At 65.6% G+C, this 113,143-nt stretch carries 95 protein-coding genes, 2 tRNA genes, 2 pseudogenes and 1 riboswitch (1 of these 100 running past the window's edge); of the genes and pseudogenes, 36 read left to right on the forward strand and 63 right to left on the reverse strand.

Features of this window, described 5'->3' with window-relative positions; all coding sequences use genetic code 11:
* The first annotated feature begins 7 nt into the window (after positions 1 to 7).
* Positions 8 to 1,456: an efflux RND transporter periplasmic adaptor subunit gene (locus tag ACTPOI_RS11650; RefSeq protein WP_440108948.1), complete on the forward strand. Its 1,449-nt coding sequence runs from the start codon at positions 8 to 10 to the stop codon at positions 1,454 to 1,456.
* Positions 1,457 to 1,550: 94 nt separating this feature from the next.
* The gene (locus ACTPOI_RS11655; RefSeq protein WP_440108950.1) at positions 1,551 to 4,724 is read left to right on the forward strand and encodes an efflux RND transporter permease subunit; all 3,174 of its coding nucleotides are present in this window, start codon (positions 1,551 to 1,553) and stop codon (positions 4,722 to 4,724) included.
* 50 nt (positions 4,725 to 4,774) lie between these two features.
* Here ACTPOI_RS11655 and ACTPOI_RS11660 read toward each other — a convergent pair whose 3' ends face one another.
* The 10 genes from ACTPOI_RS11660 to ACTPOI_RS11705 all read right to left on the reverse strand — a co-directional run bounded on the left by ACTPOI_RS11660 (position 4,775) and on the right by ACTPOI_RS11705 (position 13,830).
* Entirely contained in the window at positions 4,775 to 5,110 is a 336-nt protein-coding gene (locus ACTPOI_RS11660) for a thioredoxin family protein (protein WP_440108952.1), read from the reverse strand.
* A gap of 167 nt (positions 5,111 to 5,277) precedes the next feature.
* A complete protein-coding gene (gene moeA / locus ACTPOI_RS11665; RefSeq protein WP_440108954.1) occupies positions 5,278 to 6,639 on the reverse strand; it encodes a molybdopterin molybdotransferase MoeA in 1,362 nt (453 codons plus the stop codon).
* A gap of 78 nt (positions 6,640 to 6,717) precedes the next feature.
* A complete protein-coding gene (locus tag ACTPOI_RS11670) occupies positions 6,718 to 7,233 on the reverse strand; it encodes an N-acetyltransferase family protein (protein WP_440108956.1) in 516 nt (171 codons plus the stop codon).
* 111 nt (positions 7,234 to 7,344) lie between these two features.
* Complete coding sequence (gene mobA / locus ACTPOI_RS11675) at positions 7,345 to 7,968, reverse strand: molybdenum cofactor guanylyltransferase MobA (protein WP_069105419.1); 624 nt, start codon at positions 7,966 to 7,968, stop codon at positions 7,345 to 7,347.
* 253 nt (positions 7,969 to 8,221) lie between these two features.
* Complete coding sequence (gene moaA, locus ACTPOI_RS11680) at positions 8,222 to 9,361, reverse strand: GTP 3',8-cyclase MoaA (protein WP_440108959.1); 1,140 nt, start codon at positions 9,359 to 9,361, stop codon at positions 8,222 to 8,224.
* 71 nt (positions 9,362 to 9,432) lie between these two features.
* Positions 9,433 to 9,852, reverse strand: a complete 420-nt coding sequence (locus ACTPOI_RS11685; RefSeq protein ID WP_440108961.1) for a BLUF domain-containing protein — start codon at positions 9,850 to 9,852, stop codon at positions 9,433 to 9,435.
* Positions 9,853 to 10,019: 167 nt separating this feature from the next.
* Complete coding sequence (locus ACTPOI_RS11690) at positions 10,020 to 10,781, reverse strand: SDR family oxidoreductase (protein ID WP_440108963.1); 762 nt, start codon at positions 10,779 to 10,781, stop codon at positions 10,020 to 10,022.
* A 62-nt stretch (positions 10,782 to 10,843) separates the two neighbouring features.
* Positions 10,844 to 11,485: a DUF2889 domain-containing protein gene (locus ACTPOI_RS11695; protein WP_440108964.1), complete on the reverse strand. Its 642-nt coding sequence runs from the start codon at positions 11,483 to 11,485 to the stop codon at positions 10,844 to 10,846.
* A 103-nt stretch (positions 11,486 to 11,588) separates the two neighbouring features.
* Entirely contained in the window at positions 11,589 to 13,022 is a 1,434-nt protein-coding gene (locus ACTPOI_RS11700) for an aldehyde dehydrogenase family protein (protein WP_440108966.1), read from the reverse strand.
* A 103-nt stretch (positions 13,023 to 13,125) separates the two neighbouring features.
* A complete protein-coding gene (locus tag ACTPOI_RS11705; protein ID WP_440108968.1) occupies positions 13,126 to 13,830 on the reverse strand; it encodes a Crp/Fnr family transcriptional regulator in 705 nt (234 codons plus the stop codon).
* Between the two features lie 173 nt (positions 13,831 to 14,003).
* Between ACTPOI_RS11705 and ACTPOI_RS11710 the strand changes: the two genes are divergently transcribed.
* Entirely contained in the window at positions 14,004 to 14,528 is a 525-nt protein-coding gene (locus ACTPOI_RS11710; protein ID WP_440108969.1) for an Mpo1 family 2-hydroxy fatty acid dioxygenase, read from the forward strand.
* A 111-nt stretch (positions 14,529 to 14,639) separates the two neighbouring features.
* On the opposite strand, the gene ACTPOI_RS11715 is transcribed toward ACTPOI_RS11710, so the two are convergent.
* Positions 14,640 to 15,461, reverse strand: a complete 822-nt coding sequence (locus ACTPOI_RS11715) for a metal-dependent hydrolase (RefSeq protein ID WP_440108971.1) — start codon at positions 15,459 to 15,461, stop codon at positions 14,640 to 14,642.
* Positions 15,462 to 15,588: 127 nt separating this feature from the next.
* On the opposite strand from ACTPOI_RS11715, the gene ACTPOI_RS11720 reads away from it, so the two are divergent.
* A complete protein-coding gene (locus tag ACTPOI_RS11720) occupies positions 15,589 to 16,194 on the forward strand; it encodes a TetR/AcrR family transcriptional regulator (RefSeq protein ID WP_440108973.1) in 606 nt (201 codons plus the stop codon).
* Between the two features lie 76 nt (positions 16,195 to 16,270).
* Here ACTPOI_RS11720 and ACTPOI_RS11725 read toward each other — a convergent pair whose 3' ends face one another.
* The 6 genes from ACTPOI_RS11725 to ACTPOI_RS11750 form a co-directional block, all read right to left on the reverse strand.
* A complete protein-coding gene (locus ACTPOI_RS11725) occupies positions 16,271 to 19,882 on the reverse strand; it encodes a response regulator (RefSeq protein WP_440108975.1) in 3,612 nt (1,203 codons plus the stop codon).
* Positions 19,883 to 19,925: 43 nt separating this feature from the next.
* Positions 19,926 to 20,585 carry a histidine phosphatase family protein gene (locus ACTPOI_RS11730; RefSeq protein ID WP_440108977.1) on the reverse strand — a complete coding sequence of 220 codons (660 nt, stop codon included), beginning with the start codon at positions 20,583 to 20,585 and terminating at the stop codon, positions 19,926 to 19,928.
* Between the two features lie 2 nt (positions 20,586 to 20,587).
* Positions 20,588 to 21,769: a response regulator gene (locus tag ACTPOI_RS11735; RefSeq protein ID WP_440108979.1), complete on the reverse strand. Its 1,182-nt coding sequence runs from the start codon at positions 21,767 to 21,769 to the stop codon at positions 20,588 to 20,590.
* A 141-nt stretch (positions 21,770 to 21,910) separates the two neighbouring features.
* Positions 21,911 to 22,702, reverse strand: a complete 792-nt coding sequence (locus ACTPOI_RS11740) for a cytochrome b/b6 domain-containing protein (RefSeq protein WP_440108981.1) — start codon at positions 22,700 to 22,702, stop codon at positions 21,911 to 21,913.
* A gap of 93 nt (positions 22,703 to 22,795) precedes the next feature.
* Positions 22,796 to 23,311, reverse strand: a complete 516-nt coding sequence (locus ACTPOI_RS11745) for a diheme cytochrome c (RefSeq protein WP_440108983.1) — start codon at positions 23,309 to 23,311, stop codon at positions 22,796 to 22,798.
* Positions 23,312 to 23,344: 33 nt separating this feature from the next.
* Complete coding sequence (locus ACTPOI_RS11750; protein WP_440108985.1) at positions 23,345 to 23,767, reverse strand: DUF1924 domain-containing protein; 423 nt, start codon at positions 23,765 to 23,767, stop codon at positions 23,345 to 23,347.
* A 223-nt stretch (positions 23,768 to 23,990) separates the two neighbouring features.
* On the opposite strand from ACTPOI_RS11750, the gene ACTPOI_RS11755 reads away from it, so the two are divergent.
* Genes ACTPOI_RS11755 through ACTPOI_RS11765 form a run of 3 tightly spaced genes read left to right on the forward strand, consistent with a single transcriptional unit; the run spans position 23,991 to position 26,478 of the window.
* Complete coding sequence (locus tag ACTPOI_RS11755) at positions 23,991 to 24,302, forward strand: PepSY domain-containing protein (protein WP_440108987.1); 312 nt, start codon at positions 23,991 to 23,993, stop codon at positions 24,300 to 24,302.
* Positions 24,303 to 24,340: 38 nt separating this feature from the next.
* Complete coding sequence (locus ACTPOI_RS11760; protein WP_440108989.1) at positions 24,341 to 25,036, forward strand: response regulator; 696 nt, start codon at positions 24,341 to 24,343, stop codon at positions 25,034 to 25,036.
* Entirely contained in the window at positions 25,033 to 26,478 is a 1,446-nt protein-coding gene (locus ACTPOI_RS11765; protein WP_440108991.1) for a sensor histidine kinase, read from the forward strand. Before ACTPOI_RS11760 ends, ACTPOI_RS11765 begins: the two co-directional genes overlap by 4 nt.
* Positions 26,479 to 26,520: 42 nt before the next feature.
* On the opposite strand, the gene ACTPOI_RS11770 is transcribed toward ACTPOI_RS11765, so the two are convergent.
* Positions 26,521 to 28,599, reverse strand: coding sequence for a sodium-translocating pyrophosphatase (locus tag ACTPOI_RS11770; RefSeq protein WP_440108993.1), 2,079 nt, complete (start codon positions 28,597 to 28,599; stop codon positions 26,521 to 26,523).
* A 267-nt stretch (positions 28,600 to 28,866) separates the two neighbouring features.
* On the opposite strand from ACTPOI_RS11770, the gene ppa reads away from it, so the two are divergent.
* The 3 genes from ppa (at position 28,867) to ACTPOI_RS11785 (ending at position 31,984) form a co-directional block, all read left to right on the forward strand.
* Positions 28,867 to 29,400 (forward strand): inorganic diphosphatase, encoded by a 534-nt coding sequence (gene ppa, locus ACTPOI_RS11775; protein WP_440108995.1) that lies wholly within the window; start codon positions 28,867 to 28,869, stop codon positions 29,398 to 29,400.
* Between the two features lie 248 nt (positions 29,401 to 29,648).
* Positions 29,649 to 31,469, forward strand: a complete 1,821-nt coding sequence (locus tag ACTPOI_RS11780) for a methyl-accepting chemotaxis protein (protein ID WP_440108997.1) — start codon at positions 29,649 to 29,651, stop codon at positions 31,467 to 31,469.
* 128 nt (positions 31,470 to 31,597) lie between these two features.
* Positions 31,598 to 31,984 carry a bacteriocin gene (locus ACTPOI_RS11785; RefSeq protein ID WP_440108999.1) on the forward strand — a complete coding sequence of 129 codons (387 nt, stop codon included), beginning with the start codon at positions 31,598 to 31,600 and terminating at the stop codon, positions 31,982 to 31,984.
* Positions 31,985 to 32,048: 64 nt separating this feature from the next.
* Here the strand turns inward: ACTPOI_RS11785 and ACTPOI_RS11790 are convergent, their stop codons facing one another.
* A complete protein-coding gene (locus tag ACTPOI_RS11790) occupies positions 32,049 to 32,867 on the reverse strand; it encodes an alpha/beta hydrolase (RefSeq protein WP_440109001.1) in 819 nt (272 codons plus the stop codon).
* Positions 32,868 to 33,129: 262 nt separating this feature from the next.
* On the opposite strand from ACTPOI_RS11790, the gene ACTPOI_RS11795 reads away from it, so the two are divergent.
* Positions 33,130 to 34,959: a methyl-accepting chemotaxis protein gene (locus ACTPOI_RS11795; protein ID WP_440109003.1), complete on the forward strand. Its 1,830-nt coding sequence runs from the start codon at positions 33,130 to 33,132 to the stop codon at positions 34,957 to 34,959.
* 97 nt (positions 34,960 to 35,056) lie between these two features.
* Here the strand turns inward: ACTPOI_RS11795 and ACTPOI_RS11800 are convergent, their stop codons facing one another.
* Complete coding sequence (locus ACTPOI_RS11800; RefSeq protein WP_440109005.1) at positions 35,057 to 36,397, reverse strand: GNAT family N-acetyltransferase; 1,341 nt, start codon at positions 36,395 to 36,397, stop codon at positions 35,057 to 35,059.
* An 80-nt stretch (positions 36,398 to 36,477) separates the two neighbouring features.
* Between ACTPOI_RS11800 and ACTPOI_RS11805 the strand changes: the two genes are divergently transcribed.
* Positions 36,478 to 38,136: an NAD+ synthase gene (locus ACTPOI_RS11805; protein WP_440109007.1), complete on the forward strand. Its 1,659-nt coding sequence runs from the start codon at positions 36,478 to 36,480 to the stop codon at positions 38,134 to 38,136.
* Between the two features lie 53 nt (positions 38,137 to 38,189).
* Entirely contained in the window at positions 38,190 to 38,528 is a 339-nt protein-coding gene (locus tag ACTPOI_RS11810) for a P-II family nitrogen regulator (RefSeq protein ID WP_440109009.1), read from the forward strand.
* 120 nt (positions 38,529 to 38,648) lie between these two features.
* Here ACTPOI_RS11810 and ACTPOI_RS11815 read toward each other — a convergent pair whose 3' ends face one another.
* The 6 genes from ACTPOI_RS11815 to ACTPOI_RS11840 all read right to left on the reverse strand — a co-directional run bounded on the left by ACTPOI_RS11815 (position 38,649) and on the right by ACTPOI_RS11840 (position 42,249).
* Positions 38,649 to 39,245, reverse strand: a complete 597-nt coding sequence (locus tag ACTPOI_RS11815) for a TIGR00730 family Rossman fold protein (protein WP_440109011.1) — start codon at positions 39,243 to 39,245, stop codon at positions 38,649 to 38,651.
* The gene (locus ACTPOI_RS11820) at positions 39,238 to 39,651 is read right to left on the reverse strand and encodes a diacylglycerol kinase (RefSeq protein ID WP_440109013.1); all 414 of its coding nucleotides are present in this window, start codon (positions 39,649 to 39,651) and stop codon (positions 39,238 to 39,240) included. The genes ACTPOI_RS11815 and ACTPOI_RS11820 overlap by 8 nt, the downstream gene beginning before the upstream one ends.
* Positions 39,652 to 39,732: 81 nt before the next feature.
* Positions 39,733 to 40,284 carry an RDD family protein gene (locus ACTPOI_RS11825; RefSeq protein ID WP_440109015.1) on the reverse strand — a complete coding sequence of 184 codons (552 nt, stop codon included), beginning with the start codon at positions 40,282 to 40,284 and terminating at the stop codon, positions 39,733 to 39,735.
* Positions 40,285 to 40,310: 26 nt separating this feature from the next.
* The gene (locus ACTPOI_RS11830) at positions 40,311 to 41,204 is read right to left on the reverse strand and encodes a DUF3106 domain-containing protein (RefSeq protein WP_440109017.1); all 894 of its coding nucleotides are present in this window, start codon (positions 41,202 to 41,204) and stop codon (positions 40,311 to 40,313) included.
* Between the two features lie 29 nt (positions 41,205 to 41,233).
* Positions 41,234 to 41,683 carry a DUF3619 family protein gene (locus ACTPOI_RS11835; protein WP_440109019.1) on the reverse strand — a complete coding sequence of 150 codons (450 nt, stop codon included), beginning with the start codon at positions 41,681 to 41,683 and terminating at the stop codon, positions 41,234 to 41,236.
* The gene (locus ACTPOI_RS11840) at positions 41,680 to 42,249 is read right to left on the reverse strand and encodes an RNA polymerase sigma factor (RefSeq protein ID WP_069105448.1); all 570 of its coding nucleotides are present in this window, start codon (positions 42,247 to 42,249) and stop codon (positions 41,680 to 41,682) included. Before ACTPOI_RS11840 ends, ACTPOI_RS11835 begins: the two co-directional genes overlap by 4 nt.
* 293 nt (positions 42,250 to 42,542) lie before the next feature.
* Here ACTPOI_RS11840 and ACTPOI_RS11845 point away from each other — a divergent pair, with 293 nt between their 5' ends.
* The 6 genes from ACTPOI_RS11845 (at position 42,543) to ACTPOI_RS11870 (ending at position 50,024) form a co-directional block, all read left to right on the forward strand.
* Positions 42,543 to 44,336 carry an acetolactate synthase 3 catalytic subunit gene (locus tag ACTPOI_RS11845; RefSeq protein WP_440109021.1) on the forward strand — a complete coding sequence of 598 codons (1,794 nt, stop codon included), beginning with the start codon at positions 42,543 to 42,545 and terminating at the stop codon, positions 44,334 to 44,336.
* Positions 44,337 to 44,482: 146 nt separating this feature from the next.
* Positions 44,483 to 44,974 carry an acetolactate synthase small subunit gene (gene ilvN, locus ACTPOI_RS11850; protein ID WP_015013659.1) on the forward strand — a complete coding sequence of 164 codons (492 nt, stop codon included), beginning with the start codon at positions 44,483 to 44,485 and terminating at the stop codon, positions 44,972 to 44,974.
* A 54-nt stretch (positions 44,975 to 45,028) separates the two neighbouring features.
* Positions 45,029 to 46,045, forward strand: a complete 1,017-nt coding sequence (ilvC, locus tag ACTPOI_RS11855; RefSeq protein WP_300455741.1) for a ketol-acid reductoisomerase — start codon at positions 45,029 to 45,031, stop codon at positions 46,043 to 46,045.
* A gap of 210 nt (positions 46,046 to 46,255) precedes the next feature.
* Positions 46,256 to 47,089 carry a CDP-diacylglycerol--serine O-phosphatidyltransferase gene (gene pssA, locus ACTPOI_RS11860; RefSeq protein WP_440109024.1) on the forward strand — a complete coding sequence of 278 codons (834 nt, stop codon included), beginning with the start codon at positions 46,256 to 46,258 and terminating at the stop codon, positions 47,087 to 47,089.
* A gap of 210 nt (positions 47,090 to 47,299) precedes the next feature.
* Positions 47,300 to 48,838, forward strand: coding sequence for a 2-isopropylmalate synthase (locus ACTPOI_RS11865; protein WP_440109026.1), 1,539 nt, complete (start codon positions 47,300 to 47,302; stop codon positions 48,836 to 48,838).
* Positions 48,839 to 48,953: 115 nt separating this feature from the next.
* A complete protein-coding gene (locus tag ACTPOI_RS11870) occupies positions 48,954 to 50,024 on the forward strand; it encodes a serine hydrolase (RefSeq protein ID WP_440109028.1) in 1,071 nt (356 codons plus the stop codon).
* Positions 50,025 to 50,173: 149 nt separating this feature from the next.
* Here ACTPOI_RS11870 and ACTPOI_RS11875 read toward each other — a convergent pair whose 3' ends face one another.
* The 6 genes from ACTPOI_RS11875 to ACTPOI_RS11900 all read right to left on the reverse strand — a co-directional run bounded on the left by ACTPOI_RS11875 (position 50,174) and on the right by ACTPOI_RS11900 (position 53,528).
* Positions 50,174 to 51,019 (reverse strand): IclR family transcriptional regulator, encoded by an 846-nt coding sequence (locus ACTPOI_RS11875; protein WP_440109030.1) that lies wholly within the window; start codon positions 51,017 to 51,019, stop codon positions 50,174 to 50,176.
* Positions 51,020 to 51,074: 55 nt separating this feature from the next.
* Positions 51,075 to 51,845, reverse strand: coding sequence for an arginyltransferase (locus ACTPOI_RS11880; protein ID WP_440109032.1), 771 nt, complete (start codon positions 51,843 to 51,845; stop codon positions 51,075 to 51,077).
* A complete protein-coding gene (gene aat / locus ACTPOI_RS11885) occupies positions 51,842 to 52,597 on the reverse strand; it encodes a leucyl/phenylalanyl-tRNA--protein transferase (protein WP_440109033.1) in 756 nt (251 codons plus the stop codon). The genes ACTPOI_RS11880 and aat overlap by 4 nt, the downstream gene beginning before the upstream one ends.
* 127 nt (positions 52,598 to 52,724) lie before the next feature.
* Positions 52,725 to 52,800, reverse strand: a tRNA-Asn gene (locus ACTPOI_RS11890).
* A 61-nt stretch (positions 52,801 to 52,861) separates the two neighbouring features.
* Positions 52,862 to 52,937: transfer RNA gene (locus tag ACTPOI_RS11895), tRNA-Asn, on the reverse strand.
* A 165-nt stretch (positions 52,938 to 53,102) separates the two neighbouring features.
* Positions 53,103 to 53,528: a YbaN family protein gene (locus ACTPOI_RS11900; RefSeq protein ID WP_440109467.1), complete on the reverse strand. Its 426-nt coding sequence runs from the start codon at positions 53,526 to 53,528 to the stop codon at positions 53,103 to 53,105.
* 152 nt (positions 53,529 to 53,680) lie between these two features.
* Here ACTPOI_RS11900 and def point away from each other — a divergent pair, with 152 nt between their 5' ends.
* Positions 53,681 to 54,220: a peptide deformylase gene (def, locus tag ACTPOI_RS11905; protein ID WP_440109034.1), complete on the forward strand. Its 540-nt coding sequence runs from the start codon at positions 53,681 to 53,683 to the stop codon at positions 54,218 to 54,220.
* Positions 54,221 to 54,467: 247 nt separating this feature from the next.
* Here the strand turns inward: def and ACTPOI_RS11910 are convergent, their stop codons facing one another.
* Entirely contained in the window at positions 54,468 to 57,068 is a 2,601-nt protein-coding gene (locus tag ACTPOI_RS11910; protein WP_440109036.1) for a [protein-PII] uridylyltransferase, read from the reverse strand.
* A gap of 145 nt (positions 57,069 to 57,213) precedes the next feature.
* Entirely contained in the window at positions 57,214 to 58,029 is an 816-nt protein-coding gene (gene map, locus ACTPOI_RS11915; RefSeq protein ID WP_440109038.1) for a type I methionyl aminopeptidase, read from the reverse strand.
* A gap of 165 nt (positions 58,030 to 58,194) precedes the next feature.
* Between map and purL the strand changes: the two genes are divergently transcribed.
* Positions 58,195 to 62,202: a phosphoribosylformylglycinamidine synthase gene (gene purL, locus ACTPOI_RS11920; protein WP_440109040.1), complete on the forward strand. Its 4,008-nt coding sequence runs from the start codon at positions 58,195 to 58,197 to the stop codon at positions 62,200 to 62,202.
* 185 nt (positions 62,203 to 62,387) lie between these two features.
* On the opposite strand, the gene ACTPOI_RS11925 is transcribed toward purL, so the two are convergent.
* Positions 62,388 to 63,077, reverse strand: coding sequence for a class I SAM-dependent methyltransferase (locus tag ACTPOI_RS11925; RefSeq protein ID WP_440109042.1), 690 nt, complete (start codon positions 63,075 to 63,077; stop codon positions 62,388 to 62,390).
* A 247-nt stretch (positions 63,078 to 63,324) separates the two neighbouring features.
* On the opposite strand from ACTPOI_RS11925, the gene ACTPOI_RS11930 reads away from it, so the two are divergent.
* Both ACTPOI_RS11930 and ACTPOI_RS11935 read left to right on the forward strand, forming a co-directional pair.
* The gene (locus ACTPOI_RS11930) at positions 63,325 to 64,314 is read left to right on the forward strand and encodes a DUF808 domain-containing protein (RefSeq protein ID WP_440109044.1); all 990 of its coding nucleotides are present in this window, start codon (positions 63,325 to 63,327) and stop codon (positions 64,312 to 64,314) included.
* 125 nt (positions 64,315 to 64,439) lie between these two features.
* Positions 64,440 to 65,048: an OmpW/AlkL family protein gene (locus ACTPOI_RS11935; RefSeq protein ID WP_440109046.1), complete on the forward strand. Its 609-nt coding sequence runs from the start codon at positions 64,440 to 64,442 to the stop codon at positions 65,046 to 65,048.
* Between the two features lie 110 nt (positions 65,049 to 65,158).
* On the opposite strand, the gene ACTPOI_RS11940 is transcribed toward ACTPOI_RS11935, so the two are convergent.
* Positions 65,159 to 66,169 (reverse strand): metal-dependent hydrolase, encoded by a 1,011-nt coding sequence (locus ACTPOI_RS11940; protein WP_440109048.1) that lies wholly within the window; start codon positions 66,167 to 66,169, stop codon positions 65,159 to 65,161.
* Positions 66,170 to 66,524: 355 nt separating this feature from the next.
* On the opposite strand from ACTPOI_RS11940, the gene egtD reads away from it, so the two are divergent.
* Together egtD and egtB are read left to right on the forward strand one after the other, a co-directional pair.
* On the forward strand, positions 66,525 to 67,442 hold the full coding sequence (gene egtD, locus ACTPOI_RS11945; RefSeq protein WP_440109469.1) for an L-histidine N(alpha)-methyltransferase: 918 nt from the start codon (positions 66,525 to 66,527) through the stop codon (positions 67,440 to 67,442).
* Positions 67,443 to 67,464: 22 nt separating this feature from the next.
* A complete protein-coding gene (egtB, locus tag ACTPOI_RS11950; protein WP_440109050.1) occupies positions 67,465 to 68,709 on the forward strand; it encodes an ergothioneine biosynthesis protein EgtB in 1,245 nt (414 codons plus the stop codon).
* Positions 68,710 to 68,814: 105 nt separating this feature from the next.
* On the opposite strand, the pseudogene ACTPOI_RS11955 reads toward egtB, so the two are convergent.
* Both ACTPOI_RS11955 and ACTPOI_RS11960 read right to left on the reverse strand, forming a co-directional pair.
* Positions 68,815 to 69,547: pseudogene (locus tag ACTPOI_RS11955) on the reverse strand (PLP-dependent transferase); the annotation flags it as partial.
* Between the two features lie 271 nt (positions 69,548 to 69,818).
* Positions 69,819 to 70,364 (reverse strand): annotated as a pseudogene (locus tag ACTPOI_RS11960) (aminotransferase class I/II-fold pyridoxal phosphate-dependent enzyme); the annotation flags it as partial.
* 242 nt (positions 70,365 to 70,606) lie between these two features.
* Between ACTPOI_RS11960 and ACTPOI_RS11965 the strand changes: the two are divergent.
* Positions 70,607 to 73,003 (forward strand): ATP-binding protein, encoded by a 2,397-nt coding sequence (locus ACTPOI_RS11965; protein ID WP_440109052.1) that lies wholly within the window; start codon positions 70,607 to 70,609, stop codon positions 73,001 to 73,003.
* Between the two features lie 17 nt (positions 73,004 to 73,020).
* Here ACTPOI_RS11965 and ACTPOI_RS11970 read toward each other — a convergent pair whose 3' ends face one another.
* Positions 73,021 to 75,693: a cation-translocating P-type ATPase gene (locus tag ACTPOI_RS11970; protein ID WP_440109054.1), complete on the reverse strand. Its 2,673-nt coding sequence runs from the start codon at positions 75,691 to 75,693 to the stop codon at positions 73,021 to 73,023.
* A 36-nt stretch (positions 75,694 to 75,729) separates the two neighbouring features.
* Positions 75,730 to 77,733, reverse strand: coding sequence for a peptidase U32 family protein (locus ACTPOI_RS11975; protein ID WP_440109056.1), 2,004 nt, complete (start codon positions 77,731 to 77,733; stop codon positions 75,730 to 75,732).
* Positions 77,734 to 78,018: 285 nt separating this feature from the next.
* Between ACTPOI_RS11975 and ACTPOI_RS11980 the strand changes: the two genes are divergently transcribed.
* The 4 genes from ACTPOI_RS11980 (at position 78,019) to ACTPOI_RS11995 (ending at position 82,035) form a co-directional block, all read left to right on the forward strand.
* The gene (locus ACTPOI_RS11980; RefSeq protein ID WP_440109471.1) at positions 78,019 to 79,125 is read left to right on the forward strand and encodes a branched-chain amino acid ABC transporter substrate-binding protein; all 1,107 of its coding nucleotides are present in this window, start codon (positions 78,019 to 78,021) and stop codon (positions 79,123 to 79,125) included.
* 117 nt (positions 79,126 to 79,242) lie between these two features.
* On the forward strand, positions 79,243 to 79,494 hold the full coding sequence (locus ACTPOI_RS11985) for a hypothetical protein (RefSeq protein ID WP_440109058.1): 252 nt from the start codon (positions 79,243 to 79,245) through the stop codon (positions 79,492 to 79,494).
* Between the two features lie 58 nt (positions 79,495 to 79,552).
* Positions 79,553 to 80,953, forward strand: coding sequence for a tRNA adenosine(34) deaminase TadA (gene tadA, locus ACTPOI_RS11990; protein ID WP_440109060.1), 1,401 nt, complete (start codon positions 79,553 to 79,555; stop codon positions 80,951 to 80,953).
* Between the two features lie 98 nt (positions 80,954 to 81,051).
* The gene (locus ACTPOI_RS11995) at positions 81,052 to 82,035 is read left to right on the forward strand and encodes an LD-carboxypeptidase (protein ID WP_440109062.1); all 984 of its coding nucleotides are present in this window, start codon (positions 81,052 to 81,054) and stop codon (positions 82,033 to 82,035) included.
* Positions 82,036 to 82,127: 92 nt separating this feature from the next.
* Here the strand turns inward: ACTPOI_RS11995 and ACTPOI_RS12000 are convergent, their stop codons facing one another.
* Positions 82,128 to 82,505 carry a hypothetical protein gene (locus ACTPOI_RS12000; RefSeq protein ID WP_440109064.1) on the reverse strand — a complete coding sequence of 126 codons (378 nt, stop codon included), beginning with the start codon at positions 82,503 to 82,505 and terminating at the stop codon, positions 82,128 to 82,130.
* Between the two features lie 329 nt (positions 82,506 to 82,834).
* Here ACTPOI_RS12000 and ACTPOI_RS12005 point away from each other — a divergent pair, with 329 nt between their 5' ends.
* Both ACTPOI_RS12005 and ACTPOI_RS12010 read left to right on the forward strand, forming a co-directional pair.
* The gene (locus ACTPOI_RS12005; RefSeq protein WP_440109066.1) at positions 82,835 to 83,764 is read left to right on the forward strand and encodes an adenylate/guanylate cyclase domain-containing protein; all 930 of its coding nucleotides are present in this window, start codon (positions 82,835 to 82,837) and stop codon (positions 83,762 to 83,764) included.
* A gap of 122 nt (positions 83,765 to 83,886) precedes the next feature.
* Positions 83,887 to 86,418, forward strand: coding sequence for a penicillin acylase family protein (locus tag ACTPOI_RS12010; RefSeq protein WP_440109068.1), 2,532 nt, complete (start codon positions 83,887 to 83,889; stop codon positions 86,416 to 86,418).
* A gap of 127 nt (positions 86,419 to 86,545) precedes the next feature.
* Here ACTPOI_RS12010 and ACTPOI_RS12015 read toward each other — a convergent pair whose 3' ends face one another.
* Positions 86,546 to 87,145: a hypothetical protein gene (locus ACTPOI_RS12015; RefSeq protein WP_440109070.1), complete on the reverse strand. Its 600-nt coding sequence runs from the start codon at positions 87,143 to 87,145 to the stop codon at positions 86,546 to 86,548.
* Between the two features lie 234 nt (positions 87,146 to 87,379).
* Between ACTPOI_RS12015 and ACTPOI_RS12020 the strand changes: the two genes are divergently transcribed.
* Positions 87,380 to 88,147: a hypothetical protein gene (locus tag ACTPOI_RS12020; protein WP_440109072.1), complete on the forward strand. Its 768-nt coding sequence runs from the start codon at positions 87,380 to 87,382 to the stop codon at positions 88,145 to 88,147.
* A 98-nt stretch (positions 88,148 to 88,245) separates the two neighbouring features.
* Here the strand turns inward: ACTPOI_RS12020 and ACTPOI_RS12025 are convergent, their stop codons facing one another.
* The 5 genes from ACTPOI_RS12025 to ACTPOI_RS12045 all read right to left on the reverse strand — a co-directional run bounded on the left by ACTPOI_RS12025 (position 88,246) and on the right by ACTPOI_RS12045 (position 94,029).
* Positions 88,246 to 89,520, reverse strand: coding sequence for an acyl-CoA dehydrogenase family protein (locus ACTPOI_RS12025; RefSeq protein WP_440109073.1), 1,275 nt, complete (start codon positions 89,518 to 89,520; stop codon positions 88,246 to 88,248).
* A 45-nt stretch (positions 89,521 to 89,565) separates the two neighbouring features.
* Positions 89,566 to 90,651, reverse strand: a complete 1,086-nt coding sequence (locus ACTPOI_RS12030; protein WP_440109075.1) for a phosphotransferase — start codon at positions 90,649 to 90,651, stop codon at positions 89,566 to 89,568.
* Between the two features lie 15 nt (positions 90,652 to 90,666).
* Entirely contained in the window at positions 90,667 to 91,386 is a 720-nt protein-coding gene (locus ACTPOI_RS12035; protein ID WP_440109077.1) for a Crp/Fnr family transcriptional regulator, read from the reverse strand.
* 229 nt (positions 91,387 to 91,615) lie between these two features.
* A complete protein-coding gene (locus tag ACTPOI_RS12040) occupies positions 91,616 to 92,395 on the reverse strand; it encodes an oxepin-CoA hydrolase, alternative type (RefSeq protein ID WP_440109079.1) in 780 nt (259 codons plus the stop codon).
* 113 nt (positions 92,396 to 92,508) lie between these two features.
* The gene (locus ACTPOI_RS12045) at positions 92,509 to 94,029 is read right to left on the reverse strand and encodes a 3-hydroxyacyl-CoA dehydrogenase (RefSeq protein ID WP_440109081.1); all 1,521 of its coding nucleotides are present in this window, start codon (positions 94,027 to 94,029) and stop codon (positions 92,509 to 92,511) included.
* A gap of 752 nt (positions 94,030 to 94,781) precedes the next feature.
* Between ACTPOI_RS12045 and ACTPOI_RS12050 the strand changes: the two genes are divergently transcribed.
* A complete protein-coding gene (locus ACTPOI_RS12050) occupies positions 94,782 to 96,254 on the forward strand; it encodes a hypothetical protein (protein WP_440109083.1) in 1,473 nt (490 codons plus the stop codon).
* A gap of 115 nt (positions 96,255 to 96,369) precedes the next feature.
* Here ACTPOI_RS12050 and ACTPOI_RS12055 read toward each other — a convergent pair whose 3' ends face one another.
* The 4 genes from ACTPOI_RS12055 to thiO form a co-directional block, all read right to left on the reverse strand.
* Positions 96,370 to 97,275, reverse strand: coding sequence for a thiamine phosphate synthase (locus ACTPOI_RS12055; RefSeq protein WP_440109085.1), 906 nt, complete (start codon positions 97,273 to 97,275; stop codon positions 96,370 to 96,372).
* Entirely contained in the window at positions 97,268 to 98,077 is an 810-nt protein-coding gene (locus ACTPOI_RS12060; protein WP_440109087.1) for a thiazole synthase, read from the reverse strand. The genes ACTPOI_RS12055 and ACTPOI_RS12060 overlap by 8 nt, the downstream gene beginning before the upstream one ends.
* Before the next feature lie 81 nt (positions 98,078 to 98,158).
* A complete protein-coding gene (gene thiS / locus ACTPOI_RS12065) occupies positions 98,159 to 98,356 on the reverse strand; it encodes a sulfur carrier protein ThiS (RefSeq protein WP_440109089.1) in 198 nt (65 codons plus the stop codon).
* Positions 98,353 to 99,489 (reverse strand): glycine oxidase ThiO, encoded by a 1,137-nt coding sequence (gene thiO / locus ACTPOI_RS12070; protein WP_440109091.1) that lies wholly within the window; start codon positions 99,487 to 99,489, stop codon positions 98,353 to 98,355. Before thiO ends, thiS begins: the two co-directional genes overlap by 4 nt.
* Before the next feature lie 269 nt (positions 99,490 to 99,758).
* Here thiO and thiD point away from each other — a divergent pair, with 269 nt between their 5' ends.
* A complete protein-coding gene (gene thiD / locus ACTPOI_RS12075) occupies positions 99,759 to 100,613 on the forward strand; it encodes a bifunctional hydroxymethylpyrimidine kinase/phosphomethylpyrimidine kinase (protein ID WP_440109093.1) in 855 nt (284 codons plus the stop codon).
* A gap of 33 nt (positions 100,614 to 100,646) precedes the next feature.
* Here thiD and ACTPOI_RS12080 read toward each other — a convergent pair whose 3' ends face one another.
* From ACTPOI_RS12080 to ACTPOI_RS12135, 12 genes are all read right to left on the reverse strand, one after another.
* Positions 100,647 to 101,042: a glutaredoxin family protein gene (locus ACTPOI_RS12080; RefSeq protein WP_440109095.1), complete on the reverse strand. Its 396-nt coding sequence runs from the start codon at positions 101,040 to 101,042 to the stop codon at positions 100,647 to 100,649.
* Positions 101,043 to 101,111: 69 nt separating this feature from the next.
* Positions 101,112 to 102,386 carry a purine-cytosine permease family protein gene (locus ACTPOI_RS12085; protein ID WP_440109097.1) on the reverse strand — a complete coding sequence of 425 codons (1,275 nt, stop codon included), beginning with the start codon at positions 102,384 to 102,386 and terminating at the stop codon, positions 101,112 to 101,114.
* 70 nt (positions 102,387 to 102,456) lie between these two features.
* Positions 102,457 to 102,561, reverse strand: a riboswitch (TPP riboswitch).
* A gap of 67 nt (positions 102,562 to 102,628) precedes the next feature.
* Entirely contained in the window at positions 102,629 to 103,708 is a 1,080-nt protein-coding gene (locus tag ACTPOI_RS12090) for an NAD(P)/FAD-dependent oxidoreductase (RefSeq protein ID WP_440109473.1), read from the reverse strand.
* A 22-nt stretch (positions 103,709 to 103,730) separates the two neighbouring features.
* Positions 103,731 to 104,060: a ferredoxin FdxA gene (gene fdxA / locus ACTPOI_RS12095; RefSeq protein WP_291518634.1), complete on the reverse strand. Its 330-nt coding sequence runs from the start codon at positions 104,058 to 104,060 to the stop codon at positions 103,731 to 103,733.
* Positions 104,061 to 104,173: 113 nt separating this feature from the next.
* Positions 104,174 to 105,553: a sulfate adenylyltransferase subunit 1 gene (locus tag ACTPOI_RS12100; protein ID WP_440109099.1), complete on the reverse strand. Its 1,380-nt coding sequence runs from the start codon at positions 105,551 to 105,553 to the stop codon at positions 104,174 to 104,176.
* Complete coding sequence (gene cysD / locus ACTPOI_RS12105) at positions 105,553 to 106,524, reverse strand: sulfate adenylyltransferase subunit CysD (protein ID WP_440109101.1); 972 nt, start codon at positions 106,522 to 106,524, stop codon at positions 105,553 to 105,555. The genes ACTPOI_RS12100 and cysD overlap by 1 nt, the downstream gene beginning before the upstream one ends.
* A gap of 17 nt (positions 106,525 to 106,541) precedes the next feature.
* Positions 106,542 to 107,165 carry a phosphoadenosine phosphosulfate reductase domain-containing protein gene (locus ACTPOI_RS12110; RefSeq protein ID WP_440109103.1) on the reverse strand — a complete coding sequence of 208 codons (624 nt, stop codon included), beginning with the start codon at positions 107,163 to 107,165 and terminating at the stop codon, positions 106,542 to 106,544.
* Positions 107,166 to 107,183: 18 nt separating this feature from the next.
* Positions 107,184 to 107,573, reverse strand: a complete 390-nt coding sequence (locus ACTPOI_RS12115) for a DUF934 domain-containing protein (protein ID WP_440109475.1) — start codon at positions 107,571 to 107,573, stop codon at positions 107,184 to 107,186.
* Positions 107,574 to 107,608: 35 nt separating this feature from the next.
* The gene (locus ACTPOI_RS12120) at positions 107,609 to 109,393 is read right to left on the reverse strand and encodes a nitrite/sulfite reductase (protein ID WP_440109105.1); all 1,785 of its coding nucleotides are present in this window, start codon (positions 109,391 to 109,393) and stop codon (positions 107,609 to 107,611) included.
* A gap of 8 nt (positions 109,394 to 109,401) precedes the next feature.
* Positions 109,402 to 110,205 carry a sulfite exporter TauE/SafE family protein gene (locus tag ACTPOI_RS12125; protein WP_440109107.1) on the reverse strand — a complete coding sequence of 268 codons (804 nt, stop codon included), beginning with the start codon at positions 110,203 to 110,205 and terminating at the stop codon, positions 109,402 to 109,404.
* Positions 110,206 to 110,396: 191 nt separating this feature from the next.
* On the reverse strand, positions 110,397 to 112,370 hold the full coding sequence (gene mnmC, locus ACTPOI_RS12130) for an FAD-dependent 5-carboxymethylaminomethyl-2-thiouridine(34) oxidoreductase MnmC (RefSeq protein ID WP_440109109.1): 1,974 nt from the start codon (positions 112,368 to 112,370) through the stop codon (positions 110,397 to 110,399).
* A 20-nt stretch (positions 112,371 to 112,390) separates the two neighbouring features.
* Entirely contained in the window at positions 112,391 to 112,663 is a 273-nt protein-coding gene (locus ACTPOI_RS12135; protein ID WP_440109111.1) for an oxidative damage protection protein, read from the reverse strand.
* Between the two features lie 158 nt (positions 112,664 to 112,821).
* Between ACTPOI_RS12135 and ACTPOI_RS12140 the strand changes: the two genes are divergently transcribed.
* A protein-coding gene (locus tag ACTPOI_RS12140) for a sulfate ABC transporter substrate-binding protein (RefSeq protein ID WP_440109113.1) crosses the window boundary here: on the forward strand, positions 112,822 to 113,143 show its 5' portion. 701 nt of this gene lie beyond the right edge of the window; the window shows 322 of its 1,023 coding nt (coding positions 1-322); its start codon is at positions 112,822 to 112,824; its stop codon lies off the right edge, out of view.

Raw genomic sequence — 113,143 nt, forward strand, 5'->3', positions numbered from 1 at the left:
TTCATACATGGCGTCAAAGCACAGATACATCATTCTCGCGATCCTCGGCATCGCTGCTGCATCGGGCGCAGCCTGGTGGTTGCAGCGGCCGGGCCAGGCGCTACGCGCCGAACCCGCGGTAGCCGCAGGCGCCAACAGCCCTTCGGGGGGCAGCCCCAGTGGTGGCGCGGCGGGCGCCAGCCGTGGCGGCCAGCCCGGCGGGCCCGCGCGGCCGGTGGCGGTGGAGACCGTGCAGGTCCGCCAGATGGCTCTGCGGGATGATGCCGAGGCCGTGGGCAGCCTGAAGTCGCGCCAGAGCGTGGTGCTGCGCCCGGAAGTCAGCGGGCGCATCACCCAGCTGAACTTCCGCGATGGCGAGCGGGTGCGCAAGGGCCAGCTGCTGGTGCAGTTTGACGACCAGCTGCAGCGCGCGCAGATCCAGCAAAGCAAGGCCGAAATGTCGATTGCGCAGGCCAACCACAAGCGCAATCAGGAACTCGTGGCACAAGGCTTCATCAGCCAACGCTCGGTCGATGAAAGCGCTGCCAACCTGGAGGTCGCACAGGCCAAGCTGGCCCTGGCACAAGCCACCGCCGCGCGCCTGAAGATCGTGGCGCCCTTCGATGGCGTGGCTGGCATCCGCGGTGCGAACGTGGGCGATTACCTCAAGGATGGAGCCGACATCGTCAACGTGGAAGACCTGGACACCCTGTACGTGGATTTCCGCCTGCCGGAGCGCCTGCAGGCCAAGGTGCGCCGGGGTCAGACGGCGCAGGTGTCGTTTGACGCCTTGCCGGGCGTCATCTACCCGGCACTGGTGCAGGCCATCAACCCGCAGATCGACGCTGATGGTCGCTCGATTGCGGTACGCGGTTGCATCGACAACCGGCGGCTCCAGCTGCGCCCCGGCATGTTTGCGCGGGTGACGGCCGTATTTGCAGAGCGCGCGGCCGCACTGGTGATCCCGGAAGAGGCCGTGGTGCCTGACGGCGTGAGCCCCTACGTGTTCAAGATTGTCGAGGGCAAGGAGCCCGGCACCCGCGTCGCCCGCCGCACACCTGTCACCCTGGGCGCACGCGTGCCCGGCCTGGTCGAGGTGGTGAGCGGGCTGGCCGTGGGCGATACGGTGGTCTCGGCCGGGCAGCAGCGCCTGCAGCGCGACGGCACCCAGGTGCGGGTGGTGGACCTGGCAGCAAACGCTGGTGCAGCAGGCGCAGCCCAGCGCGGCGCGGGCAAGGGCCCGGCTGCGGCGGCTTCTGCTGCAGCCTCTGGCGCGCCGACGCCTGCTGACAGGGCCTCTGCCGAACGCGGCGTACCCGTCGCGCCTGCAGACGTGGCGGCCCCGGGCCCCGCGCGTGCCGATGCTGCCGGCAATTCCACCCCGTCTGGCGCACGCAACGCAAGCAAGGGGGCCACGCTGGTGGCGGCACTGCCCGGTGCAAGCCCCTGCCAGTCGGGCCCCGTGGCCCAGCGCTGAAGCCACCACGACCATGCTGCAAGCCCAGGCCGTTACCGGCAGCGCCAGGCCCTGGCTTCCCTGAACCTGACCGCACCACGACGTAATCCCAGCCATGCAACTCGCTGAAATCTCCATCCGCCGGCCGGTGTTTGCCACCGTGCTGTCGCTGCTGGTATTGCTGATCGGCGCAGTCAGCTTCACCCAGCTGTCGGTGCGCGAATATCCCAAGATCGACGAGCCTGTGGTCACCGTCACCGTGCGCTACGCCGGTGCATCGGCCGAGGTGATCGAGTCGCAGGTGACCAAGCCGCTCGAAGACTCGATTGCAGGCATCGATGCGGTGGATGTGATCACCTCCATCAGCCGCGCCGAGCAAAGCCAGATCAGCGTGCGCTTCCGGCTGGAGAAAGACGCTGACAACGCCGCCGCCGAGGTGCGCGACCGCACCGCTCGCGTGCGCAACCGCCTGCCCAACGCCGTCGATGAACCCGTGATCGCCAAGGTCGAGGCCGATGCCTCGCCCGTGATGTGGTTGGCCTTCAGCAGCGAAACCCGCAGCCCGCTGGAGATCAACGACCTGGTCAACCGCATCGTCAAGCCGCGCCTACAGACCGTGACCGGGGTGGCCGATGTACCGATCTATGGTGAGCGCAAGTACGCCATGCGCGTGTGGCTGGACCCTGAGCGACTGGCCGGCTACCGCCTGACCACGCAAGACGTGGAAGACGCCATCCGCCGCAACAACCTCGAGTTGCCCGCGGGCCGCATCGAGTCGCAGCAGCGCGAATTCAGCGTGACCTCGCAGACCGACCTGTCCACAGCCAGCCAGTTTGCCAACGTGGTGATCCGCACTGTGAACGGTTTCCCGGTGCGGATCCGCGATGTGGCACGGGTGGAAGAGGGCGCTGCCAGCGACCGCAGTCGCGTGCGCCTGAACGGGCGCGAAGCCATCTCGGTGGGCGTGATCCGCCAGGCCACCGCCAACCCGCTGGAGCTGTCCAAGGGCGTGCGCGCCATGCTGCCCACGCTCAAGGCCGACCTGCCCGCCGACATCGGCATCGACATCGCCAACGACAACTCTCTGTTCATCGACCGATCCATCAAGAGCGTGTACACCACGATTGCAGAAGCCGTGGTCCTGGTGGCGCTGGTGATCTTCGTCTTCCTGCGCACCTTCCGCGCATCCATCATCCCCATCATCACCATCCCGGTGAGCCTGGTGGGCAGCTTTGCGCTGATGTCGCTAGCCGGGTTCTCGATCAACACCCTCACGCTGCTGGCGCTGGTCCTGGCCATCGGCCTTGTGGTGGACGATGCCATCGTGATGCTGGAGAACATCTATCGCCACATCGAGGAAGGGCTGGACCCGTTCTCGGCCGCCATCAAGGGCGCGCGCGAGATCGGCTTTGCCATCGTGGCCATGACGCTCACACTGGTGGCGGTGTATGCGCCACTGGCCTTCACGCCGGGCCGCACCGGGCGGCTGTTTGTGGAGTTTGCGCTGGCACTGGCGGGCGCGGTCGTGGTGTCGGGCTTTGTGGCGCTCACGCTCTCGCCCATGATGTGTTCGCTGCTGCTCAAGCACAACCCCAAGCCCAACTGGTTTGACCGCTCGATGGAGCGGTGGCTGACCGCGCTTTCCAACGGCTACGGCAGGCTGCTGCGCTGGGTGGTGACCGCGCGCTGGGGGGCGGGTAAGGAGGGCAAAGAGGGCAAGGGCGGCGGCTTGCGCGGGGCGGTGTTTCAGGCGCGCTGGCTGGTGGTGGCCGTGATGGTCGCCAGCGGCGCGGCCCTGGTGGTGGTGTACCCCGGCATGCGCCAGGAGCTCTCGCCCATTGAAGACCGGGGCACCATCCTGGCCAGCGTGACCGCGCCCGACGGCGCGACGCTCGACTACACCAACCGCTATGCGCTGGAACTGGAAAAAATCGGCCAGGCCTACCCCGAGTTCGACCGCGTGTTCGCCAACATTGGCAACCCCACGGTGGCGCAGGGCAGCGTCATCTACCGTACCGTGGACTGGGAGGACCGCACGCGCACCACGCTCGACCTGGCCCGCGAACTGCAGCCCAAGGTGGCCGGGTTGCCCGGTGTCAGCGCGTTCCTGATCACGCCACCGTCGCTGGGACAGGGCTTTCGGTCGCGTCCGCTCACCTACGTGATCCAGACCTCGGACAACTACGAGAACCTGAGCAAGGTGACGCAGGCCTTCATGGCCGAGATGGCGCAGAACCCTGGCATCATCGGCCCCGACGTGGATCTGCGCCTGAACAAGCCTGAGTTGCGCATCGAGGTCAACCGCGAACGTGCTGCCGACCTCGGTGTGAGCGTGGAAGTGGTGGCCAAGGCCATCGAAACCATGCTGGGCGGACGCACCGTGACGCGCTACAAGCGCGATGCCGAGCAGTACGACGTGATCGTGCAGACCGAGGCGCGCGGCCGGACCACCCCCGAGAACATCGACACCATCTACGTGCGTGGCCGTAACGAGGCCATGATCCCGCTCTCCAGCCTTGTCAATGTGCGCGAGAGCGTGAGCCCACGCGAGCTCAACCACTTCGGCCAGCGCCGCTCGGCCACCATCACCGCCAACCTGTCGCCCGACTACTCGCTGGGCGAAGCACTCAACTTCATGGACGCCACCGCCGCCAAGGTGCTCAAGCCCGGCTACACCACTGACCTGAATGGCACATCGCGCGAGTTCAAGAGCTCGCAGGGCGCCCTGGGCATCGTGTTTGTGCTGGCGCTGGTGTTCATCTTTTTGGTGCTGGCGGCGCAGTTCGAGAGCTTCATCGACCCGCTGGTGATCATGGTGTCCGTGCCGCTGTCGATGATCGGCGCGCTGCTGGCGCTCAAGTGGAGCGGCGGCTCCATCAACGTGTATTCGCAGATTGGTCTCATCACGCTGGTGGGGCTGATCACCAAGCACGGCATCCTGATCGTGGAGTTCACCAACCAGTTGCGCGAACAGGGCATGGAGATGGTCGATGCGCTGGTCAAAGCATCGGCACAGCGCCTGCGCCCCATTTTGATGACGACCGGCGCCATGGTGCTGGGCGCGATTCCGCTGGCGCTGGCCACCGGTGCCGGTGCAGAAACGCGCACGCAGATCGGCTGGGTGATTGTGGGGGGCATGTCGCTGGGCACGCTGCTCACCATCTTTGTAGTGCCCACCATGTACACGCTGTTTGCACGCAAGGCTGTGCCCGGTGCCAACACAGCCACCGCGGTGGAGGAGCCGGTGCACCCGGCGCATCCGCAGGGGCACGACTACGTGGCCAAGTAATCCCGAGCTTTACGCCGTGGATGACTGACGAGCCGTTGGGTAACAGGCGGTCAGTGGCCCGCAGAAGTCAGTGCAGCCAGTGCGTCACTGATCTCGCCGGTGGTCTGCGGCCGCACCAGGCGTGCGGTTTCCTTGCCGTCCTTCAAGAACACCAGCGTAGGCCACAGCTTCACGCCAAAGCTGCGGCCCAGGCGCTGGCCCGGGCCGTCTTCCACTTTGACGTGCGCCACGCCTGACTGGCCGCCTAGTACCTGCTCGATCAGCCTTTGCGCCCGCTGGCAGTGGCCGCACCACGGCGTGCCGAATTCGACCACGGTGGCACCGGGCATCCGGTCTACGTCGTCGCGTGATGGAGGTTGGGCAAGGTGGCTGGCGGCGTAAGGCATGGTGGTGAGGGGGACTGCAAGGGGAGCTTCATTGTGTGGCGGGTTGGCATACGTGTCTGCAACCGGTCGCAACGAGCGCAGATCCGTCAGTAACGCCGAGCAAGGGCCGCCCCGCAGCGAAGGCGTCGTCCCCCATGAGGGGAAGGCGCGAAGTGACTCAGGGGGGGTCAAATCACACCGTCAAACACCATCACGTCCACCGCATCGCCCACCGCCACGTTGCCTTGCTCATGGTGCAGCACGATGAGGCCATTGGCCTGCACCATGGAGCTGAGCACGCCCGAGCCCTGGTTGCCGGTGGTGCGCACCTGCAGGGTGCCATCCGCCGCGGTGGTGACTGTGCCGCGCTGGTACTCGGTGCGACCGGGCTTCTTGCGCATGGCTTCGGTGCTGATGGCGCGCAGCAGGGGCGGTGCGGTGCGGGTGCTGCCCATCATGCGCAGCAGGGCGGGGCGCACAAAGGCCAGAAAGGTCACCATCACCGCGACCGGGTTCCCGGGCAGGCCGAACAGCACTGCCCCCGCGGATGGTTTTTTGCTATCTTTGTTATAGCTAAAAGTGCTTGTATCACCTGCGCTAGCGGCCGATTCTTCTTCAAAATCTGCTACTCCGCCTATCCGGCCCACCGCCATGGGGCGCCCGGGGCGCATGGCGATGCGCCAGAAGGCTACGTCGCCCAGTTTTTTCATCATGGTGCGGGTGTGGTCGGCTTCGCCCACGCTCACGCCGCCGCTGGTGATGATGGCATCGGCCCGGTCTGCAGCACTGCGAAAGGCGGCTTCCAGCAGCGCGGGCTCGTCGCGCACCACCCCCATGTCGATCACCTCCACGCCCATGCGCGTGAGCAGGCCGAACACGGCGTAGCGGTTGCTGTCGTACACGGCGCCTTCGCGCGGGGGCTCGCCCAGGCTCAGGATTTCGTCCCCAGTCGAAAAGTAGGCCACCCGCAGGCGGCGGTAGACCGTGACCGTGGCCAGGCCCAGGCTGGCGAGCAGGCCCAGCGCAGCCGGCGTGAGCTGCTCGCCGCGCGCCAGCGCCACGCCGCCTTCCATCAGGTCTTCGCCCTTGAAGCGCCGGTTGTCGCCCGTGCGCACCACATCGGCCGCCAGCGTGACCGCGGTGCCGCCTGCGTCTGGGGTGGTGAACTCCTGCGGCACCACAGTGTCCAGCCCTGCGGGCATGATGGCGCCGGTCATGATCTTCACGCAGTCGCCGGGGCCGACCTGCCCGGTCCAGGCCTTGCCCGCCAGCGCGGTGCCCACCACGCGCAGCGTGAGCGGCTGGCCGGGCACCAGCTGGGCGCCCGCCAGTGCATAGCCGTCCATGGCAGAGTTGTCGTGGGGGGGCACGCTGATGGGCGACACCACGTCGCGCGCCACCACCCTGCCCAGGGCCTCGAAGATGCCCAGTTCTTCGGTTTCGCGCACTGGCTCCACCAGGCGGTCCAGAAAGGTGTTGACGTCGGCGGCCCGCAGGGCCTGCGGGTCGTAGCCCTGGAGTTCGGCGGCGATCTGGGCGATGGTCTTCATGGCGATGGCGGTCTTCGGGTCGTAGGTATGGCGGCCTTGGCAGGCGGGCCAGTGATTGTGCCCACCCAGCTCAGCGGGCTAGGTTAACAAACGCAGCATGTGCAGCTTGTCGTACCCCACGCCGTCCACCACGATGGCGCGCGGCAGCAGGCCCCAGGCGCGAAAGCCGGCCTGCTCGTACAGGCGCACCACATGGGTGTTGGATGCGGTGACGGTGAGCAGCAGTTGCGTGAGGCCTGGCACCTGGCGGGCTGTATCGATGCACGCGGCTACCAGCTGCTGGCCGATGCCCTGTCGCTGCGCCGCGGGTGCCACCATCATGCTGACAACGTGCGCGCAATGGCGCTGCTGCAGCCGTGCCTCGCGCTCGCAGCCGATGCAGCCGAGCAGCTGGTCGGTACCGTCAAACGCACCTAGAAAGAACTTGCCTGTGGACGGCTCGCCAAAGCGGCCCGCGTATTCGCTGGCCTCGCGCCCCACCGACGAGGCCCAGTCGGACGTGAACGCCTCGGGCGCGGTGCGCAGCGATTCATCGCGCAGCGCCTTGTAGGCGGCGGCATCGGAAGCGACAAGGGTGCGGATGCGAATCGGCATGGGGTGCGGCGCAGGGTGTGATCAGTGCTCTGTCTGTGTGCAGCGCAGGCCGGTGCGGGGTTGTCTGTTGGCGTTGCTGGCAGGGAGCCAACGGGGCTCCACTGCCACGCTTCACTGGCCTTCCAGTGCCTGCAGTTCCGCCAGTGTGTTGGCGTTGAAAAACGCCTTGGGGTCGTCGCCCGGCTGGTCGAACGGCACGATGGCGCAGTGGTGCTGGCCCGTCCACGCGTCGATCTTGCGGCCACCGGCCTGCGTGAAGGCGACCAGGCTTTCGAGCAGGTCCACACGCAGCAGGCAGAACACCGGCTGCGGGCGCACGGTGGTATGGCCCGTGCCGTCGTCCTCTGGCGCCGCGGCCATGGCGATGTCGGCACCCTGCGCGTCGGCCGCGGCGGCCAGGCGCTGCGCCAGGTCGAGTGGGAACAGCGGCGTATCGCACGGCACCGTCAGCAGCCACGGTGTTTCGCAGCGCTCCAGCCCGGTCAGAAAGCCTGCCAGCGGGCCCGCGTAGTCACTCAGCACATCGGGCCACACCGGCGTGCCAAACGCCTCATAGGCCGCCAGATTGCGGTTGGCATTGACCATCACGTTGCCCGTCTGCATTTGCAGCCGCATCAGCGTGTGCAAGGCCAGCGGCAGTCCGCGAAAGTTTTGCAGGCCTTTGTCCACGCCCCCCATGCGGGAGCCGCGGCCGCCTGCGAGTACGAGGCCTGTGATGTCCTGGGTTTCAATCATGTGTTCAATCGAGGTGGCCGTGGCCGGATAGGGAGACGCGATGCGGGCGAATACAGTGAAACGGGATTGACGCTCAGTGAGTGATCGGGCTTGATTCGTGGTGAAGCCCCGCAGCGATTGTTATTGCGCAGCCCAGGTGCGGGCAGCCGAGCAAGGGCCGCCCCGCAGCGAGGGCTGCGTCCCCCTTCCCGTATCGCGCAGCGATGCGAGAGAAGGGTGAAGCGACGCAGTCGCTCAGGGGGTTGCCACATCCTCATCCACCGATATAACTCATCTCCACCCGCCGCGCGCCGCCCGGGCTGGTGTCGGCGGGCAGGCTGCTGCGCAGCTCAGAGTAGCGGTCCGTGCGCTGCTGCCAGATAGGCGCAATGGCCGACGCGATGTCCGCATCGCTGGCACCGCCCCGCAGCAGGCTGCGCAGGTCATGGCCCTGGGTGGCAAACAGGCACAGGTACAGCTTGCCCTCAGTGGAAAGGCGCGCGCGGTTGCAGTCGTGGCAGAAGGCCTGGGTCACGCTGCTGATCACGCCCACCTCGCCCAGGGCGGGGTCGTGGCGGCCGGTTGCGTCGGCATAGCCCCAGCGCTCGGCGGTCTCGCCCGGGCTGCTGGGGTCCAGCTGGACCAGGGGCAGCTCGGCGCGCAGGCGCTCGATCAGCTCGGCAGACGGCAGCACCTCGTCCATGCGCCAGCCATTGGTGGCGCCCACGTCCATGTACTCGATGAAGCGCAGCGTGGTGCCCGAGCCTCGAAAGTGCCGCGCCATGGGCAAAATTTCATGGTCGTTGGTGCCGCGCTTGACCACCATGTTGACCTTGATGTGCGACAGGCCCGCGGCGTGCGCGGCGTCGATGCCCGCCAGCACATCCGCCACCGGAAAGTCCACATCGTTCATGCGGCGGAACACCGCATCATCCAGGCCGTCGAGGCTCACGGTCACGCGGTTCAGGCCCGCGTCCTTCAGGGCTTTTGCCTTGCGGGCCAGCAGCGATCCGTTGGTGGTGAGGGTGAGGTCGGGCGCGGTGCCATCCACCGTGCGCAGTTGCGCCAGCAGGGCCACCAGTTCTTCCAGACCCTTGCGCAGCAGCGGCTCGCCGCCGGTCAGGCGGATCTTGCGCACGCCGTGCGCCAGGAACAGGCGGGCCAGACGCGTGATTTCCTCGAAGCTCAGCAGCGCGCTGTGCGGAAGGTAGGGGTAGTCCTTGTCGAAGACTTCCTTGGGCATGCAGTAGTTGCAGCGGAAGTTGCAGCGGTCTGTCACGCTGATGCGCAGGTCGCGCAGCGGGCGGCCACGCGTGTCGGTAAGGAGCCCTGTAGGCGCAATGGCCTGTGCCGGTACCTGGGCTGCCAGCGAGGCCAGCCGCTCATCAACCAGGGGGATGACACGTTCAGCCATGGTGGGGCTCGGTGGTCGGCTCGGTAATCGGCTCGGCGATGGGCGCGGTGGGGTGCATGCCCGCCATTTTCTCACTCCAGCCAGCGAACGTTCTCCAGGATTTCGTCAAAGAAGCTGCGCAACGTTGCCGTGCTCATGCTGTAGGGGTCGAAGGCGGCGCTGCTGGAATACTTCAAAAACAGCTGGCGGTTGGCGTCGAGCGAGCCCAGCAGCCCCATTGACCAGCCCGTGAAGCGCCGGTACGGGATCTCGCAAAAGTCGAGCACGGCGGTGTCGCGGTGGCGGGGGTCCTTGAGCAGGCGGTGGTACAGGGTGTTCACTGCCGCGCGGTCGCCTTCGAGTTGCTGCAGGAAGATGCCGTTGTTCAGGCACAGTGCACCGGTCACACCCGCCGCAGCATTGTTGCGCTGCGAGGCCGACAGGATGTCCTTGATGTCGGCGGGGCCGAGAACGCGTGAGGTGCGGCTCGCGTAGGTCAGTTGGATGAGCATGGAGTTCTCCTGAGCGCCGCAGTGTGTCAGCTTTGGCGCTGACCGGCAGGGGCGGGGTGCAATGCCCCTTCGCCAACGCCAAGCCCGGTGGGCACCTACACCTTGGAGCTCCGCTCCTCACCTGCAGACAGGCACCCGGAAACCCTGGCCATCGCAGCGGCGTGCGGCTACACGCAGCGCGCGCCATCCACCTCGATGCACACGCCGCTGATGAAGGCGGCCTCGTCGCTGGCCAGGTACAGGGCAGCATTGGCCACATCCAGCGCGGTGGAGAAGCGCCCCAGCGGGATGGTGGCCAGAAACTTGGCGCGGCGCGCCTCGTCTACCGGGCCGCCTGCAAACTCGGCGGCCAGGCCGGTGTCGGGGTTGAACACGGGGTTGATGCAGTTCACGCGGATGTTGTCGGGGCCCAGCTCGGCCGCCATCGACTTGCTGGTGATGATGACCGCGCCCTTGGAGCCGTTGTACCAGGTGAGGCCCGGGCGGGGGCGCAGCCCGGCAGTGGAGGCGATGTTGATGAAACTGCCGCCACCGGCCTGGCGCATCGCCGGCACGGCGTGGATGGCCGACAGGTAGATGCTCTTCATGTTGATGGCGTAGACCTTGTCGAACTCGTCCTCGCTCACTTCCAGCATGGGGCGGTTGCGGTGCGTCCAGCCAGCGTTGTTGACCACCACGTCCAGCCGGCCGTACAGGCGCAAGGCTTCATCCACCATGGCTTTCACTTCGGCCGATTTCGTCACGTCGGCCTTGAAGAACGCTGCCGTGCCGCCCGCGGCCGTGATCTCGGCCACCACGCGCTGGCCGCCGGCTTCGTTGATGTCATTGACCAGCACCTTGCCGCCCTCGGCTGCCAGCCGCTTGGCGATGCCCTCGCCAATGCCGTTGCCAGCGCCGGTGACGATGATGGATTTGTTTTGCACGCGCATGCGGGTCTCCGGTGGGTGTGAGGGGTGAATAATCAAAAATGATAGCTACACAGGCATATGAATCAAGCACCAGAGGCCAGTTTGGCTTGAATTTCGCCTGGGGAAGCCTGTTCGGGGCTGCTGGCGGCGGCCGGCGCGGGCGGCTGCACTGCAGCTGCAGCAGGCACCCGGCCATAAAACTGCGGGAAATACTCTTTCACGCCGGGGCCGTTGAAGTCCCAGCCGGTGCACTGGCCCAGGTGGCGCGGCGGCTCGTCGGGGTTGGCCGATGCAAACACGGCGGGCACCGACTGGAACGCGGCGGTGGCCAGGTTGAACAGCAGTTCGCGCACATGGGTGCAGCTGGCCACGCCGCCGAGGTGCTTCTGGATGGACTGGCGCCAGCCGCGCGCCATGCTGCAGCCCACCATGCGCTGCAGCGCGCTCTGGGCCTCGCGGCAACCCTTGAGGGGGTGTGCGTCCATCTGCACTTCGATGGCCTGCACCACAAGCTGCAGGTTGACCGTGACGCGCAGCCACATGTGGTGGATGGGCTCGCCGGCCAGCCGCATGCCAGAGGCATTGCGGTAGGAGGGGCCGTCGTAGGCCTTGCTGTCGTGCAGCTCGCCTTCGATGTCCCACAGGCCGTCTTCGCGTTCAAAACCCTGGTACTGGACCCGGCGAACGTGCTTCAGGGTGCGGGGGGCGGGGGGGCTCAGGGGCATGGGATGGGAAAGACGTGGTGCAGAAGGCTCAAAGGTTAGCGCCGCAAGAGAGCCGCGTCGTGCAAAGGCGCGACAGCGGCTGCAACGGTGGCTGCCTGCGCTGTCAGCCGTACTTGATCGCCACCGTCTTGAGCGTGGTGAAGCCGTAAAGCGCTTCAAAGCCCTTTTCGCGCCCGTAGCCGCTCGATTTGACGCCGCCAAACGGCAGCTCCACACCGCCTGCAGCGCCGTAGTTGTTGATGAACACCTGGCCGCTGTGCACGCGCTTGGCCATGCGGAACTGGCGGGCGCCGTCGCGGGTCCAGATGCCAGCCACCAGGCCGAACTGCGTGGCATTGGCCAGCTCTACCGCGTGGTCTTCGTCATGGAAGGCCATGGCGCAAAGCACCGGGCCAAAGACTTCTTCCTGCGCCAGCCGGTGCTGCACCGGCACATCACGCAGCAGCGTGGGCGCCTGGTAGTAGCCGGTGTCGGGGGCTTCATCCACCACCACGCCCTGGGCCACCATGGGAATGCCTGCCACTTGCGCGTCAGACAAAAAGTCCCACACGCGCTGCTGCTGGGTCTGGCGGATGAGTGGACCCACGTCCAGGTCCATGGCTGCGGGGCCTACGCGCAGCTTTTCAAAGGCTCGGCCCAGGCGCTCCAGCAGCGGCTCGTAGATGAGCGAGTCGATCAGCACGCGCGAGCCTGCCGAGCAGGTTTGCCCGGCGTTCTGCACGATGGCGTTGATGACCACCGGGATGGCGGCATCCAGGTCGGCGTCGGCAAAGATGATCTGCGGGCTTTTGCCGCCCAGCTCCAGCGTCACGGGGCAATGGCGCTCGGCGGCGACCTGCTGGATCAGCGTGCCGATCTTGGGGCTGCCGGTGAAGCTGATGTGGTCGATGCCCGGGTGGCGCGCCAGCGCGTCGCCCACCTCGTGGCCGTAGCCGGTGACGATGTTGAGTGCCCCGGCCGGGAACCCCACCTCGGCCGCCAGCTGCGCCACGCGGATGAGCGACAGGCAGGCGTCTTCGGCCGGCTTGACCACGCACACGTTACCCGCCGCCAGCGCGCCGCCCACGCTGCGGCCGAAGATCTGCATGGGGTAGTTCCACGGAATCACGTGGCCCGTGACGCCATGCGGCTCACGCCAGGTGAGCACGCTGTAGCCGTCGGGGTAGGGGATGGTCTCGCCGTGGAACTTGTCGCAGGCACCGGCGTAGAACTCGAAGTAGCGTGCCAGCGCTATCGCATCGGCCCGCGCCTGTTTGGTGGGCTTGCCGCAGTCGCGCTGCTCCAGCGCGGTCAGCTCGTCGGCATGTTCCAGAATTTTTGCCGAGAGCTTCTGCAGCAGCCGGCCGCGCTCCACAGGCGCCAGCTTTTGCCACACCGCGTTGAAGCACTGCCGCGCCGCATGCACCGCCGCATCGATGTCATCCGCGTTGCTGCGCTGGATCTCGTCGAAGGGCTGGCCGTCGGACGGATCGATCACGGGGATCGTGCGGCCTGAAGAAGACGGCACCGAGGCGTTGGCGATGTAGTTCAGTTGCATGCCCGTCATTTTGCCCGGAAATGGAACGTGTGCTTATTATTTGAGCCGGATTGGCCTTAAGTCCAGGTAATAATTGCCCTGACAGCTATAAAAATAGTAGCATTTACTGGCAGGCGGCCCGCAGTGCAGTCAGGTCCAGTATTTCGACCTCGCCGCGCTGCACGCGCACCAGGTGGCGCGACTCCAGGTCTTTGAGGATCTGGTTGGTGGTCTGGCGCGAGATGGCCAGCATCAGCGAAAGCTGCTCCTGCGAAATGCCGATGACCCGGCGCGAGCGGCCCTGCGCCGTCCACTGCCCATAGCCCTCGGCCATCATCACCAAACGGCGCGCCAGGCGCTGCGGTGCGGGCAGCAGGGCCAGGTCTTCCATGGCCACAAATGCCGCGCGCAGCTTGTCGGTGAGCAGCAGGGCCAGCGCATGCCAGTGCTCGGGGTGCTGCTGCAGCCAGGCCTGCAGTTTTTCATGCGGGATGTGGACGAGCGTGCTGGCTTCGGTGGCATGGGCATCGTGGGTACGTGCCGAGTTGTCAAACACCGAGATCTCGCCAAACCAGTGCGGCGGCTCCAGCCGGATGAGCAGTGCGGCGCGCGCCTCGTCGGCCTTGCCGCCGGTGCCCGAGATGCTGATGGCGCCGCGCACTACGGCATACAGGCCGCAGGGCGCATCGCCGCGCAAAAACAGCACCTCGCCTGTTTGCAGCTGGCGCACCTGGGCCATGGCGACCAGGGCCTCGGCAAACGCAGTGGGCAATTGCGCAAACCAGCGGCCGGACGCAAGGATGGGCTGGTATGGGGCGGGACTGGTCATGGAATGAGGATAGAAGGCAATGCGGGCGGCAGGGGCGCGGGACCGGCGTGAGAGCAGTGCGAAAGATGCGGCTGTCATAGCCGCCGCGCCGGGATTTGTCGTGTGCCTGACAGACGCTGGCACCCCGGCAAAGTGACCATTGATCCTGCTCAAAACAGGCCCCGGAGACACCCATGAAAACCCTGATCGACCACCTCTCGCAGTACGCCGACTACCACCGCGATCCGCGCAACATCCATACCCATTTTGTCGGTGTGCCGATGATCATGTTTGCCGTGGTCATCCTGCTGTCGCGCCCCACGTGGATGGCGGGCGATATGCCGCTGAGCCCGGCGCTGGCGGGGGCCCTGGCCAGCTGTGTTTTCTACTTTCGCCTTGACACGCGCTTTGGCCTGGCCATGGCTGCCATCCTGGCTGCCATGCTGACCGGCGGGCAGTGGCTGGCGGCGCAGGGTACGGCCCTCTGGCTGGGCGCGGGTGTGGGCCTTTTTGTGGTGGGCTGGGTGATCCAGTTTGTGGGTCACTACTACGAGGGCCGCAAGCCCGCGTTTGTGGATGACCTTGTTGGCCTGATCGTGGGGCCGCTTTTTGTGGTGGCCGAATGGGCCTTTGCGCTGGGCTTGCGCAAGGAAGTGCAGGCGGCGGTGGAGCAGCGCAGCGGACCGGTGCGCCAGCGCGGGGAGCGTGCCACGGTTTAACGTTTACGGCGCGGCCGCACTGCGGCAGTGAGACAAATCAGTCGGTGGTCGCGTAACCCACCCCAGCGGGCGTAGTGCCCATGGTGGCGGCCCCGCGCGAACCGAGTGACCTCAGCGCACACCCACGGGCACGTAGCGGTCGCTGTGCTCGGCCAGCCAGCGTTCCGAACGGTCAGTGCCGTGCTGGCTGGGGTGGAAGTCGCGGCGCAGGTACTGGCGCCAGGGGCCCCAGCTCTCGCGCACCAGGCCGCCCTTGCCAAACAAGGTGCGTGCGGCGCTTGCCCAGGTGCCCCATTTCCAGAGCGTGCCGTCGTGGCGCAGGTTCAGCACGGTCTGGCGCAGCACGTCGCCCACAAACACCAGCGTGATGCGCCGGAACCAGGTGATGCGCCAGTCGTGGTTACCGCCCAGCGCCTGGTAGATGTCGAACGCCGTGTTCTTGTGCTCGGACTCTTCGGCGCAGTGCCATTGCCACATCGTTGCCAGGCGGGGCTCTGCGCCCTGCAACGTCTCAGGGTGCGCCAGCAGCCATTCGGCCAGCAAGGCGGTGAAGTGCTCGTTGGCAGCCGTCACGGCCAGTGCGTGACGCGGGTCCGAGCCGGCAAACAGCTTCATGCGCTCTTGCGCACGCGGCGCCCAGTCGTTGACGAGGCCCTGCTTTTCCAGGTGGCCGTTGAACAGGCTGTGAATGCGGCGGTGCGTGGCCTCCTGCCCGATGAAGCCGCGCACCTCGTCGGCGAACTGCGCTGCATGCTCGGCGGGCATGGCCTTGTGCCCGCCCTTCACCGCATCGATGAAAAACTGCTCGCCGACCGGGAAGCTCATCGACAGCGCATTGAAGAACGCGGTGCGAAACGCATCGCCCCCGCACCAGTGACGCTCGAACGGGGCTTCCAGGTCGATCAGCAGGCGGCGGACAACAAGTTCGGTCATGGCGGCGTCGGTCAGGGGTGCGAGAGGGTAGGGTGGTACGTGGCGGTACCGGCGTTCTCGGCATGATGGAGCGGGCTTGTGGTACTGTCAAGTACCCGCCCTGAGCCAACTTCCTGCGCAAGGATTTATGACTGCTGTCGACGCCCCCGTTGCCAACGCCACCGAACACCGTGCCCGCCTGCTGGAAGGCATGGCCCGCACCGTGGCGGCCAAGGGCTACGCAGACACCACCATCTCCGACATCGTGCGCGAGGCCAGCGTGTCGCGCCGCACCTTCTACGAGAACTTTTCGGACAAGTCCGGCTGCCTGATCGCGCTGTACGAGGCCGCCAGCGGCAACGCCCTGGCCGTGCTGCGCCGAGCCATCGACCCCGCCAGTGACTGGAAGACGCAGGTGGAGCAGGCGCTGTCAGCGTACCTCGGCGTGCTGGCGCGCAACCCGGTGCTGCTGCGCACCCTGTTCGTCGAAATCCTGGGCCTGGGTGCCCCGGGCCTCGCAGCACGTCGCCGCGCCACGCGCGCACTTGCAGATCTGATGGTTGACGTGGTGAACACCCGCACGGGCGAGCGGCCCCGCCAGTCCCCCCTGGACCCGACCATTGCCGTGGCCGTGGTGGGCGGCATCAACGAGATGGTGCTGGACGCCATCGAGCAGGGGCGTGCGGCAGACCTGCAGGCACTGGTCAGGCCTGCGGCAGCGCTGCTGCAGGCGGCGGTGGCTGCTGATTGCTAGCGCGCTGTTGTCCTGGGGCAAGAAGGATTTGGCTGAAGCCCACGGGCGAACGAGTGCCTGGCTGCGCGCGGTGGGCTCAGGCAGGCAGTGGCGGCTCGTCGGTTTCGGCTGGCGGCAGCTGGGCCAGCAGGCCATCAACCACCGCGAGGGCACCCACAAAGTCGAAATCGTCGATGGCTTTTTCTAGCGCCTGGGCCTCTTGCGCAAAGCGCTGCTCCACCGCAGCCTGCATGTCGGCATAGGCGGTGGCTGCATCGATATCGTCGCTGGCAACCAGGGCGCGCAGGTTCTCCAGCGACCTCCGCAGGCCTGCCGCGTCCAGCGCCGGCCCTGCCGCTGGCTTGTCGGGCGACAGAAAGGCCAGCGCCCGCGCCAGCTGGGCCAGCGCCGCATCCACGCGCAGCAGGGGCCCCGAGGTATCGGCTTCTGGCTGGGTCTGCCAGGCATGCACGGCCGCCTCTGCCTGCTGGGCCAGCGTCTGCAGCGGATGCAGGCCGGCCGTACCGGCCAGGCCCTTGATGGTGTGCAGTACCCGCTGTGCATCGGCAATGCTTCCGCCCTGCAGCAGGGCCAGGGCCTGCTGGGCATCGAGCCGGTGCTGCACGCTGATGCGGTACAGCAGCTTCGCCAGCGACGCGAGGTTGCCGCCCACCGAACGCAGGCCTTGTTCCACGTCGAGTCCTTCCACTGTCTCCAGCTGCGCGCGCAGGCCGCCGGGGTCGGCAAGGAGTTCAGGCGACGGCGCGGGCGAGGGCATGCTGCTGTGCAGCCCGGAATGTGCCGCACGGGGTAGCAGGCGTGCGAGTACGCGGGCCAGCTGGTCCGGGTCTACCGGCTTGGCCAGGTGGTCGTTCATGCCCGCCTCCAGTGCGGCAGCGCGGTCTTCGGCAAAAGCGTTGGCCGTCATGGCCACGATGGGCGTGTGTGCGTGGCCGGGCAGGGCGCGTACCTGCCGGGCTGCCTGCAGGCCATCCAGCCGTGGCATCTGGATGTCCATCAGGATCAGGTCATAGTGCCGCGCACGGGCCTGTGCCACCGCAGCCAGCCCGTCGTCGACCACATCTACCGTAAAGCCCATGCCGCGCAGCAGCTCGCAGGCCACTTCCTGGTTGAGTGCGTTGTCCTCGGCCAGCAGCAGGTGCATGCCAGGGACAAACTTCGGTGCGGGCGGCGGTGCGTCCGGCACCTTGCCCGGTGCGCGCAATTCGTTCCAGGCACGCGCCACGGTTTCCTGCAGAAGCCTGGGCAGCACCGGCTTGGGCAGGAACGCCGCAAACGGGCCCGCATGCACTTCGTCAGCCGGGCAGCTCAGGCTGCCGCTCACCAGAATGCACTGGGGGCGGTGCTGCAGCTGCAGCGCGCAGATCTTTTGCCACATCTGCGTGCCATTCATGCCGGGCATGAGCCAGTCGGTCAGGATGAGCTCGTATGGGTCGCCCGTCTCATCGGCCTGAGTGACCGCGGCCAATGCCCTGGCGCCGGAGTCGACGGCGTCGGCGCGTGCGCCCATGTGGGTGAGCATGTCGGCCAGCAGTTCGCGCGCCTCTTCCATGTCGTCCACCACCAGAACGCGGGTCCGCGGAGGCAGGGGCAGGTCGTGGCGATGTACTGGCGCTGCATTGACCCCCGCGCCAAACGGCGCCTCGAACCAGAACGTGCTGCCCTTGCCGGGCTCACTGCGCATGCCTACCCGGCCGCCCATCAGGTCGGCCAGCCGGCGGCATATGGCCAGCCCAAGGCCTGTACCGCCATGGGTACGCGTGGTCGATACATCCCCCTGCTGGAATGCCGTGAACAACTTGGCCTGCTGCTCTGCAGTCAGGCCAATGCCGGTGTCGCGCACCTCAAAGCGCAGCGTCACCATATCGCCATCGCGGTGCGTGACTGATGCCCGCAACGCCACGCTGCCGCGCTCCGTGAACTTGACCGCATTGCCCATGAAGTTGGTCAGGATCTGGCCCAGGCGTACGCCATCGCCATGCAGGCGGGGAGGCACGGTCGACAGTTCAGCCATCACTTCGAGGCCCTTGGCCTCGGCCTTGTCGCCGGTGATGGTGAATACGTTGGACACCACCGTCTCCAGCTCGAAATCGGTGGGGTCCAGCGTCATCTTGCCTGCCTCGATCTTCGAGAAATCAAGAATGTCGTTGATCACCGCCAGCAGGTGCATTGCCGCGCCGGAGACCTTGTCCAGCTGCTGGCGCTGGCGGTCGTCGGTAGCGTCGCGCCGTATCAGGTGCGTGAGCCCGATGATGGCGTTCATGGGGGTGCGAATCTCGTGGCTCATGTTGGCCAGGAAGGCGCTCTTGGCCTGGTTGGCGTCATCAGCCATGGCCTTGGCGCTGCGCAGCTGCTCGTTGGTATGCTGCAACTCGAGGGTCTGCTGGGCCAGTGCATGGCCGGTCTTTTCCAGGTCGAGCGTACGTTCCTGCACCAGGGTCTCGAGCTCGTCGCGGTAGCGGGTGAGCTCCCGTTCGGATTCCTTCCTGTTGGTCACATCCATCCAGATGCCGGTCATGCAGTCGCGGTCCTGCAAGTGCAAGGGGCGCATGGATACCCAGAAGTCCAGTATCTGGCCTTGCTTGTGCCGCCGCTGGGTTTCAAAGTCGAAACTTCCGAGCTCCGTTACCTTGCGTACCTTGGCGTCCACCTCGTCCCGGGTCAGTGCGACCTGCAGGTCATACAGGCTCAGGCTGGAGAACTCCTCGCGGGTGTAGCCCAGCGATTCAAATGCTGCGTCATTGAAGCTGATGAACTGCAGCGTCTGCGTGTCGATAACCACGATGCCCACGGGCGCCTGGCTGATGATGTTGGCGTGGAGCTCCTCCCGGTCGTGAAGGTCCGACAGCGCGTTGCGCCGCTCGTCCTGTGCGCGCTGGAAGGCCAGCACTGCCGCTGCCATATCGCCGATCAGCGTGCCCTGCTTTTCCGACATGGTCTTGATGCGCGAAAAGTTGCGGTAGTTGCCCAGGCCGTTTTCCCCGCGCGAGAGCTTTTGCAGGATGCTGCTCAGGTGGTCGAGCTGCCGGGAGATGCTGAGCGATAACGCGAACCACAGTCCCATGAACAGCACCAGTGCCAGGCCGCGGTACAGGCGCATTCTGGCGCTGAAGGCAGCGAGTTCCAAGCGTGTGTTCGTGGCGTTCTGGCCGGCGCGCTCCATGAAGCTCCTGCCGATCTCCCCCATGCTGAGCGCAAACGCGCCGTAGAACGCCGTGGCACGCGCCAGGTGTTCACCCGCCATGGCCGGATCGATGGTCATCTGGTCGCTGCTCATCAGCGCAAACTTGCGAAAGTCGCTGAACGCCAACATGGCGCCCGGGTAGGCAGCCTGTACCTGCTCGAAATCATGCGCACCGGCCAGAGCCTTCATGCCAACTTCCAGGGACGCAAGATCGTTGACCATAGCGCTGTGAAGCGCGTAGGCACCCGCTTCGTCAATCTGCCTGCTTTTGCTGGCGCTCAGTGCCTGGGACAGACGCAGCTTGATGGTGAGAAGCTGCTGGCTGAGTGCTTCGGCCTGCATCGCCACCTGGATGTCTTGTTCCTGCTCCTTGAAAGCGGCGTCGTGCGCGGTCTCGTAGTGGCGCTCCACCGCGTAGTCGAACCCCCCGCCCAGCAGCAACGCGAGCACCACAGGGAGAAAGAACCGCAGGAAGAATCGTTGGCGTTTGAGCAGGTGGAACATTTATCAGGCAAGGGGCGGAGTGTGGAGCTCGCCGGGCTAGGATTCAAGGGAGCAGGGTGCCCCACAGCGGCGGCGGGATGCTGCCCAGGTATTCAAATTGCGACGCCCCGAGGGGCCGGAAAACGGCGAAGGTACCTTCCGGCTTTACGAAGTAGCCCATCAGGTCTGCCAGGTTGGGTGCGTGCGCAACGATCACGCGGTTGGTGCCGGGCGCCACTGGCGCGGACAAAAGGTTGCGCACCGCTGTCAGCAGGGGTTTTTTTTCTTCCGACGGCAGATTGGCGCTGTAGGCCAGGAGGGGCTCCTGCCGCAGCAGTTGCGGCTGGCCCGCGAACATGAGTTGCGCCGTTTCGCGTGTGCGGCAGTAGGGGCTGTGGATGACTTCGCCCACGGGTATGCGGGCACGAGTCAGGTTTTGGCCCAGGGCGGTGGCCTGCTTGCGCCCTTCGTCGCTCAGCAGGCGCTGCGTGCTGCAGTCGGCCAGGTCCACCGTGGGGGCCCGGTCGGCCCGGCTGCTGTCGCTGGTGGCGTGCCGCATGTACAGCACAAAACCGCCGGCGTGCATCTGTGCCAGCAGTGCCTGGTCCACCAGCTTTTCGCGGAAGACTGGGTGCTGGGCGCTAGCAACGGTGCATGTCAGCACCGCTGCCAAAACCGCAGCGCCGCGAGCCATCAGCATCAGCAACCGTGTGCCAAGGTGCATGGTCAGTCCTTGTGCGGTGGTACGTCTGCGTGGTCGCTGAACCGTTCGGCAATGGCGGTGAACTGCGGGACGAGCGCCAGGAAGGCGTCGGTGATGTCGGGGTCAAAGTGCTTGCCGCGGCCTTCGCGGATGATGCTGACGGCGTCTTCCGTCTGGAAAGCGCGCTTGTAGTGCCGCCGGGAAATCAGCGCGTCAAACACATCGGCAATGGCCATCAGGCGCGCGGGCAGGGGGATGGCATCGCCGGCCAGCCCTGCAGGGTAGCCTGAGCCGTCCCATTTCTCGTGATGGCCGGCTGCGATCTGCCGCGCGGTCTCCAGAAAGTGCAGTGCGAGTTCGCCATGTGCCGAGAGCGCGCTCCGGCCGTGTGCACCACCGATCTGCAGCACGCTTTGCATGGCCTCTTGAATGGCGTCTGCCCCGATCCGGGCATGCGTTTTCATGACCTCGAACTCCTCGGGGGTGAGCTTGCCGGGCTTGAGCAGGATGGCATCGGGGATGCCCACCTTGCCAATGTCGTGCAAAGGGGCTGCCTTTGCGATCTGCTGGCGCTGGTGAGGCTGGCCGAGCGCTTCCATGAACCGTGGCTGATCCTTGAGGTAGTCCATCAGCGCCTCGATGTAGGCCTGGGTGCGGTGCAGATGGTTGCCCGTTTCGTTGTCGCGCTTTTCTGCCAGTGTGGCCAGTGCGTGCAGGCTGAAGTCCTTGATCAGCTCGTTTTCTGCCATGCGCCGCTGCACTTCGGCGTCGAGGTAGGCGTTCTGGTCGGCCAGCCAGTCGCGCGCAGCCTTGAGTTCAAGGTGGGTGCGCACGCGGGCCAGCAATACAGCGGGTTTAATGGGCTTGGCCACGTAGTCGACGGCGCCTGCCATCAGCCCCCGCTCCTCGTCGGCCACCGCGTCCAGCGCTGTGACAAAAATTACCGGAATCTCGCGCGTCTGCGGAGACTTCTTGAGGGCATCCAGCACCGCATAGCCGTCCATTCCCGGCATCATCACATCGAGCAAGATGATGTCGGGCACCGGGTCGGTCAGCACCACTTCCAGCGCGCGCGGCCCTGAATTGGCTACTCGCACGTGGTAGTGGGCGCGAAGGAGCTGGCCAATCACCGTGAGGTTCTCACGCGTGTCGTCCACGACCAGTACGGTCTTGAGCGAGGCCTTGTCGGCATGGGGCAGCAGCATGGGCGAATCACTTGTCGCCGTACTCCTGCGCGGCGAGTTGCATCATGTTACCGCTTCGTCTGTACCAGTTGGGTCGAAGGCTTTTGGAATAATTGGCTGACCCGTACTCTCGGCCTCGTGCGGTCGGATTTCACGGCCCACTCACTCCTCGTCACCGTGCCGATGCCGACGATTCGCTGTGCTGCCTTGCGATGCGTCGGGTGGTGCGGCACCATGCTTCATTGCGCCTGGTGCGCCTGCTAGTTGCCAGGCAACAAACCCCACCACACATCCCAGCAACAAGGCAGCCAGCCAACGGCGGTTGTGCTGGACGAGATCCGGGCCTGGTCCGTCCACCCGCCCGGTCAGCATCGGCAGTGCCTGGTTTTTGCGGCGCAGGGTACTCAGCCCTGCAATCAGTGCGATGTGGGCTAGCGCCAGTGCCAGCATGGTGTTACCCAGAAATTCATGCAGTTCTTCCAGCAGATCACCGCTCCATCCATTTGCCCATTCGTTGTAGACGGCGTACCCGCTGAGCGTAAGGGGCACAACGGCCAGCAGCAAAAGGGTGACTGCGGCGGCCACCAGCAGGTTCTGGCCCTGTCGCCAGTGGACGCTTTGTGGCGTTGGGGCTTGCCAGGCAGAACGCACCCACGCAGGAGCAACGGCGAGCTTGCGAACAAGCACGCTCAGTGCGGCGCTGCGAGGGCCCATCAGTCCGTACAGGATGCGAAATCCCATCAGACCGCCCGGGGTGTAGCCCAGCGTGACATGCACGAGCCGCCAGCGCTCGCTGTCGGCCGTGGCATACGCTCCAGCGAAGCTCAGGGCAAACAGCCAATGGAACATGCGCATGGCTGCGTCGGTCACCAGACGCCGGCTGGCGCGCGGTGCGGTGCGGGGAACCGCGTGTTGTTCAGGCTCTATCGAAGCGGGGGGCGACGCGGTGGGCATGGTGGCCTTTCGTTGGCGAATTGGATGGAGACATGGCACGCACGGCGCAGCCGCTACGGCTCTTGTGGCGGGCCTGGGGTGCTGGGTTGCGGTTCAGTCGTGCCACGCCTTGCGCGCCGAGAGGGGCAAGCCCGCAGGCATGCGCAATTCGTCGTCGCTGAACCGACCCTTGTCAGCGCCGGTATGGCAGGCGGCGCACTGTGCGGGTGTCTTGACGCTGGCAAGGCGCCACACAGACGCATCAATCTGGCGATGCTTGCGCTCGAACCAGGCGGAGCGGGTGATGCGGTACTCTGGCGGTTCTTCCTTCACGCGCTTGTAGGTGCCGGCGTAGGCCTGGAGCCATCCGCTGAGCTGACGCACGGTTTCGGTGTCCAGCGATGCGTTCGTGCCGTAGTGGGTGTCAAGGCGGCCCATGACGCGGCCCCATGAAGCTGCGGGCAGAAGACCGGGCGGGTACGCCGTGTGGCAAGCGGCACATTCCTGCACGTAGGCGGCTGGCACATTCCGCGGCATGTCGCGCCCGCTGTCGGCCTGGGCAAACAAGGGTGCGACGAAGGTAATCGTGATAGCCGCTAACCGGGCGGGAAACAGGAAGAGCGTCTTCATGAGATGTATTGGATTGAGGTTGGGCAGGGGCGGTCACCGCTGGAGGGACAACAGATAAGCCAGCACATCGGCCTTCTCGCCCGGTGAGCACTCACGGCGCAGCACATCGCCGCAGTTGCGCCTGAACCATTTATCGGTGCGGGCGGTATCTGTCAGCGCCTTGGGGTTGAAGGCGGGCGCCAGTGGCGCAATGTGTTTCCCGGTGGCGGCGTGCTGGCCCGCCTCGGTGGGGACCGCCCCATGGCACGAAGCGCAGGACCATTCGCCACCATGGCGCGAAGCAAAGAACTGTTGGCCCTGTACTGCATTTCCGGGGCGGGCGGCCTGCATGCTCCACCGCGCAAGCTGCTCGGCGGGTGTTGTGTCGGCTGCTAGCGTGCTGGCGGTGTATGCGCAGAGCGCAGCGAGGAGGAGTACCTGTACGGCGTGGCGTGGTCGGGTTGGCTGGAAGTGCATGGAAGGGTGCTTTCGGGTCTGCGGCGTTGGCGCGTTGCCTTTGATGAATGCCCAGATTGTTGAAACTGGTCCCTGAACAGCGCGTGAAGACGGCGTTCATCGTGCGTTCAGCCTGGCACCAGACAATCGGCCCATGAACTCGCGTTTTCGACGGGCAATCTGCTGTACGTATCCCAAAGCGCTATTGCCAAGGGTGGCTTGCCTGGGGCTTCTGGTCAGCGTCATGGCCTGGTCTAGCACGCATGCAGCGGGTGACCGCAACGACCACGACCGGGCGCGCCAGGCCGTGGCAGCTGGACTGGTGCTGCCCTTGCCCGTGGTGCTGGAGCGGCTGCAAAAGGAGATGCCCGGCCAGGTGCTCGAAGTCGAGCTGGAACGGGAGCGCGAGGCGTGGATCTACGAGATCAAACTGCTGACACCCGCTGGACAGTTGAGCAAAGTCAAGGTCGATGCGCGCACGGGTGCGCCGATGGAGCCGCGCAGGCGCGACGATAGGCCCTTGCGCCGTGCAGATGACAACGCCGTGCGCCCCTGAAGGCACTCCCTTGTCTGTCTGTTGCTTTGCACGTACCCATGCGCATCCTCCTTGTTGAAGACGACACCCTGCTGCGTGGGCAATTGCGCAGCGCCCTGCAGGAAGCAGGCTATTCCGTGGATGAGGCGAGCAATGGACGCGTGGCGCAATTCATGGGCGAGACCGAACCGTTTGACGCGGTGGTGCTGGACCTGGGTCTGCCCGAGGTGGACGGGATCACGGTGCTGCGCGGCTGGCGGGAAGCACGCCGCAACATGCCCGTACTGATCCTCACGGCACGCGACAACTGGCACGAGAAGGTGGCCGGTATCGACGCGGGTGCAGATGACTACCTCACCAAGCCCTTCCATCTGGAGGAGCTGCTGGCGCGCCTGCGGGCGCTGATCCGCCGCGCCAGCGGGCAGGCCAGCGCGGTGCTGCAATGCGGTGACCTGAGCCTGGACACCCGCACCGCGCGTGTGGCCTGCGCCGGCCAGGCGGTGCCGCTCACGGCGCACGAATACAAGGTGCTTGCCTACCTGATGCACAGGCCCGGCCAATTGGTGTCGCGCACCGAGCTCACCGAGCACATCTATGCGCAGGACTTTGACCGGGACTCCAACACCATTGAGGTGTTTGTGGGGCGTCTGCGCAAGAAGCTGCCCGGCAACGACAAGAGCACCGGTGCGTGCGGGGCTGGTTGTCCGCGCATCGAGACGCTGCGAGGCCTGGGCTACCGGCTGGTGCCGCCATGACACGGGTACCCGGGGAGCCGCAGCACCCGCCTGCGCCGCTGTCGTTGCGGTGGCGACTACTCGTGGCCACCGTGGCGGGGGTAGCCGTGGCATTGTTGCTGGCGGGCCTTGTGCTGAACGGCATGTTCGAGCGGCACGTACAGCAGCAGTTTGAACAGACGCTGACGCACCAGCTCGACCAGGTCATGGCCCGGTTCGAGCTGGATGCGCGGGGGCAGCCTGTGATGAGCGAGCAGGCACTGTCGGAACCGCGCTGGAACAAGCCCTACTCGGGCCTGTACTGGCAGGTGGATGCCATGGCCACCGATGGCCAGGGGCGCACGGGTATTCTGCGGTCCCGGTCGTTGTGGGACACCACACTGGCGCTGCAGCCAGATACGCTCGACGACGGTGCTGTACATGTGCACCATGCGGTGGGCCCGCTCGGCGCGCCGTTGCTGCTGCTGGAGCGGCGGGTCACCACTGCGGGTGAGTCGGGCCGCTGGCGCATTGCCGTGGCCGCGGACGAGACCGCAATGCAGGCGGCGATGGTGCAGTTCAGCCGCGTGCTGGCAGGCTCGCTGGCGGTACTGCTGGTCTTGCTGGCAGTGGCGGCCTGGGCACAGGTGGCGGTGGGGCTTCGGCCCTTGAAGGTGCTGGAGACGGCCCTGCAAGACGTGGAGCAGGGGCGTGCACACCAGCTGCTGGGTACCTTCCCGGCAGAGCTGCAGCCCGTTGCGGACAGTTTCAACAAGGTGCTGACCCGCAATACCCAGGTGGTGGATCGCGCGCGCGCGCAGGCTGCCAACCTGGCCCATGCGCTCAAGACCCCGCTCACGGTACTGGAGCAGGCGGCCCGCGCTGCGCTGCCCCCTGCAAGCAGTCTGACTTACGCGTTGGCACCGCTGGTGCAGGAACAGGTTCAGGTCGCGCGGCGCCACATCGACTGGCATCTGGCGCGTGCGCGCATGGCAGGCGGTGCGCCCCTGCCGGGCCAGCGGGCCGAACTGGGGCCGGTCGTGCAGGGGCTCGTGCGCGTCATGGACAAGGTGCACGCCAGCCGGGCCTTGACGCTGCGGGTGGACCTGCCGGACCGGCCGATTTTTTTTGCCGGGGAAGAACAGGACCTGCAGGAAATGGTGGGCAACCTGCTCGACAACGCCTGCAAATGGACACGATCGACAGTGCGTGTTGGCGTACAGGTATGGCCTGTCGACCCGGCCACACCGCAGCTGCGCGTGGAGATCGAAGACGACGGCCCGGGCGTTGATGCCGATCAGCGGGCGCTCGCCATGCGGCGTGGCGTGCGTCTGGACGAGTCGGTGGCTGGCTCGGGCTTGGGACTGGCCATTGTGCAGGAGCTGGCCATGCTTTATGGCGGGCGCCTGGAACTCACGCCAACGCCGCGCGGAGGGCTGTGCGCGGCGCTGGTGCTTCCGATGGCAGCCCCAGGTGTCGCCTGACACCGGGGGCGCCATCCGGACGGCATTCGTCCTGGAGGCCGGTCAGCTGTGGAACTTGACCACCAGCGGCACGATGAGCAGCGCCACGATGTTGATGATCTTGATGAGCGGGTTGATGGCCGGGCCAGCGGTGTCCTTGTAGGGGTCGCCCACCGTGTCTCCCGTGACAGCCGCCTTGTGCGCCTCGGAGCCCTTGCCGCCATGGTGGCCGTCTTCGATGTACTTCTTGGCGTTGTCCCACGCGCCGCCGCCGGTGCACATGCTGATGGCCACAAAAAGGCCGGTCACGATGGTGCCCATCAGCAAGCCGCCGAGTGCCTTGGGCCCCAGGGCCAGGCCCACCACGATCGGCACCACCACAGGCAGCAGGCTCGGGATCACCATTTCCCGGATGGCAGCGCTGGTCAGCATGTCCACTGCCTTGCCGTACTCCGGTTTGGCAGTGCCTTCCATGATGCCGGGAATGTCGCGGAACTGGCGGCGCACTTCCACCACCACGGCACCGGCAGCGCGGCCCACGGCCTCCATCGCCATGGCGCCGAACAGGTAGGGGATCAGCCCGCCGATGAACAGCCCGATGATGACCAGCGGGTCGCTCAGGTCAAAGCTGATGGCCCGGCCATAGCTTTCTAGCTTGTGCGTGTAGTCGGCAAACAGCACCAGCGCTGCCAGGCCCGCCGAGCCGATGGCGTAGCCCTTGGTCACGGCCTTGGTGGTGTTGCCCACGGCATCCAGCGGGTCGGTGATGTCGCGCACGCTGCTGGGCATCTCCGCCATTTCGGCGATGCCGCCTGCGTTGTCAGTGATGGGGCCATAGGCGTCCAGCGCCACCACGATACCGGCCATGCTCAGCATGGACATGGCCGCCACCGCGATGCCGTACAGCCCGGCCAGCTGGTAAGCCGACAGGATGGCCATGCAGACAAAGATCACAGGCCAGGCTGTAGACCGCATCGACACGCCAAGCCCCGCAATGATGTTGGTGCCATGCCCGGTGGTGGACGCCTGTGCGATGTGCTGCACGGGCGAATACTGCGTGCCGGTGTAAAACTCGGTGATCCAGACCAGTGCGGCCGTGAGCACCAGGCCCGTGGCGCAGGCGCCAAACAGGCGCAGCTGGCTGCCGCTGGCCGTGATGGCGTTGTCCGGGATGATCCACAGCGTGACGAAGTAGAACGCCACCAGCGACAGTCCGCCCGCAATGGCCAGACCCTTGTACAGCGCCGGCATCACGTTCTTCATGCCGGGCGATGCCTTCACAAAAAAGCAACCGATGATGGATGCAATGATGGACACGGCACCCAGTGCCAGCGGGTACACCACGGCGTTGACCGGGGCGGTGGCCACCAGCAGGGCTCCCAGCACCATGGTGGCGATCAGCGTGACCGCGTAGGTCTCGAACAGGTCGGCAGCCATGCCGGCGCAGTCACCCACGTTATCGCCCACGTTGTCGGCAATCACCGCGGGGTTGCGCGGGTCGTCTTCGGGGATGCCCGCCTCTACCTTGCCCACGAGGTCTGCCCCCACGTCGGCACCCTTGGTGAAGATGCCGCCCCCCAGGCGCGCGAAGATCGAAATCAGCGACGAGCCAAATGCGAAGCCGATGAGGGGGTTGAGCAGTGTGGCCAGGTTGGTGGTGGGCTTGAGGTTGCCGTTGCCCACCAGAAACCAGTAGAACGCCGTAACGCCCAGCAGCCCGAGGCCCACCACCAGCATGCCGGTGATGGCACCGCCGCGAAAGGCAACGTCCAGTGCGGGGCCGATACCTTGCGTGGCTGCCTGGGCGGTGCGCACGTTTGCGCGTACCGACACGTTCATGCCGATGAAGCCGCAGGCGCCCGAAAGCACAGCTCCCACCACGAAGCCGATGGCCGTGGTGGTGTCCAGAAACACTCCGATCAGGATGGCGAGGACAACACCCACGATGGCAATGGTCTTGTACTGCCGGGCCAGGTAAGCCGCCGCGCCGGCCTGGATGGCGGCGGCGATCTCCTGCATGCGGGCGTTGCCCGGGTCTTTGGAAAGGATCCAGCTCCTGGTCCAGAGGCCATATGCCACTGCGAGCAGGCCGCACACCAGTGCGAGGATGAGAGGGGATGTCAGTGCTGAGCTTGCAGCCATTCATTTCTCCTTAGGTGTTGCACGAAGGGGGCCAACGCATCGGTCGTGTCCCCGCTGCGTTGCTTCCTCGTGCCCTGACCTGCAGAGCCGATTGGCCAACAGACCCAATTTACAGCCAAACGGGCCGGTGCAAGCAGGGCGAAAGGAGCGTGGCTCTAAAATCAGGGTTAATCCCGACACCGCCGGGTCCGGCCCGGGCGGCGCCCGAGGCAACATGGGGCGCCTGTATCGCGGATTTCAGTTTTCCCAAAACCACTCTCCAAAGACATGTCCCTCAACAACGTAGCCCCCGGCAAGAACGCTCCCGAGACCTTCAACGTCGTCATCGAGATCCCGATGAACGCCGACCCGATCAAGTACGAAGTGGACAAGGAATCCGGCGCGATCTTTGTGGACCGTTTCATGACCACGGCCATGCACTACCCGACGAACTACGGCTACGTGCCGCAGACCCTGTCGGGAGACGGCGACCCGGTGGACGTGCTGGTGATCACGCCTTACCCGCTGCACCCCGGTGTGGTGGTGACGTGCCGCCCCCTGGGCATCCTGATGATGGAAGACGAAGCGGGCGTGGATGGCAAGGTGATCGCTGTGCCGACGTCCAAGATCCTGCCCATGTACGACCACTGGACGAGCATTGACGACGTGAACCCGATGCGCCGCAATGCCATCGCCCACTTTTTCGAGCACTACAAGGACCTGGAAAAGGGCAAGTGGGTCAAGGTCGTGGGCTGGGAAGGCCTTGAGGCTGCCAAGAAGGAAGTGGCCGACGGCATCGAGAACTTCAAGAAGGCCGCCTGACCCCTGGTTGGCTGTCCGAGCCGCGCAGTGCGGCTTGCGGCATTCGCACTTGCTCAACAGCCTGCTGGCCAACGCCAGCAGGCTGTTTTCACTGGTGCATGCCGGGCGTGCCAAAAGGCTGTCGCGGTGTCTCTGTTGTGCCCGTTGTGCCAGGGTCCCACTGCTAGACTGCAGCAGCAAATCGTTACACGCGTGCCACCTCGACGAGCCATCTGGCCGCAGGTGCTGCCGCTTCCTGGAAACACATCATGAAAATTTCCGATCTGCGTATCGGCACGAGGCTGGGTGCCGGCTTTCTGGCCGTGGTGCTGCTGACCGCGCTGCTGGGTGCCATCGCCCTGGTGCAGATGACCCGCATCTACAACAACGCCGAGCAGATTTCCACCAACCTGTTGCCCAGCGTGGCAAAGTCCGGCGACCTGCGCGTACTCTTCAACCGAATGCGCCGGTCGGAGGCCGGCATGGTGACCTCTCGCAATGTGGCCGAGGTGAAGGCGTTCTCGGAGCAGGTCGCGCTGCGGGCCAAGGAGATTGCGCAACTGGAAACGGTGTACGAACCACTGGTAGATACCGATGCCGAGCGCGAAATATTTGCGTTGTACAAGACGCGCAAGGCTGCCTATGGCGTGCTCCAGGCCAGGCTGGTGGAGATCGCCGGAAACGTGGACTTCAGCTCGGCCGAAATGCTCGAGCTGACGGGCGAGGCCCTGCTGATGGTGTATTCCGGAGAGTCGGAGGCAGCGTTTGCCGCCGTGGTGGAGACACTGGGCGAGTTGCAAAAACTCAATGCTGACAATTCGGTCAAGGCTCAGCAAGAAATCAATACGGTGTACACCAATGCCCGTATCGCGCTCCTCGCCACGCTGGCGGTGTGTTGCGCGATTGCCGCCTTGCTGGGTGTGGCCATCACGCGTGCAGTCACGCGCCCCGCCAGTCATGCACTTCAGGCTGCCCAGGCAATTGCGCAGGGCGACCTGGGTTCCGAGGTCCCCCGTGGCGGTAAGGATGAGATGGGCCAGTTGCTCAATGCCCTGGCCGAAATGCGCAACAGCCTGGCCAACACCGTCAGCACAGTGCGCCAGAACGCCGAAGGCGTGGCCTCGGCCAGCGCGCAAATCGCCTCGGGCAACAACGACCTGTCGGCCCGCACCGAACAACAGGCCAGCGCCTTGGAGGAAACGGCAGCCTCCATGGAAGAGCTGGGCTCCACCGTACGGCAAAACGCCGACAACGCCCGCACCGCCAACCAGCTGGCCATGACCGCATCCACCGTAGCCACCCAGGGCGGCCAGGTCGTGGCCGAGGTGGTCGAGACCATGAAAGGCATCAACGCCAGCAGCAACAAGATCGCCGACATCATCAGCGTCATTGACGGCATTGCGTTCCAGACCAACATCCTGGCGCTCAACGCCGCCGTGGAAGCCGCCCGTGCGGGCGAACAGGGCAGGGGATTTGCAGTGGTGGCCGGAGAAGTACGCAGCCTGGCCGGGCGCAGCGCCGAAGCGGCCAAGGAAATCAAGAGCCTGATCGTTGCCAGCGTGGAACGCGTGGAGCAAGGCAGCCAGCTGGTGGACAAGGCCGGGGCCACCATGACCGAAGTGGTCAGCGCCATCCGGCGGGTGACCGACATCATGGGCGAGATCAGCGCCGCCAGCAGCGAGCAAAGCGCGGGTGTGGGGCAGGTCGGCGAAGCGGTCACGCAGATGGACCAGGCCACACAGCAAAACGCGGCGCTGGTGGAGGAAATGGCCGCAGCGGCCAGCGCCCTGAATGCACAGGCAGGCGAGCTGGTGAATGCGGTGGCAGTGTTCAGGCTGGGGGAGGGGAGCCCAAGCCGGGTTGCTCCGGCGCCCGCCCCCCGCGCAATGCGGGCGGCACCCGTAGCCGCGCGGGCCCGGGCCGCCATGCCGGCGCCGCAGCCGCGTGCTACTGCCAAACCTGCGCCCAGCCGCATTGCGGCACCGGCAACGGGCGCTGCACCGGCCGGCACCCAGCGCGGGGCTACGGCTGCACCGCCCGCAGCCCCCCAGGCCGGCGCAGGCCGTGAAGACGACTGGGAAAGCTTCTGACCCACGGCGATGTCTGACAGCCAAGCTGGCTGAGAGACCGCACGCCAGCGCGTCCAGGGGGCCTACAAGGGAGAGACCGGCATCGCGGCATGGCCACGATTGCGCGGTTCTTTCACCCGGAGAGCCCCATGAATCCTTCCAGTATCGAAGCCGTCACCCGCGACGAAGACCTGGCCGCGCAGACGCGTGCCATTTACGGTGAGCCATCGCAAAACCCGGACCCTGCCGCGCAGTTCCCGCTCACCGCCGCCGAGTCAGAACGTGAAGCCGGCTCGGCACTGGTGGGCGGTGGGGTTGTGGCGGGTGCGGCAACCGGCGCTGCAGTGGGCGCCGCAGTGGCGGGGCCCATAGGCGGCCTGGTGGGCGGTACGGTGGGCGCGGTGGCGGGCGTGCTCGGCGGCGCTGCGGCGGGTTCGCTGGTCAAGCCCGAAACCCCGGCGGACACCATCCCCGACCCTGATGCCCGCGAGGTGGTCCGTGTGGGCGAGGCGCAGCAGGAAGACCTGCGGCGCTAAAAGTCACAAGCTGCGCTTTTGCCGCTAGCAGGATGAACCTTCCCGTGCGGTGCGCGCCCATTGCTCAATGCCGTGTGCGGTGTGGGTCCGGAAAGACCAGCTTGAGCCCCGGCAATGACGGCCTCTTGAAAGGCTGCCAGGGCACCTCCGGGCCGTGCCGCTGGTTCAGGCGGTCTGCCACAGCCCACCAGGCGCTCGGGTTGAGCCCGATGCCGAAGTGGCTGGCGATCACTTCGATGTTCTCGGTGTGCGGATTGTGATCCGCAGGGGCCTGGATGCTTCCGCGCCAGGCCACCACGCCATCGCTGCGCGAAAAAATGCTGGTCGTGGGCACCGGCGGCGCTTCGGGCAGGTTGTAGTGCTCGGTTTCGCGTTCGATGCTGCGTCCGCTTGCAAACTGGTAGATGCGCCAGGCGTTGGTGGATGTGTGCGGCCCGGCGAACGGCGTGCCCAGCGTTACCACGCAGCGCACAAGCTCGGGCATTTCCTTGGCCAGTTCGCGTGCGTAGATGCCGCCCAGGCTCCAGCCCACCAGGCTCACCTGCATGCCGCTAGCCTGTGCGGTTTCTTGCAGTTGGCGTTTGGCGGCTTCGAGCACGCCTTCGCGGGGGCCCAGGTTCAGGCCCTGGCCCCAGCCCGACGTCTGGTAATTGCGTGAATCAAGGTATCGGCGAAGGGGAATGGTGGTGGCGTCCCCAGCCGTGAGGCCCGGGAACACGATCACCGGGTGGCCGTCGCCCAGCGGCGCGCGTTGCAGTACGGGCCAGGCGGGCAGCACGGCCCCGAACTCCCACGGCGCCCGCAGCTCCAGCGCCAGCAACGAAAGCCCGGGCGGTGGCAGGTGGTCGACAGGGGCGGCGGTGCGTGCTTTGAACAATGGCATGGAAGAGCGTCCAGGGGGAATCGTGTGCTGGCCAGGAGCACGGGTGAGGCACGGTAGCAGTTTTCCGGGTCAATTCGAGGCACCAGTCTGGAGCGGCCTCTCCAATCGGCCCACGGCTATGAGGGGAATAAGTCGGCACCAAATCGGTGCTTTTTCTGGAGCCTCATTGCGCTAGCGGCTCAAAGTGTTATAATCGTTAAAAATGATACTTTCATTGGCGCCCGCACCAACGTATCTGCCCTGAGACCCACCTTCCAAAGCCATGAACAACATCAAAATCGGAACCCGCCTGGGCATCGCGTTCAGCATCGTCCTGCTCATCACAGCCGCCATTGCCGCGGTAGGAGTCACCCAGCTTGCTCTGCTCAAGGAGGCCAACGAAAAGATCGCTGGCGTCTACCTGGACCGCAACATCTACGCAGAAAAGTGGCGCGAGGCGATCACGCTCAACTGGGTGCGGGCGTCTGCTTCTCTCAAAGCCAGCGACGCCGGGTACATCGCTGCACTGGGCACGGAAATGACGGCCACGTCGCAGCACGCTTCCGAGATGCAAAAGAACCTGGAAGCACTGGTCGATACCGACGAGGAAAAGGTCCTGCTTGCCGCTGTTGCCAAAACGCGGGCCGCCTATGTGGGCGCCCGGGCCAAGCTTCTGGAGCGCAAGAAAAATGGCGAAGACGTGTTTCCTTTGGTCGACGCCGAGCTGCGTCCGCTGGCCGACCAGTACCTCGGCGCGCTGGCCAAGGTGGCGGACGACAGCCGTCGGCGCCTTGATGACTTCGAAGCCGCGAACATTCGCGCCGCAGGCACCAGCCAGTGGGTACTCGGCATCGGAGCGCTGCTTTCGCTGGTGTTGGGGGTTGTGCTGGCCGTGTGGACCACACGCTCTGTCGTTCGGCCGCTCACCCAGGCGGCCCTGGCGGCTGACGAGATCACCCACGGCAACCTGGCCGTCACCATTGATCCCAAGGGGCGCGATGAGGTCGCGCGGCTGCTCCAGGCCCTGCTGGAGATGCAGCTCAACCTGGCGCGCATCGTGGGCGAGGTGCGCTCGGGCTCTGAAAACGTGGCCAACGCGGCCACCGAGATTTCGCAAGGCAACCATGACCTGAGCGCACGGACCGAGCAACAGGCCAGCGCTCTGCAGGAAACGGCTGCCTCAATGGAGCAGCTCAATGCCACGGTGCGCCGCAATGCCGACAACGCACGCGTGGCCAACCAGCTGGCCGTGAGCGCATCGACCGTGGCCGAGCAGGGCGGTGCGGTGGTGGGCCAGGTGGTGTCCACCATGAAGGGTATCCAGGACAGCAGCAGCAAGATCGCCGACATCATTGGCGTGATCGATGGCATTGCCTTCCAGACCAATATCCTGGCGCTCAATGCCGCCGTGGAAGCTGCCCGCGCCGGCGAGCAGGGCCGCGGCTTTGCCGTGGTGGCCACCGAGGTGCGCAGCCTGGCAGGCCGTTCGGCCGAGGCTGCCAAGCAGATCAAGACCCTCATCAGTGACAGCGTGGAGCGCGTCGGCGCAGGCAGTGCACTCGTAGACCAGGCTGGCGCCACCATGGCCGAAGTGGTCGGCTCCATCAAGCGCGTGACGGACCTGATGGGCGAGATCAGCGCTGCGAGCGGCGAGCAGAGCCAGGGTGTGGCGCAAGTGGGCGAAGCTGTCACCCAAATGGACCAGGCCACGCAGCAAAACGCGGCACTGGTCGAGGAAATGGCCGCCGCCGCCAGCAGCCTGAACCACCAGGCCCAGGAGCTGGTGAGCACCGTATCATTCTTCCGCCTGGGCGCGCACAACAGTGAACTTGCAACTACGAGCCGGCCTGCTCCCTCAGTGCCTGTGCATCATGCGGTAGTGCCTGCAGTCACGCATCGGACCGCGGCCACGCGCAGCGCCAGCGCACCGCGCCTGACCGCAGCGCCAGCAGCACCCCTGGCCCGGCAACCTTTGACGCCAAAACCACGCCCGGGTGTGGGCCTGCCAGCTTCGACACACGGTGGCAGCCCGCGCGCTACAGTGAAGGCGGTGCCCAAGGCCCAAGCCAAGGCCACCGCCACGGCAGACGATGCCGAGTGGGAGTCCTTCTGATCCGCTGATCGCGGAGTAACTCGCGGGCCCTAGCCCGCGTTTTGTTTTGGGCCCCGTACTGCCAGCGCAGCACTTGAGCACTTGTTGAGGGCGTGCCTCAGGTCCCCTGACGGAACGGAAGGCGCTCGTTCAGCGATTCCAGATAGGCGTTGACGCCCTGGCCTTCGCGTTCCAGAAACCGCTCCACCGCTTCGGCAAATGCCGGGTGGGCCAGCCAGTGCGTGCTGGTGGTCTGCACGGGCAACAGGGCCCGGGCCATCTTGTGCTCGCCCTGCGCTCCGCCTTCAAAGCGCACCGCGCCGTGGTCAATGCACCAGGCCAGTGGCTGGTAGTAGCACGCCTCAAAGTGCAGGCAGTCCACCCGCTCCAGCGCACCCCAATAACGGCCATAAGCGACCATTTTCAAGTCATTTTGGCCGATAGCGCTTGATTCATATGCACTTATAGCTATCAAACTTGTAGCAATCGGTTGGCCGTCACGTTCTGCCACGAAGAGCAGCCACGCTTCGGGCATTTCAGCCGCCATCGCCGCAAAGAAGGCGCGCGTCAGGTAAGGCGGGTTGCCATGCTCCAGGTACGTGCGCTCGTAGCATCGATAGAAGAAATCCCAGTCTGCTGCGCTGATGTCGGTGCCGCGCGCCCAGCGAAATGTCACGCCCGCCTCGGCCACCCGACGCCGCTCCTGCCGTATCTTCTTGCGTTTGTGCTGCGACAGGCTGGTCAGGAAGTCGTCAAAGCTCTCAAAGGGCCGCCCCAAGCCGGTGAGAGCCCCCTCGGGGGTCGGCGAACCATGCGCAGCAGGGAGCGTGGGGGCCGCAGCCTCCCCGCCGCCGGGCCGCCCCAAGGCGGGGAGAGCCCCCTCGGGGGGCAGCGAACCATGCGCAGCAGGGAGCGTGGGGGCTACATTCTTCCAGTGGAACTGCACCGTGTGCCGCAGCATCAGGCCCTGTTCTGCGCTGGTCTGCACATCGTCGTCTGCGGCAAAAAGCATGTGCACGGATGAAATGGCTTCGTCCTCGCACCACTGGGTCACCGCCTGCACCAGCAGGGCGCGCGTGGCCGCATCGCGTGCCAGCAGGCGCGAGCCGGGCACAGGGGTAAAAGGCACCGCAATCACTGCCTTGGGATAGTACGGCACGCCATGCTGCTCGTAGGCGTTGGCCCAGGCCCAGTCGAAGACGTATTCGCCATACGAGTGGTTCTTGAGGTACAGCGGGCAGGCGGCCACCAGTTCTTCGCCGTCCCACAGGGTCATGAAGCGGGGTGTCCAGCCCGTGCGTAGGATGGCGCTGCCGCTCTCGTGCAGGGCGGCCAGGTATTCGTGCCGCATGAAGGGCGTGGGGTGCGCCTGCCGGGCCAGCAACGCGTTCCAGGCGGCTTTGTCCACGTCCAGCGGAGATGCAAGCACGCGGGCGATAATGGTGTTTTCCTCAGCCATGCTGGTCCGCGCCTCTGTAGCTGCGCCGCCGGCCTGCGCTGGCGGGTTTCAACCGGGCTTCATTGGCCCATTCCAGTTCCATGACGCTCTCCATTTGCACTGCGCAACTCAACTTTGTCGTGGGCGACATGCCCGGGAATGCCCAGAAGATCATTTCCGCTGCCCACCAAGCCTACGCTCAGGGCGCCCGCCTGTTGCTGACGCCTGAGCTGGCCGTGTGTGGCTACGCGGCGGAAGACCTGTTCCTGCGCCCCGCCTTCATGGCGGCTTGCGATGATGCCGTGAAAACCGTGGCCCGCGAGACCGCAGGGTTGAAAGGCCTTGCCATCGTGCTCGGGCACCCCGAGGCCTTGTCGGCCGATGCACCGGCCTTCAGTCGCTGCTCCAATGCGGCCAGCGTGGTGCGTGATGGCAAGATCGAGCAGACCTATGCCAAGCGCGAGCTGCCCAACTATCTAGTGTTTGACGAGCGCCGCTACTTCGTGCCGGGCACGGGTTCGTGTTTAGTCGAGGTGGACGGCGTGCGCGTCGGCGTGCTGATCTGCGAAGACGCCTGGTACCCCGGCCCTGCGCGCGACGCGGCGGCTGCCGGGGCCGAGCTGCTGGTGGTCATCAACGCATCGCCGTTTCACGTGGGCAAGAGCGCCGTGCGCGAGCAGACCATGCGCGAGCGGGTACTCGAAACGGGGCTGCCGCTGGTCTATGCCCACTTGGTGGGCGGTCAGGACGAGGTTGTGTTCGAGGGCCGCTCGTTTGCGCTCCATGCAGACGGCTCCGTGGCCGCCCGCGCCCCCGGTTTTGTGGAGAAACTGGCCTATGCGCAGGTAAGAAAAGGGCACAGTGCTATCAATATAGAAGCAGATGTGGCTCCCGTGCCTTCGCCCGAGGCCGACCTGTGGGACGCCCTGGTGCTGAGCGTGCGCGACTACATCGGCAAGAACGGCTTTCCGGGAGCGGTGCTGGGCCTGTCGGGCGGTATCGACTCTGCGCTGGTGCTGGCGGTAGCGGTGGATGCGCTGGGCGCCGACAAGGTACGCGCCGTGATGATGCCTTCGCCCTACACGGCCGACATCAGCTGGATTGACGCGCGCGACATGGCCGAGCGCCTGGGCGTGCGCTACGACGAGATCTCGATCCGCCCGCAGTTCGAGGCGTTCAAGGCGGCCCTGGCCGGCGAGTTCGCGGGCCTGCCCGAGGACACGACCGAAGAGAACCTGCAGGCCCGCATCCGCGGTACGCTACTGATGGCGCTGTCCAACAAGTTCGGCTCCATCGTGCTCACTACCGGCAACAAAAGCGAGATGGCCACGGGCTACTGCACCCTGTACGGCGACATGGCAGGCGGCTTTGCCGTGATCAAGGATGTGGCCAAGACGCGTGTGTTCGACCTGGCCCGCTGGCGCAATGCGAACGACCCGTACGGCACGGGCGCCAACCCGATCCCCGAGCGCATCATCACGCGCCCCCCCAGCGCCGAGCTGCGCCCCGACCAGAAAGACCAGGACAGCCTGCCGCCCTATGAGGTGCTGGACGCGATCATCGCCCGCTACATGGAAAACGACGAGCCCATCGAGTCCATCATTGCCAGCGGCTTTGAGCGTGCCGATGTCGAGCGCGTCACGCGGCTCATCAAGCTCAATGAATACAAGCGCCGTCAGGCTCCGGTGGGCCTGCGCGTGACGGGCCGCAGTTTCGGCAAGGACTGGCGTTACCCTATCACCAGCAAATTCAGGGCGTGACGCCGCAGGCTGTCTGCCCGCCCCTTTTTCTTAAATCTCAGAGGAGACCCGCCATGAAAATGATCACCGCCGTCATCAAGCCATTCAAGCTCGAAGAGGTGCGCGAAGCGCTGGCCGAATGCGGCGTGACCGGCCTCACGGTCACCGAGGTCAAGGGCTTTGGCCGCCAGAAGGGCCACACCGAGCTGTACCGCGGTGCCGAGTACGTGGTGGACTTCCTCCCCAAGGTGAAGGTCGAAGTCGTCGTCAAGACCGAGGACGTGGACCGCTGTGTCGATGCCATCGTGAACGTGGCGCGCACGGGCAAGATTGGCGACGGCAAGATCTTCGTGACGTCTGTGGAGCGCGTGGTTCGTATCCGCACGGGTGATCTGGACGACGCAGCGGTCTGACCGTTCAGGGATGCGGCGCACACTGCGCCTCGCTAATACTTGCCTAACCCGTCTTGACGGTGCCACCCGCCGCTGATGCCCACGCGCGAGGCCGCTTCACACGGAAGCGCCGCGTGTGGCTCAGATCACGGAACGCAGCGAGACTGGCGTCCGATCAGGGCCCGCTGACTGCACAAGAGCGCGCAGAAGCGCATCGGGCGCTGTATCCACATTGAGCAGGCCCATCTGCCATTCGCCCATGAAGCCGCTGGTCACGCTGTGCTGCAGGAAACCGAGCAGCCTGTCGTAGTAGCCAGCGGTGTTGAGCAAGCCCAGCGGCTTGTCGTGGTAGCCCAGCTGGCGCCAGGTCCACACTTCAAACAGTTCCTCAAAAGTGCCAATGCCGCCGGGCAGTGCCATGAAAGCGTCGCTGCGCTCGGCCATCATGGCCTTGCGTTCGTGCATGGTCTGCACCACGTGCAACTCATCGCACTCCCGGTTGGCCAACTCCTTGTCGACCAGCGCCTGGGGTATCACGCCCACCACACGTCCGCCCGCCAGACGTGCCGCCTCGGCCACGGTGCCCATCAAGCCGCTGCGGCCACCGCCGTACACCAGCTGGCCCCCATGTTGACCAATCCATTGGCCCACCGCGCGGGCGGCCTCAGCAAAATCAGGGTTGCTGTCCCCAGGGCGGGAGCCGCAGTAAACACAGACGGAAAAAGCCGGTTCAGCCATTGAAAACCTTTTGATAGAGGGCAGCGCCCCAAATGGCGGCGCACAACAGCAGCGCCATCAGCACGGCGGCGCTGCCCATGTCTTTTGCGCGCTTGGAAAGCGCGTGCCACTCAGGGCCTACCCGGTCGATAGCCGATTCGATACCGGTGTTCAGCAACTCCACCACCATCACCAGCCAGACCGAACCGGCCAGCAGAGCCACCTCGACCCAGCTGTTGCCCAGCCAAAGCGAAGCCGGCAACAACACCGCTGCGGCCAGCGCCTCCTGGCGAAATGCCTTCTCGTGCCAGCCCGAGCGCAGCCCCGCCAGCGAATAGCCACCCGCGTGCCAGATGCGGGCGAAGCCCTTGCGTGCTTTTTGCGGGTTGGCGGGACTGGATGGCCCATGGAGGGGAGTGGGTGTCATGCGGGCATTTTCTTGCAAGAGACTGCAGTCAGGCCGACCGGCCTTGATCGCGGCTGGGCGAGTGGTGTCGGCCCCGAGACGCTACTTGCGCGGCGGAACGTAATGCACCAGCCGGGTGCCAGCCCAGGCGTCATGCCAGAACTGCTGGCGCGGATGAAAGCGGCTGAGAATCGCCCAGACAGCAACCCAGCCCAGCGTCAGCACCAGTACTTCTACGGCTGATACTCCAAATGCATAGGCCGCCAACGGGGGCAGAAACCACACCCAGCTCACGACATACCGCAGCAGCGCGCGGGCTTGGCTGACGGGCAAGCCCGCCGTGTCGACCACGCGGATGTGCCAGGTTTTTTGAGCGAGGGTCTGGCCCTTGGCCCAGAACCAGGCGAAGTAGATGCCGAAGATGACGAACAGGAACGCCTGCAGCGCGTGGCGATTGTCCATGGCATTGCGCGTCTGGCTCAAGGTGCCGAACAGGTAGCCGGCGATGAAAACCACGCCAAACATCAGCATGCCCTCGTACAGCCAGCAGGCCATGCGTCGCCACAGACCCGGAGTGGGCGCATGGGCAAGGTGGGGCACGGCCGGTGAAGCGGCGGAATCGGCGGCAGGGGTGGGCGAAATCGGGGAAGGCATTCCGGTATGGGTCAGCAGCAACAGGACTACTGAGGATACAACCCGGAGTTGTCCGGCGTGACCACTGCGGGCGTTGCCGGTGGGGCGGCCACCGCCTCGGCAGCTTCGGGCATGGCCGGGAGGGGCGCGGGCACTGCCACTGGGGTTACCACAGGTGCTGTCTCGACGACCGTGGAAGCGGGCGCTGGCTGCGGTGCACCAGGTGTCTGCAGCGTGGCAGGCGACACAGGCGCCGCAACCCGTGGTGCGTTGTCGATCACGGGCGGGATCTTGGGCGCATTGGGCCGCTCCGGGTTGGCCTGCACGGCGGCAGGCACCTGGGCCAGCTTTTTGGCGGGCACCGGGCTGAGCGCAGTTGCTGCGCCCTTGGGCTTGGGCTGTGCTGCGGCCGCAAGCGCCGCTCGCTCCGCATCGGACAGCGCCTGGTACGCCTCCCACTGCGCGCGCTTGTCATCGAGTCCCAGGCGACTGGTGACGGCGTAGTTCAGGCGCGCCTGGTTGCGCTGCTGGGCACTCAGGTTTGCCCATTCGGTCATCCGCTCGTGGACTTTGGCCTGCTCTGCAGTGGGCAAGGCGGTGAAGTTGACGGCGAGCGCCAGCCAGCGTCGCTTTTGTGCTTCGCCGATCATTACCCAGCGCTCGGCCAGCGGGTAAAGCGCAAGTTGCTGTGCCGTGCTCAGCGATTCCCAGCTGGGCCCGGTCTCAGAGTCGGGTGCCGTGGTCAGGCGCGTCAATGGCGTGCTGCGGGCGTAGTTCGGGCTGGCCACTGCCGCCGCCGCCCCGGCAACGAGAGCCGTCCCGGGCGCCATGCGAAGGCGGTCCAGCGCCATCCAGCCACCGGCCGTCATCGCAGCCAGAAGCACCGATGCCAGCACAAAGGCTGGCACGGCGTGGGAGATGCCGGAAGACTTGATGTGCATGCGGTCCGGGGCCTGGCAATACGCCAGTGTCAGCGCCCCTGCGCCGCGGACGTTTTCAGGAACTGCACAAAACCGGGATCTGCGTAAGCAGATGGTGGCAGGTCGTCGGTCAACAGCGCGGCATCCACTTCTGCCACGTCGTTCGTGTTTTTCTCATCCTGGGCAATGTTGATCATCACCAGCCCCGCCACCAGCGCCAACAAGGGGATCGACGAGAGCAGGGCGCTCAGCCAGCCGCCGCCTTCACCACCGCGGCCCAGCGTGGCGGTACCGCCCGTGCCCACGATGGCTGGAGCCGTACGCAGGACAGGGGCGACCACCTTGCGCTTGGCAACGGCCTGCATCCGGGCAGCACGCAGGCGCTCGGAGATGTCGTAGGGGAGTTCGTCTGAGCCCGCTGACAGGCGCACGGCCACCCTGCGCGCAAAGCGCTCTGCGGCGGCTTGAGCCTCAATAGAAGGTGTCTGTACGGTGTTCATGGCTCGATTCCTTTGGCTTTCAGTGCCTTGCCCAGGGTTTGAATGGCGCGAAAACAGTGGGTTTTGACGCTGCCCTCGGAGCAGCCCATGGCGGCCGCTGTTTCTGCTACATCCATTTCTTCCCAATAACGCATGAGGAAGGCTTCCCGTTGACGTGGCGGAAGTTCCGCGATTTCAGCTTCTATCCCCCGAAAGATCTGCGCCCGCCGCGTGATGTCTTCCGCGCTTTCGGCACGATCCCCATCATCCGGGCCCGAGTACGCTTCCAGCAGATCAAAATCCGTGCCATCTTCGCCGGGCCCTTCAAAGTCGCTCATGCTCGAAAACAGTGCATTGCGTGTTTTCTGGCGGCGAAACCAGTCCAGTGTGCAATTGGACAGTATTCGCTGATAAAGCATGGGGAGTTCCCCGGCGGGTTTGTCTCCGTAATGCTCGGCCAGCTTCAGCATGCTGTCCTGAACGATGTCCAGTGCCGCTTCCTCATTGCGCACATGGTAGAGCGAGCGCTTGAAAGCGCGCTTTTCTACACTTTTGAGGAAATCGGAGAGTTCTTGTTCAGTGGCCAAGACGGGTCAGCCCCGAGGGGCGGTGCGTTGGAGTCCGCGGAAGCTGTGGCGGGCTCGGCACGTTGCAGCCCTCCATTATTGCACTGCAACGTGTTTTTTTCGGGGGTCGCTGCGTTTACACGTGTTGCAGTGCGATAATCGCCTCTGCAATTCAAAAGGCAAACGGGTCCTGGTCCGGCGCGGCAATCATCCCGCCCATGTCCTTGGCCTCAAGTCCCAAGCTGGCTTCACAAGAGCGCGTGCGAGGGGCACCCAAGGTTTTTCGTCAGAGAAATTCACAAAGGTTGATCATCATGGAAATCTCCAAGGCTGAACTCAGTTCGGCTGCCGCTGCTTCGCAGGGCAACACCTCCCCCGCTTCCCCCTCGCAGGACCTCATGGGTTCCGAGATCCTCGTCAAGGCGCTTCAGGCCGAGAACGTCGAATTCATCTGGGGCTACCCCGGCGGTGCGGTTCTGTACATCTACGACGCCCTGTACAAGCAAGACACCATCCAGCATGTGCTGGTGCGCCATGAGCAGGCTGCCGTACACGCCGCTGACGGCTATGCCCGTGCCACAGGTGAAGTGGGCGTGGCGCTGGTCACGTCCGGCCCTGGGCTTACCAATGCGGTGACCGGTATCGCCACGGCGTACATGGACAGCATCCCCATGGTGATCATCTCCGGTCAGGTGCCCACGCCTGCCATCGGGCTCGATGCCTTCCAGGAATGTGACACCGTCGGCATCACACGCCCTATCGTCAAGCACAACTTCCTGGTCAAGGATCCGCGCGATCTGGCGATGACGATGAAGAAGGCATTTCACATCGCCCGCACCGGCCGCCCCGGCCCTGTGGTGGTCGATGTGCCCAAGGACGTGTCCTTCAAGAAGGTTCCTTACACCGGTTATCCGCAGTCGGTGGAAATGCGCTCGTACAACCCCGTGCGCAAGGGCCATGGTGGCCAGATTCGCAAGGCGCTTCAGCTGTTGCTGACCGCCAAGCGTCCCTACATCTACACCGGCGGCGGCGTGCTGCTGGGCAATGCGACCGACGAGCTGCGCACGCTGGTGGACATGCTGGGCTACCCGGTCACGAACACACTGATGGGGCTGGGCGCCTACCCGGCTTCGGACCGCAAGTTTCTGGGCATGCTGGGCATGCACGGCACGATTGAGGCCAACAACGCCATGCAGAACTGCGATGTTCTGCTGGCCGTCGGCGCGCGCTTTGATGACCGCGTGATCGGCAATCCCAAGCACTTCGCGCAGAACGACCGCAAGATCATCCATATCGACATCGATCCTTCAAGCATTTCCAAGCGCGTGAAGGTGGACGTGCCGATCGTTGGCGACGTCAAGGACGTGCTGACCGAGCTGATCTCCATGATCCGCGAGAGCAGCACCCGGCCCGATGGCGGCGCACTGGCCGCCTGGTGGGACACCATCGAGGGCTGGCGCAAGCGTGACTGTCTCAAGTACAGCATGGGCAGCGGCGATGTCATCAAGCCCCAGTATGTGGTCGAAACGCTGTGGAACATGACCAAGGATGCGGATACGTACATCACATCCGACGTGGGCCAGCACCAGATGTGGGCAGCGCAGTACTACCGTTTTGACGAGCCACGCCGCTGGATCAACTCGGGTGGTTTGGGCACCATGGGCGTGGGCATTCCCTACGCCATGGGTATCAAGCTGGCCAAGCCGGAATCCGAAGTGTTCTGCATCACGGGCGAAGGCTCGGTGCAGATGAACATCCAGGAGCTGTCCACCTGCCTGCAGTACAACACGCCGATCAAGATCTGCTCGTTGAACAACCGCTATCTGGGCATGGTGCGCCAGTGGCAGGAGATCGAATACTCCGGCCGCTACAGTCACAGCTACATGGACGCGTTGCCCAATTTCGTGAAGCTCGCCGAGGCCTATGGCCACGTGGGCATGCTGATCGAGCACCCCCGGGATGTGGAACCTGCGCTCCGCGAAGCACGCAAGCTCAAGGACCGCACTGTGTTCCTGGACTTCCGTACTGACCCCACCGAGAACGTGTTCCCGATGGTGCAGGCCGGCAAGGGCATTACCGAAATGCTGCTGGGGTCGGAAGACCTTTAACAAGCCAAATCGGCCTTAAGCGCTTGTTCATCAAGCGCTACCAGCTATCGAATCGATAGCATTCACTTTTTTGACGAATCTATTGCCTGCCAAGCCCGTGCATTACCGTGCACGGGGGAGGGCAGCGAAAAGAGGAATCTGCACCTATGAAACACATCATTGCTGTCCTGCTGGAAAACGAGCCCGGTGCTCTTTCCCGCGTTGTGGGCCTGTTCTCGGCCCGTGGCTACAACATCGAATCGCTCACCGTGGCGCCTACCGAGGATGCATCGCTTTCGCGCATGACCATCCAGACGACGGGGTCTGACGACGTGATCGAGCAGATCACCAAGCACCTGAACCGTCTCATTGAGGTGGTGAAGGTGGTCGACCTGACCGAAGGCGCCTATACCGAGCGCGAGCTCATGATGGTGAAGGTGCGCGCCGTGGGCAAGGAGCGCGAAGAGATGAAACGCATGGCCGACATCTTCCGCGGCCGCATCATCGACGTGACCGAAAAGAGCTACACGATCGAGTTGACCGGTGACCAGTCCAAGAACGACGCGTTCCTGCAGGCCATTGACCGCACCGCCATCCTCGAAACCGTCCGCACGGGGGCCAGCGGCATCGGCCGCGGCGAGCGCATCCTGCGCGTGTAAGACAATTCCGACTTTTCCATCCCACCCAACAACGTATTTCAACCGGAGCAACCCATGAAAGTTTTCTACGATAAAGACACCGACCTGAGCCTGATCAAGGGCAAGACTGTGGCCATCATTGGCTACGGCAGCCAAGGCCACGCCCACGCACAAAACCTGAATGACAGCGGCGTGAAGGTGGTGGTCGGCCTGCGCAAGGGCGGTGCCTCGTGGGACAAGGTTGGCAAGGCTGGCCTGACGGTGATGGAAGTGAACGATGCGGTCAAGGCGGCCGACGTGGTCATGATCCTGTTGCCCGATGAAGACATCGCAGCGGTGTACAAGAACAACGTCGAACCCAATATCAAGCAAGGTGCTTCGCTGGCCTTCGCGCACGGCTTCAACGTGCACTACAACCAGGTCGTGCCCCGCGCTGACCTGGATGTGTGGATGGTCGCTCCCAAGGCCCCTGGCCACACGGTGCGCAACACGTACACCCAGGGCGGCGGCGTGCCTCACCTGGTCGCCGTGCACCAGGACAAGTCTGGCAAGGCCCGTGACCTGGCCCTGAGCTACGCTGCAGCCAACGGCGGCGGCAAGGCCGGCATCATCGAGACCAACTTCAAGGAAGAAACCGAGACCGACCTGTTCGGTGAACAGGCCGTGTTGTGCGGTGGCGCTGTCGAGCTGATCAAGATGGGCTATGAAACCCTGGTCGAAGCCGGCTACGCGCCTGAAATGGCGTACTTCGAGTGCCTGCACGAACTCAAGCTGATCGTGGATCTGATCTACGAAGGCGGCATCGCCAACATGAACTACTCGATCTCGAACAACGCCGAATACGGCGAGTACGTGACCGGCCCTGAAGTGATCAACGAAGAGTCGCGCAAGGCCATGCGCAATGCGCTCAAGCGCATCCAGAATGGCGACTACGCCAAGATGTTCATCCAGGAAGGCCGCCTGAACTACCCCAGCATGACGGCCCGCCGCCGCAACACGGCCGACCACAGCATCGAAGTGGTGGGTGCCCAGCTGCGCGCCATGATGCCCTGGATTGCCAAGAACAAGCTGGTCGACCAGACCCGCAACTGATGCCGGGCCCTTGCGGCCTGACCCACGCAAAGGCCACTTCGGTGGCCTTTTTTTCGTCCCATCGGCAACGGTGCAAGTTGTTTCAAGGCGCTACACTGCGGCCTTCGTCTTGAGAGCGCGCCGCCACGCCCGTGGTTCGTCGTTGCGATCCAATTACTACAAAATTGATAGCTGCTTGTGCAAGCGTAACAAGCGCTGGAGGTCTCTTTGATGCATGATGGCAACGATTCCCCTGACTCTGCCGTTCTGGTAGAGCGCAAGCGACGCAAGGGGATCTACATCCTGCCCAACCTGTTCACCCTGGCTGCGCTGTTTGGCGGCTTCTACTCGGTGGTGATGGCGATGAACAGCCGGTTTGATCTGGCTGCTGTCGGCGTGTTCTGCGCGATGGTGCTAGACAGCCTCGATGGACGCGTGGCCCGCATGACCAACACCCAGAGCGCGTTTGGCGAGCAAATGGACTCACTGTCGGACATGGTGTCTTTTGGTGCAGCCCCTGCGCTCATTGCTTATGAGTGGGCCCTTCAGGGCTTGGGACGCTGGGGCTGGATCGCGGCTTTTGTCTACTGCGCCTGCGCTGCATTGCGTCTGGCGCGCTTCAACGTGAACACCAGCGTGGTCGACAAGCGTTACTTTCAGGGGTTGCCTTCCCCGGCCGCCGCTGCATTGGTGGCGGGCTTCATCTGGCTGATGACCGAACTGGGCGTGAACCGTGGAGACGACGGATGGCTGACCTGGTCGCAGACCACCTGGGTGATGTTCGCGTTCACGCTGTACGCGGGGCTCACGATGGTGACGAACGTGCCCTTCTACAGCTTCAAGGACGTGCAGATGCGCAAGAGCGTACCGTTTGCAGCCATCGTGCTGATCGCTTTGGGCATTGCGGTCATCAACATCCATCCGCCCATCGTGCTGTTTGGCGTCTTTGTGGCGTACGGGCTCAGCGGGTACGGCGTATACGCGTGGCGCAGGGCCAAGGGCCAGCACAGCAGCGTGATCAGCACGTCGACCGAAGAACCTGATGAGCGTGGCCTTCACAAGTGATGCCGCCTCGATCACGTGATGTGTGCTACATTGCAAGACATGAATTTGTTCGCAATTGCCCTACTGCTACCTCCCCACGGGCGGAGACGGTAGGCGCACGCGCACACTTTTTCCACAAAGGCCCGTATGCACCCGCAACGGGCCTTTTGTTTTGGGCGCCAGTTTTTAGCGTTGCGGGTTGAACCCACCACCCATACCAGGAGAGACGACATGGCTGACAAGCTGATCATTTTTGACACGACATTGCGTGACGGCGAGCAATCCCCCGGCGCATCGATGACCAAGGACGAGAAACTGCGCATTGCGCGGCAGCTTGAGCGCCTGAAGGTGGACGTGATCGAAGCCGGCTTTGCAGCCAGCTCCAATGGAGATTTCGACGCCGTACAGGCCATTGCCAACGCCATCAAGGACTCCACGATCTGCTCGCTCTCGCGCGCCAACGACCGTGACATCTCCCGGGCTGCCGAAGCGCTCAAGGGTGCCAACAGCGCCCGTATCCATACGTTCATCGCGACCAGCGCGCTCCACATGGAGAAGAAGCTGCGCATGACGCCCGACCAAGTGCTCGAGCAGGCCAAGCAATCCGTGCGGTTTGCCCGCAACCTTGTGGCCGATATCGAGTTCAGCCCTGAAGACGGGTACCGCAGCGACCCGGACTTCCTGTGCCGCGTGCTGGAGGCTGTGATCAACGAAGGCGCAACTACGATCAATGTGCCCGACACCGTGGGGTACGCCATTCCCGAGCTGTATGGCAATTTCATCAAGACGCTGCGTGAGCGCATTCCCAATAGCGACAAGGCCATCTGGTCGGTGCACTGCCACAACGACCTGGGTATGGCTGTTGCCAATTCGCTGGCCGGCGTGAAGATTGGTGGCGCACGCCAGGTGGAGTGCACGATCAACGGCCTGGGCGAGCGCGCGGGCAACTGTTCGCTGGAAGAGGTCGTGATGGCGGTCAAGACGCGCCGTGACTACTTCAACCTGGACCTCGGCATCGACACGCAACACATCGTCGCGGCCAGCCGGATGGTGAGCCAGACCACTGGTTTCGTGGTGCAGCCCAACAAGGCGGTTGTGGGCGCCAACGCATTCGCCCACGCCAGCGGTATCCACCAGGACGGCGTGCTCAAGGCCCGCGATACCTATGAAATCATGCGTGCGGAAGATGTGGGTTGGAGCGCCAACAAGATCGTTCTGGGCAAACTCAGTGGTCGCAATGCTTTCAAGCAGCGCCTGCAGGAACTGGGTGTGAGCCTGGATAGCGAAACTGATGTCAACACGGCCTTCACCCGCTTCAAGGAACTGGCAGACCGCAAGAGCGAGATCTTCGACGAAGACATCCTTGCATTGGTGAGCGATGAAAGCGTGACCAGCGAGAAGGAGCAGTACGGTTTTGTATCGCTGTTCCAGCAAAGCGAGACGGGCGAGCAGCCACGGGCGCGCATTGTGTTCACGGTGGACGGCCAGGAGGTGCGCAGTGAGTCGGACGGAAACGGCCCCGTGGACGCGTCGCTCAAGGCGATCGAGTCGCATGTCAAGAGCGGGGCAGAGATGGTGCTGTATTCGGTGAATGCCATCAGCGGCTCCACCGAGAGCCAGGGCGAGGTCACGGTGCGGTTGCAAAACAGTGGCCGCGTGGTCAATGGCGTAGGCGCCGATCCGGACATCGTGGTGGCATCTGCCAAGGCGTACCTGAGCGCGCTGAACAAGTTACAAAGTAAAGCTGATCGTGTGGCTGCGCAGGGCTGATTGATCTTCCTATAATTCAGCCGCTTTCTTGAAAAGTCGCGCAAGGTGTTGATCTTGCGCGACTTTTTCTGATTCTGTACACTGGTCCACATTCTTTACCATTTGGAGCACTTTGATGCACCATGGCCGCAGCTCCGCAGTGACCTCTTTTTCTCGCTTTCTGGGTTTTGCCGCGCTTGCCGCGGCGCTGGTCTCCCCGGCGGCTTTTGCTACACCCGCCAAGGATTCCTCTGCCAAGAAGCAACCGCGCGCCGCGGTCAGCAAGGCAGCTCCTACCCGCGCGGCGGCCCAGGCCAAGTCGGTGCGTGTGTCGGCCAAATCGTCCAAAGCGGCCACGCGTGTGGCCTATACACCCGCACGGCCTTCCTTTGGTCAGGTGGCGGGCTTGCATGAGGTCAGTGACCCGCTCGACCTCAAGTCCAGCGTGGCGTATGTGATTGATCAGGACACGCATGAGGTTCTACTGAGCAAGAACGACCAGGCGGTACTGCCCATTGCGTCGCTCACCAAGCTGATGACCGGGATGATCATTTCGCAGGCCCAGTTGCCGATGGATGAGCCGATCACCATCACCCAGGAAGACGTAGACACGGAGAAGGGCAGCAGCTCCCGGCTGGCGGTGGGCTCCACACTCACCCGCGGCGAAATGCTGCACCTAGCGCTCATGTCCAGCGAAAACCGTGCGGCCCATGCACTTGGACGCACGTTCCCTGGTGGCATGGGTGTATTTGTGGCTCAGATGAATGTCAAGGCCATGCTGCTGGGCATGACGGACACCAAGTATGTCGAGCCCACCGGCCTTTCCAGCCGCAACCAGTCCAGCGCGCGCGATCTGGCCACGCTGGTAAATGTGGCACATGGCGATCCGTTGCTCCGCGAGCTGTCCACTTCACCTGGCTATGAAGTGGCGTTGGGCCGCCGTACGCTGCAGTACAACAATACCAACGGTCTGGTGAAGAACCCGACCTGGGACATCGGCCTGCAAAAGACCGGCTATATCTCGGAAGCAGGCCGGTGCCTGGTCATGCAGACCAAGGTAGCGGGCCGCAAGCTGATCATGGTGTTTCTTGACTCGGCCGGCAAGTTCAGTCGCTTGGGCGATGCCGAACGCGTGCGTCGCTGGGTGGAAACCATGCCGGCGCCTCTGGCGGCCCCAATGCAGGCCCGGGCAGGCGGTAACGGCTGATCAACGCGACACACTGCCTTGGTGCGGTCTGGCCGGATTAGTTTTGGTGGAACCCCCGTCGGCTGAGTCGACGCCTGTCGCCGCGCGTCGGCTGGGGCGGACCGGTCGGCCCGCATTCAGTGTGGAACCGGCCCGCACCGGCTACAGTCTCAGCCTGCGAGCGTGCCTTGCGAGCCGTTCCCGGCGCTGCCCAGCAGGGCGTCGCGCGGCATCCCCGAAGACAGGTTATGGCCGAGCGCCAGCGAAATCTCGTTGGCCGTGGCTTGCAGCTTGGGCAGCCAGCCCTCGTCCAGCCGATCTGCTGGCGCAGAAATCGACAGCCCTGCCACCAGCTTGCCCTGGTCGTCGTATACGCCCGCTGCCATGCAGCGCACACCGAGTTCCAGTTCTTCATTGTCACGCGCAATCCCGTACTGTCGCGCGCGGGCCAGTTCGCGCTCCAGCAGCGGCAGCTGGGTAATGCTGTTGCGGGTGTGGCCTGCAAGCCCTGTGCGTGTGGCGTAGGCGCGGATGCGCTGCGGGTCGTCCAGTGCCAGAAACAGTTTGCCGGTGGAGGTGAGGTGCAGCGGCGCGCGCCCTCCGATGGCGCGTACCACCTGCATGCCGGAGCGCTCGCTGTAGGCACGCTCGACATACACGATTTCGTCGCCCTGGCGCATGCTCAGGTTCACCGGCTGCTGAATGAGCTTGTGAAGATTGCGCATTGGCGTGAGCGCTGCATCGCGCACGCTCAGGCGGGCCTTGACCAGATTGCCCAGCTCCAGCAGGCGCATGCCGAGGCGGTAGCTTCCAGACTCCGGCCGGTCCACAAAGCGGCCAATCGTCAGGTCGTTCAGGATGCGGTGTGTGGTGGACGGGTGCAGGCCCGTCTTTTCGCTGATTTCCTTCAGCGAGATCGCGTCCTCGCGCGAAGCAAGCACGTCGATCAAAGTGAACATGCGTTCCAGCACCTGCACGCTTGGCTTGGCTGGAATGCCGGGATCTGTTTTTTTCATGGGCGGCCAAGAGACATAGCCGCTGCATCTTACCTTGTGAAATGCGTTTCCGCAGTCACGCAGGCGGGGCGTCGCCTTGTGGTCGTGTGGTACTGCGCTGCCATTCGCCACCCGTGCGGATTTCGTGCGGAACGAATCGGGCCTTGTAGTTCATCTTGGGGCTCGCTTCGATCCAGTAGCCCAGGTACACATAGGGCAGCCCCAGCGATTGGGCCTGTGCGATTTGCCACATCACGTTGTACGTGCCGTAACTGCGCTTGGGCTCCGGCTCGTAGAAGGTGTACACCGCCGACAGCCCGTCATCCAGCACGTCCAGAATGGACACCATCTTCAGCACGCCGGGTTCGCCATCGACCGAATCGGGCTCACGAAACTCGACCAGCCGCGAATTGACCCGGCTTTGAAGCAGAAACTGCGTGTACTGGTCAATGCTGTCCTGATCCATGCCCCCCCCGGCGTGGCGTCCGTTTTGGTAACGCAGGTAGAGCTGGTAGTGCTCGGGCATGAAGCAAAGTCGCAGCACGCGGGCCTGCAAGTTGCTGTGCTGGGCCAACGCACGTTTCTGGCTGCGGTCAGGGGTGAATTCACCCACCCGCACCCGCAAGGGCGTGCATGCGTCGCAGCCGTCGCAGTACGGGCGGTAGGTGAACATGCCGCTGCGCCGGAACCCCTTGGCGACCAGGTCTGAATAAACGTCGCTTTGAATGAGGTGGCTGGGGGTGGCGACCTGCGAGCGCGCCATGCGATTCGGCAGATAGCTGCACGGGTAGGGCGCTGTGGCGTAGAACTGCAGAGTCTGCAGCGGAAGGTCGTTGAGTTGCGTCATGCCGTGGTCACGGTAGCGGGCAGCAGTTCGTTCCAGTATATGGGCTCGAATTGCCACTGCATGGGCGGGCGACGGGATGCCCTTGCAGTGTGCGCGAGGAATTCTGTACGGCTGATTTCCCGCGCGCCGAGCGAGGCAAGGTGTTGCGTATTCTGCTGGCAGTCCACCAGGTCGGCCCCTTCGCGCCGGCACAGACAGACAAGCGCCGCCAGCGCGATCTTGGACGCATCGGTCGCATGCGCAAACATCGATTCGCCAAAGACTGCGTGCCCCAGAGCCACACAGTACAACCCGCCCACCAGTTCGCCGTCTACCCACGTCTCTACGCTGTGCGCATACCCGGCGGTATGCAATGCGGTGTACGCCGCCACCATGTCCGGCACGATCCAGGTGCCGTTTTGCCCTTCGCGCGGCTTGCCTGCGCACGCCGCGATCACCTCTCGAAACGCGTGATCCACCCGGATCTCGCAGCGCGGGCTATGGCGAAATGCCTTCAGCTTTTGCTTGAGCGAGCGGTGCAGGCGGAACTCGGCCACAGGCAGCACCATGCGCGGGTCGGGCGCCCACCACCAAATGGGCTGGCCTGTGCTGTACCAGGGGAACGTGCCTTGTGAATACGCCGCACGGAGGTTGTCCACGCTGAGCGAGCCGCCCGCGGCCAGCAGCCCGGGTGCTGGCGTGGTGTCGTCCCAGGCTTGGTCGGGCGCGGGCAGTGCGTCGTCTGGTTCCAGCCAGGGGAGAGGTGCAGACATGATGTGGTGAATCCTGCGGCTGGCATTCTTGCGTTGATCGCCGGATTGTCATGCAGACAACCGAGTGCAGCAGCGCGGCCTGGCAACAAAAAAGCCCTGCATTGAAAAACAATGCAGGGCTTCTTGTTGGCTCCTCGACCTGGGCTCGAACCAGGGACCTACGGATTAACAGTCCGGCGCTCTACCGACTGAGCTATCGAGGAATGATCGGTATCTGTGGCTAACTAAAAGGCCCCGCGTACACATGCAGGGCCTGCAAATTCTTGGCTCCTCGACCTGGGCTCGAACCAGGGACCTACGGATTAACAGTCCGGCGCTCTACCGACTGAGCTATCGAGGAACAAGACTTAGATTATATACACAAAAGTGGAGCGAAATCGAGCTGGATTGGGTGGCGCACCGCGGGCACGGTCACCGACACGGTCCGCCGAACAGGCCCGGCCCGGGGCGCCGGCACGCACGTCTTGCTTGAGCTGATTTTCCCAAGCCGCCCCTATGCGATTCCTCAGCGCGGCTCGGGCCTGCGCCACAGCCACGCCAGCACGCACGCCATGCAGCCGATGGCGATGACCCACACCCAGGTGCGTGACGCCGTGGCCCACAGGATCACGCTGCTCAGCGCCATCACCAGCGTGGCGCTCCATTTGGCGCGGCGGCTCACGGTGCCGCCCTGCGTCCAGTTGCGCAGCGGTGGCCCGAGCAGGCGGTGGTTCCAGAGCCAGCGGTACAGCCGGGGCGAGCTTCGGGCTGCCGCCCAGGCGGCCATCAACACGAAGACGGTGGTCGGCATGCCGGGCACGATCACGCCCACCACCGCCAGGCCGAGGCAGAGCACCGCGAACGCATGCAGCACCCAGCGCAACACCCTGGGCAGCGGGCGCGGCGCGGGCGCGCTGCCGGAAGGGTGGGAGGGCTCGTCGTGCTTCACCATGAAGGCTCCTATTGTGGCTGCGTTGCAGCCGTCGGCCGCCCACCGGGCAGTGCCTGCATCCATGTGCATATGCCGTGTGGGGCGCGATACGTCTTACGGCGCTATCCTCTGGCCCGACGCTGCGCTTTGTGCCGCGAAGAAAAGAACCCACCATGACCATCCACACCATCCTCAAGATGGGCGACCCGCGCCTGCTGCGCGTTGCCCAGCCCGTTCAGGAGTTCGGCACCGAAGCATTGCGCGCTCTGGTGCAGGACATGTTCGACACCATGCGCGCCGTCAATGGCGCAGGGCTGGCGGCACCACAGATCGGGGTCGACCTGCAGCTGGTGATCTTCGGATCGGAGTCACGCAACCCGCGGTATCCCGACCGGCCGCTGGTACCGCCGACGGTGCTGCTCAATCCGGTGATCACACCGATCGGCGCGCAGGAAGAGGAGGACTGGGAGGGCTGCCTTTCCGTGCCCGGGTTGCGGGGCAAGGTGCCGCGCTGGGCGCGCATCCGCTACACCGGCTTTGATGTGGATGGCGTTCCCATCGACCGCACGGTAGACGGCTTTCATGCGCGGGTGGTGCAGCATGAATGCGACCACCTCATCGGCAAGCTGTACCCGATGCGGGTACGTGACTTCACGCAGTTCGGTTTTACCGAGGTTCTGTTCCCGGAAATTGATGCAACGGAAGACGATTGAGCTGCTTCGATGGTGCATTGCATCGCCTGGACTGGGGTTGACCTGCGCGTGCGCGAACACCAAACCAGGGATCACGAGCCATGCGAACCCTAGGGAGGGCACAAGATGCCCGCGGAGCCGTCAGAGGTGAAAATTCAAGCGAAAAAAGCCTGTAGCGCTTGATTTAATTGCCTCTATTGCTATATCGTTTATAGCAATCATGGCTTTTGGGGTGCGGGCGTCCCTCCAGCCACTCGCGTGCGGCCCATCAATTGCTCAGCGCACTCAGCAGTTCCGTCTCGATCTGGATCTGGCGCGCGTTGTTCTGAAGCTCGGGGCCCTGGATCAGGAAGGTGTCTTCCACGCGCTCGCCCAGCGTACTGACCTTGGCCAGCTGCACGCTCAGCTGGTGCTGCGCCAGGATGCGGGCCACCAGGTAAAGCAAACCAGCGCGGTCGCTGGCGGAGATGCCCAGCAGCCAGCGCTGCGCCTTCTCATCAGGCCGCAGCGTCACGCGGGGCGCGACCGGAAAGCTCTTCACGCGCCGCGAAACGCGCCGGCGCGCCGGCTCGGGCAGCGCGCCACCCTCGGCGATGGCGCGCACCAGGTCGCTCTCGACCATGTGCGTCAGTTCGCGGTAATGGCCAGGCTGCTCCGATGCCGATGAAGCCACCACCTGGAAGGTATCGAGCGCGTAACCATTGTTGGCGGTGTGCACGCGTGCATCCAGAATGCTGAAGCCCGCGCGGTCGAAATAGCCGCAGATGCGCGCAAACAGGTCGGCCTGGTCGGCGGCGTACACCATCACCTGCAACCCATCGCCCGCCAGCGACTGACGTGCGCGCACCACCGGTTTCAGCGTGCCCACATGGCGCGAGAGATGACGCGTGTGCCAGGCGATGTCGGCCGCCTCGTGGCGCATGAAATAGCTCACATCCAGCGTGGCCCAAAGCGCCTTGTGGGCGTCGAAGGGCAGGGCGCTCAGGGCCAGCAGCACCAGCGCCTCGCGCTTGCGGCTTTCGATCTCGGCGGCGGCATCGGGGGCGCGGCCGCCCAGGGTGCGCAGGGTGGCGCGGTACAGGTCTTCCAGCAGTTTGCCCTTCCAGGCGTTCCACACCTTGGGGCTGGTGCCGCGGATGTCTGCCACGGTGAGCAAATACAGCGCGGTGAGGTAGCGCTCGTTGCCCACGCGGGCCGCAAACGCGGCAATCACGTCGGGGTCGCTCAGGTCTTCCTTCTGGGCAATGCGGCTCATCGTCAGGTGTTCGGTCACCATGAACTCGATGAGTTTGGCGTCCTCGCGGTCCACGCCGTGCTGGCGACAGAACTGGCGCACTTCCACGGCGCCGATCTGCGAGTGGTCGCCGCCACGGCCCTTGCCGATGTCATGGAACAGCGCTGCGATGTACAGGATCCACGGCTTGTCCCAGCCGCCCGCCAGCTGCGAGCAAAACGGGTATTCGTGGGCATGTTCGGCCATGAAGAAGCGGCGCACATTGCGCAGCACCATCAGGATGTGCTGGTCGACCGTGTACACATGGAACAGGTCATGCTGCATCTGTCCGACGATGCGGCGAAACGGCCACAGGTAGCGGCCCAGCACCGAGGTCTGGTTCATCAGCCGCATGGCGTGCGTGATGCCCGCGGGCTGCTGCAGGATGCGCATGAACGCGGCGCGGTTGACGGGGTCGCGGCGGAATTTGGCGTCCATCACGCCGCGGGCGTTGTACAGCGCGCGCAGCGTGCGGGCCGACAGGTCCTTGAGGCCTACCGTGGTCTGGTAGAGCAAAAAGGTTTCCAGGATGGCGTGCGGGTCGCGCACATACAGGTCGTCGCTGGCCACCTCGATGAGCCCGGCCTTCTCGAAGAAGCGTTCGTTGATGGGCCGCGGCTCGTGGGTGGAGGGGTTCAGGTGCTCCTCGATATTGAGCAGCAGGATCTGGCTGAGCTGCGAGACCGCCTTGGCCGCCCAGTAGTAGCGGCGCATCAGGCTTTCGCTGGCGCGCATGGGCAGACGCACGCCGTCGGGCGACAGCGAGCGGTAGCCGAACGACTCGGCCACGGCCGTCTGCAGGTCGAACACCAGTCGGTCTTCGTGCCGGCCTGCCGCAGCGTGCAGACGCGCACGGATCAGGCACAGCAGGGCTTCGTTGCGCTCGATCTGGCGCACCTCGAACGCCGTGGCCATTCCGTTGGCTGCCAGTTCACGCCAGTTGCTGCCCAGGCCTGCGGCGCGCGCGACCCACAGAATCATCTGCAGGTCGCGCAAGCCGCCGGGCGATTCCTTGCAGTTGGGCTCCAGTGAATACGGCGTGTTTTCGTACTTGTTGTGGCGCTGGCGCATTTCCAGCGTCTTGGCGACCAGAAATGCATGCGGGTCGAGCTGGGCGCGGTAGCGCTCCTGGAACTGCGCAAACAGCGCTGCATCGCCGCAGACCAGACGCGCTTCGAGCATCGAGGTCTGTACCGTCACGTCGCCCGCGGCTTCGGCCATGCACTCGGCCACCGTGCGCACGCTGGAGCCGATCTCCAGGCCCGCGTCCCAGCAGCTGCCGATGAACTTTTCAAGCTGCGCGCGCAGCACGCTGCAATCGTCGGCAGACCGCGTATCCGGCATCAGCAGCAGCACGTCGACGTCGGAATACGGAAAAAGCTGATCGCGCCCAAAGCCGCCCACTGCCACCAGCGCGAGGTCGGCCGGAAGCTCTGCCCTGCGCCACAGCGTACACAGCAATCCGCCTGCCAGACTGGAGAGCCGACGCAGCGCCGTGCGGATGCCGCGTGCCGATGCTCCGGTGGCCTGCATGTCGGCCAGCAGGGCTGCCTTGTCGCGGCGGTAGGCGTCACGCAGCGCGTGGAGGTCGGTCATGGTCATGGGCGCTCGGTGGCATCAAAAGGGCGGAAGGGCCATCACACAGGCCCGGCCGAATGCAGCAAGAGTGGTGCCAACCACGGTGCGGGCTGGAATGGCGCAGTGCATGCATGGGCCTGTGTGCCTGCCTGCGCCGCGCCGGTCAGGTGGCGGTGGCGGTCACGAAGGCCGGCAGTGCGGGTGAGCCTGCCGACAGCGTCATCACCTCGTAACCGGTCGGCGTGACCAGCACCGTGTGCTCCCACTGGGCTGACAGGCTGTGGTCCTTGGTCACGATGGTCCAGCCGTCGTTGCCAAATTCCTTCACCTCGCGGCGGCCAGCGTTGATCATGGGCTCGATGGTGAAGACCATGCCGGGCACGAGCTCTTCGAGCGTGCCAGGGCGGCCGTAGTGCAGCACCTGTGGCTCTTCGTGGAACTTTTGGCCAATGCCGTGGCCGCAGAACTCGCGCACGATGGAAAAACCGTGGCCTTCGGCAAACTTCTGGATCGCGTGGCCGATGTCACCCAGGCGGGCGCCGGGCTTGACCTGCACGATGCCGTGCCACATGGCCTCAAACGTGATGGCCGACAGGCGCTTGGCAGCAATCGAGCATTCGCCGATGAGGTACATGCGGCTGTTGTCGCCGTACCAGCCGTCCTTGGTGATCACCGTCACGTCCACGTTCACGATGTCGCCTTTTTTCAGGGGCTTGTCGTTGGGAATGCCGTGGCAGACCACGTGGTTGACCGATGTGCACAGCGATGCCGGGTAGGGCGGGTAGCCAGGCGGCTGGTAGCCCACCGTGGCGGAGATGGTGCCCTGCTGGGCCATGCACTCGGCGCCCAGGCGGTCGATTTCCTTGGTGGTGATGCCAGGCTTGATGTGCGGTGCGATGTAGTCCAGCACTTCCGAGGCAAGGCGGCAGGCCAGGCGCATGCCCTCGATGTCCTCGGCGGTTTTGATGGTGATGCTCATGGCGGCAATTATCCCATCGGGCCTTGACCGGCGTCGGGTCCGGGCCGGGAGGCCGTGCCCGCCCGGTAAAATGCCGGGCTGACTTCCCAGGCGACGGGGCTACCGCCCCTGTGCCTCGTGGATGCGCCTCCCCCCGTACCCCTCACTCCCCATCAGGCCGCTACCGTGACCTTGCACATGACCACGCTGGAGGGCGGCAACGCTCTCAGCTCCTTTCGCGCCCAGCAACTCCAGCCTGCCCTTGAGGCGATTCACCCCAAGATCACCGGCATTGCAGCGCGCTTTGTGCACCTGGTAGCCACCGACGCAGCCCCCTCGGCTGACGAGCGCAGCCGCCTGGAAGCCCTGCTGACATATGGCGACCCGTACACCGGCCCTCAGGACGGCGCCGCGCTGCTGGTCACGCCCCGCCTGGGTACGCTGTCGCCATGGGCTTCCAAGGCTACCGACATTGCGCGCAACTGCGGCATCGCCATCCGCCGGGTGGAGCGCATCACCGAATACCGCATCAGCCTCAAATCCAGCCTGCTGGGCAAGACGCCCGAGCTGACCGCCGAGCAACTGGCCCAGGTGGCCGCCCTGCTGCACGACCGCATGACCGAATCGGTGGTGGCCGACCGAAGCGGGGCCGCAGCCCTGTTTACCGAACTGCAGCCCGCGCCCATGGAGCATGTGGACGTGCTGGCCGGCGGTCGCGCTGCCCTGGAAGCCGCCAACACCCGCTTTGGTCTGGCGCTGGCCGACGATGAAATCGACTACCTCGTCAATGCCTTCGCGGGTCTCAAGCGCAACCCCACCGATGTGGAACTGATGATGTTCGCGCAGGCCAACAGCGAGCACTGCCGCCACAAGATCTTCAACGCGCAGTTCACCATCGACGGCGTGGCGCAGGACAAGAGCCTGTTCGGGATGATCCGCAACACCCACCAGCTGGCACCCCAGCACACGGTCATTGCGTATTCGGACAACGCCTCGGTCATGGAAGGGCATCAGGTAGAGCGTTTTGTAGCCAAAATGGCTGATAGCCCAAGCGATTCAATGCCTGGTAGCTATCAAAAGAGTAGCGTTACCCAGCATGTGCTGATGAAGGTGGAAACACACAACCACCCCACGGCCATCTCGCCGTTCCCCGGTGCATCCACTGGCGCGGGCGGTGAGATCCGTGACGAAGGCGCGACGGGCCGGGGCTCCAAGCCCAAGGCGGGCCTCACGGGCTTCACCGTGTCCAAGCTCTGGGGTAGCACCGTGGGCAAGCCCGAGCACATTGCCAGCCCACTGCAGATCATGGTCGAGGGGCCTCTGGGCGGCGCGGCGTTCAACAACGAATTCGGTCGCCCCAACCTGAACGGCTACTTCCGCGAGTATGAGCAGGAAGTCGGCGGCGTGCAGCGCGGCTACCACAAGCCCATCATGATCGCGGGCGGCGTGGGCGTGATCGATGCCGAACTCACGAAGAAGATCGAATTTCCCGCTGGCTCGCTGCTGATCCAGCTGGGCGGCCCGGGCATGCGCATCGGCATGGGCGGGAGTGCCGCCAGCTCCATGGCCACCGGCACCAACGCTGCCGAGCTGGACTTTGACTCGGTGCAGCGTGGCAACCCGGAGATCGAGCGCCGGGCGCAAGAGGTCATCAACCACTGCTGGGCGCAGGGCGCGGCGAACCCCATCCTGGCCATCCATGACGTGGGCGCGGGCGGTTTGTCCAACGCCTTCCCTGAGCTGACCAACGATGCAGGCCGTGGTGCGCGCTTTGACCTGCGCGCTGTGCAGCTGGAAGAGTCCGGCATGGCACCGAAGGAAATCTGGAGCAACGAATCGCAAGAGCGTTACGTGCTGGCGATTGCTCCTGAATCGCTGGAACAGTTCAAGGCCTTCTGCGAGCGCGAGCGCTGCCCATTCGCCGTGATCGGCACCGCCACCGAAGAGCGCCAGCTGGTGCTGCACGACCCCGCCGCCACGGCCGACGACCAGAAGCTGCCCGTGGACATGCCCATGAACGTGCTGTTGGGCAAGCCGCCCAAGATGCACCGAGACGTGAAGACCGTGGTGCGCGAATTCGCACCGATGGACTTGACTGGCGTGCCGCTGCAAAAGGCCGTGATCGACGTGCTGGCCCACCCCACGGTGGCGTCCAAGCGCTTCCTCATCACCATTGGCGACCGCACCGTGGGTGGCCTCTCCCACCGCGACCAGATGGTGGGCCCCTGGCAAGTGCCCGTGGCCGATTGCGCCGTGACGTTGGCTGACTACAAAGGCTTCGCGGGCGAAGCCATGAGCATGGGCGAGCGCACCCCGCTGGCCGCCATCAACGCGCCCGCGTCGGGCCGCATGGCGGTGGCCGAGGCGCTGACCAATCTGCTGGCTGCGCCCATCGAGCTGCCGCGTGTGAAGCTGTCGGCCAACTGGATGGCCGCGTGTGGCGAGCCCGGCGAAGACGCGGCCCTGTACGAGACCGTGAAGGCCGTGGGCATGGAACTGTGCCCGGCGCTGGGCGTGTCCATCCCGGTGGGCAAGGATTCGCTGTCGATGCGCACGCAGTGGAGCGAAGGCGCGGACAAGAAAAAAGTGACCTCGCCTGTTAGTCTGATCGTGAGCGCATTCGCGTCGCTGGCCGATGTGCGCGGCACGCTCACCCCACAGCTCAATGCCACCGAGGCCGACACCACGCTGGTGCTGATCGACCTGGGCAAGGGCCAGAACCGCATGGGCGGCAGCATTCTGGGCCAGACCCTGGACCAGAGCGGCGATGTGGTGCCCGATGTGGACGACCCGAAAGATCTGGTCAACCTCGTCAACGCCGTGAACGCACTGCGCGCCCAGGGCCGCATCCTGGCGTACCACGACCGCAGCGACGGTGGCCTGCTGGCCGCAGTGGCTGAAATGGCTTTCGCGGGCCATGTGGGCGTGTCGCTCAACGTGGACCTGCTGGTGACGGAAGGCGACGGCATCAGCGACAGCCGCGCCGAGGTGGGCGATGCCAAGAACTGGTCCGGTCAGGTCAGCGCGCGCCGCGAAGAACTCACGCTCAAGGCCCTGTTCAACGAAGAGCTGGGCGTGGTGCTGCAGGTCAAGACCAGCGAGCGCAATGACGTGATGCAAACCCTGCGCGAGCATGGTTTGTCGAAGTTCAGCCACTTCATCGGCAAGACGCGGCCCGCTTCGTCCCCCATCGCAGCGGGCAAGGGCGAGCTGCAGGTCTGGCGCGATGCCAAGGCCGTGTTCAGCGCGCCGCTGGCCGACCTGCACCAGGTGTGGGACGCGGTGAGCTGGAAGATCTGCCAGCAGCGCGACAACCCGGCCAACGCCGATGCCGAGCACGCTGCAGCGGGCGAGCCCACTGACCCGGGTCTGCATGTGCGCCTGACGTTTGACGCCGCCGACAACGTGGCTGCGCCGTACCTCAACCTCGCCAAGCCCAAGGTCGCCATCCTGCGCGAGCAGGGCGTGAACTCGCATGTGGAAATGGCCTACGCCTTCACCGAAGCGGGCTTTGAGGCCTACGACGTGCACATGACCGACCTGCAGACCGGCCGCGTCAAGCTCGAAGACTTCAAGGGCGTGGTCGCCTGCGGCGGCTTCAGCTACGGCGACACCTTGGGCGCTGGCATCGGGTGGGCGCGGTCCATCACCTTCAACCCCGTGCTGGCGGCGCAGTTCCAGGGTTTCTTTGGCCGCGCTGACACGTTTGGCCTGGGCGTGTGCAACGGCTGCCAGATGTTTGCCGAGCTGGCCGACATCATCCCTGGCGCGCAAGACTGGCCGCGCTTCACCACCAACCAGAGCGAGCGTTTCGAGGCCCGCCTGTCGCTGGTGGAAGTGCTCGAATCGCCCAGCCTGTTCCTGCAAGGCATGGCCGGCAGCCGCCTGCCGATTGCGGTGGCGCATGGCGAGGGGTATGCCAACTTCAAGTACCGCGGCAGTGCCGACAAGGCCATTGCTGCCATGCGCTATGTGGACAACCACGGCAAGGCGACCGAGCAGTACCCGTTCAACCCCAACGGCAGCGCGGGCGGCCTGACGGCCGTGACCACGGCCGACGGCCGCTTCACGGCCATGATGCCGCACCCCGAGCGCGTGTTCCGCAATGTGCAGGTGAGCTGGACCAGCGAAGACGCGGCGCAATACAGCGGGTGGATGCGCATCTGGCGCAATGCGCGCAAGTGGGTGAACTAGCAGGTACATCCCCCTGAGCGGCTGCGCCGCTTCCCCCTTCTCTCGAATGGCTGCGCCATTCGGGAAGGGGGACGCAGCCCTCGCTGCGGGGCGGCCCTTGCTCGGCTGCCCTGGCGTTTAGGCTGCGCGGGCTCTTGGGTCTGCGCGTGGCGCTGGCGCGCCGGGCACTGCGTCAGAGTCCTTGTTCAGGCCCCCGCTGCAGTGCGCTGGTACACCAGCAGCCGCCCCTTGTACGCGGGCACATCGGCCAGGGCAGGGTGGTCCAGGCGTTCTTCCACCACCTCGAAGTGCAACGCGGCCATCTGCTTGCTGAAGGCAGAGCGGTTGCCGCGGTCGGGGTCCACGATCCAGATCTGGGCGCTTTCGGTGGCGTGGCGGTCGAGGAACTGGGCCAAGCTGGCCCGCGCGTCGCGTTCGTACAGCACGTCGCTGCCCATGATCAGGTCGAACCGGCCCTGCACATCGGCAGCGGTGGCAGTGCTCTCGGCGCCCCATTGCCCGGTGCGGTACTTGAGCGGCAGCATGCCGTTGAGCCGCAGGTTCTCCACCAGAAAGTCTGCCGCCAGCGGGTGGCAGTCGCTCGCGGTCACGTCCACACCGCGGCGGTGGCACACCAGGCTGGCCAGGGCCAGGCCGCAGCCTATTTCCAGCACCCGCTCACCCGCGTTCAATGGGCGCGTTGCCATGCGCTGCGCGAGCTGCGAGCCCGAGGGCCACAGCAGCCCGAACAGCGGCCACGTGGCCGACGAGATGCCCAGCGCCTCGGCGGTGCCCAGGGGGTCGGAGAACTGCTGTCGGTCTAGCAGGGACCGGATGATGAGGTCTGCAGCGCCGGGGATGGCGATGTCTTCTTGCTTGGTGAGGTAGCCGGGCATGTAAAGGCGTAGAGCCAGGGCGCCGGCGGAAAGCGTCTGCGAGACGGCGGGTCCACGGGTGCTCGCTGGACCCCCGCGGGGATGGTGAGGCCTTGAGTATGCGCCCCGCGGCGTTGCACTCACGGCAATGCCCCCCCAGTCCGTCAAAGTCTGTCCCGCTGGCACGCGGACCCGCCTTCGTCTGACGGCGCTACGACAGCGGCGTTGCTATAGTCGCGCCTCCCCCCCCCCACCTCAAGGAATTCTCATGGCCGCTGGCAGCCTGCTTGCCCTGTTGGACGATATCGCCACCATTCTGGATGACGTCGCCCTGATGACCAAGGTGGCGGCCAAGAAGAGCGCGGCCATGGCGGACGATGTGTCCGTGATGACCAAGGTGGCGGCGCAAAAAACTGCCGGCGTGCTGGGCGACGACCTGGCGCTCAACGCCCAGCAGGTCACCGGCGTGCGGGCAGAGCGTGAGATTCCCGTGGTGTGGGCGGTGGCCAAAGGCTCGTTCATCAACAAGGTCATTCTGGTGCCGGCTGCGTTGCTGATCAGCGCGTTTGCGCCCTGGGCCGTCACCCCGTTGCTGATGGTGGGCGGCGCCTTTCTGTGCTTTGAGGGCTTCGAGAAGGTGGCCCACAAGCTGATGCACGCGCCACATGAGGATGAGGCCGAGCACGAAAGCCGTGCGCGAGCCAACGCCAACCCTGCGGTGGATCTGGTGGCGATGGAAAAGGACAAGATCAAGGGCGCCGTGCGCACCGACTTCATCCTGTCGGCCGAGATCATCGCCATCACGCTGGGCACGGTGGCAACTGCGCCGTTCGCGCAACAGGTCGCCGTGCTCTCGGGCATCGCCCTCATCATGACCATCGGCGTATACGGCCTGGTGGCGGGCATCGTCAAGCTCGATGACCTGGGCCTGTGGCTCACGGGCAAGGCCAGCACCGTAGCGCGGGCCGTTGGCGCGGGCATCCTTCGCGCCGCACCCTGGCTGATGAAGGGGCTGTCGATCGCGGGTACAGCGGCCATGTTCCTAGTGGGGGGCGGCATTCTGGTGCATGGCGTGCCTGCGCTGCACCACGCGGTGGAGGCTGCGGGCAATGCTGCATCTGCCTGGCCCGTGGGCTGGTTGTGGCATGTGCTGGTGCCCAACCTGCTGAACGCGGTGGTGGGCATCGTGGCGGGTGGCCTGGTGCTGGCAGGGGTGTTGCTGATCAAGCGCATCCGTGGCAAATCTGCCTCGCAATGAGGTCGTGCACCTGAAAACCAAGGGTAAACGCTAATGCCTTGAGGTAGGGCAAGGTCGTCCGGGTGATGCGGCGCTTCAATGCGTGTACGGGGGTCGTCCCCGTCCAACTGATGCGAATAATCACCATGAAGAAAAATCTGCTGGCTGTAGCCGTTCTGTGTGCCCTGTCGTCTGGCGCTGCCTTGGCCCAACAGGCCGAAGGCCCCTGGATGGTCCGTGCACGTGCCGTGCACCTGGATAGCGCCAACAAGGATTCCACGGGCCTCGGCTTGTCGGTCAACGACAAGACCATGCCTGAAGTCGACATCACGTACTTCTTCAACAAGAACATCGCCGCCGAACTGGTCCTGACCGTTCCCCAAAAGCACACCATCAGCTCCGGCGCCACCGGTATCGGCTCGCTCAAGCACCTGCCGCCCACGCTGCTACTGCAGTACCACTTTGATGCTCCCGGCTTCAAGCCGTACGTGGGTGCAGGCCTGAACTACACGCGTTTTTCCAGCGTGCGTTTTGATCCCGCCGTGGCCGCAGCGCTGAACCCCAGCATCGACAAGAACAGCTTTGGCGCAGCGCTGCAAGTGGGCGTGGACATCCCGCTGGCCAAGAACCTGTACCTGAACGTGGACGTCAAGAAGGTCTTCATCAAGACCGATGTGTATTCGTTCGGCGCCAAGGCCGGCACCTTCAAGGTCGACCCCGTTCTGGTGGGCGTGGGTCTGGGCTGGCGCTTCTAAGCCGCGGGCCCTGTCCCGCTGCGAGAACCTACCAAGGCAAAAGGCCGGCGCATGCGCCGGCCTTTTTTGTTGCGGAGCCAGTCACCGCCTTGTGTAGTTCCCCGGCAAGATCACGCGGGCTTCAGCACGACATCATTGCCCCACATGCGCTTCCACAGCCAGGGCAGGGCGGTGGCAAGGTCCGGGCGCTGCCATTGCTGGGTGGCCGGCTGGTTGCCCGTGGCCATCTGCGCGGGCGTGCCCAGGTTGAAGTGAAAGCTGTAGGCGGGTTCGCTGCCCATGCGCAGATCGGTGATGAAGACCTGGCCGTCTGCTTCGCTCATCTTGAAGAAGCCGTGGCTGAATCGCGCGATGCGGTCCGCCAGCGGGTAGCCGCCGTGCTGCGCATACAGCCTTGCTCCGCGGTCGTGGCGCGTCCAGCGCACTGGGCGCATACCGTCCAGCAGCGACGCATAGCCTTCGTAGTAGTGCGTGGGCGTGACCACCACCGATCGCCACAGCAGGGTGTTGAAGGGCGCGGGTGTCACCAGCACCTGTGCAGCGGTCAGTCCTGGCTCTGGCGCCGAGGCCATGAACTTGCCCGTCGCCTGCTGCTGCGCCACCACGCTCCATCCCAGGTACGCCGTGCTCAGCACCAGACCCCAGCGCGCCCACGCGAGGCCGCGGTGGCTGCGCAGGCACAGTGCGGCCACCACGCCCGCCAGCAGCGGCAGCGTGTACAGCGGGTCGATGATGAACATGCTGCCCACGCCATACGGGAAGGCGGTAAACGGGATCAGCAGTTGCGTGCCATACACCGTCATCCAGTCGAGCAGCGGGTGCGTGACCAGCGCCAGCCACAGCGCCAGCCACCAGCGCGTGCGCAGGTCGGGCTCACCGTGGATGCGTGCCACCAGCCATACCAGCGGCAGCGAAAGCAGCGTGAGGTACAGCAGCGAGTGGCTGGCGGCCCGGTGCAGCACCATGTTCAGGATGGCGTCGCCGTGGTCGTACAGCGCGTCCAGATCGGGCAGCGTTCCCGCCACACCACCCCACAGCACGGCTTTCCATGCGGCGGTGCGCCGCCCCATGGTGGCCACGACGACGGATGCGCCCAATACCAGCTGGCTGACAGAATCCATGGAGGTGCAGGTGTTGATGAAGGGACAGGAAAGGGCAGCAGTCACGGGTGCCGGGACGGCTGCGGCAATGGAGTGTGCCGCAGCACCCGGCCGCAAGCGCACGCCGTGCCCGATACCTGATGGTCTGCCCGGGTAAGCCATGGCCCGGTGTTGCAGCCCCGAAGGGCCATTCGGATTTGACCTACACACCCTGACCGCGGCTGCCCCCACAATGCCCCAACGGTGCGCGCGCCCTGGGCGGGGCACCGGTTGCAGCGGGCACCGCCGGAGAACGGCGGGCGCACCGTGCGGAGGCCATGTGGCTCCCGCGTTCCTTGACGACGGTGCAGCCTGGCTGCCCGAGATGTTTACACCCATGCCCGACCACGGTTACGACGATATCAAGCACGGGCTGCGCCAGACCCCTGCAAGCATCTCCCCCAAGTATTTCTACGACCAGCGCGGCTCGGCCCTGTTCGAAGCCATCACCCGGCTGCCCGAGTACTACCCCACCCGCACCGAAAACGCCCTCATGCAACAGCATGCCGGCGCCATTGCCCAGGCCGTGGGGCGGGGCGGCACGCTCATCGAGCTGGGCGCGGGCAACTGCCAGAAGGCGCGCGCCCTGTGCAGGCTGATCCAGCCGGCGGGGTTTGTGGGCGTGGACATTTCGGCCGACTACCTGCGCGATGCGGTGCAGGGGTTGCGCCGCGACTTCCCTGGCCTGGACGCGCGGGCCCTGGGGGCCGACATCACGCAGCCTGTGCGACTGCCCGCAGACGTGCCGCAGAGCGGGCGGCTGGTGTTCTACCCTGGTTCCTCGATTGGCAACTTCGACCCGCCCCATGCGCTGCAGCTGCTGGCGCAGATGCGTGAGCTGGCGGGCGACGACGGCGGCCTGCTGATCGGCATCGACCTGCCCAAGGACATCGCCGTGCTCGAAGCCGCGTACGACGATGCAGCGGGGGTCACGGCCGAGTTCAACCGCAACGCGCTCACGCACCTCAACCGCCTGATTGGCAGCGACTTCGACGTACAGCAATGGCAGCACCGGGCGTTCTTCAACACCGATGACTCGCGCATCGAGATGCACCTGGAGGCGAGCGTTCCTGTGCGGGTACGCTGGGCGGGTGGCGAGCGCCGTTTCGAGCGTGGCGAGCGCATCCACACGGAAAACAGCTACAAGTACGCCTTGCCGGTATTCACCGACATGCTGGCGCGTGCCGGTTTCTCGCGCGCGCAGGCCTGGACAGATGAACGCGGGTGGTTTGCAATGGTCCATGCTCAGCCCTGAGCCAAAGCTAGGCCACGACTCCATGAACGCACCCCTGACCACCAACTTGCCGGCAACACAGCTGCAAGAGCCTGCACTGCCACTGGCCGCGCGCTACGCCGCCACCCGCCAGCGTTCGCAGGCACTCATTGCCCCCCTGTCTGCCGAGGATTGCAGTGCGCAGTCGATGCCCGACGCCAGCCCGGCCAAATGGCACCTGGCGCACACCACCTGGTTCTTCGAGACCTTTGTGCTGGAGCCGAACGAGCCGGGTTTTGCGCCGTTCAACCCTGCCTTCCGGGTGCTGTTCAACTCGTACTACAACGGCGTGGGTGCCCGGCACCCGCGGCCCCAGCGCGGCCTGCTCACGCGGCCGGAGCTGGCCGAAGTGCTGGCCTACCGTGCCGATGTGGATGCACGCATGGAGCAGCTGCTGCCCACGCTGGCCGCAACGCCGGGCCTGGCGGCCCTGGTGGAACTGGGTCTGCAGCACGAGCAGCAGCACCAGGAGCTGTTGCTCACCGACATCAAGCACCTGCTTGCGTGCAACCCGCTCTACCCTCCTTACGCGGCCATGGCGCCGGATACACCGCTGCCCGCTACCCGCGCGCGCGCATGGCTGCGGTGGGAGGGCGGGCTGTGCAACATCGGCCACGAGGGAGCAGGCTTTGCGTTCGACAACGAAACCCCGCGCCACCGCGTGTACCTGCAGCCGTTTGAGCTGGCGTCCCGACTCGTGACCAACGCCGAATTTGCCGCGTTTGTGGACAGCGGCGGCTATGCCGACCCGGCGCTGTGGCTGGCCGAGGGCTGGGACTGGCGCGCTGCCCAGCAGATTGCGCAACCCGTGTACTGGCATCGGGACGCGGCAGGGGGCTGGAGCGTCTTCACGCTTGGCGGGCTGCAGCCACTGCACGGCGACGCGCCCGCGCTGCACATCTCGTACTACGAGGCCGACGCCTTTGCGCGCTGGGCTGGCGCCCGCCTGCCGACCGAGGCCGAGTGGGAGCATGCTGCGCAGACCGCGCCTGCCCATGGCCACACGCTAGAGCAGCTGTTTGATGTGGCCTGGCAGTGGACTCAGTCCAGCTACGCGGCCTACCCCGGCTTTCGCACGGCCGAGGGCGCGGTGGGCGAATACAACGGCAAGTTCATGGTCAACCAGTATGTGCTGCGCGGCAGCTCGTGCGCCACGCCGCCGGGCCATGCGCGCACCAGCTACCGCAACTTCTTTCCCGCCACGGCGCGCTGGCAGTTCACGGGGGTGCGGCTGGCGCGCGACGCCTGACCCGCGCCGCGTGCTGCCCGCCCTGCAACCTGTTTGCTATAAAAATAATAGCTATCAGGGCATATGAATCAGGCGCTAGAAGCCTAAAATGCTTGAAATTGACCCTCAGACCTGGTCCAGCGCGTTCGCCAGGTCGGCCTGCAGGTCGTCGATGTGCTCGATGCCCACCGACAGGCGCGCCATGCTTTCGCTCACACCGGCCTTGGCCAGCTCTTCGGGGTTGAGCTGGCGGTGCGTGGTCGACGCCGGGTGCGTGGCCAGCGACTTCGCATCGCCAATGTTGACCAGCCGTGTGAAGAACTGCAGCGCGTCCAGGAACCGCGCCCCGGCCGCACGCGGGTCGGCGTCGCTGCTTTTCAGGCCAAAGCTCAGGATGCCCGAGGCCTTGCCGCCCAACTGGCGCTGTACCAGCGCGTGGTCGGGGTGGTCGGGCAGACCGGCGTAGCGCACCCATTCCACCTTGGGGTGCTTTTGCAGGTAGTGGGCAATGGCCAGCGTGTTGTTGCAGATGCGGTCCATGCGCAGCGCCAGCGTCTCGATGCCTTGCAGGATCAGGAACGCGTTGAGCGGCGCCAGCGCCGCGCCGGTGTTGCGCAGCGGCACCACGCGTGCACGGCCGATGAAGGCGGCGGGCCGAGCGCCTCGGTGTAGACCACGCCGTGGTAGCTCACGTCGGGCTCATTCAGGCGCTTGAAACGTTCCTTGTGCTCGGCCCACGGAAACTGCCGCTGTCCACAATCGCGCCGCCCACGCTGTTGCCGTGGTCGCCCAGGTACTTGGTGAGTGAGTGCACCACGATGTCGGCGCCATGCTCGATGGGGCGCAGCAAGAAACCTGATTACGGCCTATCCGGGGTCGCGCAAGTGTCTTGCCGGGATGGGGTGCTAGGCGCGGTGCGCAGTGGATAGCCAGGCTATCCGCAAGCGCCGCAACGCCGCAGACCGCCCGGCAAGGCACTTGCCCGAAGGGTTGGGGCGAAATCGGGCGATTGGACGCCCCGGCTGCTTGCATGGGCATGAGCCCATGCGGCGCATCCGAAGCATCCACTCATCCCGATTGCGCTTCAACGCGACCCCGGATAGGCCGAAATCAGGTTTCCGGGGGCTGGTCACGGTGTTGTCCACGATCAGTGGAATGCCGTGCGCATGGGCCACGTCGGCCAGCGCGCGGATGTCCGTCACGTTGCCCAGCGGGTTGCCGACCGACTCGACGAAGATCGCCTTGGTGCGCGCATCGATGTGCTGCGCAAAGCTGGCCCGGTCGCGCGGGTCGGCAAAGCGGGTGGTGATGCCCTGCTGCGGCAAGGTGTGGGCAAACAGGTTGTAGGTGCCGCCGTACAGGGTGCTTGCAGAAACGATGTTGTCGCCCGCCTCGGCAATGGTCTGGATGGCGTAGGTGATGGCCGCCATGCCCGATGCCACGGCGAGCGCGGCAATGCCGCCTTCCAGGGCCGCTACGCGCTTTTCCAGCACGTCGGTGGTCGGATTCATGATCCGCGTGTAGATGTTCCCTGGCACCTTCAGTTCGAACAGGTCCGCGCCGTGCTGGGCGCTGTCAAACGCGTAGGACACCGTCTGGTAGATGGGGACCGCCACCGCTTTGGTGGTGGGGTCGGCGCTGTAGCCGGCGTGAACGGCAAGGGTTTCGAGCTTCATGGGGGTCTTTCGGGGAGCGTGAACAGGGTTGCAGGGGCCAGGCCTGCGTGGGTGGGTTTCGGTGGATTCGTGCAGCGATCCGACGCGCTCTCAAAGACGCAATATCCATGTGCTTATGCACGCGCGATGGGCTCTTGTCGAAAAGAGTTTCCTTTATATGATTTATATGATATAAATGCTAATAATTGCGCAAGGCGTCCGCGTTTAAACAGTAATTTATCCCTGGGAAGCTATCGATAGCCATGGTCAATACCAGTGACAATGCGAAAAATGATCTTCCGGGGCGGGCGGGTGCGGGCGCACCTTCGGAAGTTCCGTCGCTGCTGGTGGGCTGGCGCACCCTGCGCCTGGTATGGCCGTTCCTGTTGACTGGCATGCTGCTCTGGGCGGTGGCTGCCGCCAGTTTTCACTTTCTGTCGGCCGGGCGGGCGTATGTGGGCGGCGAAAGTCTTTGGTCCAAGGGGCAAAAGGACGCCGTGCAGTGGTTGCACACCTATCACCGCGACTGCAGGCCCGAGAGCTTTGCGGCCTACCGTGCCGCCATGGACATCCCCATGGGCGACCGCATGGCGCGGCTCGAGCTGCTCAAGGACGAACCCGACCTGGACGCCATTCGCCGCGGCTTCCTGCAGGGCGGCAACCAGGCCGAAGACATACCGGGCATGGTCCGCCTCGTGCGGTACTTCGGCAATGTGGGGCTGATGCGTGAGGTGCTTGTCATTTGGGAGCGTGCCGAAGAACTCCTGCTGCAGATGGATTCGGTGGCACAGCGGCTGGATGCCATGGTGCAGGCCCGCTGCGACGACAGCCCGGAGAGGCAGCTCCTCATGGACGAGGTCATGCGCCTGAATGCTGCGCTCACTCCACTGCAGCAGCAGTTCTCGGACAAGCTGGGCGAGGCACACCGGTTCATGCAGCGGCTGCTGCTGGGTGTCATGGCCGCCACGGTGCTGGCGTTTTCCGGCATTGGCTTGGTGCTGGCCTGGGGCGGTGTACGCCGGAGCATCGGTTCCGAACAGTCGCTGGCGGACAGCGAGCAGCGGTACGAACTGGCCGTGGCGGGCAGCAACCAGGCGCTGTGGGATTACCGCTTCAAGTCGCGCCAGCTTTTTGTATCGGAGTCGCTGCCCCAGTGGCTGGGATACGAAGCGGAGCAGTTTGCAGCAGGCATTCCTGCGTTCGAGGCCTGCCTGCACCCTGAGGAGCGCGCGTCCGTGATGGATGCCATCTGGGTCCACACGCAGGCCGGGACCCCGTTCGAGATTGACTTCAGGCTGCGCAAGTTCGACGGCAGCTACCTGTGGGGCCATATGGCGGGCAGGGCGTTTCACGACGACAGGGGCAAGCCCACCCGGGTGGTGGGTTCTATTCGCGATGTGACCGAGCGGCGGGAGATGCAGCGCGCGATGAAAGCGGAGCTGCGCGTGCGACTGGTGGCAATCGCAAGCCTGCGCCAGACCCTGTCCGCCATGACCGAGGGCGACCCTGGCATGGCGGTGGCGCGCAGCCGGGATGACATGGCCGCGATCTCGGACGCCATCTCGACGCTGGCAACGCAGATGCGCCAGAGCAAGGAGCAGCTGGAAGCCGTGCTGGGCCTGAGCCCCGACGGATTCGCGTCGTTCGACGCACAGGGCCGTCTCGTGTACGTGAGCCCTGCGTTCACCGACCTGACTTCGCTCACACCGGCCGAAGTGATGGGCCTGGACGAACAGGCGTTTGCCCAGGTGATGGACCAGCGCTGCGCTGTGGGGCATCGCCTCGGATCACTGGAGGCCGTGGCAGATGCAGGGCGGGCCGGCCAGCGTTACCTGATCGAGCTGGCCGAACCGGTGCGGCGTGTGCTGGCGCTGCAATGGCGCGAAGGCCGCGGAACGCAGGTGCAGTCGGTGCTGTGCCTGCGCGACGTGACGCATGAGACCGAAGTGGAGCGCCTCAAGAGCGAATTCCTGACGACTGCTGCGCACGAGCTGCGCACACCCATGGCCAGCATCTTCGGCTTTGCCGAGCTGATGCACACCCGCGACATGCCGCCTGCCCGGCGCGCGCAGGCGCTGGAGGTGGTGTACCGCCAGGCGGGGGTCATGGTGAGCATCATCGACGACCTGCTGAATCTGGGCCGTCTGGAATCGAGCGAAGGCGCCGACATGGAGCGCCTTCCGCTGGATCTGGCCGAACTGGTGGCCGAGGTGCTTGCGGGCTTTCAGCCGCCGCAAGGACGCACTGCGCCGCAACTGCATGCTGCACCGGGCTGCCCTTCGCTGGTGGTGGGCGACCAGGCCCATCTGCGGCGCGTGCTGGTCAACCTGCTGACCAACGCCTACAAGTACTCGCCCGATGGCGGGGAAGTGACGGTGTCGCTGGCACCGGGCCCCGCGCCAGTTGCCCTGGACCCGGAACGCCCCGGCGTGTGGATGTCGGTACGCGACCAGGGCATCGGCCTGTCGCCCGAGCAACTGGCCCGTGTCGGCGAGCGCTTTTACCGGGCCGATGCTTCGGGCTCCATCCAGGGAACGGGTCTGGGGGTGAGCATCGTCAAGGAAATCGTGGCCCTGCACCAGGGGGCACTGGAGATCGACAGCGCCGTGGGCGAGGGGACCGAGGTGCGGGTGTTCCTGCCGCTGGCGCGCGCGGGTTGAGTGGGCGGGCCCCTGGCTCAGTCCGCTGCTGTGCGGTGCTTGCGCCAGGCCTTTTCCAGCTCTACCGCCACCCCCACGACCAGCGCCGCTGCCACGCACACGCCCAGCTCGGCCAGGGTCAGCGGTTCGGTCTTGAAGACCGGGTTCAGTGCGGGCACGTAGATGGTGGCCATCTGCAGGCAGAACGTGAGCACCACGGCGCCCAGCAAGGGCCGGTTGCTGAGCAGGCCGATGCGCCACAGGGGCTGCTGCTCCGAGCGGATGGCCATCACATGCACCATCTGCGCCAGCGTCAGCACCGTGAACACCATGGTCTGCCAGTGCTCGCGCCCGGTGTGCAGCGCCCAGGCCTGCACGGCCAGGCACAGCCCGCCAATGAGCAGGCCCACGCCCAGGATGTGCTGCCACATGCCATGCGCAAACAGGCTCTCCTGCGGGGCCCGCGGGGGGCGCTGCATGATGCCGGGCTCGGCCGGTTCTGCCGCAAGCGCCAGGCCGGGCAGGCCATCGGTGACCAGGTTGACCCACAGGATGTGGATGGGCTGCAGCGGAATGGGTAGCAGCAGCAGCGGGGCCAGAAAGATCGTCCAGATCTCGCCCGAGTTGCCGGTCATGGCGTAGCGCACGAACTTGCGGACGTTGTCGTAGATGCGGCGGCCTTCGCGCACGGCCGCCACGATGCTGGCGAAGTTGTCGTCCAGCAGCACCAGGCTGGAGGCCTCGCGCGCCACATCCGTGCCGCCCTTGCCCATGGCCACGCCGATGTCGGCGCGCTTCAGGGCCGGGGCGTCGTTCACGCCGTCGCCCGTCATCGCTACAAAGTGCCCCTGGGCCTGCAGTGCCTCGACGATGCGGATCTTCTGCGCCGGGTCCACGCGGGCATACACGCGCACGTGCTCCACCCGGGCCCGCAGGGCGGCGTCATCCATGGTGGTCAAGTCGGCGCCGGTCAGCACCGGTGCATCGGCCGCCTGCACGATGCCCAGGCGGTGGGCAATGGCGCGCGCGGTGGCCGGGTGGTCGCCGGTGATCATCACCGGCGTGATGCCTGCGCTGATGCAGTCGTGCACCGCCGCCTGCGCCTCGGCCCGGGGCGGGTCGATGAGCGCGATCAGGCCCAGCAGGTGCAGCTGGCTTTCCACCGCGTCGATGTCGTTGGTGTCTGGCAGGCGGGCGTGGTCGCGCCGGGCCAGCGCCAGCACGCGCAGCCCTTGCGTGGCCAGGCGGCTGGCGCTGGCCAGCACGGCATCGGCGTCCAGCGGCGCAGGTCCATCGGGTGTCCACTGGCGGGTGCAGCGCGGCAGCACGGATTCCGGCGCGCCCTTGGTGTAGGCCACCAGGCCGGGGTGCGCCCCGTGGGCCACCTGGTGGAAGGTGGTCATGCGCTTGCGGTCCGAGTCGAACGGCTGCTCCTGCACGCGCGCGCAGGCGGCCTCCAGCGCGGTCTTGTAGAGGCCGCCCGCGTGTGCGGCTAGCACCAGCGCAGTCTCAGTCGGGTCGCCCTGCCAGCCGGTGTCAGGCGTTGCCGTACCTGGCTCGCGGCTGGCGCCCGAGGCTGCCGTGGCGTCGTTGCACAGCGCTGCGGCGCGCAGCGCCTCGGCATGCACGGGGCCGGGCAGCGCGTCGCCGGGCACCCAGCGCTGGCCGTTTGCCAGCAGCAGCTCGGCATGCATGCGGTTTTGCGTGAGGGTGCCGGTCTTGTCCGAGCAGATGGTGGTGACCGAGCCCAGCGTTTCCACCGACGGCAGGCGCCGCACCAGCGCGTTCACCGCCACCATGCGCCGCGCACCCAGCGCCAGCAGCACCGTGACCACCGCGGGAAGGGCCTCGGGGATGGCGGCCACGGCCAGGCTGATGGCCGTGAGCGCCATCAGCAGCGGTGCCTCGCCGCGCAGCACGCCCACCACGAAGATGACAGCGCAGATGCCCAGCACCGCCAGGGCCAGGCGCTTGCCAAAGGCCGCCAGCCGCAACTGCAGGGGCGTGCTGCGCTCGTCGGTATCCAGCAGCGTGGCGACCTTGCCCAGCTCGGTGCGCATGCCGGTGGCCACCACCACACCGCGTGCCCGGCCGTGCGTGGCGGTGGTGCCCTTGAAGGCCATGTTGGTGCGGTCGCCCAGGGCGCCCACGTCTTCGGCTGCCAGGGCCTCTGTTTGTTTGGCTACGGTGATGGATTCGCCCGTGAGGGCTGACTCGTCCACCTGCAGCTGCGCAATCTCGATCAGCCGCAGGTCGGCCGGAATCTGGTTTCCGGCCTCCAGCAGCACGATGTCGCCCGGCACCAGCGCGCTGGCCGGCAGCACCTGCACCACACCGCTGCGCAGCACGGTAGCGTGCGCTGCCGCCAGCTGGCGCAGGGCGGCCATGGCTTGGTCTGCGCGCCAGGCTTGCACAAAGCCGATGACGGCGTTGAGCACCACGATGACGAGGATCACCAGCGTGTCGGTGACTTCCCCCACCAGCCCTGCGATGGCGGCTGCTCCCAGCAGCACCAGCACCATGAAGTCCTTGAACTGGTCGGCCAGAAGCTGCCACCAGCGGCGGACTTGTCCGGTTGCCAGCTCATTGGCGCCGTGGGTGGCACTGCGGCGCAGCGCCTCGTCGGCATGCAGCCCGACGTCAGGCGCGACGCCGTGGGCCTGGGCGACGGCTTCGGGGGGGTGGAGGTGGGGAGCGTTGGACGGGGGCATGCGGCGGGCGAAACGATGCGGCCGCACGCCGGTGCGTCAGTGCGCGTTTTGCGGCCGGGCCTTGTAGAAGGTCAGCGGGATGTCTTTGGCCTGGTTCAGCACCTGGCGCTTGATCTTGCCCACCACATGCATTTCACAGGGCTTGCAGTCAAAGCGCAAGGTCAGCTTTTCCTTGCCGTTGATCAGCATCAAGGGTTCGGCCTTGATCGTGCCCTGCACACCGGTGACGCCTTTGGCCTGTTTGGGGCACAGACTCATCGAAAAGCGCACGCAGTGCTTGGTGATCATCAGGCTGACTTCGCCTTCTTCCTCGTGCGCCTCGTAGGCTGCATCGATCACCTTCACGCCGTGGCGCACGTAGAAGTCATGGGCCTTGTGGTTGAACACATTGCCCAGGAAGGACAGTGTGTCTTCGGGGTAGGGCGCAGGCGGCTCCACCGGCGTGGCGTGCGGCAGGCGCGCAAAGTTGCGCGCGCGATTCGCTTCCAGGTCGGCCACGGCATCGCGGCGCAGGGCGTTGAGTACCGAGGCGGGCACAAACCACGGCTGCGATAGCTGCAGCGCAATGTCATGCACAGCAAAGACCGTCGCACCAAAACGGCCGAGCTGTTCACGCAGGCTGGCCTCAGCCTTGGCGGCATCAGTGGCGCTCTGGTGGGGCTGCTGCACTTCGGCACAGCCCACATTGCCGTCCTCGTCGGTCAGCATCAGGCTGAAGCCAGCAGGCGTTTCGCTCAAATGTGCCCACAGGCCGATGCGCCGGTCGCTGGATTTTTTCTCCAGCGTGCGCACCCAGTCCATGTCGCGGTTGCGGTTGATTTCGGTGCCCTTGCGCAGGTCCTTGAAGCCCTCCATCGGGTCTTTGGGGTACACGCGCCACTGGCCGACGCTGCGGGCCGAAACGGGCTCGGCCACGTTGATGGCCATGCCCACCAGCTCCTTGTGCAGGTCGTAGTAGCACAGGCCGTCGCCGTTGTGCAGCACGGTGGCGGGGTCGCTCACCTCCAGCTCGACAAAGTCGGGGCCGACCTTGGTGACCCAGCCGATGGCCTGGCCAGGGTTTTTGGGCGTGTCGAAGGCGCCGATGTCTTCCTTGCGGCCGGTCACGAAATAGTCGGTGAACTCGCGGTTGAAGTTCTGTAGCGGGTCGGGCGTGAAGGTGAACGTGGTGCGCCCGCTGGCCGAGCGCGAGAGCGGCCGGCCCTGGGCCTCGCGCTCCTCGATGATCTCGTCGAGCAGCGTGCGGTAGTGGGCGGTGATGTTCTTCACATAGCCCATGTCCTTGTAGCGGCCTTCGATCTTGAAGCTGCGCACACCCGCCTCGATGAGGGCGCGCAGGTTGTCGCTCTGGTTGTTGTCCTTCATGGAGAGCACGTGCTTGTCGTGCGCAATGAAGCGGCCCTGCGCGTCGGTGACCTGGTAGGGCAGGCGGCAGGCCTGGCTGCAATCGCCCCGGTTGGCGCTGCGGCCCGTCTGCGCATGGCTGATGTTGCACTGGCCGCTGTAGGCCACGCACAGCGCGCCGTGGATGAAGAACTCGATGTTGGCCCGGCCGGGTGCATCCACCGGGCCCAGCGCCTTGTGCACGGCTGCTATCTGCTGCACCGTCAGCTCGCGCGCCAGCACGATTTGCGACAGGCCGCAGTCCTGCAGAAAGCGGGCTTTTTCGGGCGTGCGGATATCGGTCTGGGTGCTGGCGTGCAGCTGGATGGGCGGCAGGTCGATTTCGAGCAGGCCCATGTCCTGGATGATGAGCGCGTCCGCTCCGGCTTCGTATACCTGCCAGGCCATTTGGCGCGCGGCCTCCAGCTCGTCGTCGCGCAGGATGGTGTTGAGCGTGATGAAGATGCGGCTGTTGAAGCGGTGCGCGTGCTTCACCAGGCGCTCGATGTCGCGGATGTCATTGCCCGCTCCGGCGCGGGCGCCAAAGGCCGGGCCGCCGATGTAGACGGCGTCAGCGCCGTGGTTGATGGCTTCAATGCCAATGTCTGCGTCGCGCGCGGGCGAAAGCAGTTCGAGCTGGTGGGGCAGGAGGGACATGGGGCGCGATTATCCCAGCGGCCCGCCGGTCAGGCTATCGGGCATCGCGGCTGCAGGAATAGCGGCACAGCAGTGCAGTTCTCTTTCATAAGCAAACGTAATGACAAATGCCAATTGCTAAGTTTGCATAGCATTTCCCGAATCAGGCCCCTGGCGTGACTACGATGCGGGCCTCGCTGCGGCCACCCATGGGCTTGCGGCGGCTACACACGCTTTCTGGAGAACCCCGTGCGCCTCGTGACCTCGCTTCGTATTTCCCGTTCTGCGGCCGCTGCCGCTGCTGCCGTGGCAGCCTGCTCGCTGCTGGCGACCCATGTGTTTGCGCAGGATGTGCAGACCGTCAAGATCGCCCACGCAGGCCCTGTCTCGGGCGGCATTGCCCACATCGGCAAGGACACCGAAAACGGGGTGCGCCTGGCCATTGACGACCTCAATGCCCAAGGCCTCGTGATCGGTGGCAGGAAGATTCGGTTCGAGATTGCGGCCGAAGACGACGCGGGCGACCCGCGCCAGGCCACCGCCGTGGCACAAAAGCTGTGCGACCAGAAGGTGGCGGGCGTGGTGGGCCACCTGCAGTCGGGCACGTCGATTCCCGCCTCTACCGTGTACGACCGCTGCGGCCTGCCACACATCACGGCGTCGGCGTCCAACCCCGACCTGACCAAGCCCGGCTACAAGACCTCGTTTCGGCTGATCGCCAACGACAACGCATTGGGCGCTGCGCTGGCGCTGTTTGCGGCCGACCACCTCAAGCTCAAGTCAGTGGCCATCATCGATGACCGCACTGCGTATGGCCAAGGCGTGGCCGCGGTGTTCAAGGCCACGGCGCTGCAAAAGGGACTGAAGGTGGTGGGCGAAGAGTTCACCAACGACAAGGCCACCGACTTCATGGCCATCCTCACGTCGCTCAAGAGCAAGAAGCCCGACGCGGTGTTCTACGGTGGTCTGGATGCGCAGGCCGGCCCCATGCTGCGCCAGATGGAGCAGCTGGGCCTGGGCGGCGTGAAGTTCTTTGGCGGCGACGCCCTGTGCACCGAAAAGCTGCCCGAGCTGTCGGGCAAGACGCCCGCGCTGCGCAACGTGACCTGCGCCACCGGTGGCGCATCGGTCGACAAGATGCAGGGCGGGGCTGACTGGAAGAAGCGCTACGACGCCAAGTTCCCCGGCCAGTTCCAGATCTACAGCCCGTACGCATATGACGCCGCCATGGTGCTGGCAGATGCGATGAAGCGCGCCAACTCGGTCGACCCCAAGGTCTTCACGCCCTTCATCGCCAGGGCCGACTACAAGGGCGTGACCGCCAACATCGCCTTCACTGCCAAGGGCGAGCTCACCACGCCCGCCGTAACGCTGTACACCTTCAAGGATGGCAGCCGTGTGGCGCTGAACTAAGCCGGAGCTTGCGTACCCGGCAAAACGGCCGCCGCGTGCGGCCGTTTTGCTTTGGGCGCAGGCGTACAGCGCTTCCCTTACAGTCGTGCCCTGTCGCTGCGGCAAGGAGCAAAAAGCATGCGTGGATTATTCGGATTGGTGGGGTTGGTCGTGGTGCTGGCCGTGGTGGGTCTGCTGGCCAAGCATCAGCTGTCGGCTGTGCGGGCCCCCGCGGTGGCGGTGCCCGGCGCCGCGGCCGTTACTGCCGACCCGGCTTCCGCCCCTGCCGGCAATGTGCGCGAGCAGAGCCGGCAGATGCAGGACCAGGTCCGCCAGCAGATGGAGGGGCTCATGCAGCAGGCCCGACCCATGCCGGACGGCGAAAAATGAATCAAATCGGCCCATAGCGCTTGATTTGATTGGCTGTATAGCTATATAAAAAATAGCAATGACCATCGACACCGATGTCCACTTCATGCAGCTTGCACTGGCCGAGGCCCAGGCGGCCGCGCGTGCGGGCGAGGTACCTGTAGGCGCCGTGGTGGTGCAGGGCGGCCAGGTCATTGCCACGGGGCGCAATGCACCTGTAGACGGCCACGACCCGACCGCCCATGCCGAGATCGTGGCCCTGCGGGCAGCGGCGCAGCGGCTGGGCAACTACCGGCTGGACGGCTGCACGCTGTACGTGACGCTGGAACCCTGCGCCATGTGCAGCGGTGCCATGCTGCACGCGCGGCTGGCGCGGGTGGTGTTTGGCGCGGCCGAGCCCAAGACGGGCGCTGCCGGATCGGTGCTCAACCTGTTTGCGCATGAACAGATCAACCACCAGACCGTGGTGCAGGGCGGCGTGCTGGCCGATGCGTGCTCTGCACTGCTCAGCGATTTTTTCCGGCAGCGGCGTCAGCAACAGCGCGCGCAGGCGCTGGCCAGCCACCCGCTGCGCGACGACGCGCTGCGCACACCCGATGCCGCCTTTGCCGGCCTGCCGGGCTACCCCTGGGCGCCGCGGTATGTGAGCGACCTGCCCAGCCTGGGCGGCCTGCGCATGCACTACCTGGACGAGGGCCCGCCAGATCCGATGACTGCGCCATGCACGTGGCTGTGCCTGCACGGCAACCCGGCGTGGAGCTATCTGTACCGCCGCATGCTGCCGGCTTTCATTGCCGCCGGTGACCGCGTGGTGGCGCCTGACCTGATCGGCTTTGGCAAAAGCGACAAGCCCAAGAAGGAGGCGACCCACCGCTTTGGATGGCACCGGCAAGTGTTGCTGGAGCTGGTGGAGCGCCTGGACCTGCAGCGCACAGTGCTGGTGGTGCAGGACTGGGGCGGCATCCTGGGGCTTACGCTCCCTATGGAGATGCCCCAGCGTTTTGAAGGCCTGCTGGTGATGAACACGCTGCTGGCCACGGGTGATGCGCCGCTGTCGCCCGGCTTCGTGCAGTGGCGCGCCATGTGCCGCGACAAGCCGCTGTACGGCGTGGGGCGGCTGTTCGGGCGGGGCAACCCGCATCTGTCGGAAGCGGAGTGCGCTGCATACGATGCGCCGTTCCCGGACCGCGGCTATCGCGCTGCACTGCGGGCGTTTCCCGAGCGGGTGCCTGCAGCGCAGGGCGACGACGGCGCAGCGGTATCGCGCACTGCGCGCGATTTCTGGCGCCACCAGTGGCACGGCCGCAGCCTGATGGTGGTGGGAGCGCAAGACCCGGTGCTCGGCCTGGCCACCATGCAGGCCCTGCGGGAGGACATCCGGGGCTGCCCCGAGCCCGTGGTGCTGCCTGCTGCGGGGCATTTTGTCCAGGAGCACGGCGAGGCTATCGCAGCCCGCGCTGTGGAATACTTCAGCCACTGAAACCCATCCCCCTGCTGCCTGCGCCCGCCTTACCGGCCGGGCCATTTCTGGCAGCAGCGCACCCTGTTTACGGAGCGGGCCACCATCGCCCGAGCGCCTTGCCACACGATCACGACACCTCCCAGTGCCACCACGACCACGGTCCCAAGCACATCTACATTTACTCGCCCTCCAGTGCCGTGCGCGACAAGGCCGCGTTTCGCCGTGGCATTGCGCGGCTCAAGGCGCTGGGCCATGAGGTCGAGGTAGACGCCGACGCCCTGGCCGTGCACACCCGCTTTGCGGGCGACGATGCCACGCGGCTGGCCGCCATTCACCGCGCAGCTGCCAGCGGTGCCGACGTTGCGCTGATCTCGCGCGGGGGTTATGGCCTGTCGCGCCTGCTGGGGGGTATCCGCTACAAGGCCGTGGCCAAGGCGGTCGAAAAGGGCACCCGTTTTGTGGGCGTGAGTGACTTCACCGCTTTTCAGCTGGCGCTGCTGGCGCAGACCGGTGCCACATCGTGGGCGGGGCCGTCACTAGGGGCCGATTTTGGCGTGGCCGGTGGCGAGCCAGACGACATCATGGAAGCCTGTTTCGATGACTTGCTCAGCGGCCACGGCGAAGGCTCGGGCTGGCGCATGCACCGCGAAAAGCCGCATGCCATCACCGGCAAGCCCGCGGTGCCCGATGTGTACGTGAAAAGCGCCACGCTGTGGGGCGGCAACCTGTCGGTGCTGGCCTCGCTGGTGGGCACGCCCTATCTGCCCGACGTGAAGGGCGGCGTGCTGTTTCTGGAGGATGTGCACGAGCATCCGTACCGCATCGAACGCATGCTCACCCAGTTGCTGCACGCCGGCGTGCTGGCACGGCAAAAGGCCGTGGTGCTGGGTCAGTTCACCCATTTCAAGCTGGCACCGCACGACAAGGGCTACAAGCTGCAGTCGGTGGTGGACTGGCTGCGCTCGCAGATCAAGGCTCCGGTGCTCACGAACCTGCCGTTTGGCCACGTGCCCACCAAGGTGCTGCTGCCGGTGGGCGCAACCGTGTCGCTCTCAGTGGAAGACCGCGATGCGCTGATCTATTGGGGCCATACGCATTAGTTCACCGGGGCACTGAGATCTGATTGCCAGACTGGCCGGGTATATCGCCCACGGGTACCGCGCCACGGCTGGTGCGGCAGAGGGTTCCCCGCTCAGGGCGCGGCGTGACGGGTGCGTTCCAGCGGGGGGCGCAGCGTAGTGGGCAATTGCCCCTGGAAAAGCGCGGTCACTTGCTCCAGCGTGGTACGCGCCGTGCATTCACCGCGCAGTGCAGTCAGCGTGCTGAGAAGATCATTGCGCAGGTACCACAGCGCTTCAATGTCGGCCGCGTAGCGCAAGCGGATGTTCATGCGTGCCACTTCGCAGCCGGTGCCGCCCGTCAGGCTGGTCAGCATGGCCTGGCGGATCCGTTCCAGACCCTGGTGGCGTACCCATGCGGTCGACGCTGGCTTGTCGCGGCCGAGCAGGTCGTCGATGGGAGTGCGGACGTTGGGCTTGTTCCAGCGCATGGGGGTTGGCTGTAACGCCATTGCAGTGCAGGGTCGGCCAAGGTACGCCCGGGCCTTGCTTTGCGCAAGAGTGTTGCTCCTCTTTTTGCACAAAGACAACACTGCCTGCGCCGGCTCCAAGGCGTTTTCGCCTCCTGCGCCGTACTCCTGCGCACCCTTTCGGCGTGCACGTCGAGACTGCATGGGCGCTCGTGCCCGCCCGCTGACTGCAGCCCGAAAGCTGGCTGGCCGCGCACAAGCCAGAGCACCAAGCGCTCCGCCATCGCTAACGTTCGTTGAAGATTGCCCTGCACGCGATCTGCCGGGCTGGACTAAACTGGTTGCATCATGTTGCTTTTGTTGCGTTGCCCATGACCGTGCTGTCGACGGTCGTCTTTGCCGATATCTCGGGCAGCGCTTCCCTGTACGAAACCTTGGGCAACGAACGCGCCACCGAGGCGATCACCAAGATGACCCAGTGGCTGGGTGATACGGTGGAGTCGCAAGGGGGGCGTGTGGTCAAGACCCTCGGTGACGGGGTGCTCGGCCTGTTTGGTGATGCTTCGGGCGCCGTCGCTGCAATGGCGCATCTGCTGCGTGAGCACCTGGCCCGGCTGGACCGCTGGCCACAGCCGCTGCAGCTGAACATTCGCGTGGGTATTGCCAGCGGCGACGTCGTCGATGTGGACGGCGACTGCTATGGCGATGCGGTCAACGTGGCTGCGCGCCTTTGCGAACTGGCCGGGCCTGGCGAGATCTGGGCCACCGAAATCTCGGTGCTGCTGGCGGGTACCGCAGCAGACGTGCACTACCGCAACCTGGGCCAGATGGATCTGCGCGGCAAAGCCAATCCGCTGGTGTTGTACCAAATTGAATGGCGCGAAAACGAGGCGCTTGATTCACTCACGATGCAGGCGGCGCTGGCCAGCAATTTTGCGCCGATGGATTCGATCCTTGGTCAGATCCAGTTTTCGTGGCACGGCATCGACATGACCTTTGCCTCCACCGATGCCCCGGTGCATGTGGGCCGTGCAAACCACGCCCAGTTGTGCATCAACGACCCCCGCGTCTCGCGTCTGCATGCGCGCATCGACTGGCGCAACAGCGGATTCCTGCTGACAGACCTGAGCAGCTTCGGCACATGGGTGCAATTTGAGGGCAGCGCGTCGCCTGTGCGGCTGCGGCGTGACGCCTGCATCCTGCATGGCGGTGGGCAGATTGCGCTGGGGGTTTCCTTCAGCGAGCCCAGCGCACCGGTTCTGACCTTCCGCATCGCGGGCAGCAGCGTACACCTGCGCTGACGCACAGCCCGCACGGCGCCAGCCGTGCCGCACGCAAGCGGGACAGTTGCCACCCCCGGCTTGCATCAAAATCCAGTCAGGCGATATCGCCCCAAAAAACCGACTCAACGGAGATCAGAACAATGGCGTGGATGAAGCGAACAGCCGTGGGGCTGGTGGTGGTCGCCTTGCTGGCGGGCACAGCAGCAGCGGTGTACGTGCAGCGCAGCTTTGCTGTGCTGGACGGCAAGCTGGAAGTGGGCGGCCTGCAGGCGCCGGTGACGGTTCAGCGCGACGCCTCGGACGTGACGCACATCAGTGCACAGAGCCCGCAGGACGTGTGGTTTGCCATGGGCTACGTACACGCTCAAGAGCGTACCTGGCAGCTGGAGTTCAACCGCCGCGTGATGCATGGACAGCTCTCCGAAGTGTTCGGCCCAGCCACGCTCGAGACCGACAAGCTGATGCGCGCGCTGGACATCGCCGGCGCGGCGCGGCGCCAATACGAGGGCTTGCCAGCGTACGCCAGGGAGGCCCTGCAGGCCTACAGCCAGGGTATCAACGCCTTCCACAAAGACCGCCCGCAAGCCCTGCCACCGGAGTTCCACATCCTGCGCGTCACCCCCGGTGGAGCTGCCGGCAAGGTGTGGGAGCCGGAAGACAGCGTGGGCTGGGCGCTGATGATGGCGCTGGACCTGGGCGGCAACTGGGGCAATGAATTCGCCCGCCTGTCTGTGGCAGGCACCCTGGACACCGGTCGCCTGTGGCAGCTGATGCCGCCGTACCCCGGCGAGGCCCCGGTGGCTACCGCCGACCTGGCCACGCTGTACCGCGAGCTGGGCGTGTACCGCAACGCGCCCGCAGGCACCGCCCAGGCGGCCGCTGTGTCGCAAGCGCCTGCAGCGGCAATCGGGCAGGGACCGTTGTCGGCACAGGTGAGCGCGGGCATGCTGGCCTGGGCAGATGAGCTCACCCGCAACGCGGGCACCAACGACGGCAAGGGCAGCAACAACTGGGTGCTGTCGGGCATCCGCACCGTCAGCGGCAAACCGCTGCTTGCCAACGACCCGCACCTGGGCCTTTCGGCGCCGGCCATCTGGTACTTTGCCGGGCTCAAGGCCCCTGCAGGCAAGGCCAAAGACGGCACCGATGTGGCAGCCATTGACGCCGTGGGCGCGACCCTGCCAGGCCTTCCCTTTGTCGTGCTGGGCCGCACCAGCCGCGTGGCCTGGGGCTTTACCAACACCGGGCCCGACGTGCAGGACCTGTACCTGGAGCAGATCAACCCCGCCAACCCGGCGCAGTACCGCACGCCCGATGGCTGGGCGGACTTTGCAGTGCGCAATGAGACCATTCGCGTCAAGGGCGAGGCCGACGTGCAGATCAAGCTGCGCAGTACCCGCCACGGCCCGGTGCTGAGCGATGCCCAGAAATCGCACGCCGATGTGCTGGACCTCGGCAAATACGTGCTGGCCCTGCGCTGGACGGCGCTCGATGCCGACAACCAGACGGTGCTGGCAGGCCTGCAGACCAACCAGGCCACCACGGTGGACGAGCTGTTCGCGGCTCTGTCGCACTACCACTCGCCCATGCAGAGCGTGGTGGCGGCCGACGACCAGGGCAACATCCGCTTCAAGGCCATGGGCCGTGTGCCAGTACGCGATGCCGCTAACGACATTCGCGGTGCGGCGCCGTCCCCGGGCTGGGACGCGCGCTACGACTGGAAGGGCTGGCTGCCGCTCGCGCAGACCCCGCAGGACGATGGTGCAGCCAAAGGCTGGGTGGCCACTGCCAACCAGCGCGTCACGGCTCCCGGATACCCGCACTACATCACGCAGGACTGGGCGCTGCCCTACCGCTACGACCGCATTGCCCAGCTCATCGAAGCGACCGACAAGCACGACGCAGCGAGCATGCAGGCCATCCACCGCGACATCACCTCGCTGGCCACGCGCAAGCTGCTGCCGCAGCTGCAACAGGCCACGTCCAGCCACCCGCTGGCTGCGGCAGTCCAGGCGCAGCTCAAGGACTTTGACGGCGTGATGGATGCCGCCAAGCCCGCGCCGCTGGTGTTCGCAGCCTGGGCCGACGAGCTCACGCGCGGGCTGATCGTGCCGCGCATCGGCGAGGCGCGTTTTACGGCCACCTACGGCAAGCGCGACTACCGCGCCGCACTGGAAGGCATTCTGGAGCGCAACGACGCATGGTGGTGCCAGCCATTGACCTGCGCCGAGCAATCAAGTGCTGCACTGGGCCGCGCCCTCGATCGACTGCAGGCGGAGTATGGTGCAGACCCGGGCGCGTGGCGCTGGGGCGCCGCCCACCCCGCCGTCAGCGCCCACCGCCCGTTCAGCAACGTGGCGGCGCTGGCCCGCTACTTCGACGTGAGCGTGCCCTCGCACGGCGACTCGTACACCGTCAACGTGGGCCAGTACAACGCGGGCGAGGCCAAGGGACCGTTTGTGAACCGCCACGCCGCTTCGCTGCGCGCGGTGTACGACCTGGCCGATCTGGAGCAATCTGCATTCATTTACCAGACCGGGCAAAGCGGCCTGGTGTTTTCGCCGCGCTACCGTGACATGGCAGACACCTGGGCACAGACCGGATACCGGCCGCTGCAGCGCCAGCCTGCAAGGTGGGTGCACCAGCTGACCCTGGCGCCTGCGGCGAAGTAGGGGCCGGCTCGCCCACGTCCTAGTGCTGCTTGGTGGGGTGGGGGCCTGTCGAATGCGGACAGAGGCTGGAGATGCGTCTTACGTGGCTCCGTCCATGAATTTTTGTCCAAAAACGGCCTGTAGCGCTTTAAGAATACGCACTTGCAGCTATAAAAAATGTAGCAAATGGCTCGGTGTCTGGCAGTACGTACGCGACGCCCGGGCCCGCACCCAGCAGCGGTGCAATGTGCGCGTTGTAGAACGCCTCGGGTGCGTTGATGCAGCCGTAGCTGATGCGCCTGTCGGCGGTGGTGGCGCTGGCCAGGCGCTGCTGCCTGCGCTCGGCGGCGCTCACGCTGCGCACGCGGTGCAGGGATACCGCGGTCTCGTAGTCGATCCAGACAATGTCATCCCCGCGCAGGTTGCGTCCGGGTTCGGTGGCGAAGCGGCCGGCGGGGGTCGTGCGCTCCTCGGGGCGGATCTGTGACAGCGGACGAGTGCCGATGTCGGGCACGGAGCGGTCGCCGCGCGCCGAGCCGAGCAATACCGGTGCGCTGGCCAGCCATTGCGCACCCGCCGAGAAGACGTGGATGGATGCGCGCGGCTTGTCTACCACCACAAACGGCAGGCCCTGGTGGTCCCGCGTGCCGCTGGCCCATCGCACGATGCGCTGCGCGTCGTCCGAGGCGCCAGCGATCGGCCAGCTGGCGCCGTGCGCCAGCAGCGGGCTTGCCACGGGGGCGAGCACTGCGGCGTGCAAAAACAGCCTGCGGGCATGGAAACAAGGCGTTTGGGGGCGCGGATTGGGGGGCAGCATGGAGCAGTGGTGTGGATTGCAGCGCTCACCAGTTTGCCACTGGCGCAGTTGCCTTCAATAATGCAGACAACCCATCCTCTGTGCAGTGCCGTCGCGCTGCGCCCCGCCATGCTGTTCCAGCGCCTTCGCAATGTTTTTCGTTCCGCTCGTCGTCACACCAGATCCATGGGGGGCGTGACCAATGCAGAGGTCGCGCGGTGGGCGGCTACGCAGCAGTTGGCGATCGTGCTGCAGGCCACCGACGGCTACTTTGACCTGGGCGGAGACCTGCATGGACGCCCCTGGAGGCTGGAGTGCGGCCCGGCCGCGCGCGGCTATGTGCGAGGCCTGGAGCTGCGTGGCCGTGCCGACATGGACGCCGACACCGATGCTGCGGTGATGGTCCTCAATCGGGCGCTGCTCGAATCGCTGGAAGGTCTGGCCTATGAAGCCATTACCGACACGCTGCAGACTACGGTGAACGCGGATCTGCCCGAGGAAATACGTTGGCTGGCCATGTATGAAGAGGTGTCCTGGCCGGGCCTGCCGGCATCGTTCCGGCAGCATTTCGCCGTGGTGGCCGAGCACGCGGAAACGGCGCAACGCTGGGTGCAGGCCCCGCTGGTTTCGCAGCTGCTCGATATCGCTGAAAGCGAGGACGTGGATCAGGATCGGGCCCAGTCGCCCGTGCTGCTGATGCTGGTGCGTGGCAAGGTGTACCTGCGCATGGAGCACACCCGGCGCACGCTGGCCGAGGTGGCGTACGCCACCCACGCGCTGCTGGTGGCGGCGCAGAGTGCCATGCAGCACGTCGCGCCCATGCCTGCGCAGATGTCTTCCGAGGCACCTGAGCCATCCGTTGAAGGAGCTGCAGGGCAGGGCGCAGTGCACGATGCACCTCCGCCGGGCAACGACGCGCCGGGTCAGACGCGTGCGTCGTCGGAGGCCGCGTAGCGTCAGCCCGCCAAGGTCGACTGAGCCCATCGGCATACCACTTGGCCTGCCCATGAAAAAGCGGCCCGAAGGCCGCTTTTATCGTTCTGGTGGATGTCTCAGCTGCCACGCGTAACGGGCACGCTGGCATCGCGGCCATAGGCGCCGTACTTGCCCAGCTCCCACTTGGCAATGGCGTTGCGGTGCACCTCGTCCGGGCCGTCGGCGAACCGCAGCGTGCGCGCATTGGCGTAGGCGTAGGCCAACGGGAAGTCGTCGCTCACGCCGCCGCCGCCATGCACCTGCATGGCCCAGTCGATCACTTCGCAGGCCATGGTGGGTGCCACCACCTTGATCATGGCGATCTCGGTGCGGGCCACCTTGTTGCCGGCGATGTCCATCAGCCATGCGGCCTTGAGCGTGAGCAGGCGGGCCATGTCAATCTTGCAGCGGGCCTCGGCAATGCGCTCTTGCGTCACGGTCTGCTGGGCCACCGTCTTGCCAAACGCCACGCGTGAGGATGCGCGCTTGCACATCAGTTCCAGCGCACGCTCGGCCAGGCCGATGAGGCGCATGCAATGGTGGATGCGCCCGGGGCCCAGGCGCCCCTGGGCGATCTCGAAGCCGCGGCCTTCACCCAGCAGGATGTTGGAGACCGGCACCCGCACGTTTTCGAACGTCATCTCGACGTGGCCGTGGGGCGCATCGTCGTAGCCAAACACGTTGAGCGGGCGAATGATGGTGATGCCCTTGGCATCGGCGGGCACCAGCACCATGCTTTGCTGCGAGTGGCGCGCGGCCTCTGGATCGGTCTTGCCCATGGTGACGAACACTGCGCAGCGTGGGTCGGCTGCACCCGAGATCCACCACTTGCGGCCATTGATCACGTATTCGTCGCCATCGCGCTCGATGCGGGTCTCGATATTGGTCGCGTCGCTGGATGCCACGGCCGGTTCGGTCATCGCAAAGGCGGAGCGGATCTTGCCTTCGAGCAGGGGCTTGAGCCAACGGGCCTTGTTGGCTTCATCGCCATAGCGCGCAATGGTTTCCATGTTGCCCGTGTCGGGGGCAGAGCAGTTGAACACCTCGCTGGCCCATGGCACACGGCCCATGATTTCGGCCAGGGGCGCGTATTCCTGGTTGGTCAGGCCTGCGCCTTCGTAGCCGGAAGCTGCCGCGCTGTCGACCGGCAGGAACAGGTTCCACAGGCCGGCGGCCTGGGCCTTGGGCTTGAGCTTTTCGATGGTGGTGAGCGCGGACCAGCGCTTGCCGGCGGCCGTGTTGGCCGCCAGTTCGGCCGCGTAGGCAGGCTCGGCCGGGTAGATGTGGTCGTCCATGAACTGGAGCAGTTTGGCCTGCAGTTCCTTGGTCTTGGGGGAGTAGTCAAAGTCCATGGGGTCTCCGTCAAAAAATCGGTGGGGCGGGGTGCTGCGATGGGCTCAGCCGCGCTGCGCAAACGACCAGGCCAGTTGCGCCATGGGCCGTGCCGTGTCGCCTGAAGCCTTGGCTTGCGCGCTGGAGGCCGTGCCGGCCTCTACCCGCTTGGCAATGCCCTGCAGGATGGCTGCGATGCGGAACATGTTGTAGGCCAGGTAGAAGTTCCAGTCGGCACGCAGTGAGTCGGGCGTGGCAATGCCGGTGCGCTCGCAGTAGCGGCGGATGTAGGTGTCTTCGTCGGGGATGCCCAGCGCGGCGACATCCAGCCCGGCGATGCCCCGGCCGAGCGAGGCGGGGATGTGCCAGCTCATGCAGTGGTAGCTGAAGTCGGCCAGTGGATGGCCCAGCGTGGACAGCTCCCAGTCCAGCACGGCGATCACGCGGGGCTCGGTAGGGTGGAACATCAGGTTATCCAGCCGGTAGTCGCCGTGCACTATGGAGACATGGCTCTCGTCCCGGGCGCTGGCGGGCATGTTCGCTGGCAGCCATTCCATCAGGCGGTCCATCTCCTCGATGGGCTGGGTGATGGACGCTACGTACTGTTTGCTCCAGCGGCCGATCTGGCGGTCGAAATAGTTGCCCGGTTTGCCGTAACCGGCCAGGCCGCGGTCGGCAAACTTCACGGTGTGCAGTGCCGAGATCACGCGGTTCATCTCGTTGTAGATGGCACCGCGCTCGGCAGGCTCCATGCCGGGCAGCGACTGGTCCCACAGCACGCGCCCCTGCATGCATTCCATGACGTAGAACGCGCGGCCGATCACGCTTTCGTCCTCGCACAGCACGTGCATGCGCGGCACAGGCACATCGGTGCCGTACAGGCCACTCATCACGGCGAACTCGCGCTCGATGGCATGGGCCGATGGCAGCAGCTTGGCCACCGGGCCGGGCTTGGAGCGCATGACGTAACTGGCCGTGGGCGTGTTCAGCTTGTACGTGGGGTTGGACTGGCCCCCCTTGAACATCTCCACACTCAGCGGGCCGACAAAGCCTTCCATGTGCTTTTCCAGCCAGGCGGTCAGTGCGCCGGTGTCAAAAGCGTGCTGTTCAGAAACCGGGCGCGTGCCGACGAAATGGTCAAAGTTGCTCATGGATACGGGGGTATTTCAGTTGTCAGTCTCGGCAATGCGCATGAGCGCTTCCCGATCGCGCACCACCAGGCCGCCCGGCTCGATGCGGATGGCATCCTCGCGCTCCATGGCCTTGAGCTCCTGGTTGACCCGCTGGCGCGATGCGCCCAGCAGTTGCGCCAGTTCTTCCTGTGCCAGTTGCAGGCCGATGCGCATCTCGCTGCCATCCGACAGGCTGGGGATGCCGTAGCTGCGCACGAGGTGCATCAGCTGCTTGGCAAGCCGTGCGCGCAAGGGCAGCGTGTTGAGGTCTTCCACCAGGCCGTACAGCTGGCGTATGCGTCGCGCATGCAGGCGCAGCATGGCTTCGTAGAACTCCACATGGGCGGCGAGAATCTTGCGGAAGTCGGCCTTGGCCACGCACAGGATGGTGGTGTCGCCATGGGCGTACGCATCGTGCGTGCGGCGATCGCCGTCGAAGATCGCCACGTCGCCAAACCAGATGCCGGGCTCCACGTACGTCAGCGTGATCTGCTTGCCCGATATGGAAGTCGAGCTCACGCGCACCGCGCCCCGGGCGCACGCAATCCACTCCTCGGGCGGGTCCCCGCGGGCGGCTATCAGGCCGCCGTCCTTGAAGCGTTTGACGTATGCACATCGCAGGATGTCGTGACGTAGTGAAGGTGAAAGAGATGAAAACCAGCGACCTGAGTTGATCGCTTCTCGTTCTTCGATAGTAAGAATCGGGTCGTCCATGGGCTGTCTTTTGCGTGACTGGTAACAGGACCATTGTCGCGTCAGGGACCGTCGCCCCGCGTCAGGGTTTGTCACCTGCGTGTCTGCATGGGTCTGACCCGGCGCGGTACCTCTTGAAGCCACGCCGAGCAAGCCGCAAGCGATCAATAAAAAACCGGGTCCGCATTACACGAAGCCCGGTCTGGCGAGTGCCTGCACCCCGCGATGGCGCGTGTGCAGGTGGTACGCGCTACTCGTAACGCGGTGTGCGTTTTTCCAGAAAGGCGCTGATGCCTGCGCCCGCGTTGGCGTGGTGCAGGTTCTTCACGAAGTGGTCGCGCTCCTGGTTGAGGTGCTGCGTCAGGCTGGCGTGGGGCGCATCGTTAATGAGCTCCTTGATGCTGGCCAGCGCATTGGGCGCACGCGCGTTGAGCTGCTCTGCCAGCGCCAGCGCTGCATCCAGCGCATTGCCCGGCTCGGCGATGCGATTGACCAGGCCCAGTGCGTGCAGCCGCTCGGCACCCAGGCGGTCGCCGCACATCAGGATCTCGGCGGCCATCTGCCGCGACAGGCCGTGCACCAGGCTCCAGCTGCCGCCGCCATCGGGCGACAGCGCCACGTTGCTGTAGGCCATCACAAACACAGCATTGCGCGCTGCCACGATCATGTCGCAGGCCAGCGCCAGCGAGAAGCCCGCGCCGGCGGCAGCGCCCTCGACCGCTGCGATCACGGGCTTGGGATACGTGCGGATGGTTTCGATCCAGTTGTGCAGGCCTTCAATGCTCTGCGCCTGGACCTCGGGGTCTTGCTGCCGGTTGGCCAGCAGGCGTTCCAGATTGCCTCCGGCGCAAAACATGCCGTCGGCACCGGTAAGGATCACGCTGCGGATGTCTGCACTGCGTTCGGCAACGCCCAGGGCCTCGATGCCCGCGGCATACATCGCCGGGTCGATGGCGTTGCGCCGCTCCGGGTTGCGAAGGGTGAGGATCAGGGTCTGGCCCTGGCTGGTGCTCTGGAGTTCTGCGGGCATGGGAGACCTCGGGTGGGGACTTCAGGCAGCGGGACGCTGGGCGGGCTGTGCCATCAGGCGCCCACCGCATCGCGAACACGGGGCAGGGCGCTGTACTGCATGGCGGTACTGCGTCATTCTTCGACGTGCGTCAGGCTCAGGCCGATAGCGCCGCGCCGACGCAGCCAGGGACTGGGCCGGTAGCGTGTGTCGCCATAAACGGTCTGCATGTTGAACAGCACTTCGAGAATGTTCGTGGGGCCCCAGCGGTCACCCATGGCCAGAGGACCGAGCGGGTAACCCAGACCCAGCGTCACCGCGGTCTCCAGGTCGCGCGGGCTGCAGATGCCCTGCTGGCAGATGTCGCTGGCGATGTTGACGATGGTCGCCACCACGCGCTGCGTCACAAAGCCGCCGCTGTCGCGGATCACGCTCACGGCCTTGCCGTCGCGGGCGAACAGGGCATGCGCTGCGTTGCGGATGTCCACACGCGTGGCCGGGTTGGTAGCCAGCACGCGGCGCCGCGTGGCCGCATCGTCAATCAGCATGTCGATACCGATGGTGCGGGCCGGGTCCAGCCGCTCGACGACGGCCACGGTGGTCACGTCAAACCCCAGTGGTGCCACCAGGGTGATCGCGTGCGCAGAAGGCGACTGGCCGGTTTCAATCGTTGCGCCCAGGTCCTTGAGCAACTGGTACAGCTCTGCCCGGCGCGAGGCCCGCGGTGACACCCATACGGGTGGAATCTGCTCGACCACTGGCACCGGTGGTTCCGGTGGTACCTGTGCCACGCCGTTGGCGTACCGGTAAAAGCCTTCGCCTACCTTCTTGCCGAGCAGCCCGCCTGCAAGACGTTGTGCCGTGATGACACTGGGCCGAAAGCGGGGCTCGTCGTAGTACTGGCGGTAGATGGATTCCATCACCGGGTGCGAGACATCCAGCGCCGTTAGATCCATCAACTCGAACGGCCCGAGCTTGAACCCCACCTGGTCGCGCAGGATGCGGTCCACGGTAGCGAAATCAGTAACGCCTTCGCCCACGATGCGCAGCGCCTCGGTGCCGAAGCCGCGGCCGGCATGGTTGACGATGAAGCCTGGCGTGTCCTGCGCCTGTACCGGCGTGTGCCCCATCTGCCGGGCATAGTTCACCAGCGCTGCGCAAATCGCCGGGTCCGTCTTCAGCCCTGCAATGACCTCCACCACCTTCATCAGCGGGACCGGGTTGAAGAAGTGAAAGCCCGCGAGCTGCCCAGGCCGGGGCAGCCCCGCCCCAATGGCCGTGACCGACAGGGAGGATGTATTGGTCGCGAGCACGGCGTCATCGCGCAGAACCTTTTGCAGTTGCGCCAGCAACGCCTGCTTGGCGTCCAGCCGCTCGACGATGGCCTCTACGACGAGGTCACATGCAGCAAGGTCTGCAACCGCGGCGACGGGGCACAACCGTGCTGCATAGGCGCTGGCTTGGGTGTCGTCGAGCCGGCCCTTGGCGACCAGCCTGGCCCACTGGTCTTCGAGCGCGGCCTTGGCGGCTTCGGCTGCCCCCGGATTGGCGTCCAGGAGCAACACCTCGCTCCCGGCCTGGGCTGCGATTTGGGCGATGCCACGGCCCATGGCGCCGGTGCCTGCAATTCCGATGCGGGGAAACTGAATTTTCATAGCGCGATTATGGCTGTGGCTCTAGTTGCGCGTTGTGTGCAAGAATCATCCGCACCCGAGTAGAATGAATTGTGAAAATCAGTAACACCATATTTGGCGCTGGCGTGTGGATGCTTGCGGCCGGCGCCAGTGCCCTGTCGCTGGGCGGTAGCCGCGGCCAGGTCACCATTGGTGCGCCGGTAGATCTGGCCTTCGAGGTCCTGCCAGATGCGGGGTCCGACGTCGCCGGTTCGTGTGTTACCGCCGAGGTTGTCGCGGGCGACAACCCACTGGGGGAGGCCCGAGTGCTGGTAACGCCCATTGCCGAGTCGCGAGGCCGTCCCCCTGCCGTAAGGGTGCAGACTTCGGTGGTGGTGGATGAACCCGTCGTGAGGGTAACGGTCTCAGCGGGTTGTTCCGGCAAGGTCACCCGCACATATACGTTTCTTTCCGAGCTTCCTTCAGCGGCGTTGCGATCAGGCGGGCCGGTGGATGTTGCGCGACTGGCGCAGTCGGCTGTGCCTGGGGCAACGCCCGGGCCATTGCGTACACCCCTGGTGCCGGCGCCCTCCGAAGCCTCGGGTTCCGCGCCCCCGGCTCCAGTAAGGCGTGCACCCAGCCGCCCGGTTCAGGAGGACAACGCGAGGCCCGCGGCGGCTGCGCTGCCGCCGGGTCGCCCTGTCAAACCCAACCCAGTACCGGCGTCCTCGTCCGCCAAGGCACCCTCATCCCGCCTTGTGGTGGAGCCGCTTGACACCTGGCTCGACAGCCCTGTGGTGCTGCGCAGCGCTCCCCTGCTGAGCATCAAACCGGACGAGCAACCCTCTGCGCAGCGTGCGCAGGCGGCCGCCTTGTGGAAGGCTCTCAACGTACAACCCGGGGATGTGGACCCGGATGCAGAACGCGCAAAGGCGCTGGAGGGCGATCTCGCGACCGTGAAAGCCCAGGCAGCCCGCGATCGCGCCTCGGCAGCGCAGCTGCAGGAGCAGTTGGCGCAGGCCGAGAATGAGCGGTTTTCCCCTACGGTGGTGTACGGCCTCGCCGGTTTGCTGGCTTTGGCACTGGCTGCTGCTGCGTGGGCGCTGCTGCGGCTTCGGAACGCGTCGGACAGGGCGGTCAGGTCATGGCGTGATTCAGTGGCCCTGGGGACCCGGGAAGCGGTTGAGGCCCATGAAGCTTCGATGAGCCTCACGCCGCATCCGGACGACACCTGGCCTCCGTCGGAAACCCAACCGGGAGTTGGGCCTGTGTCCGGTCGTGCGGAACTGGATGTCACGACGGCGCCTGCGCCAGGGCCCGTGAGCGCCGGTGCGCCCCTGCAGGCTGCAGCAGCAGCGACGCCGCAGCCGAGGGCGCCCGCACCGCCACCCGGACCGGCGCTGCACATCGTCAATCCCGAAGAACTGTTCGACATCCAGCAGCAGGCAGAATTCTTCGTGTCGGTGGGCGAACACCAGCAAGCCATCGATGTGCTTAAACACCACATCGCCGAACACCGCAAGACGTCACCGCTCGCCTACCTGGAACTGCTGCGGCTTTATCACACGCTGAGCCGTGTGGACGAATTCACCCAGCTGCGACTGCAGTTCATGCAATCGTTCAATGCGCAGGTACCTGATTTCGCCACCTTCAGCCGCCCCGGCCGCGTGTTGGAGCATTACACCGATGCGCTGGCCGAAATAGAAGCGCAGTGGAGTGCTCCCGCGGTTCTCGAGCTGCTGGAAAGCTATCTTTTCCGCGAAGAGGGTAGTGCGGCTGTCGCCCCCTTCGACCTGGCAGCGTACGACGATCTGTTGTTGCTTTTGTCCATTGCCCAGACCACGCCGGCCAGTGCTCGGGGCGCACCGCCGCCGCGCAACCGCACCACGCCTATGGCGCCCCCGCGGAGCGAGTCGGCAGTGTTCAGCGGAGCCCTTGCGTCCGGGGCTGCTTTGGCAGCACCAGCTGGTGGCCTTGATGATGCTTCGCTGGACATGCTCGCCAGCGGGATCGATTTCGACTTCGATTCGCTGCCGGGTGGCCTGAACCTTGAACACGCCGCGGCAACCCCTTTTCCTGTAGATTCGCTCGCCGTGCCGCTCGACCTTGACCTGTCTGACGCACCACACCTGACGCTCAGCGATCTGCCTGCCGTGCCGGTCACTCCACCCCCACCTGCCGGGCAGCCCGTGGGTTTTGGCATGGACAACGAGTTGATGGAACTCAGGCTCGAACTAGACCAGCGCAAAAAGGGCGACATCGGTTAGGGCGTTCTGGCAGCCACCCAGCCCCACAAGGACATCGCGAGGCACCCCTTGCAGGGCAGTGGCATATGCCTGCCCTCACCACGCCCGTTTGCCATCGCAGGTGTGCCGTTTGCCGTCAGCCCTGCATCCGTGCCATGAGCTCAGCTGCCTGCGCCTCTGGATCAGCCACATTCACAAGCGCCCTTACCACCGCGATGGAGCCCACGCCGGTGGCAAGCACCTCGCCAAACTGTTCTGCCCCGATACCGCCGATGGCCACTTGCGGGTAACTGCGCAAAAGGCGCGCATACACACCCAGCCGACCCACGCCCTGTGGCGCAGTGGCCATTTTCTTGAGCGTGGTCGGAAAGACGGCGCCCATGGCGATGTAGCTCGGTCCTACGGCATCGGCGCGGACCATTTCTGCGTAGCCGTGGGTGCTGACCCCCAGGCGGACACCGCTGGCCCGCAACGCATCGAGTTCGTCGGGGCGCAACGCATCCAGGTCTTCCTGTCCCAGGTGGACTCCATAGGCACCTGCCTCGATGGCCGGCTGCCAGTGGTCGTTGATGAACAGCAGCGCACCAGTGCCCTGTACCGCAGCCACGGAAGCGGCGATTTCGCGCGCTACCGCCTTTGCATCTGTGGATTTGAAGCGCAACTGCACGGTGGGAACCCCGGCGCGCGCCATGCGGCCGACCCAGACCGCATCAGGCAGCACGGCGTACAGGCCGAGCTGCTGAGGGCAAGGGGCAAATGCGCGGGCGCGCGGCACCCGCTGGAGGCCGAAGTCCTGCGGTGCGCTCGGCCAGAGGGCCTCGTCAAAGCTGCCCGTGCGCAGCGTCTGTGCCTGCCACGCACTGGCCAGGCATCGTGCATCCGCGGCGATAAACCCGAGCTGGCTGCAGGCGTGCAATGCGGCTGCGTAGGCAGCGTCTTGCGATGCTGCATCCGGTACTGGCTGCGGTTCAAAGCCGGCAAATGTCGTGGCGTGGTGTGCCACGATGGCTTGCGCCATGTGCCCGATATCGTGCTTACTCATGGCCGTGGTGCCAGAAAGGTGTACCCAGCACAGGGGTGCTCGGCTGTGCTGCATCCTGTGCCGCCATGGCGCCCGCCATGCGGGCTGCCCGGCCACCATTCACGGCGTCGGCAAACGCCCCCGCCATGGCCACCGGGTCCTGGGCCAAGGCGACGGCAGTGTTGAGTAGCACCCCGTCGTAGCCCCATTCCATCACTTGGCAGGCGTGCGACGGCAGGCCCAGCCCGGCGTCGACCAGCATGGGCACATCCAGCCGCTCGCGCAGCATCTGTAGCGCATAGGGGTTGACGGGGCCGCGCCCGGTGCCGATGGGCGCCGCCCAAGGCATCACGGCCTGGCAGCCCACATCCACCAGGCGCTGGCACAGCACCAGGTCTTCGGTGCAGTACGGCAGCACCTGAAAGCCTTCCTTGATCAGGTGCTCCGCTACGCCCACCAGGTTCAGCGTGTCGGGCTGCAGCGTGTAGTCATCGCCGATCAGTTCCAGTTTGATCCAGGGCGTGTTGAACACTTCGCGCGCCATCTGGGCCGTGGTGATGGCCTCTTGCGCGCTGTGGCAGCCGGCGGTGTTGGGCAGCACGGGCACATTGAGTTTGCGCAGCAGTTCCCAGAAGCTGCTGCCACTTTCAGCCGGGTTGCTGCCCTGGCGACGCAGCGATGCCGTGACCATGGCCGGGCGGGCGCGCTGCACGGCAGCTTCCAGCACGGCGGGCGACGGGTAGCGCGAGGTGCCCAGCAGCAGGCGGCTGTCGAACGACTGGCCGTAGAGCACCAATGGGTCTCGGGGTGTCGAAGAAATCATGTTTACTATGGTTTTGATAGCTACCAGCGCCTTGCTGGAAAGCGCTAGAGGCCAATCTGAATCATTATTTCACGCAGAGGGTCAACCACCCGTCACGGGCGAGATGATTTCCACGCGGTCGCCGGGCTGCAGGGCTTGCGCGGCGTAGCGGGTGTTGGGCACAAAGGTGGTGTTCACGGCCACGGCAAAAGGCGGGCGCGCGGCAATGGCTGCCACGGCGTCGGACACGGTGGCGCCGTCGGGCAGCTCGTGCGGGATCTGGTTGATGGAGATGTTCATGCAAGGACAGGGGCGGCTGCGGCGCTGGGCAGGGCGGGCGTGCCCGGCGCCAGCTCCAGCATGAGGTCAAAACGTTGCGAAAGCGCCGATTGTCCTGTGTTCAGGATGTCCAGCGTCACGTCCAGCATCGCCGGGGCAATCATGAAGCCGTGGCGGTACAGGCCGTTGATTTCCAGCACGCCTTCCCGGGGCTGGCGGATGGCCGGCAGGTTGTTGGCCAGTGTGGGCCGGCACTGCGTGGCCAGCTCCAGCACGCGCCCTTCGGCAAAGCCAGGGTGTACAGCGTAGGCGGCGCTCAGCAGCTCCAGCGTGGACCGTGCACTGACCGGAGAAAGGTCGTCCGACTCGATCTCGGTCGCACCGATCACGAAGACATGGTCTTCCTTGGGCGCGATATAGATCGGGTAGCGCGGGTGCACCAGCCGCGTGGGCCGCTGCAGGGTCACGTCGGGTGCATGGATGCGTGCCACCTCGCCGCGCACACCGCGCAGCGCCGGCCAGTGCGCCCGGGCGCCCAGGCCGCGGCAGTCCACCACCCAGTCCGGCTGGCCAGGCTTGCCGGGGTCGAAGGTTTCTGGTGACGCAGGTGTGTTCCAGTGGGCCACCGCGCCCAGCCGCTGCATGTCGGTGGCCAGGGCAGCCAGCAGCTGCCGGTTGTCGAGCTGGCCTTCGCCCGGCAGGAACAGCCCTTGCGAGAACCGCTGTGCCAGCGTGGGCTCGGCCTGCGCCAGTGCCTGGCTGTCGAGCTTTTGAAGGGCGGGCAGCTCGGGCACGGTGTGCTGGTTGGCTTCAAGCTGGCGTGTCAGGCGCTGGGCCTCGGCCGCGTCCTGCCGATGCCACACGATGAGCGTGCCGGCCTGCTGGAAGAACACGGGGTCCGCCAGCGCTGCCAGCAGCTGAGGCCACCGCGTGAGCCCGTGGTGACCCATGCGCACCACGCCAGGTTCCGTAATGGCAGATTCGGCCAGCGGGGCGAGCATGGCCGCGGCCACACGCGCGGCCGACTGGCCGGCATCCGGGCCCCCGGCGTCATAGATTTCAACGCGGTGGCCTTGGCGCGCCAGTTCCACGGCGAGCAGCCGGCCCATGAGGCCGGCGCCCAGAATGGCAAAGGAAGAGGGTGGCAGTGACATAGGTCCGTTGATCGTGTCCGTGCGCTGGCGTGGTGGGCGAGCATGGACAAAACGGGTGGCACCGCGATGGAAACTCCCCACGCCAGCATGACCTGGATCGGGTAGCGGGGCCTGTGAGGTCTTGAACAGACTCTGATGGCCCCAGGGTATTTCTCAGCCAAAGCCTGCGCACTGCGCGGCACGGCACCCCTGTTTCGTCCGAAAAAATCAATTACAGCACAAGGTCTGTGGCCAAGGTTTGCGCTGGCGCATAGGCCATAATTTTTGCCATGACTTCTCCAATGCCTTCGCCCACCCCGGCGCGCCGCTATGCGCGCGTGCTATCGATTGCCGGCTCCGACAGCGGGGGCGGTGCGGGCATCCAGGCCGACCTCAAGACGTTCAGCGCGCTGGGCTGCTACGGCATGACCGCCATCACGGCCATCACGGCGCAAAACACCTGTGGCGTCACCGGCATCCACGGCATCCCGCCGGAGATGCTCAGGGCCCAGATCGACGCTGTGGTGCAGGACATCGGTGTGGACGCCGTCAAGATCGGCATGCTCCATTCGCCCGACGTGGTGCGCGTGGTGGCTGAAGCGATTCGCACCCACCAGCTGCCCCATGTGGTGCTCGACCCGGTGATGGTGGCCACTAGCGGCGACAAGCTGATTGCCGACGAAACCGTGGGCGTGCTGGTGCGTGAGCTGTTTCCGCTGGCGGAAGTCATCACGCCTAACCTGGATGAAGCCGGATGGCTGCTGGGCCGCAGCATCAGTAGTGCTGATGCACTGCCCGAAGCAGCGCAAGCCCTGCTGGGCTTGGGCGCCCGTGCGGCCTTGCTCAAGGGCGGTCACCTGCCCGGGAATTGGGTGGTAGACCTGCTGGCCGTGCAGGGCGGCAGCACGCAGCGGCTCGAATCGCAGCGCATTGCCACGCACAACGGCCACGGCACCGGCTGCACGCTTTCATCGGCGATCGCCGCTTTCCTTGCCATCGGGGAGCCCCTGCCGCTGGCGGTAGAAAATGCCCGCGCCTACATCCTGGGCGCCATCGCTGCGGGGGCTGATGTGACCACGGGCCGCGGCCATGGTCCGCTCAATCACGGTTACGCGCCCCTGGCGCAGCGCGTGTTGCCGGACTAAGCAGCGCCTCAACGCAACCGGGCGGGCTTCGCGTCAGGCAACGTGCGCGAACTCGCTGCGCAAGTACGCGATGATTTTTTCCGAGTCGTAGAGCCAGCGGCTGTTCCCTGTCTCATCTGTGATCTTCAGGCACGGCACCTTGGTGTGGCCGCCCTGTAGCATCAACGCCGCCCGGTCGGGCCCTTCTGGCTGCGCGTCGATTTTGGGGATGTTCAGGGACAAGCGTCGCATTTCCTGGCGCACCTTGATGCAAAACGGGCAGGTTTTGTACTGGTACAGGGCGAGTGCGCGGCACGATTGGTCCACGGATTTCTGCCCGGCCGGGGACCGCTCGATGCCCTTGGGTCGCGTCAAGGCTTCCTTGAGCAGCATCACCGGGCCCAGCACGACGCGCAGGGTCTTGAAAAAGGTTCGAACAAAGTATTTCATGGGCCATTCTAGGTAGGCAAAGCGTTCACGCTGCGCGAACTCCCGGGGCGGCCCCGGGAGGCACGCCGCTCACCCGCGCGGGCGGGTGGCAAATGCCAGCGCAAAACACACGGCCAGCGTGGGCAGCGCTGCGCCCAGTGCGGTAGAGACCATGGGCAGCAGGTGATAGAACGCGATGCCTGCCAGCCAGATGCCCACCGGGACCGGGTTGACCTTGCGGGCCTGCGCCAGCAGTGCGGGTGCATTGGTGCCAAACGCGAGTCGGCCGAGGATCACGGCAAACAGGGGCACAAATACCGAGCTCAGCATCAGCAGGAACGGCTCCAGGCTGTGCATGGGCAGCACCAGCGCAAGGCCCGTGCAGACAGCCGCCACAGCCAGGCCCCACTTGCGTACCGTCCAGCGCGGTGCGAGGCTGTGTGCCGACACTGCACCGGAGTACGTGTCGCCGTAGGCGTTGTCCACCTCGTCGATCAGGATCAGCGACAGCGCAATCAGCCCGCCCTGGGCCAGCAGCAGCGCCTGCACCAGATCCTTGCTCGGCAAGGTAAGCGCCACCAGCACGCCCAGGCTGTAGCACCACATGTTGGCCAACGCATAGCCCAGCCAGGTGCCGCGCAGGGCCGAGCCACCGCTTTTGCCGTGTCGCGCGTAGTCAGCCACCAGCGGCAGCCATGAAATGGGCATGGCGATCACCAGGTCCAGTGCGGGGAACACGCCCATGCCGCCTTCGCCCTTGCGCGTCCACAGCGCTTCCAGGCCCTGCGCCTGGGCCAGCGACAGGAACTGCCATGACAGCCACAGCAGCGACAGCACGACCAGCGGCAGCGCCACGCGCGCAATCACCTTGCGCACCAGCTGCACCATCGACCCACTGATCAGCAGCATCACCACGGCGCCCCACAGCAGCGTGGCCAGCACCGGCCAGTGGGCGCCGGTCATCACGCCTGACTGCTGGCCGATGGCTACGCTGGCGTCGCGCATCACCACCAGCTCGAATGTGCCCCAGCCGACCAGCTGCACGATGTTCAGGATGATGGGCAGGCTGGCAAAGGTGCGGCCGTACACGGCGTGCATCAGCCCGGCACTGGCCAGGCCGCTGTCACAGCCCAGCTTGGCCACCCAGCCCAGCAGGCCCGCGCCCACGATGGAGCCGGCCACGATGGCAATCAGCGCCTCCTTGGTGCCCAGCGCGGGCATCAGGTACGAACCCACCTGCATGACCAGCAGCCCCACGCCCAGGCTGAACCAGAGCGAGGCGTGGTCATGCCACTGGAAGACGCGGCGGTCGGCAGAAACAGGGGCCAGCGCTTCGTTGGAAGGCGCGGCAGACGATGGGGACATGGCAGGCTCCGTAGCAATACAGAGCAGGGCGGCGGCCTGCGGGCGCGTCCCAAGACCGAATCAGGGGATGGCCACAACAGACATGCTTCCCTGCGCGAGGATGATCTCAATCAGGTTCAAAGGGACTCTCTCAGTGGGCACCGTGATGGCAGCGCCCACACCCCTAGCGATGTGCCCCGGCCGACGCACAAGCATCCTTCGGAGCGTGCGGATTGTAGAGCCTGCCTTCGGGCAGCTGGCGATCAGTGCCCGGCGGGGGCTGTGGCGGTGCCCGGTGCCACGCCCAGCAGCTGGTGCAGCCGCGGGCTGGTGGTCGTGTATTGCAGCGCCACTTTGTCACCCTTCATGGTCTCGGCCGCGCCAAATGCTGCCAGCGTGGCCTCATGGAAGCCACACAGGATGAGCTTGCGTTTGCCGGGGTAGGTGTTGATGTCGCCCACGGCGTAAATGCCGGGCACGCTGGTACGGAAGGATGCGGTGTCCACCACCAGCTGCTTGCGGTCCATGGCCAAACCCCAGTCTGCAATGGGCCCGAGCCGGGGTGAAATGCCCAGCACAGCTAGCAGCAGGTCCAGTGCCAGGGCGCGGCTGCTGCCATTGGCGTCCACCACTTGCAAGGCGGTCAGCTGTTCGCCAGCGGCTTCAATACCGGTGATCTGTACGGCCTCGACGTGGATGCGGCCCGCATCGCGCAGTTGCTGCAGGCGCTGCAGCAGGGCATCCGGGGCCTGGAACACATCGCGGCGGTGCAGCAGGCTGACGCGGGCGGCCTGGCCTTGTTCGGCCAGTTCCACGGCGCGGGCCACGGCAGGCTCGTCGCCGCCGTGGACGACCACATGGCGACCGGCCACGTTGGCAGTGGAGTGGAGGTTTTGGTAGTGGACCTGGGTGCCCACAAAACGCTCGATGCCGTCCACCTTGAGCGTGCGCGGCACAAACGCGCCCACGCCTGCGGCAATGAAAACGCTGCGGGCCAGCAGCTGCGTACCTTGCGAGGTTTCGACCAGCAGGCGCTCATCGGACTGCACGCTGAGTGCGGACACCAGCGTGTTCAGGTGCCACTGTGTCTTGAACGGCGCAATCTGCTGAAGCAGCAAATCGGCCAGCCCCCGACCGGTGCACACCGGGATGCCCGGGATGTCGTAGATCGGTTTGTCACCGTACAGCTCGACACACTGGCCGCCCGCATGGGGCAGGGCATCGATCAGGTGGACGGTGATGCCTTGCAGGCCCAGCTGGAAGGCCTGGAACAGGCCCACGGGACCCGCGCCGATGACGACGGCATCGGTCTCTACGACGGCGGGCGCTTGCAAAGCTTCAATCACCAGCGGGGCACGCGGCGGTTTACTTGATCAGTGCGCTGACCTTGCCGGGCTTGCCGTTCCACTCGTCGGCATCAGGCAGCGCGGGCTTGCGCTTGGTGATGCTCTTCCAGCCGTCGGCAAAGGCCAGATCGGCGTTGAGCTTGATGAATGCGATCTGGTCGGCCGGCAGGTCTTCTTCGGCAAAGATGGCGTTGGCAGGGCACTCGGGGATGCAGACTGCGCAGTCGATGCACTCGTCAGGATCGATGACGAGCATGTTCGGGCCTTCGCGGAAGCAGTCCACGGGGCACACGTCCACACAATCGGTGTACTTGCACTTGATGCAGTTTTCGGAAACGACGTGGGTCATGACGGGAGTTGTGTGGGGCGGTGAAAACCCTCGATTTTAAGGCTTTCACCGACCTTGGTTGGCAGGGCCCCTCTCGCAGAAAGGGGTGCTCGGCGCACAAAGGCTGATGGAGGTCAGTTCACCAGCACCGCGCCAGCGGTCTTGTGGCTGGCGGTGTCGACCAGGATCAGTGAACCCAGCACGCGCGCCTGGCTGAAAGCGGCGGCCGGAATCGCCTCCTGCAGCAGCAGATCCACATGCCCGATGGCGTTGGGGTCCAGCTGGATGGCGGCTTCTTCGGCCAGCGTGTTGATGTTCAGCTTGTGCACCACGGCCTTCACCTTGGCCTTGACCCAGCGGTGGCCGTGCAGCGCCCAGTACACGCGCCCGGCCACCAGCGGCTCGTCGTCCATCCAGGCGATGGTGGTGCGCAGCTCGCGGCTGGAAGGCCAGGCCGGCACGGCCGCTGGGGTGTCGCGAAAGTCGTCGTCGGCCGGTGTGGCCGCAGCGGCCGTGGGCGCAGCCAGAATCCAGTCGCCGCGTGACACGTCCACTTCGCGGTCCAGGATGATCCCGGCGCTGGTGCCCGCGGGTACGTCGCCCGGGCGACGGGCATGGTCCAGCACTTGCGCCACGGTGGCCAGCTGGCCGCTGGGGAAGATCTGCACCGGCGTGCCGGGTGTCACGTTGCCTGCAGCCACGCGGCCCCAGAAGACGCGGCGGCCCTGGCTGGTGTCGGCCGATGACGACGATGATTTTTCGACCCACTGCACCGGGAAAGCCACCGCCAGCGCGGTGTCGGCGGGGGTGTTGGGCAGTTCTTCGAGCACCTGCAGCAGCGTGGGGCCTTGGTAGCCGCACCAGCCGGCGTGGCCGTCGACCACGTTCCAGCCCTTGAGGGCCGACACGGGCACCGTGGCGCGCACGGTGATCCCGGCAGCCTGGGCAAACGACTGCAACGCACCCTGGATGTGCTTCCAGGCCACCACCGGGTCTTCCACCGCGTCGAGCTTGTTGACCGCAAACACCAGCGAGTGCACACGCAGCAGGTGCGCCAGCAGGCTGTGGCGGCGCGTCTGCGGCAGCAGGGCCAGGGCGGGGTTCTTCCAGTCGAGCTTGGTGGCGTCGACCAGCACCACGGCCGCATCTGCGCTGCTGGCAGCGGTGACCATGTTGCGGGTGTACTGCTCGTGGCCCGGCGCGTCGCCAATGATGAACTTGCGCGTTTCGGTGGCGAAGTAGCGGTAGGCCACGTCGATGGTGATGCCCTGCTCGCGCTCTGCGCTGAGGCCATCGGTCAGCAGGGCCAGGTCGGTCTCGCCCTGGCGCTGCACGCCGGCCAGGTGGTCTTGCAGCACGGCCTTGCTGTCCACCAGCAGGCGGCCGATCAGCGTGCTCTTGCCGTCGTCCACACTGCCGCAGGTGATGAACTTGAGGGCGGAAATATGGTCATTTTGGCCTGTAGTGCTTAATTTATATGCACTTGTAGCTATCAAATTAGTAGTGTTTGTCATCAGAAATACCCGTCCTTCTTGCGCTTTTCCATCGAGGCGTCGCTGGTCTTGTCGTCCATGCGCGTCGCCCCGCGCTCGCTCACGTCGGCGGCCAGGGTCTCGATCACGATCTCGGCCGGCGTGGCAGCAGTGCTCTCTACCGGTGCGGTGCAGGTGATGTCGCCCACGGTGCGAAAGCGCACGTCGCGCGTTTCCACTACATCGCCCTCGCGCGGCGGGGTAAGTTCGGTCACGGGCATCAGCAGGCCCTTCTTGTCCACCACCTGGCGCTTGTGCGTGTAGTAGATGCTGGGCAAGCCGATCTGCTCGCGGTCGATGTACTGCCACACGTCGAGTTCGGTCCAGTTGCTGATGGGGAACACACGGAAGTGTTCGCCGGGCTGCAGGCGGGTATTGAACAGCGTCCACAGCTCGGGGCGCTGGGCCTTGGGCTGCCATTGGCCGAAGCTGTCGCGGTGGCTGAAGATGCGTTCCTTGGCGCGGGCCTTTTCCTCGTCGCGGCGGGCGCCGCCAATCAGCGCGTCAAAGCGGAACTCTTCAATCGCTTCAAGCAGCGTGACCGACTGGTGCACGTTGCGCGACTCGCCCGGGTGGGCCAGGCGCACGGTGCCGCGTGCCATCGAATCTTCGACATTGCGCACGATGAGTTCGGCACCCAGTTCCTTCGCGCGGAAGTCGCGGAAGTCGGTGACTTCAGGGAAGTTGTGGCCGGTATCGATCATGAGCAGCGGGTACGGAATGCCGCCACCGCTGGCCTTGCTGCCAAAGGCTTTTTCGGCGCACTTGAGCATCACCAGCGAATCCTTGCCGCCCGAAAACAGCAGGGCAGGGCGTTCAAAGGCGGCAGCCACCTCGCGCAGGATGAAGATGGTTTCTTCTTCCAGAGCGTCGAGGTGCGAATTGTTGAGGTGGTAGCTCATGGGGTTGTCGTTGTTCTTTTGCAGCAGCGCGGCGTCGGTACGGGCGTTCATGGTCGGTTCTGCGCGGGTCAGTGGGCGATGTGCAGGCCGCACTCGCGGTTGTCTTCGCCCTTGGTCGGGTCCACGTAATCGAAGTTGTTGGGCAGGCCGTGCTTGACGCAGTACTCGTGCAGGTCCTTGGACGACCAGTGCAGCAGCGGCGCCACCTTGATGAGGCCGTCGGGGTTGATGCTCACCGGGTCCATCTGTGCGCGCACGGCGGTGTCGGTGGCGCGCAGGGCGGTGAACCAGACCTTGGGCGCTGTCTCGCGCAGGGCGCGGGCGAAGGGCTCGAGCTTCACCTCGGCGGTGAATGCTGCGTGGCGCGGGTCGTCCAGCGCGGGCGTAGGGCCGTCAACCGCTTCGCGGTGCGCGCGCGAGCGCAGGGGCAGGTAGATCTTCAGGTTCAGCCCCAGCTGCTTCGTCACCTCGTCGGCAAAGCGGTAGGTGGCCTCCGTGTTGTAGCCGTTGTCCATCCACACCACGGGCACATCGCGCTGTACCGACGCAACCATGTGCAGGATGACGGCCTCGAACGGGCGGAAGTTTGTGGTGACGATGGGGCTCTGGCCCAGGCCCAGGGCCCAGGCGACGAGGCCTTCGGCGTTGCGGCCGAGTTCAGCGTTGATGCGTGCGAGATCGAATTGGCTCATGTGCGGTCCTATGGGGGCTCAGGCAGCGGCCCGTGCAGCAAACAGCGGCTGCGGGTTGACGGCATCGCCCTGGTAGAAGCCGGGGAACCGCTCGAACTGGCGCTGCGCATCGGCAGCGTCCACGCCTTCGCGCAGCACGGCGCTGCTAAAGCCGGTGCGCTGCATCTGCACCAGCTGGTCGATCAGCACATCGCCGGTGGCGCGGATCTCGCCGGTGAATCCGCGGCGGCGGCGCAGCAAAAAGGCCTGGCTGAACGCGCGGCCATCGGTAAAGCTGGGGAAGTGCAGGTCGACACGTTCCACGCCGTCAAGCGGCAGGGCCAGGGCGTCGGCATCGTTGGGCAGGGCCACGGCGCGGGCGTCGCCCTCGGCGGGCGGCTGGTGGTCTTGGGCGGCAAGTAGTTTCAACATCATGTCTGTGGGGCTGTGCTCTGCGGTGCGACTCAGGCCGCGACGGTTTCGGCTTCCTTGTGGCGGGCCTGCTTGGCGGCTTCCTTGAACGGGTCCAGGCCGGTGCGGCGTACGGTGTTCTGGAAGGTTTCGCCGCTTTCGCGCAGGTCGCGGTAGGTGCCAAGTACGGCCTCGATCACGTCGGGCACTTCGGCCGCCGAGAACGAGGGGCCAATCACCTTGCCCGCCGCGGCGGCGCCTGACAGATCGGATCCGTCCGATCCACCCAGCGTCACCTGGTACCACTCCTTGCCGTCCTTATCGACACCCAGGATGCCGATGTGGCCGCTGTGGTGGTGGCCGCAGCTGTTGATGCAGCCGCTGATGTGCAGGTCGATCTCGCCGATGTCATCGAGCTCGTCCAGGTCCTGATAACGCTGGGTGATGGCTTCGGCAATCGGCAGCGAGCGGGCATTGGCCAGCGCGCAGAAATCGCCGCCGGGGCAGGCGATCATGTCGGTCAGCAGCTGCACATTGGCGCTGGCCAGGCCCAGTGCCCTGGCCTCTTGCCACAGCTCGAACAGGCGGCTGGCGTGCACCCAGGGCAGCAGCACGTTCTGGTCGTGCGTCACGCGCGCTTCGCCGGCAGAGTATTTGTCCACCAGGTCGGCCAGCGCAATGAGCTGTTCGCTGGTGGCGTCACCCGGCGCTTGGCCGGGGCGCTTGAAAGACAGCGTTACGGCACGCAGCTGCGGGTTTTGGTGCGGGTGCACATTACGCTTGAGCCAGCGGCCAAACATTACGTGCTCCGCAGCTTGGGCGTCCAGCTGTGCTTGCAGGGCTGCGGGGGGCACGTCGGCGATGTCGGCCAGCTTGGGGGTTACAAAGCAGGCGGCCACGCGGTCGAATTCCGCTTGGGGAATCGTGTGCGGCCCACCGTCGATCTCGACGATCTGGCGGTATTCGGCTTCCACATCGTCGATGTATTTCTGACCTTCGGACTTGACCAGGATCTTGATGCGGGCCTTGTACTTGTTGTCGCGGCGGCCATGCTCGTTGTACACCCGCACGATGGCCTCGATGTAATTCATGATCTGGTTCCAGGGCAGGAACTCGCGGATCACGGTGCCAATCACCGGCGTGCGGCCCATGCCGCCGCCGACAAACACCTTGAAGCCGATTTCGCCCGCATCGTTCTTGACCAGGTGCAGGCCCACGTCGTGCCAGCCGGTGGCGGCGCGGTCGTCCCTGGCGCCGCTGATGGCGATCTTGAACTTGCGGGGCAGGAATGCGAATTCAGGATGCAGGGTGGACCACTGGCGGATCAGCTCGGCATAGGGGCGCGGGTCCACGATCTCGTCCACAGCCACACCCGCCAACGCGTCTGTGGTGGTGTTGCGGATGCAGTTGCCGCTGGTCTGGATGCCGTGCATGTTCACGCTGGCCAGCAGGTCCATCACGTCCGCGCTTTTGGACAGCGGAATCCAGTTGAACTGCACGTTGGTGCGGGTGGTGAAGTGGGCGCAGTGTGTGGGCAAGAAGGTGGTGCCCAGCTTGCCCTGGCCTTCCATGGCGGCCTTGAACACCGCTGCTTCGGGCTGGTCGTATTCGCGGGCAATTTGCGCCAGCACGCGCAGCTGGCGGCTGGCGATTTCGCCGTAAGGCACTGCCACGCGCAGCATGGGGGCGTAGCGCTGCACGTACCAGCCGTTTTGCAGGCGCAGCGGGCGGAAGTCGTCCTCGCTCAGCTTGCCGGTCTGCCAGCGCGTGAGCTGGTCACGGAACTGCGCTGCGCGCTGCTGCACGAACGCGGTGTCGAATGCGGTGTATTGGTACATAGGGGAGCTCAGATCAGGATCAGTTTGGCGCCTGCCCAGGCAAGCAGCGCAGAGAGGATGGAGCGAATCAGGCGCTCGGGAGTGCGGGTGACCAGGCGCGAGCCCAGCCAGATGCCCGGCAGCGAGCCAGCCAGCAATTGTGCAAGCAGCGGCCAGTCCACCGAGCCCAGCGATGCGTGACCCAGGCCTGCCACCAGGGTCAGGGGCACCGCGTAGGCGATGTCGGCGCCGATCACGCGGGGCAGGGGGAGCAGCGGGTATACCAGCAGCAGCACGGTAACGCCAATGGCGCCCGCGCCGACCGATGTGAACGTGACCAGCGTGCCGATGACCGCGCCCAGCAATACAGGCAGGCTCCAGTGGCGGGGGCGGGTGGCCAGCGCTGCGTTGGCTTCGCGCCGCGCATGGTCGGCTGCCTGCCGTTCGCGCGAGAACGCGATCACCTTGTAGAGCGTAGCGGCGGCGGTCAGCAGCAGGGCGAAGCCCAGCGTGGTTGTCATCACGCGCTGCGCCAGCCCCGATGCCGGGCCCAGCGTCTTGAGCACCCACAGCGCCAGCAGTGCCGCCGGAATGCTGCCCGCGCACAGTTGGCCCACCACGCGCCAGGGCACGAGCCGTTGCCGGGCCATGCTCACGGTGCCGCCCATTTTGGTAAAGGCCGCAAACAGCAGGTCGGTGCCAATGGCCAGGTGCGGCTTGACGCCAAAGAAGAAGATCAGCACCGGCGTCATGAGCGAGCCACCCCCCACCCCGGTCAGGCCGACGATGAGCCCGACGGCAAACCCCGCGATAACGAACGCCAATTCATGCATGCCCGCGAATGTAGGGGGGCTGCTTATGGATGCAAACTATTGTTTCGTGCTGCTGATATGTGAATTTGTTTATAAGCAAGTGCTGGCGCGGGTTTGCGGGCGATAGGGGGCAGGGCCGCCGACATGTCTGCAGGATGCAGTAAGTGCCTCTCTGCGAGGCGCTTGCCCAGCCGCGGCCTCTGAATCCGCTGTTACAGCCGCTCCGTGCCCAGCGCGCGGGCCAGTCGCGCATCCAGCGGCAGCGGCTCGCCGTGCAGGCGCGCTGCCAGCAGTTCGCCGCACAGCAGCGCCAGCGTCAACCCGCGCGCACCCATGGCCGTACAGGCCCACAGCCCGGGCAGCGCCTGTGCATCCACCGGCCCGGCTATGGGCAGGCGGTCTGGCGATGTGCAACGGACGGCACCCCAGGACCGGACTGCGCCGGGCTCGGCCTTGTCATTGGCCACGGGTGGCTGGGCGGCGGTAAACGCGCCGTCCAGGCGCGCCGCAGCCTGCGGCAGCAGAGTCTGCAGCTTGGCCAGGTTGGCCGTGTGCGCGGCCTGTTGCTCAGTGGGAGAGGCCGGCAGTGTGTCCACGTCGCGTTCAAACGTGGACCCCATCACCCATGCCATGGGCGTGTTGGCGGCGACACAGGGGCTATCAGCCCAGGGCACCGGGAAGGCCGGCACGAGATTGCCATGCCCGTTGACCGGGAAGGGCGCCACCGCCGACACAGCCTCCGTACTGACATGCAGGCCCCAGCTCACCTGCCCGCGTACCGGCTGCAAGGGCCAGCGGTGCTCCAGCAGCAGGCTGCTGCCCGCGCCAGCCGCAATCACCACAAGCGAGGCCTCTGCCAGCAGGTTGCCTGCGGCGTCCAGCACCTGCCAGGCGCCGCTGCCCTCTGGTCCAGCCAGTTCGGCGTTGGATGGCACCCGGCGCAATTGCGCCACGGCGCATCCGCCGCGCCACGCGATGCCCGGTTGTGCCAGCAGGGCCTGCACTAGGCGGGCCGGACGAATCCACCCTGCGCGTGGGTGCCAGCAGGCCACGGCGTCGGCCGGCAGGCCCGCGGCATCGAGCGACGCAGACGGTGCAGCCATGCTCCATTGCGCACCCGCACCGCCTGCCGACCATGTTGCGGGCAGGCCGGGCGTACCGTCGGTGCGGTGTTCCAGCACGCCGCAGGGCGACCAGTCGGTGCCTTCATGCAGCACCCAGCCCGCCTGCTGCAGCGTGGTGCGCACGCCGCTGCGCGACAGGCGCGACAGAACGCTGTCGTCCGGCGAAACATGGGGCGCGAACACGCCTGCGGGCAGGGCTGAAGCGCCCTCCGCCGGGGAAGGGGCAGCGTCCAGCACCTGCACCTGCCACCCGCGGCGCGCCAGGCTGGCGGCGGTGGCAGCGCCGGCAATGCCACCACCGATGACGATGCACCGGCCTGGCGGCACGGGCACATCGGGCGTGGCCATGCCGCGGGCGGTGCGTGGCTCCCAACGGGGCTCGTACACGGCGTGCAGGTTGTCGCGTTTCGGGGGCACGCCCGGCACGCGCTGCACCTCAAAGCCGCACTGGGCCAGGGTGTCGCGCACGGCGCGGGCAATGGTCCAGGTGGCCAGACGCGTGCCGCGCCGGCAGCAGCGGGCCACCGCTTTCAGGGTGTGTTCGTCCCAGATGTCGGGGTTGCGCTGGGGGCTGAAGCCGTCCAGGTACACGGCATCCACGGTCGGCCCCTGCTGGCGCAGCATGGCCTGCGTGTCGCCCACGTACAGGGTGAGCAGCACGCGACCTTCGTCAAACCGCAGCCGGTGCACACCCGGCAACAGGCCCCACCACTGCTGGTGCAGCGCGTGCGCCAGATCTGCCAGGTGCGGATGTGCGGCATGGGCGCGGCGCAGGTCATCGGCGCTCACGGGCCAGGCTTCGGTGGATACGAAGTGCAGCAGCCCGCAACGCTGCGGATCAGCCCGCCAGGCGGCCCAGGTGACGAGGAAGTTCAGGCCAAAGCCAAAGCCCGTTTCCAGAATGCGCCACTGCCGCTGGCCGGCCCAGGCTTCGGGCAGGCCGCAGCCCTGCAAAAACACGCCGCTGGCCTGCTCCAGACCACCGCTTTCACTGTGGTAACGGTCGCCGAAGCGGGGGCTGTAGGGGGTGCCGTCCGGTAGCCAGTCAATGGGCTCGGACATGGAGAAAGAGCAGGGAGCGGTCAGGCGCTAGGGGGCACGTAGCCCGCCGCAGCGTCTGCGCCGCCGCCAAAAAAGTGATTCTCCATTTGACGCGCCAGGTACTGGCGGGCGCGCGCATCAGCCAGGTTCAGGCGGTTTTCATTGACCAGCATGGTCTGGTGCTTGAGCCAGTCGGCCCAGGCTTCCTTGCTCACGCTTTCCCAGATGCGTTTGCCCAGCTCGCCGGGGTAGGGCGGAAAGTCCAGGCCTTCGGCTTCCTTGTTGAGCTTGATGCATTGAACGGTGCGTGCCATGGGGTGTCCTTGTAGGTGGGGCGAGCGAAAAAAGGCTTCGCTTAGATGATTTGGGTATTAAGAACTGAAATCTCAGTAGTTCCAGTTTTGAAGGGGGCCTTCCAGAATGCGTTTCATCGGTGTTTTGCACCGCAACACATTCAGAAACGAGGACCCCCATGAACTTTCGCCGCGACTTTATCAAGTTTCCTTTCGCCGCCGCCCTGGCAGGCGCTTTGGCCCTCACGGCTTTGCCGTCGTTTGCACAATCTGTGACCCTGCTCAATGTGTCGTATGACCCGACGCGCGAGCTGTATGTGGAGTTCAACCAGGCGTTTGCGAAACACTGGAAGGCCAAGACCGGCCAGGACGTGACCATCAAGCAAAGCCACGGGGGCTCGGGCAAGCAGGCGCGGTCGATCATCGACGGGCTGGAAGCCGATGTGGCCACGCTGGCGCTGGCCGGGGACACCGACGCCCTGCACAAGAACGGCGGCTGGA

Source organism: Acidovorax sp. BL-A-41-H1 (genome assembly GCF_051942715.1).

Excerpts from the sequence above, each read along its gene's own strand:
- ACTPOI_RS11650 (WP_440108948.1), top strand. The coding sequence starts at position 8 with ATGGCGTCAAAGCACAGATACATCATTCTCGCGATCCTCGGCATCGCT.
- ACTPOI_RS11655 (WP_440108950.1), top strand. The coding sequence starts at position 1,551 with ATGCAACTCGCTGAAATCTCCATCCGCCGGCCGGTGTTTGCCACCGTG.
- ACTPOI_RS11660 (WP_440108952.1), bottom strand. The coding sequence starts at position 5,110 with ATGCCTTACGCCGCCAGCCACCTTGCCCAACCTCCATCACGCGACGAC.
- moeA (WP_440108954.1), bottom strand. The coding sequence starts at position 6,639 with ATGAAGACCATCGCCCAGATCGCCGCCGAACTCCAGGGCTACGACCCG.
- ACTPOI_RS11670 (WP_440108956.1), bottom strand. The coding sequence starts at position 7,233 with ATGCCGATTCGCATCCGCACCCTTGTCGCTTCCGATGCCGCCGCCTAC.
- mobA (WP_069105419.1), bottom strand. The coding sequence starts at position 7,968 with ATGATTGAAACCCAGGACATCACAGGCCTCGTACTCGCAGGCGGCCGC.
- moaA (WP_440108959.1), bottom strand. The coding sequence starts at position 9,361 with ATGGCTGAACGTGTCATCCCCCTGGTTGATGAGCGGCTGGCCTCGCTG.
- ACTPOI_RS11685 (WP_440108961.1), bottom strand. The coding sequence starts at position 9,852 with ATGCTCATCCAACTGACCTACGCGAGCCGCACCTCACGCGTTCTCGGC.
- ACTPOI_RS11690 (WP_440108963.1), bottom strand. The coding sequence starts at position 10,781 with ATGCGCGTGCAAAACAAATCCATCATCGTCACCGGCGCTGGCAACGGC.
- ACTPOI_RS11695 (WP_440108964.1), bottom strand. The coding sequence starts at position 11,485 with ATGCCCCTGAGCCCCCCCGCCCCCCGCACCCTGAAGCACGTTCGCCGG.
- ACTPOI_RS11700 (WP_440108966.1), bottom strand. The coding sequence starts at position 13,022 with ATGCAACTGAACTACATCGCCAACGCCTCGGTGCCGTCTTCTTCAGGC.
- ACTPOI_RS11705 (WP_440108968.1), bottom strand. The coding sequence starts at position 13,830 with ATGACCAGTCCCGCCCCATACCAGCCCATCCTTGCGTCCGGCCGCTGG.
- ACTPOI_RS11710 (WP_440108969.1), top strand. The coding sequence starts at position 14,004 with ATGAAAACCCTGATCGACCACCTCTCGCAGTACGCCGACTACCACCGC.
- ACTPOI_RS11715 (WP_440108971.1), bottom strand. The coding sequence starts at position 15,461 with ATGACCGAACTTGTTGTCCGCCGCCTGCTGATCGACCTGGAAGCCCCG.
- ACTPOI_RS11720 (WP_440108973.1), top strand. The coding sequence starts at position 15,589 with ATGACTGCTGTCGACGCCCCCGTTGCCAACGCCACCGAACACCGTGCC.
- ACTPOI_RS11725 (WP_440108975.1), bottom strand. The coding sequence starts at position 19,882 with ATGTTCCACCTGCTCAAACGCCAACGATTCTTCCTGCGGTTCTTTCTC.
- ACTPOI_RS11730 (WP_440108977.1), bottom strand. The coding sequence starts at position 20,585 with ATGCACCTTGGCACACGGTTGCTGATGCTGATGGCTCGCGGCGCTGCG.
- ACTPOI_RS11735 (WP_440108979.1), bottom strand. The coding sequence starts at position 21,769 with ATGCTGCTGCCCCATGCCGACAAGGCCTCGCTCAAGACCGTACTGGTC.
- ACTPOI_RS11740 (WP_440108981.1), bottom strand. The coding sequence starts at position 22,702 with ATGCCCACCGCGTCGCCCCCCGCTTCGATAGAGCCTGAACAACACGCG.
- ACTPOI_RS11745 (WP_440108983.1), bottom strand. The coding sequence starts at position 23,311 with ATGAAGACGCTCTTCCTGTTTCCCGCCCGGTTAGCGGCTATCACGATT.
- ACTPOI_RS11750 (WP_440108985.1), bottom strand. The coding sequence starts at position 23,767 with ATGCACTTCCAGCCAACCCGACCACGCCACGCCGTACAGGTACTCCTC.
- ACTPOI_RS11755 (WP_440108987.1), top strand. The coding sequence starts at position 23,991 with ATGGCCTGGTCTAGCACGCATGCAGCGGGTGACCGCAACGACCACGAC.
- ACTPOI_RS11760 (WP_440108989.1), top strand. The coding sequence starts at position 24,341 with ATGCGCATCCTCCTTGTTGAAGACGACACCCTGCTGCGTGGGCAATTG.
- ACTPOI_RS11765 (WP_440108991.1), top strand. The coding sequence starts at position 25,033 with ATGACACGGGTACCCGGGGAGCCGCAGCACCCGCCTGCGCCGCTGTCG.
- ACTPOI_RS11770 (WP_440108993.1), bottom strand. The coding sequence starts at position 28,599 with ATGGCTGCAAGCTCAGCACTGACATCCCCTCTCATCCTCGCACTGGTG.
- ppa (WP_440108995.1), top strand. The coding sequence starts at position 28,867 with ATGTCCCTCAACAACGTAGCCCCCGGCAAGAACGCTCCCGAGACCTTC.
- ACTPOI_RS11780 (WP_440108997.1), top strand. The coding sequence starts at position 29,649 with ATGAAAATTTCCGATCTGCGTATCGGCACGAGGCTGGGTGCCGGCTTT.
- ACTPOI_RS11785 (WP_440108999.1), top strand. The coding sequence starts at position 31,598 with ATGAATCCTTCCAGTATCGAAGCCGTCACCCGCGACGAAGACCTGGCC.
- ACTPOI_RS11790 (WP_440109001.1), bottom strand. The coding sequence starts at position 32,867 with ATGCCATTGTTCAAAGCACGCACCGCCGCCCCTGTCGACCACCTGCCA.
- ACTPOI_RS11795 (WP_440109003.1), top strand. The coding sequence starts at position 33,130 with ATGAACAACATCAAAATCGGAACCCGCCTGGGCATCGCGTTCAGCATC.
- ACTPOI_RS11800 (WP_440109005.1), bottom strand. The coding sequence starts at position 36,397 with ATGGCTGAGGAAAACACCATTATCGCCCGCGTGCTTGCATCTCCGCTG.
- ACTPOI_RS11805 (WP_440109007.1), top strand. The coding sequence starts at position 36,478 with ATGACGCTCTCCATTTGCACTGCGCAACTCAACTTTGTCGTGGGCGAC.
- ACTPOI_RS11810 (WP_440109009.1), top strand. The coding sequence starts at position 38,190 with ATGAAAATGATCACCGCCGTCATCAAGCCATTCAAGCTCGAAGAGGTG.
- ACTPOI_RS11815 (WP_440109011.1), bottom strand. The coding sequence starts at position 39,245 with ATGGCTGAACCGGCTTTTTCCGTCTGTGTTTACTGCGGCTCCCGCCCT.
- ACTPOI_RS11820 (WP_440109013.1), bottom strand. The coding sequence starts at position 39,651 with ATGACACCCACTCCCCTCCATGGGCCATCCAGTCCCGCCAACCCGCAA.
- ACTPOI_RS11825 (WP_440109015.1), bottom strand. The coding sequence starts at position 40,284 with ATGCCTTCCCCGATTTCGCCCACCCCTGCCGCCGATTCCGCCGCTTCA.
- ACTPOI_RS11830 (WP_440109017.1), bottom strand. The coding sequence starts at position 41,204 with ATGCACATCAAGTCTTCCGGCATCTCCCACGCCGTGCCAGCCTTTGTG.
- ACTPOI_RS11835 (WP_440109019.1), bottom strand. The coding sequence starts at position 41,683 with ATGAACACCGTACAGACACCTTCTATTGAGGCTCAAGCCGCCGCAGAG.
- ACTPOI_RS11845 (WP_440109021.1), top strand. The coding sequence starts at position 42,543 with ATGGAAATCTCCAAGGCTGAACTCAGTTCGGCTGCCGCTGCTTCGCAG.
- ilvN (WP_015013659.1), top strand. The coding sequence starts at position 44,483 with ATGAAACACATCATTGCTGTCCTGCTGGAAAACGAGCCCGGTGCTCTT.
- ilvC (WP_300455741.1), top strand. The coding sequence starts at position 45,029 with ATGAAAGTTTTCTACGATAAAGACACCGACCTGAGCCTGATCAAGGGC.
- pssA (WP_440109024.1), top strand. The coding sequence starts at position 46,256 with ATGCATGATGGCAACGATTCCCCTGACTCTGCCGTTCTGGTAGAGCGC.
- ACTPOI_RS11865 (WP_440109026.1), top strand. The coding sequence starts at position 47,300 with ATGGCTGACAAGCTGATCATTTTTGACACGACATTGCGTGACGGCGAG.
- ACTPOI_RS11870 (WP_440109028.1), top strand. The coding sequence starts at position 48,954 with ATGCACCATGGCCGCAGCTCCGCAGTGACCTCTTTTTCTCGCTTTCTG.
- ACTPOI_RS11875 (WP_440109030.1), bottom strand. The coding sequence starts at position 51,019 with ATGAAAAAAACAGATCCCGGCATTCCAGCCAAGCCAAGCGTGCAGGTG.
- ACTPOI_RS11880 (WP_440109032.1), bottom strand. The coding sequence starts at position 51,845 with ATGACGCAACTCAACGACCTTCCGCTGCAGACTCTGCAGTTCTACGCC.
- aat (WP_440109033.1), bottom strand. The coding sequence starts at position 52,597 with ATGTCTGCACCTCTCCCCTGGCTGGAACCAGACGACGCACTGCCCGCG.
- ACTPOI_RS11900 (WP_440109467.1), bottom strand. The coding sequence starts at position 53,528 with ATGGTGAAGCACGACGAGCCCTCCCACCCTTCCGGCAGCGCGCCCGCG.
- def (WP_440109034.1), top strand. The coding sequence starts at position 53,681 with ATGACCATCCACACCATCCTCAAGATGGGCGACCCGCGCCTGCTGCGC.
- ACTPOI_RS11910 (WP_440109036.1), bottom strand. The coding sequence starts at position 57,068 with ATGACCGACCTCCACGCGCTGCGTGACGCCTACCGCCGCGACAAGGCA.
- map (WP_440109038.1), bottom strand. The coding sequence starts at position 58,029 with ATGAGCATCACCATCAAAACCGCCGAGGACATCGAGGGCATGCGCCTG.
- ACTPOI_RS11925 (WP_440109042.1), bottom strand. The coding sequence starts at position 63,077 with ATGCCCGGCTACCTCACCAAGCAAGAAGACATCGCCATCCCCGGCGCT.
- ACTPOI_RS11930 (WP_440109044.1), top strand. The coding sequence starts at position 63,325 with ATGGCCGCTGGCAGCCTGCTTGCCCTGTTGGACGATATCGCCACCATT.
- ACTPOI_RS11935 (WP_440109046.1), top strand. The coding sequence starts at position 64,440 with ATGAAGAAAAATCTGCTGGCTGTAGCCGTTCTGTGTGCCCTGTCGTCT.
- ACTPOI_RS11940 (WP_440109048.1), bottom strand. The coding sequence starts at position 66,169 with ATGGATTCTGTCAGCCAGCTGGTATTGGGCGCATCCGTCGTCGTGGCC.
- egtD (WP_440109469.1), top strand. The coding sequence starts at position 66,525 with ATGCCCGACCACGGTTACGACGATATCAAGCACGGGCTGCGCCAGACC.
- egtB (WP_440109050.1), top strand. The coding sequence starts at position 67,465 with ATGAACGCACCCCTGACCACCAACTTGCCGGCAACACAGCTGCAAGAG.
- ACTPOI_RS11965 (WP_440109052.1), top strand. The coding sequence starts at position 70,607 with ATGGTCAATACCAGTGACAATGCGAAAAATGATCTTCCGGGGCGGGCG.
- ACTPOI_RS11970 (WP_440109054.1), bottom strand. The coding sequence starts at position 75,693 with ATGCCCCCGTCCAACGCTCCCCACCTCCACCCCCCCGAAGCCGTCGCC.
- ACTPOI_RS11975 (WP_440109056.1), bottom strand. The coding sequence starts at position 77,733 with ATGTCCCTCCTGCCCCACCAGCTCGAACTGCTTTCGCCCGCGCGCGAC.
- ACTPOI_RS11985 (WP_440109058.1), top strand. The coding sequence starts at position 79,243 with ATGCGTGGATTATTCGGATTGGTGGGGTTGGTCGTGGTGCTGGCCGTG.
- tadA (WP_440109060.1), top strand. The coding sequence starts at position 79,553 with ATGACCATCGACACCGATGTCCACTTCATGCAGCTTGCACTGGCCGAG.
- ACTPOI_RS12000 (WP_440109064.1), bottom strand. The coding sequence starts at position 82,505 with ATGGCGTTACAGCCAACCCCCATGCGCTGGAACAAGCCCAACGTCCGC.
- ACTPOI_RS12005 (WP_440109066.1), top strand. The coding sequence starts at position 82,835 with ATGACCGTGCTGTCGACGGTCGTCTTTGCCGATATCTCGGGCAGCGCT.
- ACTPOI_RS12010 (WP_440109068.1), top strand. The coding sequence starts at position 83,887 with ATGGCGTGGATGAAGCGAACAGCCGTGGGGCTGGTGGTGGTCGCCTTG.
- ACTPOI_RS12020 (WP_440109072.1), top strand. The coding sequence starts at position 87,380 with ATGGGGGGCGTGACCAATGCAGAGGTCGCGCGGTGGGCGGCTACGCAG.
- ACTPOI_RS12025 (WP_440109073.1), bottom strand. The coding sequence starts at position 89,520 with ATGGACTTTGACTACTCCCCCAAGACCAAGGAACTGCAGGCCAAACTG.
- ACTPOI_RS12030 (WP_440109075.1), bottom strand. The coding sequence starts at position 90,651 with ATGAGCAACTTTGACCATTTCGTCGGCACGCGCCCGGTTTCTGAACAG.
- ACTPOI_RS12035 (WP_440109077.1), bottom strand. The coding sequence starts at position 91,386 with ATGGACGACCCGATTCTTACTATCGAAGAACGAGAAGCGATCAACTCA.
- ACTPOI_RS12040 (WP_440109079.1), bottom strand. The coding sequence starts at position 92,395 with ATGCCCGCAGAACTCCAGAGCACCAGCCAGGGCCAGACCCTGATCCTC.
- ACTPOI_RS12045 (WP_440109081.1), bottom strand. The coding sequence starts at position 94,029 with ATGAAAATTCAGTTTCCCCGCATCGGAATTGCAGGCACCGGCGCCATG.
- ACTPOI_RS12055 (WP_440109085.1), bottom strand. The coding sequence starts at position 97,275 with ATGAGTAAGCACGATATCGGGCACATGGCGCAAGCCATCGTGGCACAC.
- ACTPOI_RS12060 (WP_440109087.1), bottom strand. The coding sequence starts at position 98,077 with ATGATTTCTTCGACACCCCGAGACCCATTGGTGCTCTACGGCCAGTCG.
- thiS (WP_440109089.1), bottom strand. The coding sequence starts at position 98,356 with ATGAACATCTCCATCAACCAGATCCCGCACGAGCTGCCCGACGGCGCC.
- thiO (WP_440109091.1), bottom strand. The coding sequence starts at position 99,489 with ATGTCACTGCCACCCTCTTCCTTTGCCATTCTGGGCGCCGGCCTCATG.
- thiD (WP_440109093.1), top strand. The coding sequence starts at position 99,759 with ATGACTTCTCCAATGCCTTCGCCCACCCCGGCGCGCCGCTATGCGCGC.
- ACTPOI_RS12080 (WP_440109095.1), bottom strand. The coding sequence starts at position 101,042 with ATGAAATACTTTGTTCGAACCTTTTTCAAGACCCTGCGCGTCGTGCTG.
- ACTPOI_RS12085 (WP_440109097.1), bottom strand. The coding sequence starts at position 102,386 with ATGTCCCCATCGTCTGCCGCGCCTTCCAACGAAGCGCTGGCCCCTGTT.
- fdxA (WP_291518634.1), bottom strand. The coding sequence starts at position 104,060 with ATGACCCACGTCGTTTCCGAAAACTGCATCAAGTGCAAGTACACCGAT.
- ACTPOI_RS12100 (WP_440109099.1), bottom strand. The coding sequence starts at position 105,553 with ATGACAAACACTACTAATTTGATAGCTACAAGTGCATATAAATTAAGC.
- cysD (WP_440109101.1), bottom strand. The coding sequence starts at position 106,524 with ATGAACGCCCGTACCGACGCCGCGCTGCTGCAAAAGAACAACGACAAC.
- ACTPOI_RS12110 (WP_440109103.1), bottom strand. The coding sequence starts at position 107,165 with ATGAGCCAATTCGATCTCGCACGCATCAACGCTGAACTCGGCCGCAAC.
- ACTPOI_RS12120 (WP_440109105.1), bottom strand. The coding sequence starts at position 109,393 with ATGTACCAATACACCGCATTCGACACCGCGTTCGTGCAGCAGCGCGCA.
- ACTPOI_RS12125 (WP_440109107.1), bottom strand. The coding sequence starts at position 110,205 with ATGCATGAATTGGCGTTCGTTATCGCGGGGTTTGCCGTCGGGCTCATC.
- mnmC (WP_440109109.1), bottom strand. The coding sequence starts at position 112,370 with ATGTCCGAGCCCATTGACTGGCTACCGGACGGCACCCCCTACAGCCCC.
- ACTPOI_RS12135 (WP_440109111.1), bottom strand. The coding sequence starts at position 112,663 with ATGGCACGCACCGTTCAATGCATCAAGCTCAACAAGGAAGCCGAAGGC.